Origin of the sequence: Citromicrobium bathyomarinum, from assembly GCF_038594605.1 — a bacterium.
In the GTDB taxonomy this organism is placed as follows: Bacteria; Pseudomonadota; Alphaproteobacteria; order Sphingomonadales; family Sphingomonadaceae; genus Alteriqipengyuania; species Alteriqipengyuania bathyomarina_B.
In genome coordinates, this window is sequence record NZ_JBCFZM010000001.1 from 56,638 (window position 1) to 171,037 (window position 114,400).

Annotated in this window: 103 protein-coding genes and 4 tRNA genes (2 of these 107 running past the window's edge); 67 read left to right on the forward strand and 40 right to left on the reverse strand. The window is 63.6% G+C overall.

Annotated features, from left to right (window positions below; genetic code table 11):
* Together lon and AAG612_RS00285 are read left to right on the forward strand one after the other, a co-directional pair.
* Positions 1-2,116, forward strand: partial view of an endopeptidase La gene (gene lon / locus AAG612_RS00280; protein WP_342506098.1) — the 3' portion only. It extends 281 nt beyond the left edge of the window; 2,116 of the gene's 2,397 nt are visible here — the last part of the coding sequence; its start codon lies beyond the left edge, outside the window; its stop codon occupies positions 2,114-2,116.
* Between the two features lie 200 nt (positions 2,117-2,316).
* Positions 2,317-2,589, forward strand: a complete 273-nt coding sequence (locus AAG612_RS00285) for an HU family DNA-binding protein (protein ID WP_342506100.1) — start codon at positions 2,317-2,319, stop codon at positions 2,587-2,589.
* A gap of 112 nt (positions 2,590-2,701) precedes the next feature.
* On the opposite strand, the gene rlmB is transcribed toward AAG612_RS00285, so the two are convergent.
* Entirely contained in the window at positions 2,702-3,499 is a 798-nt protein-coding gene (gene rlmB / locus AAG612_RS00290; protein WP_342506102.1) for a 23S rRNA (guanosine(2251)-2'-O)-methyltransferase RlmB, read from the reverse strand.
* A gap of 127 nt (positions 3,500-3,626) precedes the next feature.
* Here rlmB and AAG612_RS00295 point away from each other — a divergent pair.
* The 9 genes from AAG612_RS00295 (at position 3,627) to AAG612_RS00335 (ending at position 9,639) form a co-directional block, all read left to right on the forward strand.
* Positions 3,627-3,712 (forward strand) — tRNA-Tyr (locus tag AAG612_RS00295).
* A gap of 150 nt (positions 3,713-3,862) precedes the next feature.
* Positions 3,863-4,255, forward strand: coding sequence for a DUF2946 family protein (locus AAG612_RS00300; protein ID WP_342506104.1), 393 nt, complete (start codon positions 3,863-3,865; stop codon positions 4,253-4,255).
* A gap of 76 nt (positions 4,256-4,331) precedes the next feature.
* On the forward strand, positions 4,332-4,841 hold the full coding sequence (locus tag AAG612_RS00305; RefSeq protein ID WP_342506106.1) for a DUF2244 domain-containing protein: 510 nt from the start codon (positions 4,332-4,334) through the stop codon (positions 4,839-4,841).
* On the forward strand, positions 4,838-5,044 hold the full coding sequence (locus AAG612_RS00310; protein WP_342506111.1) for a hypothetical protein: 207 nt from the start codon (positions 4,838-4,840) through the stop codon (positions 5,042-5,044). The genes AAG612_RS00305 and AAG612_RS00310 overlap by 4 nt, the downstream gene beginning before the upstream one ends.
* Positions 5,044-5,565 (forward strand): copper chaperone PCu(A)C, encoded by a 522-nt coding sequence (locus AAG612_RS00315; protein WP_342506113.1) that lies wholly within the window; start codon positions 5,044-5,046, stop codon positions 5,563-5,565. Before AAG612_RS00310 ends, AAG612_RS00315 begins: the two co-directional genes overlap by 1 nt.
* Complete coding sequence (locus AAG612_RS00320) at positions 5,558-6,208, forward strand: SCO family protein (RefSeq protein ID WP_342506115.1); 651 nt, start codon at positions 5,558-5,560, stop codon at positions 6,206-6,208. Before AAG612_RS00315 ends, AAG612_RS00320 begins: the two co-directional genes overlap by 8 nt.
* A 190-nt stretch (positions 6,209-6,398) precedes the next feature.
* On the forward strand, positions 6,399-7,628 hold the full coding sequence (locus AAG612_RS00325; RefSeq protein ID WP_342506118.1) for an MFS transporter: 1,230 nt from the start codon (positions 6,399-6,401) through the stop codon (positions 7,626-7,628).
* Positions 7,629-7,698: 70 nt separating this feature from the next.
* Positions 7,699-8,844, forward strand: coding sequence for a beta-ketoacyl-ACP synthase III (locus AAG612_RS00330; RefSeq protein WP_342506120.1), 1,146 nt, complete (start codon positions 7,699-7,701; stop codon positions 8,842-8,844).
* A 45-nt stretch (positions 8,845-8,889) separates the two neighbouring features.
* The gene (locus tag AAG612_RS00335) at positions 8,890-9,639 is read left to right on the forward strand and encodes a phosphatidylserine decarboxylase (RefSeq protein ID WP_342506122.1); all 750 of its coding nucleotides are present in this window, start codon (positions 8,890-8,892) and stop codon (positions 9,637-9,639) included.
* 11 nt (positions 9,640-9,650) lie between these two features.
* Here AAG612_RS00335 and AAG612_RS00340 read toward each other — a convergent pair whose 3' ends face one another.
* Positions 9,651-9,896, reverse strand: coding sequence for a hypothetical protein (locus AAG612_RS00340; RefSeq protein ID WP_342506124.1), 246 nt, complete (start codon positions 9,894-9,896; stop codon positions 9,651-9,653).
* 339 nt (positions 9,897-10,235) lie between these two features.
* Here AAG612_RS00340 and rpsB point away from each other — a divergent pair, with 339 nt between their 5' ends.
* Together rpsB and tsf are read left to right on the forward strand one after the other, a co-directional pair.
* Positions 10,236-10,994 (forward strand): 30S ribosomal protein S2, encoded by a 759-nt coding sequence (rpsB, locus tag AAG612_RS00345; RefSeq protein WP_342506126.1) that lies wholly within the window; start codon positions 10,236-10,238, stop codon positions 10,992-10,994.
* A gap of 89 nt (positions 10,995-11,083) precedes the next feature.
* On the forward strand, positions 11,084-12,010 hold the full coding sequence (tsf, locus tag AAG612_RS00350) for a translation elongation factor Ts (protein WP_342506128.1): 927 nt from the start codon (positions 11,084-11,086) through the stop codon (positions 12,008-12,010).
* A 21-nt stretch (positions 12,011-12,031) separates the two neighbouring features.
* Here the strand turns inward: tsf and AAG612_RS00355 are convergent, their stop codons facing one another.
* Positions 12,032-12,913, reverse strand: coding sequence for a metallophosphoesterase (locus AAG612_RS00355; RefSeq protein ID WP_342506130.1), 882 nt, complete (start codon positions 12,911-12,913; stop codon positions 12,032-12,034).
* Positions 12,914-13,049: 136 nt separating this feature from the next.
* Here AAG612_RS00355 and pyrH point away from each other — a divergent pair, with 136 nt between their 5' ends.
* The 10 genes from pyrH to rpmE all read left to right on the forward strand — a co-directional run bounded on the left by pyrH (position 13,050) and on the right by rpmE (position 22,685).
* Positions 13,050-13,772 (forward strand): UMP kinase, encoded by a 723-nt coding sequence (pyrH, locus tag AAG612_RS00360; RefSeq protein ID WP_342506132.1) that lies wholly within the window; start codon positions 13,050-13,052, stop codon positions 13,770-13,772.
* Between the two features lie 17 nt (positions 13,773-13,789).
* Positions 13,790-14,347, forward strand: a complete 558-nt coding sequence (frr, locus tag AAG612_RS00365; RefSeq protein WP_342506134.1) for a ribosome recycling factor — start codon at positions 13,790-13,792, stop codon at positions 14,345-14,347.
* Between the two features lie 187 nt (positions 14,348-14,534).
* Complete coding sequence (uppS, locus tag AAG612_RS00370; RefSeq protein ID WP_342508568.1) at positions 14,535-15,176, forward strand: polyprenyl diphosphate synthase; 642 nt, start codon at positions 14,535-14,537, stop codon at positions 15,174-15,176.
* Positions 15,163-15,957 carry a phosphatidate cytidylyltransferase gene (locus AAG612_RS00375; RefSeq protein ID WP_342506136.1) on the forward strand — a complete coding sequence of 265 codons (795 nt, stop codon included), beginning with the start codon at positions 15,163-15,165 and terminating at the stop codon, positions 15,955-15,957. Before uppS ends, AAG612_RS00375 begins: the two co-directional genes overlap by 14 nt.
* A gap of 7 nt (positions 15,958-15,964) precedes the next feature.
* Positions 15,965-17,119 (forward strand): 1-deoxy-D-xylulose-5-phosphate reductoisomerase, encoded by a 1,155-nt coding sequence (gene dxr / locus AAG612_RS00380; RefSeq protein ID WP_342506138.1) that lies wholly within the window; start codon positions 15,965-15,967, stop codon positions 17,117-17,119.
* A complete protein-coding gene (gene rseP / locus AAG612_RS00385) occupies positions 17,116-18,234 on the forward strand; it encodes an RIP metalloprotease RseP (RefSeq protein WP_342506140.1) in 1,119 nt (372 codons plus the stop codon). Before dxr ends, rseP begins: the two co-directional genes overlap by 4 nt.
* Before the next feature lie 171 nt (positions 18,235-18,405).
* A complete protein-coding gene (gene bamA, locus AAG612_RS00390) occupies positions 18,406-21,141 on the forward strand; it encodes an outer membrane protein assembly factor BamA (protein ID WP_342506142.1) in 2,736 nt (911 codons plus the stop codon).
* Positions 21,141-21,848, forward strand: a complete 708-nt coding sequence (locus tag AAG612_RS00395; RefSeq protein WP_342506144.1) for an OmpH family outer membrane protein — start codon at positions 21,141-21,143, stop codon at positions 21,846-21,848. The genes bamA and AAG612_RS00395 overlap by 1 nt, the downstream gene beginning before the upstream one ends.
* Before the next feature lie 64 nt (positions 21,849-21,912).
* A complete protein-coding gene (gene fabZ, locus AAG612_RS00400) occupies positions 21,913-22,350 on the forward strand; it encodes a 3-hydroxyacyl-ACP dehydratase FabZ (RefSeq protein WP_342508570.1) in 438 nt (145 codons plus the stop codon).
* A 110-nt stretch (positions 22,351-22,460) separates the two neighbouring features.
* A complete protein-coding gene (gene rpmE / locus AAG612_RS00405; protein ID WP_342506146.1) occupies positions 22,461-22,685 on the forward strand; it encodes a 50S ribosomal protein L31 in 225 nt (74 codons plus the stop codon).
* Between the two features lie 138 nt (positions 22,686-22,823).
* Here rpmE and AAG612_RS00410 read toward each other — a convergent pair whose 3' ends face one another.
* Positions 22,824-23,453: a prolyl hydroxylase family protein gene (locus AAG612_RS00410; protein WP_342506148.1), complete on the reverse strand. Its 630-nt coding sequence runs from the start codon at positions 23,451-23,453 to the stop codon at positions 22,824-22,826.
* A gap of 197 nt (positions 23,454-23,650) precedes the next feature.
* On the opposite strand from AAG612_RS00410, the gene AAG612_RS00415 reads away from it, so the two are divergent.
* The 12 genes from AAG612_RS00415 (at position 23,651) to AAG612_RS00470 (ending at position 33,958) form a co-directional block, all read left to right on the forward strand.
* Positions 23,651-23,727 (forward strand) — tRNA-His (locus tag AAG612_RS00415).
* Positions 23,728-23,789: 62 nt separating this feature from the next.
* Positions 23,790-24,854: a Leu/Phe/Val dehydrogenase gene (locus tag AAG612_RS00420; protein WP_342506149.1), complete on the forward strand. Its 1,065-nt coding sequence runs from the start codon at positions 23,790-23,792 to the stop codon at positions 24,852-24,854.
* A 129-nt stretch (positions 24,855-24,983) separates the two neighbouring features.
* Complete coding sequence (ccmC, locus tag AAG612_RS00425; protein WP_342508572.1) at positions 24,984-25,715, forward strand: heme ABC transporter permease CcmC; 732 nt, start codon at positions 24,984-24,986, stop codon at positions 25,713-25,715.
* Positions 25,712-25,855 (forward strand): hypothetical protein, encoded by a 144-nt coding sequence (locus AAG612_RS00430; RefSeq protein WP_342506151.1) that lies wholly within the window; start codon positions 25,712-25,714, stop codon positions 25,853-25,855. Before ccmC ends, AAG612_RS00430 begins: the two co-directional genes overlap by 4 nt.
* The gene (ccmE, locus tag AAG612_RS00435; protein ID WP_342506153.1) at positions 25,852-26,316 is read left to right on the forward strand and encodes a cytochrome c maturation protein CcmE; all 465 of its coding nucleotides are present in this window, start codon (positions 25,852-25,854) and stop codon (positions 26,314-26,316) included. Before AAG612_RS00430 ends, ccmE begins: the two co-directional genes overlap by 4 nt.
* A 16-nt stretch (positions 26,317-26,332) precedes the next feature.
* Complete coding sequence (locus AAG612_RS00440; RefSeq protein WP_342506155.1) at positions 26,333-28,312, forward strand: heme lyase CcmF/NrfE family subunit; 1,980 nt, start codon at positions 26,333-26,335, stop codon at positions 28,310-28,312.
* Complete coding sequence (locus AAG612_RS00445) at positions 28,309-28,836, forward strand: DsbE family thiol:disulfide interchange protein (RefSeq protein WP_342506157.1); 528 nt, start codon at positions 28,309-28,311, stop codon at positions 28,834-28,836. The genes AAG612_RS00440 and AAG612_RS00445 overlap by 4 nt, the downstream gene beginning before the upstream one ends.
* Positions 28,836-29,243 (forward strand): cytochrome c-type biogenesis protein, encoded by a 408-nt coding sequence (locus AAG612_RS00450; RefSeq protein WP_342508574.1) that lies wholly within the window; start codon positions 28,836-28,838, stop codon positions 29,241-29,243. The genes AAG612_RS00445 and AAG612_RS00450 overlap by 1 nt, the downstream gene beginning before the upstream one ends.
* Positions 29,240-29,929 (forward strand): tetratricopeptide repeat protein, encoded by a 690-nt coding sequence (locus tag AAG612_RS00455; protein WP_342506160.1) that lies wholly within the window; start codon positions 29,240-29,242, stop codon positions 29,927-29,929. Before AAG612_RS00450 ends, AAG612_RS00455 begins: the two co-directional genes overlap by 4 nt.
* Positions 29,930-30,051: 122 nt before the next feature.
* Positions 30,052-31,998 (forward strand): potassium transporter Kup, encoded by a 1,947-nt coding sequence (locus AAG612_RS00460; RefSeq protein WP_342506162.1) that lies wholly within the window; start codon positions 30,052-30,054, stop codon positions 31,996-31,998.
* A 63-nt stretch (positions 31,999-32,061) separates the two neighbouring features.
* Complete coding sequence (locus AAG612_RS00465) at positions 32,062-32,511, forward strand: hypothetical protein (protein WP_342506164.1); 450 nt, start codon at positions 32,062-32,064, stop codon at positions 32,509-32,511.
* 208 nt (positions 32,512-32,719) lie between these two features.
* Positions 32,720-33,958 (forward strand): potassium/proton antiporter, encoded by a 1,239-nt coding sequence (locus tag AAG612_RS00470; protein WP_342506166.1) that lies wholly within the window; start codon positions 32,720-32,722, stop codon positions 33,956-33,958.
* On the opposite strand, the gene AAG612_RS00475 is transcribed toward AAG612_RS00470, so the two are convergent.
* The 5 genes from AAG612_RS00475 to AAG612_RS00495 all read right to left on the reverse strand — a co-directional run bounded on the left by AAG612_RS00475 (position 33,955) and on the right by AAG612_RS00495 (position 39,358).
* Entirely contained in the window at positions 33,955-34,620 is a 666-nt protein-coding gene (locus tag AAG612_RS00475; RefSeq protein WP_342506168.1) for an inner membrane-spanning protein YciB, read from the reverse strand. The genes AAG612_RS00470 and AAG612_RS00475 overlap by 4 nt on opposite strands.
* 95 nt (positions 34,621-34,715) lie before the next feature.
* Complete coding sequence (gene ftsY / locus AAG612_RS00480; RefSeq protein ID WP_342506169.1) at positions 34,716-35,642, reverse strand: signal recognition particle-docking protein FtsY; 927 nt, start codon at positions 35,640-35,642, stop codon at positions 34,716-34,718.
* Entirely contained in the window at positions 35,639-36,814 is a 1,176-nt protein-coding gene (locus tag AAG612_RS00485; RefSeq protein ID WP_342506170.1) for a MiaB/RimO family radical SAM methylthiotransferase, read from the reverse strand. Before AAG612_RS00485 ends, ftsY begins: the two co-directional genes overlap by 4 nt.
* Positions 36,811-37,623 (reverse strand): diaminopimelate epimerase, encoded by an 813-nt coding sequence (gene dapF / locus AAG612_RS00490; protein ID WP_342506171.1) that lies wholly within the window; start codon positions 37,621-37,623, stop codon positions 36,811-36,813. The genes AAG612_RS00485 and dapF overlap by 4 nt, the downstream gene beginning before the upstream one ends.
* Positions 37,624-37,675: 52 nt before the next feature.
* Complete coding sequence (locus tag AAG612_RS00495) at positions 37,676-39,358, reverse strand: putative bifunctional diguanylate cyclase/phosphodiesterase (protein ID WP_342506172.1); 1,683 nt, start codon at positions 39,356-39,358, stop codon at positions 37,676-37,678.
* A 210-nt stretch (positions 39,359-39,568) separates the two neighbouring features.
* On the opposite strand from AAG612_RS00495, the gene AAG612_RS00500 reads away from it, so the two are divergent.
* Positions 39,569-39,961, forward strand: a complete 393-nt coding sequence (locus tag AAG612_RS00500; RefSeq protein WP_342506174.1) for an EVE domain-containing protein — start codon at positions 39,569-39,571, stop codon at positions 39,959-39,961.
* A 143-nt stretch (positions 39,962-40,104) separates the two neighbouring features.
* Positions 40,105-40,275, forward strand: coding sequence for a CsbD family protein (locus AAG612_RS00505; RefSeq protein WP_342506176.1), 171 nt, complete (start codon positions 40,105-40,107; stop codon positions 40,273-40,275).
* Between the two features lie 75 nt (positions 40,276-40,350).
* On the opposite strand, the gene AAG612_RS00510 is transcribed toward AAG612_RS00505, so the two are convergent.
* A complete protein-coding gene (locus tag AAG612_RS00510; protein ID WP_342506178.1) occupies positions 40,351-42,030 on the reverse strand; it encodes a thiamine pyrophosphate-dependent enzyme in 1,680 nt (559 codons plus the stop codon).
* Positions 42,031-42,170: 140 nt separating this feature from the next.
* Between AAG612_RS00510 and AAG612_RS00515 the strand changes: the two genes are divergently transcribed.
* Complete coding sequence (locus AAG612_RS00515) at positions 42,171-42,362, forward strand: hypothetical protein (RefSeq protein WP_342506180.1); 192 nt, start codon at positions 42,171-42,173, stop codon at positions 42,360-42,362.
* A gap of 10 nt (positions 42,363-42,372) precedes the next feature.
* On the opposite strand, the gene AAG612_RS00520 is transcribed toward AAG612_RS00515, so the two are convergent.
* The gene (locus AAG612_RS00520; RefSeq protein ID WP_342506183.1) at positions 42,373-43,686 is read right to left on the reverse strand and encodes an MFS transporter; all 1,314 of its coding nucleotides are present in this window, start codon (positions 43,684-43,686) and stop codon (positions 42,373-42,375) included.
* Between the two features lie 138 nt (positions 43,687-43,824).
* On the opposite strand from AAG612_RS00520, the gene pgsA reads away from it, so the two are divergent.
* Together pgsA and AAG612_RS00530 are read left to right on the forward strand one after the other, a co-directional pair.
* Complete coding sequence (pgsA, locus tag AAG612_RS00525) at positions 43,825-44,391, forward strand: CDP-diacylglycerol--glycerol-3-phosphate 3-phosphatidyltransferase (protein WP_342506185.1); 567 nt, start codon at positions 43,825-43,827, stop codon at positions 44,389-44,391.
* 119 nt (positions 44,392-44,510) lie between these two features.
* Entirely contained in the window at positions 44,511-45,656 is a 1,146-nt protein-coding gene (locus AAG612_RS00530; RefSeq protein ID WP_342506187.1) for a GGDEF domain-containing protein, read from the forward strand.
* A 24-nt stretch (positions 45,657-45,680) separates the two neighbouring features.
* Here the strand turns inward: AAG612_RS00530 and AAG612_RS00535 are convergent, their stop codons facing one another.
* The 3 genes from AAG612_RS00535 to rnd form a co-directional block, all read right to left on the reverse strand.
* Positions 45,681-46,685 carry a division plane positioning ATPase MipZ gene (locus tag AAG612_RS00535; protein ID WP_342506189.1) on the reverse strand — a complete coding sequence of 335 codons (1,005 nt, stop codon included), beginning with the start codon at positions 46,683-46,685 and terminating at the stop codon, positions 45,681-45,683.
* A 139-nt stretch (positions 46,686-46,824) separates the two neighbouring features.
* The gene (locus tag AAG612_RS00540) at positions 46,825-47,721 is read right to left on the reverse strand and encodes a hydrogen peroxide-inducible genes activator (protein WP_342506190.1); all 897 of its coding nucleotides are present in this window, start codon (positions 47,719-47,721) and stop codon (positions 46,825-46,827) included.
* A 6-nt stretch (positions 47,722-47,727) separates the two neighbouring features.
* On the reverse strand, positions 47,728-48,906 hold the full coding sequence (gene rnd / locus AAG612_RS00545; RefSeq protein WP_342506192.1) for a ribonuclease D: 1,179 nt from the start codon (positions 48,904-48,906) through the stop codon (positions 47,728-47,730).
* Between the two features lie 183 nt (positions 48,907-49,089).
* Here rnd and aspS point away from each other — a divergent pair, with 183 nt between their 5' ends.
* From aspS to AAG612_RS00590, 9 genes are all read left to right on the forward strand, one after another.
* Entirely contained in the window at positions 49,090-50,910 is a 1,821-nt protein-coding gene (gene aspS, locus AAG612_RS00550) for an aspartate--tRNA ligase (protein WP_342506194.1), read from the forward strand.
* A gap of 95 nt (positions 50,911-51,005) precedes the next feature.
* Positions 51,006-51,929: a hypothetical protein gene (locus AAG612_RS00555; RefSeq protein WP_342506195.1), complete on the forward strand. Its 924-nt coding sequence runs from the start codon at positions 51,006-51,008 to the stop codon at positions 51,927-51,929.
* Between the two features lie 155 nt (positions 51,930-52,084).
* Positions 52,085-52,321 carry an acyl carrier protein gene (locus AAG612_RS00560; RefSeq protein ID WP_010412439.1) on the forward strand — a complete coding sequence of 79 codons (237 nt, stop codon included), beginning with the start codon at positions 52,085-52,087 and terminating at the stop codon, positions 52,319-52,321.
* Positions 52,322-52,413: 92 nt separating this feature from the next.
* Entirely contained in the window at positions 52,414-53,673 is a 1,260-nt protein-coding gene (gene fabF / locus AAG612_RS00565) for a beta-ketoacyl-ACP synthase II (protein ID WP_342506202.1), read from the forward strand.
* Positions 53,673-54,635 (forward strand): endolytic transglycosylase MltG, encoded by a 963-nt coding sequence (mltG, locus tag AAG612_RS00570; protein ID WP_342506203.1) that lies wholly within the window; start codon positions 53,673-53,675, stop codon positions 54,633-54,635. Before fabF ends, mltG begins: the two co-directional genes overlap by 1 nt.
* A gap of 9 nt (positions 54,636-54,644) precedes the next feature.
* Entirely contained in the window at positions 54,645-55,166 is a 522-nt protein-coding gene (locus tag AAG612_RS00575; RefSeq protein WP_342506204.1) for a 2'-5' RNA ligase family protein, read from the forward strand.
* Between the two features lie 115 nt (positions 55,167-55,281).
* A tRNA-Met gene (locus AAG612_RS00580) sits at positions 55,282-55,358 on the forward strand.
* Between the two features lie 541 nt (positions 55,359-55,899).
* Positions 55,900-58,059, forward strand: coding sequence for an excinuclease ABC subunit UvrA (gene uvrA / locus AAG612_RS00585; protein ID WP_425341821.1), 2,160 nt, complete (start codon positions 55,900-55,902; stop codon positions 58,057-58,059).
* Between the two features lie 161 nt (positions 58,060-58,220).
* Entirely contained in the window at positions 58,221-60,458 is a 2,238-nt protein-coding gene (locus AAG612_RS00590; RefSeq protein ID WP_342506206.1) for a TonB-dependent receptor, read from the forward strand.
* Between the two features lie 78 nt (positions 60,459-60,536).
* Here AAG612_RS00590 and AAG612_RS00595 read toward each other — a convergent pair whose 3' ends face one another.
* Both AAG612_RS00595 and AAG612_RS00600 read right to left on the reverse strand, forming a co-directional pair.
* Complete coding sequence (locus AAG612_RS00595; protein WP_342506207.1) at positions 60,537-61,325, reverse strand: LytR/AlgR family response regulator transcription factor; 789 nt, start codon at positions 61,323-61,325, stop codon at positions 60,537-60,539.
* Complete coding sequence (locus AAG612_RS00600; protein ID WP_342506210.1) at positions 61,322-62,431, reverse strand: sensor histidine kinase; 1,110 nt, start codon at positions 62,429-62,431, stop codon at positions 61,322-61,324. The genes AAG612_RS00595 and AAG612_RS00600 overlap by 4 nt, the downstream gene beginning before the upstream one ends.
* Positions 62,432-62,709: 278 nt before the next feature.
* Here AAG612_RS00600 and AAG612_RS00605 point away from each other — a divergent pair, with 278 nt between their 5' ends.
* The gene (locus tag AAG612_RS00605) at positions 62,710-67,533 is read left to right on the forward strand and encodes an autotransporter domain-containing protein (protein WP_342506213.1); all 4,824 of its coding nucleotides are present in this window, start codon (positions 62,710-62,712) and stop codon (positions 67,531-67,533) included.
* A 19-nt stretch (positions 67,534-67,552) separates the two neighbouring features.
* Positions 67,553-68,662, forward strand: coding sequence for a TIGR03032 family protein (locus AAG612_RS00610; protein WP_342506215.1), 1,110 nt, complete (start codon positions 67,553-67,555; stop codon positions 68,660-68,662).
* 54 nt (positions 68,663-68,716) lie between these two features.
* Here the strand turns inward: AAG612_RS00610 and AAG612_RS00615 are convergent, their stop codons facing one another.
* From AAG612_RS00615 to AAG612_RS00625, 3 genes are read right to left on the reverse strand one after another with little or no spacing between them, the layout of a single operon-like run.
* A complete protein-coding gene (locus AAG612_RS00615; RefSeq protein ID WP_342508576.1) occupies positions 68,717-69,361 on the reverse strand; it encodes a glutathione S-transferase in 645 nt (214 codons plus the stop codon).
* The gene (trhO, locus tag AAG612_RS00620; RefSeq protein WP_342506217.1) at positions 69,351-70,328 is read right to left on the reverse strand and encodes an oxygen-dependent tRNA uridine(34) hydroxylase TrhO; all 978 of its coding nucleotides are present in this window, start codon (positions 70,326-70,328) and stop codon (positions 69,351-69,353) included. Before trhO ends, AAG612_RS00615 begins: the two co-directional genes overlap by 11 nt.
* Positions 70,329-70,366: 38 nt before the next feature.
* The gene (locus AAG612_RS00625) at positions 70,367-70,708 is read right to left on the reverse strand and encodes a hypothetical protein (protein WP_342506219.1); all 342 of its coding nucleotides are present in this window, start codon (positions 70,706-70,708) and stop codon (positions 70,367-70,369) included.
* A 159-nt stretch (positions 70,709-70,867) separates the two neighbouring features.
* On the opposite strand from AAG612_RS00625, the gene AAG612_RS00630 reads away from it, so the two are divergent.
* Positions 70,868-71,419: a pseudouridine synthase gene (locus AAG612_RS00630; protein ID WP_342506221.1), complete on the forward strand. Its 552-nt coding sequence runs from the start codon at positions 70,868-70,870 to the stop codon at positions 71,417-71,419.
* Here the strand turns inward: AAG612_RS00630 and AAG612_RS00635 are convergent, their stop codons facing one another.
* The 3 genes from AAG612_RS00635 to AAG612_RS00645 all read right to left on the reverse strand — a co-directional run bounded on the left by AAG612_RS00635 (position 71,420) and on the right by AAG612_RS00645 (position 75,436).
* Positions 71,420-72,571, reverse strand: coding sequence for a JmjC domain-containing protein (locus tag AAG612_RS00635; protein WP_425341835.1), 1,152 nt, complete (start codon positions 72,569-72,571; stop codon positions 71,420-71,422).
* A gap of 200 nt (positions 72,572-72,771) precedes the next feature.
* Positions 72,772-73,479 carry a M16 family metallopeptidase gene (locus tag AAG612_RS00640; protein WP_342506225.1) on the reverse strand — a complete coding sequence of 236 codons (708 nt, stop codon included), beginning with the start codon at positions 73,477-73,479 and terminating at the stop codon, positions 72,772-72,774.
* A 196-nt stretch (positions 73,480-73,675) separates the two neighbouring features.
* Positions 73,676-75,436 carry a DEAD/DEAH box helicase gene (locus AAG612_RS00645; protein WP_342506227.1) on the reverse strand — a complete coding sequence of 587 codons (1,761 nt, stop codon included), beginning with the start codon at positions 75,434-75,436 and terminating at the stop codon, positions 73,676-73,678.
* 263 nt (positions 75,437-75,699) lie between these two features.
* Between AAG612_RS00645 and AAG612_RS00650 the strand changes: the two genes are divergently transcribed.
* The gene (locus AAG612_RS00650) at positions 75,700-76,680 is read left to right on the forward strand and encodes an NAD(P)H-binding protein (protein WP_342506230.1); all 981 of its coding nucleotides are present in this window, start codon (positions 75,700-75,702) and stop codon (positions 76,678-76,680) included.
* A gap of 3 nt (positions 76,681-76,683) precedes the next feature.
* Here AAG612_RS00650 and AAG612_RS00655 read toward each other — a convergent pair whose 3' ends face one another.
* The 9 genes from AAG612_RS00655 to AAG612_RS00695 form a co-directional block, all read right to left on the reverse strand.
* Positions 76,684-78,258 (reverse strand): GGDEF domain-containing protein, encoded by a 1,575-nt coding sequence (locus AAG612_RS00655; RefSeq protein WP_342506232.1) that lies wholly within the window; start codon positions 78,256-78,258, stop codon positions 76,684-76,686.
* A gap of 45 nt (positions 78,259-78,303) precedes the next feature.
* Positions 78,304-78,645: a hypothetical protein gene (locus tag AAG612_RS00660; protein WP_342506234.1), complete on the reverse strand. Its 342-nt coding sequence runs from the start codon at positions 78,643-78,645 to the stop codon at positions 78,304-78,306.
* A gap of 151 nt (positions 78,646-78,796) precedes the next feature.
* Positions 78,797-82,138 carry an amidohydrolase family protein gene (locus tag AAG612_RS00665; protein WP_342506236.1) on the reverse strand — a complete coding sequence of 1,114 codons (3,342 nt, stop codon included), beginning with the start codon at positions 82,136-82,138 and terminating at the stop codon, positions 78,797-78,799.
* Positions 82,139-82,279: 141 nt separating this feature from the next.
* A complete protein-coding gene (locus tag AAG612_RS00670) occupies positions 82,280-83,329 on the reverse strand; it encodes a phytase (RefSeq protein ID WP_342506239.1) in 1,050 nt (349 codons plus the stop codon).
* Entirely contained in the window at positions 83,329-86,217 is a 2,889-nt protein-coding gene (locus tag AAG612_RS00675) for a TonB-dependent receptor (protein ID WP_342506241.1), read from the reverse strand. Before AAG612_RS00675 ends, AAG612_RS00670 begins: the two co-directional genes overlap by 1 nt.
* Positions 86,218-86,460: 243 nt before the next feature.
* Positions 86,461-88,956, reverse strand: coding sequence for a DNA ligase D (gene ligD / locus AAG612_RS00680; RefSeq protein ID WP_342506243.1), 2,496 nt, complete (start codon positions 88,954-88,956; stop codon positions 86,461-86,463).
* 3 nt (positions 88,957-88,959) lie between these two features.
* Positions 88,960-89,793, reverse strand: coding sequence for a non-homologous end joining protein Ku (gene ku, locus AAG612_RS00685; protein ID WP_342506245.1), 834 nt, complete (start codon positions 89,791-89,793; stop codon positions 88,960-88,962).
* Between the two features lie 113 nt (positions 89,794-89,906).
* On the reverse strand, positions 89,907-90,515 hold the full coding sequence (locus AAG612_RS00690) for an FMN-dependent NADH-azoreductase (protein ID WP_342506247.1): 609 nt from the start codon (positions 90,513-90,515) through the stop codon (positions 89,907-89,909).
* 23 nt (positions 90,516-90,538) lie between these two features.
* Complete coding sequence (locus AAG612_RS00695) at positions 90,539-91,237, reverse strand: pirin family protein (RefSeq protein WP_342506249.1); 699 nt, start codon at positions 91,235-91,237, stop codon at positions 90,539-90,541.
* A 126-nt stretch (positions 91,238-91,363) separates the two neighbouring features.
* On the opposite strand from AAG612_RS00695, the gene AAG612_RS00700 reads away from it, so the two are divergent.
* The 5 genes from AAG612_RS00700 to AAG612_RS00720 all read left to right on the forward strand — a co-directional run bounded on the left by AAG612_RS00700 (position 91,364) and on the right by AAG612_RS00720 (position 96,978).
* Entirely contained in the window at positions 91,364-92,281 is a 918-nt protein-coding gene (locus AAG612_RS00700) for a LysR family transcriptional regulator (protein ID WP_342506252.1), read from the forward strand.
* A 219-nt stretch (positions 92,282-92,500) separates the two neighbouring features.
* Entirely contained in the window at positions 92,501-92,872 is a 372-nt protein-coding gene (locus AAG612_RS00705) for a response regulator (RefSeq protein WP_342506254.1), read from the forward strand.
* Positions 92,873-92,940: 68 nt separating this feature from the next.
* Positions 92,941-95,217 (forward strand): sensor histidine kinase, encoded by a 2,277-nt coding sequence (locus AAG612_RS00710; RefSeq protein WP_342506256.1) that lies wholly within the window; start codon positions 92,941-92,943, stop codon positions 95,215-95,217.
* 62 nt (positions 95,218-95,279) lie between these two features.
* Positions 95,280-95,996: a response regulator gene (locus AAG612_RS00715; RefSeq protein ID WP_342506258.1), complete on the forward strand. Its 717-nt coding sequence runs from the start codon at positions 95,280-95,282 to the stop codon at positions 95,994-95,996.
* Positions 95,962-96,978, forward strand: a complete 1,017-nt coding sequence (locus tag AAG612_RS00720) for a chemotaxis protein CheB (RefSeq protein ID WP_342506260.1) — start codon at positions 95,962-95,964, stop codon at positions 96,976-96,978. The genes AAG612_RS00715 and AAG612_RS00720 overlap by 35 nt, the downstream gene beginning before the upstream one ends.
* 101 nt (positions 96,979-97,079) lie before the next feature.
* On the opposite strand, the gene AAG612_RS00725 is transcribed toward AAG612_RS00720, so the two are convergent.
* Positions 97,080-100,574, reverse strand: coding sequence for an ATP-binding protein (locus AAG612_RS00725; RefSeq protein WP_342506261.1), 3,495 nt, complete (start codon positions 100,572-100,574; stop codon positions 97,080-97,082).
* 629 nt (positions 100,575-101,203) lie between these two features.
* On the opposite strand from AAG612_RS00725, the gene AAG612_RS00730 reads away from it, so the two are divergent.
* Both AAG612_RS00730 and AAG612_RS00735 read left to right on the forward strand, forming a co-directional pair.
* Entirely contained in the window at positions 101,204-102,922 is a 1,719-nt protein-coding gene (locus AAG612_RS00730; protein ID WP_342506262.1) for a methyl-accepting chemotaxis protein, read from the forward strand.
* A 139-nt stretch (positions 102,923-103,061) separates the two neighbouring features.
* Positions 103,062-104,405, forward strand: a complete 1,344-nt coding sequence (locus AAG612_RS00735; RefSeq protein WP_342506263.1) for an alginate export family protein — start codon at positions 103,062-103,064, stop codon at positions 104,403-104,405.
* A gap of 401 nt (positions 104,406-104,806) precedes the next feature.
* Here the strand turns inward: AAG612_RS00735 and AAG612_RS00740 are convergent.
* Positions 104,807-104,898 (reverse strand) — tRNA-Ser (locus AAG612_RS00740).
* 251 nt (positions 104,899-105,149) lie between these two features.
* Here AAG612_RS00740 and AAG612_RS00745 point away from each other — a divergent pair.
* From AAG612_RS00745 to map, 5 genes are all read left to right on the forward strand, one after another.
* The gene (locus AAG612_RS00745) at positions 105,150-105,968 is read left to right on the forward strand and encodes a DUF1134 domain-containing protein (protein ID WP_342506266.1); all 819 of its coding nucleotides are present in this window, start codon (positions 105,150-105,152) and stop codon (positions 105,966-105,968) included.
* 59 nt (positions 105,969-106,027) lie between these two features.
* Entirely contained in the window at positions 106,028-107,206 is a 1,179-nt protein-coding gene (locus tag AAG612_RS00750) for an amino acid aminotransferase (protein ID WP_342506268.1), read from the forward strand.
* 1 nt (position 107,207) lies between these two features.
* The gene (locus AAG612_RS00755; protein WP_342506270.1) at positions 107,208-107,780 is read left to right on the forward strand and encodes a GNAT family N-acetyltransferase; all 573 of its coding nucleotides are present in this window, start codon (positions 107,208-107,210) and stop codon (positions 107,778-107,780) included.
* Between the two features lie 120 nt (positions 107,781-107,900).
* Positions 107,901-108,122, forward strand: a complete 222-nt coding sequence (locus tag AAG612_RS00760) for a ParD-like family protein (RefSeq protein ID WP_342506273.1) — start codon at positions 107,901-107,903, stop codon at positions 108,120-108,122.
* A 1-nt stretch (position 108,123) separates the two neighbouring features.
* Positions 108,124-108,891: a type I methionyl aminopeptidase gene (gene map / locus AAG612_RS00765; RefSeq protein WP_342506274.1), complete on the forward strand. Its 768-nt coding sequence runs from the start codon at positions 108,124-108,126 to the stop codon at positions 108,889-108,891.
* Between the two features lie 148 nt (positions 108,892-109,039).
* On the opposite strand, the gene AAG612_RS00770 is transcribed toward map, so the two are convergent.
* Genes AAG612_RS00770 through AAG612_RS00800 form a run of 7 tightly spaced genes read right to left on the reverse strand, consistent with a single transcriptional unit; the run spans position 109,040 to position 113,363 of the window.
* Positions 109,040-109,510, reverse strand: a complete 471-nt coding sequence (locus AAG612_RS00770; RefSeq protein WP_342506276.1) for a hypothetical protein — start codon at positions 109,508-109,510, stop codon at positions 109,040-109,042.
* A gap of 15 nt (positions 109,511-109,525) precedes the next feature.
* Complete coding sequence (locus tag AAG612_RS00775) at positions 109,526-110,143, reverse strand: riboflavin synthase (RefSeq protein WP_342506277.1); 618 nt, start codon at positions 110,141-110,143, stop codon at positions 109,526-109,528.
* Between the two features lies 1 nt (position 110,144).
* A complete protein-coding gene (gene ribD, locus AAG612_RS00780) occupies positions 110,145-111,119 on the reverse strand; it encodes a bifunctional diaminohydroxyphosphoribosylaminopyrimidine deaminase/5-amino-6-(5-phosphoribosylamino)uracil reductase RibD (RefSeq protein WP_342506278.1) in 975 nt (324 codons plus the stop codon).
* The gene (locus tag AAG612_RS00785; RefSeq protein WP_342506279.1) at positions 111,103-111,564 is read right to left on the reverse strand and encodes a hypothetical protein; all 462 of its coding nucleotides are present in this window, start codon (positions 111,562-111,564) and stop codon (positions 111,103-111,105) included. Before AAG612_RS00785 ends, ribD begins: the two co-directional genes overlap by 17 nt.
* 55 nt (positions 111,565-111,619) lie before the next feature.
* The gene (locus AAG612_RS00790) at positions 111,620-112,339 is read right to left on the reverse strand and encodes a M48 family metallopeptidase (protein ID WP_342506280.1); all 720 of its coding nucleotides are present in this window, start codon (positions 112,337-112,339) and stop codon (positions 111,620-111,622) included.
* On the reverse strand, positions 112,336-112,776 hold the full coding sequence (locus AAG612_RS00795; protein ID WP_342506281.1) for a YcgN family cysteine cluster protein: 441 nt from the start codon (positions 112,774-112,776) through the stop codon (positions 112,336-112,338). The genes AAG612_RS00790 and AAG612_RS00795 overlap by 4 nt, the downstream gene beginning before the upstream one ends.
* Positions 112,764-113,363 carry an SCO family protein gene (locus AAG612_RS00800; protein ID WP_342506283.1) on the reverse strand — a complete coding sequence of 200 codons (600 nt, stop codon included), beginning with the start codon at positions 113,361-113,363 and terminating at the stop codon, positions 112,764-112,766. Before AAG612_RS00800 ends, AAG612_RS00795 begins: the two co-directional genes overlap by 13 nt.
* A gap of 106 nt (positions 113,364-113,469) precedes the next feature.
* On the opposite strand from AAG612_RS00800, the gene AAG612_RS00805 reads away from it, so the two are divergent.
* Positions 113,470-114,093, forward strand: a complete 624-nt coding sequence (locus AAG612_RS00805) for an ankyrin repeat domain-containing protein (RefSeq protein ID WP_342506284.1) — start codon at positions 113,470-113,472, stop codon at positions 114,091-114,093.
* A gap of 34 nt (positions 114,094-114,127) precedes the next feature.
* Positions 114,128-114,400: the 5' end (the start) of a COQ9 family protein gene (locus AAG612_RS00810; RefSeq protein ID WP_342506285.1), read on the forward strand. The gene runs 408 nt beyond the window's last position; 273 of the gene's 681 nt are visible here — the first part of the coding sequence; it begins with the start codon at positions 114,128-114,130; its stop codon lies beyond the right edge, outside the window.

Sequence of the window (114,400 nt, forward strand, 5' to 3'; positions counted from 1 at the left end):
CTCGCAATTGCATGATGAGGCGAGCCTGACTCTCGCCGAAGTCCGCCCCATCGAGCAAACCACGGTCTCGGGCAACGAGGTCATCGCGCTGATGCGCCAGACGATCGAGCAGTTCGACGAATATTCCAAGCTTTCCAAAAAGAACGAAGGCGTCGCCGAAGAACTGGGCGAAATCGATGATGCTGGCGCGCTGGCCGATGCGATCTCCGCCGCGCTGTCCATCAAAGTGTCCGATAAGCAAGCACTGCTGACCGAGGCCGATCCGCTCAAGCGGCTCGAAATGCTGCTCGGCTTCATGGAAGGCGAGTTGTCTGTGTTGCAGGTGGAACGCCGCATCCGGGGCCGTGTGAAGCGGCAGATGGAAAAGACGCAGCGCGAATATTACCTCAACGAACAGATGAAGGCGATCCAGAGCGAGCTGGGCGGATCGGGCGAAGGCGGCGAGGGGGACGACTTCGCCGAACTTCAGGAAAAGATCGAAAAGCTCGAGATGTCGGACGAGGCACGCGCCAAGGCCGAAAGCGAGCTGAAGAAGCTGCGGTCGATGCAGCCGATGAGCGCCGAAGCAACCGTTATTCGCAACTATCTCGATGTGCTGCTCGACCTGCCATGGGGCGAGAAGAGCGACCTCAATCGCGATATCGAGGAAGCCCAGCAGGTCCTCGACGACGACCACTACGGGCTTGAAAAGGTCAAGGACCGGATCGTCGAATATCTCGCGGTCCAGGCGCGCACCAACAAGCTGAAGGGCCCGATCCTTTGCCTCGTCGGCCCTCCGGGTGTCGGCAAGACCAGCCTCGGCAAGTCGATTGCGCGCGCCACGGGCCGCGAATTCGTCCGCCAGTCTCTGGGCGGTGTGCGCGACGAGGCCGAGATTCGCGGTCACCGCCGCACCTATATCGGGTCGCTGCCGGGCAAGATCGTCAAGAACCTGACCAAGGCGGGCACCAATAACCCGCTGTTCCTGCTCGACGAGATCGACAAGCTTGGGCAGGATTTCCGCGGCGATCCGGCCTCGGCCCTGCTCGAGGTGCTTGACCCCGAACAGAACGCGCATTTCCAGGACCATTATCTGGAGGTCGATTTCGACCTGTCGGATATCATGTTCGTGTGCACTGCCAACACCCTCGACCTGCCGCAACCACTGCTCGACCGGATGGAGATCATCCGGCTCGAAGGTTATACCGAAGACGAAAAGGTCGAGATCGCGCTGCGCCATTTGCTGCCCAAGCAGATCGCCGATCATGGGCTGGAAGACGGCGAGTTCACACTGACCGAGGATGCGCTGCGCGACCTCATCCGCTACCACACCCGCGAGGCGGGCGTGCGTACGCTGGAGCGCGAGATCGCGCGGCTGGCGCGCAAGTCCTTGCGCAAGATCCTTGAGAAGCAGGTCGACAAGATCGAGATCACGCCGGAAAATCTCGGCGAGTTCGCAGGCGTGCGCAAGTTCAAGCACGGGCTGGGCGAGAAAGAAGCGCAGATCGGCGCGGTCACCGGCCTCGCCTGGACGGAAGTCGGCGGCGAGTTGCTGACCATCGAAAGCGTCACCACGCCGGGCAAGGGCGAGATCAAGACGACCGGCAAGCTGGGCGAGGTGATGAACGAAAGTGTTTCCGCCGCTTTCAGCTTCGTGAAGGCACGCTCGCCTGCTTATGGCATTCGACCGTCGATTTTCCGCCGCAAGAACATCCATATCCACCTGCCCGAAGGCGCGGTGCCCAAGGATGGGCCGAGCGCGGGGATCGGGATGGTCACTTCGATTGTCTCCACGCTCGCCGGGATTCCGGTGCGTCCCGATATCGCGATGACCGGGGAGGTGACCTTGCGCGGTCGCGTGCTCGCCATTGGCGGCCTGAAGGAGAAACTACTCGCCGCGCGGCGGGGAGGCATCCCGACGGTGCTGATCCCCGAAGACAATGTGAAGGATCTGGCCGAAATTCCCGACCGGATCACCGACGGGGTCGAGATCGTGCCCGTGTCGCATGTCGACGAAGTGCTGGCCCTCGCTCTGGTGCGCGAGCCCGAGGCGATCGAATGGACCGAGGCGGACGATCTCGCGAGTCAGCCCAAGAGCGACCCGCCTTTCGCCGAGAGCGGGCAGACGACCCATTGATTAATATTAGGTTCGGCTGATTTCGTGGCCTAGCGACCGACATTTTCAACAAGTTCCCGATTCATAAACCAAAGAATCGCACATTTCCGCGCTTTTTTCGCAAAATGGCTTTGACAGACTCGTTGCGAAGGTCTCAGGTGGCGTCATTCGCATGAAGCGGATCACCACTATGAATGTCTGGGACTGAGGGGTTTTACCTTATGAACAAGAATGAGCTGATCGGCGCCGTTGCTGAATCCTGCGGCCTTTCCAAGAGCGACGCATCGAACGCCGTCGAAGGTGTTTTCGATTCGATCCAGAAGGCCCTCGCCGATGGCGATGAGGTTCGGCTCGTGGGATTCGGGACCTTCTCGGTCGCCAAGCGCAAGGCCTCTACGGGCCGTAACCCGCGCACTGGCGAACCGATGGAAATCAAGGCTTCGAACCAGCCGAAATTCAAGGCCGGCAAGGGCCTCAAGGATGCTGTAAACTAAGCAATCCAGGATTGGCGCCCGTCATCGGGCGTTGAACGCGAAAACCCCGCCGTCTGGTGATCGGCGGGGTTTTCTGCGTCTGGTATCCAGCGGTGGGAACGCGTGGCTGCGATCAGCCAGTGCGCGTAGCCAGCGCGTAAAGCGCGATCGCCGCAGCGTTCGAGACATTAAGGCTCTCGATCGCATCCGAGATCGGCAGTTTTGCCAGCGCATCGCAATGGCCCGCGATATTGTGTCGCAGGCCGGCTCCTTCGGCGCCCAGCACGATCGCAACCGGCCCGGTCGGCATTGCCTCGGCCAGCGTCATCTCCGCCTCGCCCGCTAGCCCGATCCGCCAGAATCCGCGCGCGGTCAGATCGTCGAGCGCGCGCGACAGATTGACCACCCGCACCCACGGCACTGTCTCCAACGCGCCGGAGGCAGACTTCGCGACCACACCGTTTTCGGGCGGTGCGTGCCGATCCTGCGTGACGATGGCCGCTGCATTGAAAGCGGCGGCCGAGCGCAGAATCGCGCCGACATTATGCGGGTCGGTCACTTGATCGAGCACGACGATCGGCCGATCCGGGTCGTTATCGTCGATGACCTCAGACAGGTCGCGATCTTCCAGCGCCGCACATTCGAGCACCAGGCCCTGGTGCGGGGCGTCGCGCGCCACCAACCGGTCGAGATCGGGTCCTTCGGCATATTCGATCGGAAAATCTGCGGGCAGTTCGCCGTCGAGCGAATCGATGCCATCGCGCGTCGCCCACAGCTTGCGATGCTTGCGTTCCGGGTTGAGCAGCGCGGCTTCCACCGCATGGCGCCCCCACAAGCGCACCTGGCCCGTACTGGCGCGCCCGCTCCCGCGTCCGCCCTGCATCCTGCCTGCGCGCCCGCGCAGTGCTCTTTTCCGTTCCGGTTTTGCCATAGATCCACGCCCTGCCAGCACGGCCATTGACAGGCAAGCACGGCTTCTCCAAATGAGCGCTCCTCGGCGAACGGTCGCCCCGACAGGCGCACCGTTTCTTGCATTGCTTCTTGCAGACCAGACCTGTGGACAGGTGGCCGAGTGGTTAAAGGCAGCAGACTGTAAATCTGCCCGCGCAAGCGTACGCTGGTTCGAATCCAGCCCTGTCCACCACCTTTCCTTACAGATCATGACACTCCGCACTTTCTCGCAAGGGCGGGTGTTATCTCCCAGGCTCTCTTCTGGGTGACGCGCGGGCGTAATCGGCTGACAAATGCGAGGCCCGTGTCTAAGGGACTTGCGGAAATGCAACCCTTGCGCGCCTTGATTCGAAACCACCGCCACCTCGCGCTGGTGCTGCTCGTGCTGGCGTTCTGCATCAAGGCGGTCGTCCCGTCGGGCTACATGGTGTCTTCATCCGGCGGCACCGTGCTGACGGTGACGATCTGTTCCGACGCTTCCGCTGGGCTCGAACAGGTGCAGATGGTGATCCCCGGCAAGGAACGGGGCAGCGGACACTTGAATGATGCAGAGCAGGGCGAGCACTGCGCCTTTTCGGGGCTCAACCAGCTTGCCGTGGGCGGTGTGGATGTTGCCCTGTCGGCGCTGGCTCTTGCCTTCATCCTCGTGCTCGGCCTCGGGCCGGTGCAGCGCCTGCCGTTCCGGCAGTTCTCCCACCTGCGCCCGCCGCTGCGCGGGCCCCCGGCAGTAGCCTGACAATCCACGCCTGATTTGTCGGCCCAACCGGTTCGCGCCCGATTTGCGCGTGCCGGTCTGTCGGAGTTTCAAAATAATGTTTTCGATCCATAGCTGCCCCGGCGGGCAGCCCCTGGCGGAGGAATCCGTCCGGTTCACGCACGATGCAGACCTGATCCTGCATTTGCGAGAGAACCGATCGCAGCTCTCTCAGGAAGCGCGAGCAACCTTCACCGTCCTCATCGGTCTGTTCATGGCGATGGCGATCCTGCCCGCGATAAAGGGCGATATGCTGGTGCCAATCTTCGCCCTCGGCACCATGGCGTTGCTGGTCGGTGCGCTCGAATGGCACAGCCGTTCGCAGCCCGACGACGAATGGCTGGCGATCGGGGATGACCGGTTGCGCTGGCGCAGCAATGGTTGCGATCCTGTCGACCTTCCTGCCCGAGCAACACGTTTGGTTCAGGACGATGCCAGCCCGGCCTGCCTGCGCCTCTTCCTCGAAAACCACTGGCAACGGATCGAGATCGGTCGCTGCCTCAGTCTCGAAGAAAAGCGCGCGGTCGCCCCGCTGATCGCCCGCCAGCTGGGGGAGGTCTGCGCATGATCCCTGCCACCCTCGATGATCGCAAGGCACGGCTGCTGCTGCGCATCCGTTGGCTGACCTGGGGAGCGATCGCGATTCTGGTCACTGCGCACGTCGCGGTTGCTCTCACACCACCGGCGCAACCGCCCATCCAGCTGTTCGAACAGGACGCTGCCCCTAGCGACGCATCCTGCGGCTGCAGCCACAATCCGGAGATTATCTGATGACCATTCGCAATATTCTTGCCGCCTCAGCCCTTGCCGGTGCCATCCTGCTGACGGCCTGCAATTTCGAACCCGGACCCGAAGCGCCGAGCGAGGCGGAAGCTGCCATGAGCGAGATCGCCATCACCGGAGCATGGTCGCGCGAGACCGCCGAGGGCCAGAACGCAGGCGGCGCATTCATGACGATTGCCAACAGCGGCAGCGCTGACGACCGCCTGACGGGTGGGTCGACCTCGGTGGCTGGCGACGTGCAGATTCACACCGTCGACATGACCGATGGGGTGATGCGCATGCGCGAGCTGGAGGATGGGCTGGATGTGCCCGCAGGCGGCTCCGTCACGCTCAGGCCGGGCAGCTTCCACATCATGCTGATGCAGCTCGATCAGCCGCTGCAGCAAGGCGAGACCGTGCCCGTCACGCTCACGTTCGAGAAGGCCGGTCCGGTCGAGATCGAACTCGCGATCCAGCCAGTCGGCTCGCAGGGGCCGACTGCTCAGGGTGCGGGAGGCAAGGATGACTGACCCGTTTCCGGAACTCGAAGAAGAGCAGACGCCCGAGGAACGCGAAGCGGGCCAGAAAACCTTTCGGATGATTGTCTGGACGCTCGTTACGCTCGCCGCGGGGCTCGCATTGTTCGCACTTTTCGGCCCGGCTCGGCACGCGGATCAGCCGGCTGATTATGGTGACAGCGTCGGTGGCACGTTTTCGCTGACCGCGCCGGACGGCTCCACGGTCACCGACCAGACGCTGCGCGGAAAGCCGTTCGCGATCTTCTTCGGCTTCACCCGCTGTCCGGATGTGTGCCCGACCACGCTGGCCAGCCTCGCCAGGTTGCGCAAGCGGATGGGCGAGGATGGCGACAAGTTCGAGACCGTCTTTGTTTCGGTCGATCCCGGCTACGATAGCCCGGAGGATGTCGGCCGCTACGTCGACCTGTTCGGCACGCCGATCATCGGCCTGACCGGATCGGACGAGGCCATCGCCGAAGTCGTAGCCGCCTACCATGCCTATTACCAGAAGGTGCCGGTCGATGGCGGCGACTACACGATCGACCATACCGCCGCCGTTTACCTCATGGACCGCGAAGGCAAGCTCCAGTCCATCATCGACTATCACGAAAGCCCGGATGCCTCGCTCGCCAAGCTCGAGCGGCTGGTCGGCTGATGTTGCGCGATACGTGGCGGCGGCATCCTTGGCACGCGGCAGACGATCTCCGTAGTCGAAGGCGACTGGACCGACGCCACCAACCTGCGGACCGTCGCCGAAGCGCTGACCTAAAGGTCGGGCATAGGCTTGCGCAGTTTCCGGCCGGGCACTTGGTCGCGCGCGCAAAGCCGCCTAGTGAGGGAGGCGCATGACCAGTTCGCCTTCGCGGGGTTCGACCTCGCGCCTCCAGACGCATCGTTTCCTGATGCTGTATGCGCTCGCTGCGGCTGGCGGATCGGCGGCCTATGCCCCGTTCCTGTCGCTACTGCTGCCGATGCGCGCCACGCAGACCTTCGGCGAGAACGGGATCGAGGTTCTGTCCTATACCGCCTTCGTCGGCGCACTGGCTGCCAGTGCGGGGAGCATCGCGTTCGGTTGGGCGAGCGACAAATCGGGGCATCGGCGGGGCTGGGTGCTCGCCGGGGTGCTGCTTTCCAGCCTCTTGCTGGTCGCCATGCGTTTCGCGGTTACCGTGCCGATGCTGTTGGCGCTGATCGTGGCGTGGCAGATCGCTCTCAACATGATGCTGTGCCCGCTGCTCGCCTGGGCCGGCGATTCGATCCCCGACACGCAGAAAGGCACGCTGGGGGGCGTGCTCTCGCTTGCACCGGCGATGGGCGCGTTGATCGGTGCGCTGATCACCATTCCGGGCCTTGCCGATCCCGATGCCCGGTTGATCCTCAACGCAGGGATCGTCCTTGCGATGGTCCTGCCGATCGTCATTTTCGGTAAACCCGTGCCCATGCCGCAACTGATGGCGCCGTCTGCGCCCAGCGATGCGCTACCCCCGGCCGAAGCGATGCCGATCGAGCATATCGGCGGCCAAGGGCGGCAGGTCGCGCGCATGTGGCTTGCGCGCCTGCTGATCCAGATTGCCGAAGCGGCGCTGTTCGCCTTCCTGTTGATCTGGCTGCGCATCCTCGACGGGCGGGTGACCGATAACGACACCGCGCGCATTTTCACCGGCGTTCTGCTCGTGTGCGTACCGCTGGCATTTCTCGCCGGGCGCTGGTCGGACCGTACGGGGCGTCCGCGTGTGCCGCTGACCGTAACCGCGGGCGCTGCGACCATCGGCCTGCTGGTGATGGCCGCCGCGCCGAACGTGTCGATCGGCATTGCGGGCTACCTGATCTTCGGCGTGCTGGCGGGCGTGTTCCTTGCCTTGCATTCGAGCCAGACCCTGCGGGTGCTGCCGAGGCCGGGCACGCGGGGCCGCGATCTCGGCATTTTCAACCTCACCAACACCGTGCCTTCGCTGATTATGCCTTGGCTGGTGCTGGCGATCATCCCGAACTTTGGTTTCAGCGCGCTGTTTCTGCTGCTCGCCGGGTTCGCCGGGCTGGCCTGCGTGTTACTGGCGACGATGAAGCGGTTCTGAGCGCGCGAGAGGCACGATCTGCCTCTACGGCTTGCCGCATCGGCCACCTGCGGCTAATCCTCAGCCCCCCATGACAGCGCATTCGAATTCCGGGGCCGTACGGCCCGTCATCTCCGCTACCGGGCTGTTTACGCCCGAGGACAGCATCAGCAACGAAGAACTGGTCGAGAGTTTCAACGCTTTCGTCGACCGGCACAACGCCGCGCACGCAGACGCGATTGCGGCGGGCGAGGCGGAGGCGCTGACGCACAGCTCGGTAGAATTCATCGAGAAGGCGAGCGGGATCAAGGCGCGCCACGTCATCAACAAGGCGCCGCTGATAGATCCGGCAATCATGGAACCGCGCCACGAGCCGCGCGGCAATGACGAGCTGTCGATCATGGCCGAGATCGGCGTGGCTGCTGCGCGCGATGCGCTGGCGCGGGCAGGGCGCGAGGCGAGCGATGTCGACGCGGTGCTGTGCGCCGCATCGAACATGCAGCGCCCCTATCCGGCGATGGCGATCGAGATCCAGCGGGCGCTGGGGATCGACGGCTTCGGCTTCGACATGAACGTCGCGTGCTCGTCCGCCACTTTCGGCATCCAGACCGCCGCGGACTATATCCGCTCGGGCAATGCGAAGAGCGTGCTGGTCGTCAGCCCCGAGATTACGAGTGGCCACCTCAACTGGCGTGACCGCGACAGCCACTTCATCTTCGGCGATGTCGCGACCGCCGTGCTGGTCGAGGATGCGGACATCGCGCCCGCCGGGCATTGGGACATTCTCGGCACGCGGCTCAAGACCGTGTTCTCCAACAATATCCGCAACAATTTCGGCTTTCTCAACCGCGCCGAGCCCGAGAGCATCGGCAGCGACGACAAGCTGTTCGTCCAGGAAGGGCGCAAGGTCTTCAAGGAAGTCGTGCCGATGGTCGCCGAGATGATCGTGACCGAGGCGGAGCGTCTGCAGATCGATCCGGCAGGGCTGCGACGGTTGTGGCTGCATCAGGCCAATGCCGGGATGAACCGCCTGATCGCCCAGCGCGTGCTGGGGCACGAAGCGAGCGAGGACGAGAGTCCGACCGTGCTCGACACCTACGGCAACACTTCCAGCGCAGGATCGATCATCGCCTTCCATCTCAACAACGAAGATCTGGTCGAGGGCGACACCGGACTCATCTGCAGCTTTGGCGCGGGCTATTCGGCAGGCGCCGTATTCGTGCGCAAGTGCGCATGACGGGATTCCGGGTGCAATCGGCGTGCAGTGCGAAGGGTCCGATCCTTGGCGGGTGAGGTCATGGATAATCGCGGTCGGGGCGAGGCGAAGCCCGGGCTCCCCTCGGTTCATCCCGAAGGCCGGAAATATGCGCTGATCTGCCTCGGCGTGTCGCTGATCGCGGCGTTGCTGGCGTGGGAGACGATCGCCTGGCCACTCGCCTTCCTGTCGCTGTGCATCCTCGCGTTCTTCCGCGATCCCGAGCGTATCGTGCCGCGCGACGATTCGCTGATCCTCTCTCCCGCCGATGGAACGGTCACCCAGATCGTGGAGGTCGAGGTGCCGCGCGAGTTGCAGGGCGAGGCGGAGGGACGATTCAAGGGCATGGGGGCGGGGCCGGTCACCCGCGTCTCGGTCTACCTCAGCATTTTCGATGTCCATATCAACCGCAGCCCATGCGGGGGGACGATCGGCGATATGGCCTACGTGCCGGGCAAGTTCGTCAATGCGGAGCTCGACAAGTCGAGCGAGGAAAACGAGCGGCAGCATATCGTCATCACGCGCAGCGATGGCGTAGTCGTGGGAATGACGCAGATCGCCGGATTGCTCGCGCGGCGCATCGTGCCTTTCGTGAAGCCGGGGGACATCGTGGCGGCTGGACAGCGCGTGGGGCTGATCCGTTTCGGCAGCCGGGTCGATCTCTATCTGCCGGAAGGCACCTCGCCCCAGGTGCTGATGGGCCAGCGGGTTATCGCGGGCGAAACCGTGATCGGCCGGCTGGGCGTCACGACCGAGCTGGAAGGCCTCAAGCAGTAATTTTCAAAAAATCAGGCGGCGGCACGAAGGCTGCTGGTTTCGCGGTGACGGCGGATGGCCGAACGCGGGGCCGGGCGGGCGCTCGCCCTGCGCAGGTTGCAGATGTCGGCAGGTGCGCCCTCGGGCGTGCGCATCGCGCGCAGTTCGGAAGCGAGCGCGCGGTAGGAATGCCAGCCGCGCAGAGCGCTGTCGGCCACGGAAACCAGCGCGGCGATCGCGGTCAGTGCGAGCAGGAACGTGATGGCAAGTGCAATCATGGTCTTTCTCCGGCCTTTCGTTCTCCGCAAGGGTCGGTGCAAAACCATTGGACCGGCTGTGGAAAACATGCTGATATCTTGTCAGCGACTCACGGTGTTCCGCTGATGGAGGCCTTTGTTCTCGATTTGTTCTGAATGGTCAAGCGGAATCTCGCTGCGCGGGATCCATTCAGCGATAATTTACGGGTGGATTTTTCAGCGGACTGGCGCTAAGGGCGCCGCTTCCGCGTGATAACGCGCGGGAAAATCCACATGGAAAGCGCATCATACCGGTGCCGAGGCGGGCAATCCGCCGCAGGTCACTCGCTTTCCAGAGGCATAACCGGAAAGGAATTCCCTATGGCGGCTCCCACCGTCACGATGCAGCAATTGATCGAGGCCGGCGCACACTTCGGCCACCAGACCCACCGCTGGAACCCGCGCATGAAGCCGTACATTTTCGGCGCGCGCAACGGTGTCCACATCATCGACCTCTCGCAGACCGTGCCGCTGATGGCGCGTGCGCTCGATTTCGTCGCGGCGACCGCGCAGGGCAAGGGCAAGGTGCTGTTCGTCGGCACCAAGCGCCAGGCGCAGGAACCGGTGGCGGAAGCGGCCCGCATGAGCGGGCAGCACTTCGTCAACCACCGCTGGCTGGGCGGCATGCTGACCAACTGGAAGACCATTTCCGGTTCGATCAAGCGCCTCAAGACGCTTGAAGAACAGCTTTCGGGCGACACCAGCGGCCTGACCAAGAAGGAAGTGCTCAACCTGACGCGTGAGCGCGACAAGCTCGAGCTTTCGCTCGGCGGCATCCGCGACATGGGCGGCATTCCCGACGTGATGATCGTGATCGACGCGAACAAGGAAGATCTCGCGATCAAGGAAGCCAACGTGCTTGGCATTCCCGTCGTCGCGGTGCTCGATTCGAACACCGATCCGACCGGCATCGCCTTCCCCGTTCCCGGCAACGACGATGCGGCGCGCGCCGTGCGCCTGTATTGCGACGCCTTCGGTGAAGCCGCGCGCCGCGACGGCGCGAGCGATCCGGGCGTCGGCGAGATGGAAAACCCGCCCGCCGAGGCCACTGCCGAACAGACCGCTGAAGCCTCCGCGTAACCGCGGCTTCACAATCGCTGACTAGCGCCCCGGAGCGGATCGACCCGCCCCGGGGCGTCAACCACATTTCAAAACCAAGGATACGAACGATGGCCGCTTTTACCGCCGCTGACGTGAAGAAACTCCGCGAGAAGACCGGCGCGGGCATGATGGATGCGAAGAAGGCGCTCGAAGCGGCCGACGGCGACGTCGAAGCCGCGGTCGACGCGCTGCGCGCCAAGGGCCTCGCCACCGCACAGAAGAAGTCCAGCCGCACCGCGGCCGAGGGCCTGATCGGCGTGGCCGTGGAAGGCACCCGGGGCGTCGCGGTCGAAGTCAACTCGGAAACCGACTTCGTCGCCAAGAACGACCAGTTCCAGGATTTCGTGCGCAAGACCACGCAGGCTGCGCTCTCGGCCGATAGCGACGATGTCGAAACATTGAAGGGCATGGCCCATCCCGATGGCGGGACCATCGCCGACAAGCTGACCGACAATGTCGCGACCATCGGCGAGAACCAGCAGGTCCGCCGGATGAAGACCGTCTCGGTCGATCAGGGCATGGTCGTGCCCTACGTGCACAATGCGGTTGCACCGAACCTCGGCAAGATCGGCGTGCTCGTCGCGCTCGAGAGCGAGGCGGATGCCGCCACTCTCGAAACGCTCGGCACCAAGCTCGCGCAGCACATCGCCGCCGCGTTCCCGCAGGCGCTGACCGCCGACGATCTCGACCCCGAACTGATCGAGCGTGAGCGCAAGGTTGCGGCCGAGAAGGCTGCCGAAAGCGGCAAGCCCGAAAACGTGCAGGAAAAGATGGTCGAAGGCGCGATCGGCAAGTTCGCCAAGGAAAACGCGCTGATGAGCCAGATCTTGGTGCACGACAACAAAACCCCGATCGAGCAGGTCGTGGCGCAGGCCGGCAAGGAAGCCGGCAAGCCGATCGTGCTCAAGGACTACGTCCGCTTCCAGCTGGGCGAAGGCATCGAGAAGGAAGAAAGCGACTTCGCGGCGGAAGTCGCGGCAGCCGTGAAGGGCTGACGTCGCTTCCTCATCGCAGGGTCAATTCGCGGCCGTCGGGTTCCTGCCCGGCGGCCGCAGTCGTATCAGCCATATCTCGGGCCGGGTGCCGAAGCGGATGGGCAGAACGCTCGTGCCGAGTCCTGCGCCGACGATGGCAGTGCCGTTCGGGTCGTCGGTCCGCCCGCAGGCGAACCGCGTGCCATAACGCGACTGGGTCGCGATCGCGCCGACCAGCGGGAGCCTGATTTGCCCGCAATGTGTATGCCCGGCGAGGATCAGCGATCCTTGGGGCAGGTCGGGCAGAGAATCGGGGCTGTGGCCAAGGAAGATGCGCGCGCCTTCGAGCTCGTCCATCGCCGCCAGCGTCTTCGGAATATCGTCGCGCCCGGTATAGTCGTCGTCCAGCCCGCCGATCACCAGTGGTCCGGCCTCGACCGCCTCGTTGGTGAGGATGGTCACGCCGCGCCGGGTCAGTTGCGAGGTAAGCCCCTCCAGATCGAACCAGTGGTCGTGGTTGCCGGGCACGAAGAAGGTGCCGAGCGGTGATTCGAGCTCGCCCAGCGGGGCGACGATTTCTTTCGGCTCGTAGACCTTCGTTGCCAGCGATTTCTCGCTCACCAGATCGCCTGCGATCATCACCGCGTCGGGCTTTAGCGCGTTGATCTGTGCCACGATGCGCCGCAGCCGTTCGGGCGGCACGTCCGGCCCGGCAATGTGGATGTCGGAAATCAGCGCAACGGTGACCGGCGCTGCGTCGGGTGCCATGTCGTCCAGAACCACGGTGGTGCGCATCACCTCAGGATCGCCCATCGTGTCTTGCCACGTTTTCCAAGCGATCAATGCGCCGATCAGCAGGATCAGCGTAAGAATTGCGAGGGCGAGCTTGCGAGCTTTACCCGCAGGGAAGGAGAATGCGGCCATGGCGCATTCTTGCGTGCGGGAGGCCAGCCGGGCAAGCGGAACCTTGCCCCCGCGTCGTGCGCTTTCGCCAGACGTTGCCACCCGCGCGCCCCCGCGTTAGGGCCAGACGCCTGCCCGCTATTTCGAGACTGCCTCCATGCCGATCAAAAACGCCAAGCGTATCCTCCTGAAACTCTCGGGCGAAGTGCTGATGGGGGAACAGGAATTCGGGATCGACCCGGGTTTCGTGACCGAGCTGGCCAAAGAGGTGAAACAGGCCAAGGACGAGGGTTGGGAAATCTGCCTCGTCATCGGCGGCGGGAACATCTTCCGAGGAATGGCGGGCGCGGCGCAGGGGATGGACCGCGCGCAGGCCGATTACATGGGCATGCTCGCCACCGTCATGAATGCACTGGCGATGCAGAGCGCGCTCGAACAGCTGGGCGTGCCGACGCGCGTCCAGAGCGCGGTGCAGATGGACCAGGTGTGCGAGCCGGTGATCCGCCGACGCGCGGAACGTCATCTGGAAAAGGGCCGGATCGTGATCTTCGCCGCCGGTGTCGGCGCGCCCTATTTCACCACCGACAGCGGGGCGGCGCTGCGCGCAGCGGAGATGAACTGCGATGCGCTGTTCAAGGGCACCAGCGTGGACGGGGTGTATGATTCTGACCCGAAGAAAAACGCGAATGCCAAGCGCTACGATTCAGTGACTTATGACAAGGTGCTGGCGGACAACCTGAAGGTGATGGACGCCAGCGCGGTGGCATTGTGCCGCGACAACAATATTCCGATTGTCGTATTCTCGATCCGCGAGAAGGGCAATCTCGCCCGCGTTCTCGCCGGGCAGGGCACGCAGACGATCGTCCAGGCAGAACAATAGACGAGGAAAGCCCAGATATGGCCAAGTACGACAAGAACGATATCGAGCGCCGGATGCAGGGCGCGGTGGAAAGCCTCAAGGGCGATCTGGCGGGTCTGCGCACGGGCCGTGCGAACACCAGCCTGCTCGATCCCGTGGTGGTCGAAGTCTACGGATCGATGATGCCGCTCAACCAGGTGGCGACCGTTTCCGCGCCCGAATCGCGCATGCTCAGCGTCCAGGTGTGGGATAAGGGCAATGTAAGCGCGGTCGAAAAGGGCATTGCGCACGCCAACCTGGGTCTCAACCCGATGCAGGACGGCCAGACGCTGCGCATTCCGATGCCCGACCTGACCGAAGAGCGCCGCAAGGAACTCGCCAAGGTCGCCGACAAGTACGGCGAGAACGCCAAGATCGCGATCCGCAACGTGCGCCGCGACGGGATGGAAGCGCTCAAGGAAGACGAAAAGAAGAAGGACATTTCCGAAGATGATCGCAAGCGGTCCGAGGACGAGGTCCAGAAGCTGACCGACAAGCATGTCGCGGAAACGGACACGGCGGTCGAGCAGAAGAAGAAGGAAATCCTCGCGCAGTGAACGGTTCGGGCCAAGCTTTCCCCCTTCTCTTCTGGGCAGGGGCAGCGAGACTTGGCGAACCGCAGGTGAGCCCAGTCGCAGCGGGGTGGGGCACGACTGGTGCTGCCGCGCTTCGCGTCCCCCACCCCCCCACCCCCTCACCCGAAGGAGAGGGGGAGTGAGCGTGGCCAAACATGTCGCCATCATCATGGATGGCAATGGACGCTGGGCGAAGCGCCGCGCCCTGCCGCGCGCCATGGGCCACAAGCGCGGGGTGGAGGCGGTGCGTACGCTGGTCCGCAGCCTCGAAGGCACCGGGGTCGAGTGCCTGACGCTCTATGCCTTCAGCTCCGAGAACTGGAAGCGTCCGGAAGACGAGGTTTCGGACCTTATGAACCTGATGCGCAGCTTTATCCGTTCCGATCTCGAGGAATTCGTCGCGAATGGCGTGAAGCTGAAGATCGTGGGCGACTGGCGCGCGCTCGATCCGGATATCGTGGCGATGCTGGAGGACGCGCTGGAGCGGACTGCCCACGGCACGCATACCGTGGCTGTGGCGCTCAATTACGGTTCGCAGCAGGAGATCGCGGCAGCGGCCCGCGCAGCGGCGCAGGAAGGCGAAATCACCCCCGAAGCGATCGAGCGGCACCTGTTTACGGCGGACCTTCCGCCAGTCGATCTGCTGATACGGACCAGTGGCGAGGTGCGCCTTTCTAATTTTCTGTTATGGCAAATGGCTTATGCGGAGATGATCTTCGTCGAGACGCTGTGGCCGGACTTCACGCCGCAGCACTTGAGCGAGGCGCTGGAAGAGTTTGCGAGGAGAGAGAGGCGCTATGGCGGCCGATGACGATGCACCGGCACAAGAAACGCCGGCCACCGCCACCAGTGGCGCCGAGATGCAGCGTTCCGACGCGGGCGAAGACACGCTCGCGACCGACGCCGAGCTGCGCGAGATCAAGGAACATTCGCGGCGAAAGACGCTGGGCATTAGGGCCGCATCGGCGACCGTGCTCCTCGGGTTCGCAGTCGCGATCTACTACTTCCTCGGCGACCGGGGGCTGGATCTGCTGGTCGGCGCGGTTGCCGCACTGTGCTTTCTCGAGCTCATTTTCCTGATCATCAAGATTACCGACAATGTTCCCTATCGCCTTGCCGCGATCCTTGCGGGGGCATGTTACATCGGGCTCGGCGCGGTGATCCTGATCGCGTTCGACATCCAGTATTTCTACATGACGATCGCGGTAGTGGTCCTCGCAGATACCTTCGCTTACGTCTTCGGCACATTGATCGGCGGACCGCGCATTCTGCCCCGGGTCAGCCCGAACAAGACCTGGGCTGGCTTGCTCGGCGGGATGTTCGGTGGCTTCCTCGCACTGACTCCGCTGATCTATCTTTCGTCGCGGATCATGGGTGTGCTCGACATGCAGGCGCTGATCGTCGCGGCGATCGCGGGGCCGGTCCTCGCGGCTGTCGCGCTGGCAGGCGACCTGTTCGAGAGCTGGCTGAAGCGCAAGGCGGGGGTCAAGGATTCGAGCCGTCTCATCCCGGGGCATGGAGGCTTTTTCGACCGCTTCGACGGCGTCATCCCCGTTGCCATCGTCATCGGCGTGATCACGTCGCTGGCATGATGATCTGATGCGCTCGATATCCATTCTCGGGGCGACGGGCTCGGTCGGCGACTCCACCTTCCGCTTGCTGCGCAAACATCGCGCGGACTGGCGGGTAGAGGCACTGACCGCCCAGTGCAGCGCGACCAAACTGGCCGAGCTGGCGAAGGAATTCGACGCTCGGATAGCAATAGTCGGTGACGAGGCCTGCCTGCCCGAACTGCGCGAGGAGCTGGCCGGTAGCGGGATCGAGGCCGCAGGTGGCCGCGCGGCTCTGATCGAGGCGGCGGCGCGTCCGGTCGATATCACCATGGCCGCGATCGTCGGTTGTGCCGGGCTGGCCCCGGTCATGGCGGCGATAGAGCAGGGCGGCACCATCGCGCTCGCCAACAAGGAAGCGCTGGTTTCCGCAGGCGAAGTGATGACCGAGGCAGTCGCACGGCATGGTGCCACGCTGCTGCCTGTCGATTCGGAGCACAACGCGATCTTCCAGTGCCTCAACGGCAATGATCTGGCCGAAGTGCGGATGATCACGCTGACCGCCAGCGGAGGCCCGCTGCGGCTGCTCTCCACCGACGAGTTGCAGCGCGTCACGCCCGATCAGGCGGTCGCGCATCCCAACTGGGATATGGGTGCGAAGATCAGCGTCGATTCCGCCACCATGTTCAACAAGGGGCTGGAACTGATCGAGGCGCATCACCTCTTCCCCGTTGGCCTCGACAGGATTCGCATCCTCGTCCACCCGCAAAGCGTGATTCATTCGATGGTCGAATACCGCGACCACTCGACGCTGGCGCAGCTGGGCCCGTCGGAGATGATGGTGCCGATTGCCTCGTGCCTTGCGTGGCCCAAGCGCATGGAAACACCGTGCGAACCGCTCGATCTCGCGAAGATCGGCGAATTGACGTTCTTCCAGCCGGACGAGGACCGCTTCCCCGCCACCCGGCTGGCGCGCGCGGCCTGCGAAGAGGGCGGGGCGACCCCCGCAATTCTCAATGCTGCCAACGAGATGGCGGTCGCCGCCTTCCTCGCCGGTCAGATACCGTTCACCCGCATTGCGGCAGTGGTCGAGGACGTTCTGGGACAATCGAACCACACGCCCCGGCCCGCCACGCTCGACGACGTGCTGGCGATCGACGCCGCTGCGCGAAGTCAGGCCCGGGCAATTCTGGAGACTGCATGATCGAAAACGTGCCCTTTTGGATGTGGATAGTCGGCTTCCTGCTGGTGCTGGGGCCGCTGGTCACCCTGCATGAGCTGGGTCACCTGCTGGTGGGCCGCCTGCTGGGCGTGCAGGCTGATGCCTTCTCGGTCGGCTTCGGCAAGGAACTGGTCGGCTTCGACGACAGGCACGGCACCCGCTGGCGCATCTCCGCGCTGCCGCTTGGCGGCTATGTCCAGTTCCGGGGCGATATGAACCCGGCGAGCATTCCCGATCCCGATGCTCCGGCAGAGGAAGGCGCGTTCCAGAATGCATCGCTATGGCGACGCGCGCTGATCGTGGCGGCAGGCCCGGTCACCAATATCCTGATCGCGCTGGGCATTTTTGCGGCGTTCTTCATGATCATAGGGCGTCCGGTGCCGGTCGATGCGGAGCAGCAGCTGACCGTGGCCGGCTTCAGCGAAGGATCGCCCGCGCAGGCCGCCGGGATCGAGGTTGGCGACAGGATCGTTACGCTCGACGGCGACGCGCTGGAGAGCTTCCGGGATTTGCAACAGGAAGTTATGCTGCATCCCGAACAGCGGATGGATCTGGGGGTGGAGCGCAACGGCGAGGCTATGAGCTTCGCGGTCACCACCATGAGCCACGAGGTCGAGGATCGCTTCGGCAATGTCTCGAGGATCGGGCTTCTGGGCGTCGAGTCGGCGGGTGTCGAATATGATTTCGTGCCGCAGGGCCCGATTGAGGCACTGTCTGGCGGTGTGGAACAATCGATCGACACGTTCTCCATGATGATTACCGGGCTCAAGCAGATCGTGACCGGGCAACGCTCGGTCCAGGAGCTGGGTGGGCCGGTGAAGATCGCCAAGTTCTCCGGAGAGCAGCTGAGCTTGGGCTGGGTCGCCTTCATCAACTTCGTCGCGCTGATATCACTTAATTTGGCATTCATTAACTTGCTGCCAATCCCTGCGCTCGACGGTGGTCACCTGGCATTCTACGCGGCGGAAGCGATCCGCCGTAAACCGGTAGGCCCTCGCGCGATGGAAATGGCGTATCGCACCGGTGTGGCTCTCGTGCTCGCATTGATGCTATTCGTGACGATCAACGACCTGGCTTCGCTGACGCTCTTCGGCTGACGCAATTCCGGGCAGAGACAATGAGAGGCGGCCCCACCAGCTAATCGCACCTGCTTGAAAGGGGCGCACGTATCGGGCACAGGGCGCCGGATCGTTTGATCCGGAAGGTCGATACGGCAAAAAGCCAGTTGCGATCCGGGGTCGAAACAATTTGACGGGACATCTTCGCCAATGACGGCCATCGAAACCGGCGCAACACGCCGCTCGCGCAATATCCGCAATTATGCACTCGCCCTGCTTGGGTGCACTACGCTGGCCGGGTTGCCGCAGGCGGCTCTAGCGCAGCAGACCGACGAAGTGGCCGCGCAACCGGCAGCCACGTCGACCGATGCCGCCGAGCAGCAGCGTGCGCCCGCTGCCGCGCAACAGGGCGACATCATCCGCACGATCTCGGTGACGGGTGTCCAGCGCCTCGAGCCCAATACGATCCTCAGCTATGTGCGCCTTCGTCCGGGCGACGAATATACCAACGCCGCAGCCGACCAGGCGCTGAAGGATCTCGCCGCGACCGACCTGTTCGCAAGCTATGCGATCCGTAACGACAATGGCGACGTGGTGATCGAGGTCGAGGAAAACCCGGTCATCAACCGGATCATCCTCGAAGGTAACGACCGTCTCAAGACCGACAAGATCGTGCCCGAGGTCAAGCTTGCCCCGCGCCAGATATTCACCCGGTCGAAGGTGCGTGCCGACGTTGCGCGCATTATCGAGCTCTATAAGCGGCAAGGCCGTTTCGCAGCTACCGTAGAGCCGAAGACAGTTCAGCTCAGCCAGAACCGCGTCGACCTGGTGTTCGAGATCACCGAGGGGCCCAAGTCCAAGGTCCGCCAGATCAACATCATCGGCAACGAAGAATTTTCGGACGGCAATCTGAAGGGCGAGATGGTCACCAAGGAGACCGGCCTCTTCAGCTTCCTTAGCGGCAATACGAGTTACGACCCCGACAAGCTTGCGTTCGACCAGCAGAAGCTGCGCGAATTCTACCTGACGCAAGGGTACGTCGATTTCCGCGTTGTTTCCGCGGTCGCCGAGCTGACCCCTGACAAGCGCGACTTCATCATCACCTACGTGGTGGAAGAGGGCGAGCGCTACAAATTCGGCGACGTCGACATCAAGAGCGAAATCCGCGACCTCGATGGCGAAGCGCTGACCCGCAGCCTCTCGATCACTGACGGCGAGTGGTATGATGCCCAGCGGATCGAGGACACGGTCGAATCGCTGAGCGAGCTGGCCGGTCGCTTCGGTTATGCCTTCGCCGACGTGCGCCCGCAGTTCCGCCGCGATCCCGAAAATCTCACGATGAACGTGACGATGGTCATCAACGAGGCGCCGCGCGTCTACATCGAACGGGTCGACGTTAACGGCAACACGCTGACGCAGGACAAGGTCATCCGGCGCGAGTTCCGCGCGGCCGAAGGCGATGCGTTCAACACCCTCGCGGTCAACCGCACCACCGCCCGAATCAACTCGCTCGGCTTCTTCCAGGAAGGCTTCGAGGTCCAGCAGGTGGAAACCGCCAGTCCCGACCGGATCATTCTGGAAGCCAATGTCGAAGAGCAGCCGACCGGCGAGTTGCAGCTTTCGGCCGGGTTCTCCTCGCTCGAGAGCTTCCTGTTCTCGGGTTCGATCCGCCAGCGCAACTTCCGCGGTCGCGGTCAGACGATCGGCGCCTCGGCGCAGGTTTCGCGGTTCTCTAACTCGATCAACCTGAGCTTCGCCGAGCCTTACGTGTTCGACCGCAACATCTCGTTCGGCGCGGATATCTATCGTCGCGACGTCAACAGCTTCAACTTCATCGGCGGCAGTCGCAATACGACGTTCGAGCAGACCACGACCGGCGGATCGCTGAGGCTGGGCGTGCCGCTGACCGAATATGCATCGCTCATCGGCAGCTACACGCTCAATTTCGATCAGGTCAGCCTGGACGAAGATATCTATTTCTCGGATTTCGACCGCGATGGCGTGCGCACATGCGAGCCGATCCGGGCCGGCCGCTACCTTTGCGATGTTCTGGGCGACCGGACCAGCTCGATCCTCGGCCTCAACCTCGTTTATAATACGCTGAACAGCTATTATCGTCCGACCCGGGGCGAACGCGCCACGCTCGGTGTCGATTTCGCCGGGCTGGGCGGCGATGTGAAGTATGTGAAGCTGCGCGGGCAGGCCTCCAAGTACTGGCAGGTGTTCGGCGACTTCATCTTCTCGCTCTCGGCCGAAGGTGGCTACATCAAGGGCCTCGAGGATCGTGGCCCCGGTTTCGACGATGTCCGTCTGACCGACCGGTTCTTCCTCGGCGAGCCGCAGTTCCGCGGGTTCGACATTCGCGGGGTCGGCCCTCGCGTCCTGCGCCAGCGCGAATTGGACGACGGCGATGGCAATCCGGTTCTCGTCACCGATCGCGACCAGCTGCTGGCCGACGACGCGCTGGGCGGCAACACCTATTACCTCGGTCGTGCGGAACTTGAAATTCCGCTGGGAACGGGCGCGCGCGAGCTTGGCCTGCGCCCCTCGGTCTTCCTCGACGTCGGCGCGCTGTTCAATATCGACGAGCCGCAGCTGACGCAGAATCCGCTGGGCGATGAATTCTTCGTTCCGATTACGAACGCGGACGGGATCCCCACCTATGTCGACACCAACGGAACCCCGGATGATTTCGACGACGACGTGATTGTCGCAATTCCGGATGGCGATCCGGTTGGGGACGATCTTATTGCGCGCGGATCGACCATTCCCGCCTTCCGCGAGACATTCCTCGGCAACAGCGCTTCGCCGAGGGTCTCGATCGGGATCGGCGTGAACTGGAACTCGCCGTTCGGCCCGTTCCGGATCGACCTTTCGCACGTCCTCCTCAAGCAGGATGGCGACGACACCAAGACACTCTCATTCAACGTAGGGACGCAATTCTGATGAACTACCGCAATCTCGCCACCGCGAGCGCCGTCGCGATCGCAAGCCTCGCGCTCGCCGCGCCTGCCAGCGCGCAGGTCAACGGCATCGCGACCGCCGATCGTGCCCTGGCCGTCGCCAACACGCAGGCGCTGCAAACCGGCTTCGAGCAGATCGCCACCCAGAACCAGGCCCAGCTGACCAGCCTCGGCCAGTTGCAGCAGCAGCAGCAGACCATCGTTCGCGGGCTCGACACTGACGGCGACGGCCAGCTTTCGGAAGCCGAACAGGCTGCCGTACCCGAAGCCACGCGGCAACAGCTCGGTACGCTGAACCAGCAGATCAGAGCGATCGAGGTGCCGATCCAGCGCGCGCGCGTCTACGTCGTCAGCCAGATCGGCCAGCAATATGCACCGGCCGTGCAGCAGGTGATTGCAGACCGCTCGATCCAGATCATGCTCGCTCCTGATGCATTGATCTACGCGCCCGAAACCGCCGATGTGACCAGCGCGATCACCGCCGCGATGAACGCCCGCGCGACGAGTGCGCAGATCTCACCTCCCGCCGACTGGCAGCCCTCGCAGGGCGGCGTGCAGCTCTATCAAGAGATCCAGCAGCTGATCATGTACTCCGCGATGCAGCAGCAGGCAGCCGCCGCGGCGCAGGCACGGCAGGGTCAGCAGCCGCAGCAGCAGGCTCCGGCTCCGGCCCAGCCGACGGGGCGTTAAGATCATCGCGGACGCAGAGAACAACGACGCGGGCGAACCGCTGAGCATGCCCGAGACACGGCAGATGGACGTGCGGCAGGTCTTGAAGGCCCTGCCGCACCGCTATCCGATGCTGCTCGTCGATCGGGTGGCGAGCCTGACCAAGGGCGAGGAAATCCACGCGGTGAAGGCGGTGACCTTCAACGAGGATTTCTTCCAGGGCCACTTCCCGGGTGCACCGATCATGCCCGGCGTCTTGCAGGTCGAGGCGCTGGCGCAGGCCGCGGCGATCCTTGGGATCGAGACGCTGGACCTGGCTGGCAGTGGTAAGCTCGTTTATTTTATGGGGATCGACGGAGCCAAGTTCCGGGCGCCCGTGACGCCGGGCTGCCTGCTCGACCTCAATGTTTCGTTCCTGCAGAAGCGCAGCCGGGTCTACAAGTTCGCGGGCAAGGCCAGTGTCGACGGCAAGACGACCTGCGAGTGCGAGTTCACCGCGATGATCGCCGACCCGCCGGAATAAGGGCCGACGCGAAGCAGGCTTGCCAATCGGGCGCGTTGGGACTATCCGCGCGCCTTTCCCACCCAACAGCTGGACCGGTCGGAACCGTTCCGAGGCTATGGAGACATGACATGAAGGCCGAAGGTCACCCCGATTACCACACCATCAACGTCAAGATGACCGATGGTACCGAATTCCAGACCCGCTCCACCTGGGGCAAGGAAGGCGACACGCTGACGCTGGAAATCGACCCGACCAGCCACCCGGCATGGACCGGCGGCAAGCAGCAGCTTCAGGAAGGCGGCCGCGTTGCCCAGTTCAACAAGCGCTTCGGCGGGCTCAGCCTCAAGAAATAACGCGACATTACGCGCTTTGCGGCCTCGTGCCGCGAGGGAAGGGCGGTCCGACGGGGCCGCCCTTTTTCGTTTCGGCTTATCAAGCCAGGGAAGGTGAGGCGGAACAGGGGGCGCTGCTCTTCCCATTGCTGAAGTCCCTCACCCCCACGGCTTCTCGCGATACCACTTGGTGATCACGTATTTGGTGCCTTTGCGCACCTTCATCCCGTGGTGGATCGTATTCGGGTTCACCGTCTGGTCGGGTCGCCGGTTGTTCCAGCACACCAGCTTGCCCGTTTCGGGCTGGAAACTCTTCTTCACGACCTTGAAGCGGGTCGCGCCTCCCGCCTCGGGCTCGTTGAGGTAGATCATGAAGGTCCACGTGCGCTGGCCCGCGACCGAGCAGTATTTGTCCCAATCCTGCCCGCCGGGATTGAAATAGTCGCAATGAGCCTTGAACTCCTGCCCCACTGCGTAGCGCTGGCCTTGCAGTGGCTCCCCGTGTGCGGGGTCGATGCCGGAAAGCTCGTTTAGCAGGGCATCGAGTCGCTGGGTGCGCGGATCGTCGAGTGGCAGGTCGCAAGTCTCGCTGGTGCGGAAATACATGTCGCCATCGAAATCGGCGAGTGTCGAAGGGCGTCGTTTGGCGTCGATCATCGTGATCAGCTCCGCACAGAACGCCTCATCCAGAAAGCCGCGCTTCTGTAGCAGCTCCAGCTTGTCGAACGGTAGCCGCTGCATGCCCTTCGCAGCGAGTTGCTTCGCGTTGGATTCGCCCGGTCCGTCCATGCCGACCTCATGCGACACTCGCCGGGCGCTTTGCAAGCCGCGTAACAATCGTGCGTTTATGGCCTCGTTTGGCAATTTTTCCCTTCCCATTTGGGGTTATGCATGCAAGCGACGTGCGAATTGCGGTTCCGCCCTTGACGGAACGATTCGTGCGCGTAACTGGCACGTCCCTTGGCGTGGCTGCGCCGGGGCATATGGCGATCGTAGCTCAGTTGGTTAGAGCGCCGGTTTGTGGTACCGGAGGTCGGGGGTTCGAGACCCCTCGATCGCCCCATTCGCCCCCGCGAAGCCTCGGCACGACCGATCACACTTCCCCGGGGATGATGCGCAATCGCGATGGATGCTTTCTGGACTCAAGCCGATTTCGACGACCACGAGGTCGTTCACTTCGTCCGTGACGCAAAGCGCGGCCTGACCGCGATCATCGCGCTGCATTCCACCCACCTCGGCCCGGCAGCGGGCGGCACGCGCTTCTGGCATTATGCCGAACCGTCGGCCGCCATGCGCGACGCCCTGCGCCTCTCGCGCGGGATGAGCTACAAGAACGCGATGGCGGGCCTGCCCATGGGCGGTGGCAAGGCCGTGATCCTCGCCGACGAAAACGGCAACAAGACATCCGAAATGCTCGCCGCGTTCGGCGATGCAGTCGATGGCCTCGGTGGCAAATACGTGACCGCCGAAGATGTCGGCATCACCGTGGAAGACATGGTCGCAGTCAACAGCCGCACCGATTTCGTTTCGGGTCTGCCGGTCGAAGAGGGCGAGGCGGGCGGAAATCCCGGCCCGTTCACCGCGCTCGGCATCTATCTCGGCATCAAGGCCGCGGTTCGGCACAAGCTGGGGCGTGACAGTGTCGAGGGTGTCCACGTTGCCTTGCAGGGCGTCGGCAGCGTCGGCGGCGGAGTGGCCCGGCTGCTCGCCAAGGACGGTGCCAAGCTGACGCTCGCCGATATCGACACCGATGGCGCGCAGGCGCTGGCCAAGGAACTGGGTGCCGACGTGGTGGGCCCCGATGCGATCATGTCGGTCGGCTGCGATGTTTTCAGTCCCAATGCGCTGGGCGCGATCCTCGACGAGGAAGGCATTGCCCGGCTCGACTGCAAGATCGTGGCGGGCGGGGCCAACAACCAGCTGGCCCGCGAAGGCAATGGCGCGATGCTGGCGCAGCGCGGGATCCTCTACGCGCCCGACTACGTCATCAACGCGGGCGGCATCATCAGCGTGACGATGGAATATCTCTGCCGCCGCGAAGATGCGCCTTGCGACATCAACGAAGTGCGCAAGCGGATCGCCCTGATCCCCGAACGACTGACGCAGATTTGGCAGGACAGCGAAGCGAGCGGCTCCTCGCCCGACCGTGTCGCCGACGCCATGGCGCAAAAGCTGATCGGGCGCGGCTAAGGGCGACTCGCCGGTCGCGCGCTGTCGGTCGAAGGCGCCCCGTATCCGCCGGGCGGAGTCGGAGCAGATAGCCCTTCGTCGAGCTTGCGCCGAGCCTGCGTGGACGGCATAGAGCGCGGCGAGAAAATCATGCACGGTTTCGCCAATCCCCGTAAGTTTCTCGGCCTCGCACGCAGGCTGACCCCGATCCTCCTCGTCATCGGCGTGGTGGTCTCGCTGGGTGCTGTGCTGTGGGGTTTGCTGATGGTCCCGCCCGACCGGCTGATGGGCGAAACCGTCCGCATCATCTTCATCCACGTGCCTTCCGCGTGGCTTGGCATGGCAGGCTGGATGACGATTGCCGGATCGAGCCTGGCGTTCCTCGTCTGGCGGCACCCGCTGGCCGCGCTGGCCGCGCGCGCTGCGGCGATCCCGGGCCTCGTGTTCACGGCGCTGTGCCTCGCCACCGGCTCGATCTGGGGGCGGCCGACCTGGGGCACCTGGTGGGTGTGGGATGGGCGGCTGACCAGCATGCTGATCCTGTTGTTCCTTTACCTTGCCTATATCGCACTGAGCCAGGCGGTCGACCGCGAGGGCGCGTCGGCACGCCTGCCTGCGATTTTCGGGCTGGTCGGCGCGGTCAACATTCCGATCATCAACCGCTCGGTCGTGTGGTGGAATTCGCTCCACCAGCCGCCCAGCACAACGCTGAGCGGCAGTTCGATCGACGGCGTGTTCCTGTGGCCGATGCTGATCGCGCTGCTCGGCTTCACCTGCCTGTTCGCCGCCTGCACGCTGATGAACATGCGCGCGCTGCTGGCCGAGGCGCAGGCCGAAGCACGGCTTCGTCGCCGTGCACTGGAAGCGGAGCCTGCCGAATGATCCGTGAATCGCTCTCGCAATGGGACTATGTGATCGCGGCCTATGCGCTCGCCATTCCCGCGATCGCCGCGCTGCTGATCCTCAGCTGGCTGCGGATGCGCAAGGCCGAGAAAGCCCGTGAGGAGGCGCGCCGGAAATGACGACACTCGCCCCCAAGCATCAGCGGCTGGTGCTGCTGGTGCTGGCACTCGCAGTGCTGGTCGCCGCCGGGCTGCTGGCCGCATGGGGTCTGCGTGCGCAGGCCGACTATTTCTACCTGCCCGAGGATGTGGCGGAAAATCCCCCCGAGCCGGGCCGGGCGATCCGCCTTGGCGGCATGGTTCAGCAGGGATCGATCCGCACGCTGCCCGATGGCGTCACCATCGCGTTCGTGGTGGGTGGGCGAGAGGGCGACACCGTCCCCGTGACCTATCGCGGGATCGTGCCCGACCTCTTCGTCGAGGGCTCCGGCGTGATCGCCAATGGCAGCTTCGGGCAGGGCGGCACCTTCGAGGCCGAAACCTTGCTGGCCAAGCACGACGAGAACTACACCCCGCGCGAGCTTGAAGGTCTGAGCGACGAGGCGGTCCACAACGCGCTGGAAGAAAGCGCCGCACAGTGAGGTCTTCGGGCACGCCATGATTGCCGAACTCGGCCTTGCCGCCCTGTGGCTTGCCGCAGGGCTATGCGTGCTGCAACTCGCTGCCGGCGTGGTGGGTGTGCGCAGCGCCGAGCCCGGTGCGGTCAGCGCGCTAGCCCGGCCTGCCGCCATCCTGCAGGGCCTGCTGCTGGTCTTCGCCTTTGCCTGCCTGCTGAGGCTGTTCGTGGTGACCGACCTGTCGGTCGCGCTGGTCGCGGCCAACAGCCACTCTGACAAGCCCTTCATTTTCCGCCTTTCGGGGGCCTGGGGAAACCACGAGGGCTCGATGCTGCTGTGGGTCACCATCCTCGGGATTTCGGGCGCGCTGGTCGCTGCCTTCGAGCGCCGCATGGACGACCGCTTCATGAAGTCAGTGCTCGGTGCGCAGGCTTTCGTCGCGCTGGGCTTCCTCGCGTTCCTGCTGTTCAGTTCCAACCCGTTCACCCGGCTGAGCCCGCCTGCGGAATTCGGCGCGGGGCTCAACCCGCTGCTGCAGGATATCGGACTCGCTTACCATCCGCCCATTCTCTACCTCGGCTATGTCGGTCTTTCGGTGGCGTTCTGCTTTGTCGTTGCCGGACTGGTGACGCGGCAGGCGGGGCCGGAGCTGGCGCGCGTGATGCGGCCGTGGGTGCTGGCGGCATGGGTTTCGCTGACGCTGGGCATCGCTGCCGGAAGCTATTGGGCCTATTACGAGCTGGGGTGGGGCGGCTGGTGGTTCTGGGACCCGGTCGAGAACGCATCGCTGATGCCATGGCTGGCGGCGACCGCGCTGCTCCATTCGGTCAGCGTCCTGGCCGCCCGCGACGCCTTGCGCACCTGGACGATCATGCTGGGCGTGGTCGCATTCTCGATGAGCATGGTCGGCACCTTCCTCGTGCGGTCCGGCATCCTCACCAGCGTCCACGTGTTCGCGGTCGATCCGGCACGCGGCGCCTTCATCCTCGCCCTGCTGATGATCTATGTCGGCGGCGCTTTCGGTCTGTTCGCGCTGCGGGCAGGGGTGCTGGCGGAAGGCAAGCGCTTCGCCGCGCTCAGCCGCGAAGGTGCGCTGGTGTTCAACAATGTGATGCTCAGCGCGATCCTGGCGGTGGTGCTGCTGGGCACGCTCTACCCGATTCTGACCGAGGCCTTCGACACGCGCGTCTCGATCGGCCCGCCCTACTATAATCCGGTCACCGCAATCTTTGCCGTGCCGATGCTGCTGGCGCTGCTGGTCGGCCCGCTGCTCCGCTGGAAGCGCGATAGCCTGGCGCGCGTCGCGGTGCCGGTCGTCCTGATCGGCGCGGTCCTCGCCGCGTCGGTGACGGTGATCGTGATTTTCTCCGGCGCGGGTGTGCTGCCGACCATCGGCCTCGCGCTGGCCGCCGCGCTGGCGCTGGCGAGCTGGCTGCCGCTGCGCGGGCGCAAGCTGCGGTTCGTGCCGCTCGCCCTGTGGGGATCGATGCTCGCGCATTTCGGGGTCGCGGTCAGCCTCGCCGGAATGGCGAGCGAGAGTGCCTTTTCGACCGAGCGGCTGGTGGCGATGAGCGCGGGCGACAGCGTGTCGGTCGGCCCGTTCGAGGCGACGTTGCAATCGGTCGAGCCGGTTGCCGGGCCGAACTGGACCGCGCTGCAGGCGCGTGTCGCGGTATCGGGCAGCAACGGCGAGACGCTGCTGCGTCCGCAAGCGCGCTATTTCACCGAGCCGGTGCAGAATACCAGCGAATCGGCGCTGATGACGCGCTGGAACGGGCAGCTCTACGCCATCCTCGGCGACGCGGTTGGCCCGGCGGAGAGCGGCGAAGGCCGCTGGCAGATGCGCCTGTGGTGGAAACCCTTCGTGCCGCTGATCTGGTACGGCGCGCTTTTGATCGCGCTGGGTGGGTTGCTCGCGATCTTCGGCCACGTGCGTGCAAGTGCGCGGGCGCGCAAGATCCGTGAAGGGGTGGCCCGGCGCCGGGCCGAGAATGTCCGGATGAAGGATGCGGCGGCATGAGGAAACTCTGGCTCATCCTTCCGCTGGCGCTGTTCGCGCTGTTCGTCGGCGTCGCGGCCTATCAGCTGACGCAGCCCAAGGACGAATTCGTACGTAGCGCGATGATCGGCAAGCCGCTGCCCGCCTTCGACCTGCCCGGTGAAACCGACGAGGCCGCGCGCGTCACGTCCGCTACCTTCGCCAAGGGGGAGCCGGTGCTGCTCAACCTGTGGGCCACCTGGTGCCTGCCGTGTATTGCCGAGGCGCCGCAGCTTGAGGCGCTGGCCGAGCGCGGGGTGCCCATTGTCGGCATCGCGATCCGCGACGAGCCGGAGGCTATTGCACAATTCCTCGAGAACTACGGCAATCCCTATGCCGCCATCGCGCGCGACGATATTGCCGAGCTGCAGCTGGCGCTGGGATCGGGCGGTTTACCCGAAACCTTCGTGATCGATGGCGACGGGATCATCCGCTACCAGCATATCGGCGATATTCGCGAAAGCGACGTGGATACGCTCTACGCAGCGTGGGAAGACGCGAAATGATGCCATCCATGCTTCTGGCGGCCTCCATCCTTGCGCTGGGTGCGCCACCCGCCGGGCAGACGACCTCGTCAGCGCCGCTTGCCAACGTCCAGCTGGCGGACCCGGCGCAGGAGACGCGTGCGCAGGAATTGATGGAAGAGCTGCGCTGCCTCACCTGCCAATCGCAGTCGATCGCAGATAGCAACGCGCCGATGGCAGGCGACATGCGCCACCAGGTGCGCAGCCGGATCGCGGCAGGCGAGAGTCCCGAGGAAGTGCGCGCTTGGCTGGTCGAGCGCTATGGCGACTACGTGACCTACCGGCCCGGGTTCGACTGGGCGACCTGGCCGCTGTTCGCCCTGCCGATCCTGTTCATCTTCGTGGCGGGTGCGATGCTGGCCCGGCGGCTGGGGGGGCGCGGCGAATGATCGGTGTCTGGATCGCTATCGCAGTGCTCGCCCTCGTCACTTTCGGCATCGGAATGTTGATCGCGCGCGAGGGGCGGCAGGTGTGGACCCTGCTCGCCTCGGCGATGATCTTCGCGCTTGCGGGTTATGCGTGGCAGGGCGCACCTGATGTGCCCGCAGCGCCGCGACAGGCGGTCGAGACGGTGATGCCCGCTTCCGAGGCGCTGATCGATGTTCGGCGCGGTTTCTACAATGTCGAGGGGATCCAGCCCTCGCGCTATGTCGTGATCGCGGACGGATTCTCCCGCAAGGGTCAGCACATCGATGCCGCCGGGCTTCTGCGCAATGGCGTGAGCGAAAACCCCGAAGATGGCCAGGCGTGGCTGGCGCTGGCGCTGGCGCTGTCCGACCATACCAGGGGCCGGGTGACGCCGCCGGTCGCCTATGCATTCGAACGCGCCCGCGCAGCCTCGCAGGGCAGCCCGGCGCCGGCCTATTTCCAGGGGCTGATGCGAATGCGGATGGGCGACCTTGGCGGGGCGCGCGATTTCTGGCGCCAGGCGGTCGAGGATGCATCGGAGGATGCGCGCGGCCGCGAATATGTCGCGGCACAGCTGGAGCGGCTCGAAGGCGTGATCAACGTGCTGGGGGAAAATCCCCGGGCCCCGCGCGCGCCGATGATGCAGGCACCCGCGACGCCGCAGTAGGCGCCGCTTGCGCACGCCATGTTGCATGTGCACACGAGCACTGCTAACCGCGCGCGTCTCCCCTGCGAGGGTAGAGACCGCGCCTGCCGGAGGCTCGCAGGCTTGAGAATGGCATTCATTGCATGAGCGATTCCGCACCAGCGCAAGGAAGTAGCAGCGACCCGGGCGCCGCGCTGCCCGTCAAAGGCACGACCGGACACCAGGCGTCCACCGCGACGCTCGCCTTCGGGGCGGTCGGCATCGTCTTCGGCGATATCGGCACGAGCCCGCTTTACGCCTTCCGCGAGACCTTTGCGGGAACCGCGAGTATCGCGATCGACCGGATGCACGTGCTGGGCGTCGTCAGCCTGATCTTCTGGTCGATGACGCTGATCGTGGCGATCCAGTACGTCACCATCCTGATGCGCGCGGACAACAAGGGGCAGGGCGGTTCGCTGGCGCTGGTCGCCCTGATTTCCCGCCATATCGGCAAGACGAGCTATGGCTGGCTGGTGGCGCTGCTGGGCGTCTTCGCCACCTCGCTGTTCTACGGCGACAGCATGATCACGCCCGCCATTTCGGTGCTTTCGGCGGTCGAGGGGCTGACCGTCGTGGACGAAGGCCTGCAGGATTTCGTCATCCCGATCGCGCTTGCCCTATTGGTATTCCTGTTCGTCCTTCAGGCGCGCGGCACAGCCAAGGTCGGCGCGCTCTTCGCGCCGGTCATGATCGTGTATTTCACGGTCATCGCCTTGCTGGGAAGCTGGCAAATCTTCAGCAATCCCGACATTCTGTGGGCTCTGAACCCGTATTATGCAGTCATGTTCTTCGTCACCGACGGGCTGGTCGCATTCCTCGCGCTGGGCGCGGTGGTGCTGGCGGTGACGGGGGCCGAGGCACTCTATTCGGACATGGGGCATTTCGGACGCGGCCCGATGCGGCTGAGCTGGTTCGGCTTCGTCATGCCGTGCCTGCTGCTCAACTATTTCGGGCAGGGCGCGATGATCGCAGGCCTTCCGCCAGAGCAGGCAGCAGAGGTCGTCCGCAATCCCTTCTTCCTACTCGCGAGCGAGGAATGGCGCCTGCCGCTCGTCTTCCTCGCCACGATGGCGACCTTCATCGCGAGCCAGGCGGTGATTTCGGGTGCGTTCTCGATCACCCATCAGGCGATCCAGATGGGCTACATCCCGCGCCTCAACATCCGCCACACCTCGGAAACCGAGGGCGGGCAGATTTACATTCCGGCGGTCAACTGGGCGCTGATGGTGGCCGTCATCATTCTGGTGCTCACCTTCCAGACCTCGTCCAACCTCGCCAATGCCTATGGCATTGCGGTGACCGGCGCGGTCACCATCGACACGGTGCTGATGGGCGTGCTGTTCATCGGCGTGTGGAAGTGGAAATGGTGGTACGCCGCGCCGATCGTGCTGTTGTTCCTGATCGTGGACGGAGCCTATTTCGCCGCGAACCTGACCAAGGTGGGCGATGGCGGCTGGTTCCCGCTGGTGGTCGGTCTGTTCGCCTTCACCCTGCTCACCACATGGGCCCGCGGGCGCAAGCTGATGCGCGACAGGATGGGCGAGGTCGCCCTGCCGATCGAGATTTTCGCAAAGTCCGCTCAGAATAGCGCCACGAGGGTGCCGGGCACCGCGATCTTCATGGCGTCGAGTACGGCGGGCGTGCCCAGTGCGCTGCTCCACAATATCAAGCACAACAAGGTGCTGCACGAACGCGTGGTGATCCTGACGGTCGAGATTCAGGATGTGCCCTACGTGGACCCAGAGCAGCGTTGCGAGTTCAGGGAGGTCGGCAGCGGCTTCTATCGCGCGGTGCTCCACTACGGCTTCATGGACGAGACCAACGTGCCTGAAGGCCTCAAGAGCATGAGCCGCTGCGGCGGCAAGTTCGACATGATGGAAACGAGCTTCTTCCTCAGCCGCCAGACCCTGCTGCCGAGCGACAAGCCCGGCATGCCGATCTGGCGCGAGAAGATCTTCGCCTGGATGCTGCGCAATTCGGCGAGCGCCATGCAGTTCTTCCGCCTGCCGACCAACCGCGTGGTGGAGCTGGGCAGCCAGGTGCGGATCTAGGGTAACGGTCGCGCAAGACCTGGGCTTTAGACTGGGCGCATGAGAATGCGCCAATCTTGCATCATGCCGCTGGTGGCGCTTGGAGTGTTGCTGGCGATTCCCGCGAATGCATGTGGGTTCATGGAAGCGCCTCCCGTACCTTCCGACTTCATATCGGGCACGATCTTGCAGGGTACAGTCGTTGGAACCGAAACGGAGCGCGGTCGGCGGTACATCACCGTCGAAATAGAGCGTGTCGTTCAGGGCAAATACCCTGCTGAAATCTTCGTCTTTTCGTTCCAGCCGTACGACGGAAGCGGAATGTGCCCACCGCCGGGTCCCGGTAATCTGAAGCGAGGCGACAGAATTGTCATCTACAGCGATCAGGTAAAGAATGGCGCCGAGCCGGACGCATGGATGAGCTACGATTATGCAAGAAAACATGATCCTCGCGTGCGATCGTCGGCACGCAATATCCCGTTTACGCCGTTGACGCGTCTTCTTTTCGCGCTTGATCGCCTCGGCGATGATTAGATCGCTGCGGGCTCTTCCCCGTGGCTGCGTTTCTTGCGCTCCGGATCAAGGCTGTGCCGCAGCAATAGTGGCAATTTCCTGGGTGTGAAGGCGAGGCCAGGCTCTGGGTAGCCCGTACGTCATCCGGTTAGACCCGCTGCCCGAGATCGCTCGAGCTTGAGACCAGTTTCCTCTTGTCACCTTGCCGGTCCTCGTATCACAGGGGCTGATGCTGAGCGTTAGCCCCGAAGTCGCCCTTCTGGTTCTGGGCATTCTTCTGCTCGCGACAGTCTTTGCGGGTTCATTGTCGAGCCGGTTCGGGCTTCCCGCCCTGATCGGATTCCTGTGCCTTGGCATGCTGGCCGGGGTCGATGGGCCAGGCGGCATCGCCTTCGATGATTACGTCCTGACCCAGGGCGTGGGGATCGCGTGCCTCATCTTCATCCTGTTTTCGGGCGGCATCGACACCGACTGGCGCGACGTGCGCCGCGTTGCCACGCCCGCGCTCGTGCTCGCCACCGGCGGCGTCATGATCAGCGCCGGGATCATGGCGGTCGCTGCGGTCCTGCTGCTGGGCTTCAGCCCGCTTCAGGGCTTCCTGCTCGGGGCGATCGTCGCCTCGACCGACGCAGCCGCGGTGTTCGCGATCCTGCGTTCCACCGGGCTCGACCTGCACGGCGACGTTCCCGCGCTGATCGAGGTCGAGTCAGGCTCGAACGATCCGATGGCGATCTTCCTCGTCGGGGCGGCGCTGATGTTCATCACCGTACCCGACTTCTCGCCCGTGTCGCTGGTGCCCCAGTTCCTCCTCCAGATGCTGTTGGGTGCGGCGATCGGCTTCGGGGCGGGCTACCTGCTGCCCGAAATCCTCAAACGCACGCAGTACCGGCACGGCGGCCTCGCCTTCGTGATCTCGATTGCGGCCGCGCTGATCGCCTATGGGCTGGCGTCGGTGCTGGGCGGCAACGGATTCCTCGCGGCCTATGTTGCAGGTCTGACCGCGGGCAACCGGGCGTACCGCGCGCGGACGATCGTCTCCACGTTTCAGGACGGACTGGCATGGCTCGCGCAGGTGGTCATGTTCCTGACGCTCGGCCTGCTGATCACACCTTCGAATCTGGCCGGGGTGATCGCTCCGGGCCTCGCCATCACATTCATCCTGATGTTCATCGCTCGCCCGGCAAGCGTGTTCGTATGCCTTGCGCCCTTCCGGCAGTTCGGCTGGCGGGCCAAGCTGTTCGTGTCATGGGCGGGCTTGCGCGGCGCGGTGCCGATCGTGCTCGCGACCTTCCCCATCGTCGCAGGCGTGCCCAGCGCCTTCACGATCTTCAACATCGTGTTCTTCGTCGTTCTGTTGTCGAGCGTGATCCAGGGCCCAACGATCAACTGGGTGGCGAACCGGCTGGGGCTGGTCGCCGATGCAGGCCAGGAGGGCGGTGTGCCGCCGGGCGCGGCACCTGAGGCCTAGGCCCCCGTCGGCGGCTCCTCGTCGGGCAGGCCTTCGTTCCTCTCCGGGTCCAGTCCGTGCTTCAGCAGCATCGGAATCTGCGTGAAGGTGAAGGCGAGGCTGAGGCCCATGAACACCCATAGCTTGGCCCACAGCCAGGATTCGAAGCTCAATGACATGCGCAGCGCCTCGTTCAGCACGGCGAGGAAGAGGAAGAAGAAGCCCCAGTTGCGCGACAGCTTGAGCCAGCCTTCCTGGCTCAGCCCCTCGAACGCGGCTTCCAGCAGCCAGCGCAGGAACGCCTGCCCGCGCAGCCAGCCGATCAGCAGGACGACGCCAAAGAAAGCGTAGAGCACGGTCGGCTTGACCTGCACGTAGAACGGATCGCGCAACAGGATCGTCATCCCCCCAAAGCCGACGATCAGCACGGTCGAGAGCATCAGCATCTTGGAAACGTGGCCAAGGATCAGCTTGCTCGCGATGACCGCCGCGATGGCGGCGACGATGAAGGCGCCGGTCGACTTGATTATCGCCAACAGCGTGCCCACCGAATCATCGCCACCGGGGCGGAATAGGTAGAACGACACGAGGAAGACGATCAGCGGGCCATAGTCGATCGCGACATTGAGCCAGCCGGATTTGGGCTTGGTGGGTTCGGTGGGTTGGGGGGTTTCTACAGCCATGCTTCCGTTCGTCCTGAGCCTGTCGAAGGGCGAACAAAACGCCCACGTTTGCGGTTCGACAGGCTCACCACGAACGGGAGGGAAAGTGCAAGAGCTTACGCTACTCCCGCGATGACCCGCGCCACCAGATCGGGGTCGAAAGGCCGCAGGTCGTCCATCTGTTCGCCGACCCCGATGGCGTGGATCGGCAGGCCATATTTCTGCGCCGCCGCGACCAGCACGCCGCCGCGCGCCGTGCCATCGAGCTTGGTCATGATAAGCCCGGTGACGCCCGCGACTTCCTTGAACACGTCGATCTGCGAAAGCGCGTTCTGGCCATTGGTCGCATCGAGCACCAGCACCACGTCGTGCGGCGCTTCGGGGTTCAACCGCCCGAGCACCTTCCTGATCTTCGCAAGCTCGTCCATCAGCTCGCGCTTGTTCTGCAACCGGCCTGCGGTGTCGACGATCAGCGCATCGGTGCCCTCGTCGGTGCCGCGCTTGACCGCGTCGAACACGATGCTCGCCGGATCGCCGCCCTCGGGCCCGCGCACCAGCGGCACGCCGACGCGGTCCGCCCAGGTCTGCAACTGGCCGATCGCCGCCGCGCGGAAGGTGTCGCCCGCCGCCAGCATCACCTCGTAATCGTCTTCCATGAAGAGGTGCGCGAGCTTGGCGATCGTGGTGGTCTTGCCGCTGCCATTGACGCCGATCACCAGGATTACCTGCGGGCGCGGGAAAGCGGTGACTTCCAGCGGCTTGGCCACCGGGCGCAGGATGGCGGCGATTTCCTCCGCCACCGCTTCGCGCAGCTGGCGTTCGGTAATCTCGGCACCGAAGCGCTGTTCGCGCAGCGCCGCGCGCACGCGGCCTGCGGCTTCGGGGCCGAGGTCCGACATGATCAGCGCATCCTCGATCTCGTCGAGCGTGGCATCGTCGAGCCTGGTGTTGCCTACCGGCGCGATGTTTTCGGACAGGCGGTCCGAGGTCTTGCGAAAGCCGCCGAGCAGGCGGTCGCTCCAGCTGGAGGGCGCATCGCTCATGCGAGCATTCCTTCGATGATCCGGGTGGGGCGGATGGTGACGATCTGGCCCGGCCGCGTGCCCTCGGGCAGCGCGACACGAGCGAAGTGCGGCGTGTAGCCGCTGCCGTCCTTTTCCGCGAGCACTTCGTATTCGTGGCCGAGCAGGCTTTTGAGCCATGTGTCGCGCGTCTGACGGACTGCAGCGCGTAGCTCTGCGGCGCGGGCCTTGATCGTGGCCCGGTCGAGCTGCGGCATGCGCGCGGCGGGCGTGCCCTCGCGCGGCGAGTAGGGGAAGATGTGACCGTGCACGATCCCGCATTCGGCGACAATCGAAAGGTTGTCCGCGTGGTGCGAGGCCGTTTCGGTTGGGAAGCCCGCGATGAGGTCGGCCCCGATGGCGATTTCGGGCCGGTGCGTCTTCAGCCGCGTTACCAGCTCCACCGCATCGCCGCGCCGATGCCTCCGCTTCATCCGCTTGAGGATCAGGTCGCTGCCATGCTGGAGCGACAGGTGCAGGTGCGGCATCACGCGCGGCTCGTGCGCGACAAGCTCGAACAGTTGCTCGTCGATCTCGATTCCGTCGACCGAGGAGAGCCGCAGGCGCGGCAATTGCGGAAAGGCATCGAGGATCGCGCCCACCAGCACGCCGAGGCCGGGCTCGCCCGGAAGGTCGTGGCCCCAGCTGGTCAGATCGACGCCGGTCAACACCACCTCCAGCGCGCCGTCCGCGAGCTCGCGTTCGATGGTGCGCAGCACGGCAGCGATGGGGTCCGAGCGGCTGGTGCCGCGCCCCTGCGGGATAATGCAGAAAGTGCAGGCGTGGTCGCAGCCGTTCTGGACGCCGATAAAGGCGCGCGTGCCGCGCCGTGTGCGCGGCTGTGCAGGCTCGGGCAGGTTCCAGCTGCGCGCATCGAGCTTGGCTTCGTTGGCGACGAACCCGTCCACCTCCGCCATGGCACCCAGCGCCTCGCGCTCGGTCTCCGCCGCGCAGCCAGTCACCAGCAGCCGCGCCTCGGGATGCGCCTTGCGCGCGCGCCGGATCGCCTGGCGCGTATGGCGCACCGCCTCGCGCGTGACCGAGCAGGAATTGATCACCACCAGCCCGGACTCGCCCTCGACCAGCGCGGAGAGCCGCTCGCTCTCAGCATGGTTGAGACGACAGCCAAGCGAAATGACGCGCGCGTCGCTCACGAGAAGTCGTCCAGATCGAAAGTCCCGCGATAGCTTTCCTGCGCAGGGCCCGCCATGTGGAGGCCGCCGCCTTCGTCGTGGCGGATGATCAATGTGCCGCCGGGCAGTGTGACCGAGACCTGCGCATCGACCAGCCCCCGCCGGTACGCGACTGCGGCAGTGGCGCAGGCGCCGGTGCCACAGGCGAGGGTAAGGCCCGCACCGCGTTCCCACACGCGCAAGACGATCGCCTCGCGCGAGACGATTTGCGCGACATTCACATTGATCCGATCGGGAAACATCGGGTCATGTTCGATCTCCGGCCCCAGCCGGTCGAGCGGCACGTCCGCCACATCGTTGTCGACGAAGAATACCACATGCGGATTGCCGACATTCACCGCGCCGGGCCGTTCGAGCATGTCCCAGCCCACCGGCATATCGCGCGTGTCCATCGCGTAGGCGAGCGGGATGTCTGGCCATTCGAACCGGGGCTGGCCCATCGCGACTTCGGCCTGCCCGTCACCCGGTCGCACGGCGATCAGGCCGCCGGCGGTTTCGACTTGCGCGGGCTTGCCATGCAGCACCGCAACCGCGCGGCTTGCATTGCCGCAGGCCCCCACCTCGCCGCCATCGGCATTGTGGATCCGCATTGCGAAATCGGCTGCGTCGGACGGGGCCAGTACGATCAGCTGGTCGAAGCCGATCCCGCGATGGCGGTCCGCCAGCGCGCGTATCTGCGCTTCCGAAAGGCGCGGCAATTCGGCTCCGCGCCCGTCGAGGATCACGAAATCATTGCCGAGGCCATGCATCTTGATGAAGGAGAGCCGCATTGCCCGCTGCATTTATGGTGGGGGCGGGCTCGCGTAAAGGTAAAGCGGGGCCTCAGGCGGACTTGCGCTGTTCGGGCTCGTTCGCGGGCGGGACTACGGCTGGCTGGGTGTTTTCGGCCAGCATGTTCAGCTCGCCCAGGCGCTTGAGCACTGCGGCTGCATCTTCCGGCCTGCCGTAGAGATAGCCCTGGCCTTTCATCTCGCCCATCTGGCGCAAGGTGGCGAGGATCGACTCGTCCTCGACCCCTTCGGCCGTCACGGGAATATGCAAGTTCTGGCCGAGCGAGACGAGCGTGCTGACGATATGATCCTGCTGTTCGCGCTCCGCGTCGGAGCCGTGCGCAGCCTCGGCAACCTTGCGCAGTTCGCCGACGAAGCTGCGGTCGATCTTGACCCGGTCGAAGGGAAGGCTGCGCAGCTGGGTCAGCGAGGAAAAGCCGGTCCCGAAATCGTCGAGGCTGACGCGCACGCCCAGATTCTTGAGGCTGACGATCATCGCCTGAACAGCGACGAGGTTTTCCTGCAGGCAGCTCTCCGAGATTTCCACGTCGAGGCGGTGGGCTGGAAACTGGCTGGCCATCAGCATCTTGAGCAGTTTTTGCGGGAACCACGGATCGCGAAGCTGGATTGGCGAGATATTGACCGAGAGCGACAGGCTGGGGTCCCAGCTTTGCGCATCGCTCAAGGCGCGACGGATCAGCATTTCGGACAAGGGGCCGATCAGGCCACAGCTTTCCGCAACCGGAATGAATATCTCCGGGCTGACGGTGCCCAGCTCTGCCGATTCCCAGCGGGCCAGCATCTCGAAGCCGACCAACTGGCCCGTTTCGAGATCGATCTGCTGTTCGTAATGGGGCGAAAACTCACCGCGATCGAGCCCGCCGCGGATGGCGACCTCCATTTCGCGGCGTATCCGCGCCTCGTCCTCCATCGCCTTTACGAACCAGCAATAGCGGTTCCGCCCCTCCTTCTTCGCCTGGTACATGGCGAGGTCAGCGCGGTGCATCAGCTTGCGCGCCGCGCCTTCTGTATTGTCCAGCTCGGGATCGGTCTCCTGGAAGGCGATTCCGGCTGAAATCGTGACCTCGATCGGTCCGGTCTCGGTATCGATCGGCTGGGCGACATGCGCCACCATGCGGTTTGCCCACTCTTCGACCGGAGCCATGTCCTCTGTATCGATCGGCAGGACGATGGCGAACTCGTCTCCACCCAGCCGGGCCACGCTCGCCGTTTCCGGCGCAACTTCCCTGAGACGTTCGGCAATGCCGAGCAGCAATTCGTCGCCCGCCTGGTGGCCGTAGCTGTCGTTGATCGCTTTGAACCCATCGAGGTCGATCATCACGAATCCGACCGAGCAATGGCCCTCGTCGGTCGAGACGAGCGCTTCCATCAGCCTCTCGACCGCGCAGCGGCGATTGTAGCAGCCGGTCAGCGGATCGGTCTGCGAAAGGTGGCGGGCCGCTTCCTCGGCGGCGCGTCGCTGGGCGATTTCCCGATTGAGATCGACATAGCGGCGCCAGCCGAAGATGATGAGCGCGATGTTGAGAAGGAGGGCGTTGACCAGCGCGGTGTCGGGCGGAGCGACATTGGCGTCGAGGAAACTGCGCGCGACCTGAGGCATCACCGTGCCGCCAATGCCGACGAACATGATGATCGCTGCGGTCGCGATGCCCAGCATCACGACGTCGCGTTGCGCCTTTTCGAGGCGAGCCGGTCTTTCTGTCTTGTCCCCCATGAGGCGTTTCTATCGTCTTCCCGTTGAGCTTGCCGGATGCGACTCTTCGCCCTGTCTGCCAGCGGATACTGAAAATAGGGTAAATCAGACCAATCGGGTTCGCGATTTAATGCCCTGGCGTGCCACATACCCGGCACGCCTCGCGCCATCGCGCGTTCGATCGAGGCAACCCATTCTGGAACGGAGAGCAACGCCTTGCGCTATTGGCTGATGAAATCGGAACCCGATGTTTACGGGTGGGACGATCTGGAGAAAGACGGCAGCGGCGTGTGGGACGGCGTGCGCAACCACCAGGCGAAGAACAATCTCGCCGCGATGGAGGTGGGCGATCAGGCTTTTTTCTATCACTCGAACATCGGGCGCGAGATCGTCGGCATCGTCGAGATCGTCGAGGCCAGGATGACCGATCCGACCGACGAAACGGGAAAATGGGCTGCGGTGCGGGTCGAGCCGCGCACCAGGCTGCCCAATGTGGTGACTCTGAAAGAGATCAAGGCTGAGCCGCAGCTATCGGAGATGCAGCTGGTCAAGCTGTCGCGCCTCTCGGTGTGCGAAGTGATGCCGCAGGAATGGTCGGTGATCATGGCGATGGCAGGGGTCTAGCCCCCTGGGGCCGCGATCTATCGCTGGTCGCAAGCGGCACTCGTCTTGGCGCAATGTTGCGCAATAAGTGGAACGTAAATGCCTGTATCGTCGTTTCTTTTACACATCGGCGCTGATGCCGACGCATGAAATGGAGAAGCGAAATGGGTGAACTCAAGAGCAAGATCGAAGGCAACGTCAACGAAGCGATCGGCGAAGCCAAGCAGAAGTCGAACGATCCCGAAACGCGCGCCGAAGGCCGTGGTCAGGAAGTCAAGGGCAAGGCCCAGCAGACCAAGGGTGAAGTCGAAGGCGCGCTCGGCGACGACGTCTGATCGATCCGCAGAACGAGAAGAAAGGGGCGGTGCCGGTTCGGCGCCGCCCTTTTCTTTTGTGCGGTTTGTTCCGAATCAGGCCTTCGCGCGCAGTCCGCTGACCGTCACGCCGCTTGCCGCGAGCTGCTCGATATCGATCCGGGTATGGATCAGCCGCAGCCCCGTTCGACCCTTCGCCGCGACCAGTGCATCCCTGAATTCCTGCGTCGTGTCGGCCGTCGCGGTCCAGGCGCCGAAGCTGGCGCCCAATGCCGCAAAGTCCGGGTTGGCGAGCTTCGTCGCGGACACGCGGGTTGGAAATTCGCGCTCCTGATGCATGCGGATCGTGCCGTAACCGCTATTGTCGATCACGATCGCGATCAGGTCGCATCCGGCCTGCGCCGCGCTCGCCAGTTCCTGTCCGTTCATCAGGAAGTCGCCGTCGCCCGCCACCGCGACCACCATCCGCTCGGGATACCGCTTTGCCGCGGCCACCGCGGCGGGCACGCCATAGCCCATCGCCCCGCAGGTCGGCGCCAGCTGACTCGGGTAGCCTGCATAGCGCCAGTAACGATGCCACCAGCCTGCAAAATTGCCCGCCCCGTTGCAGATGATCGTATCAGCGGGCAGCGTCTCGCCCATGAATTGCACACAGGCCGCGAGATCGAGCGGGTAGGTGTCGCTCGGCGTCGCAGTCGCCCATGCTGACCACTCGTCGTGCGCCTGTGCACCGGCGTCGAAAGAGATTGGATCTTCGCCCGCCCACAGCGCCGCGCTCTCGGCGAATTCGTCCATGCTTGCACAGATCGAGAGGTCCGCGGGGTAGACGCTGCCCGGTTCCTCCGGATCGGGGTGGATGTGGATCAGGGTGCGATCCTTCTCGATCAGCGGCGGTACACGGTAGCCATCGGTGGTGGCCTCGCCCAATCGCGCACCGACCACGAGCAGCAGGTCCGCCGCCTTCACCCGCTCGACCAGCTTGGGGTTGGGGCCGTAGCCCAGATTGCCTGCATAGACGGGCGAGGCGGGCGATATCGCGTCCTGTCGCCGGAACGCTGTCGCCACCGGCAGGCCAAGCCGTTCGGCGAAGAGCTGGAAATACTCGCGCGCCTTGGCATTCCAGCCCGCTCCGCCGATGATCGCGAGCGGCGCGGCCGAGTCCTCGATCAGTGCCATCATCGCCTGCATCGCATCGGGGCAGGGCGCCTGCGCCGGACGCGCGACGGCGGGGCGCGGCACTGCGCTCGTCTCGTCGTAGAGCATGTCTTCGGGCAGCGCGAGAACCACCGGGCCGGGCCTGCCAGAGATCGCGGTGGCATAGGCGCGTGCGACATATTCAGGAATGCGATCCGCTCGGTCGATCCGCGCCGCCCACTTGCAAATGGGTGCGAAGAAGGCGGGGAAGTCGATCTCCTGAAAGCCTTCGCGGTCGCGCATGTCGCGCGCCACATCGCCGATAAACAGAATCATCGGCTGGCTGTCCTGATGGGCGACATGCACGCCGATGCTGGCGTTCGTAGCACCGGGGCCGCGCGTGACGAAGGCGACTCCGGGCGTCTGTGTGCCCGAAGCGCTCATGGCGCCATCGGCGCAGGCCATGAACGCAGCACCGCCTTCCTGCCGACAGGTGACCACATCAATGTCCGCGCGGTCCACCAGCGCGTCGAGCACGGGCAGGAAACTCTCTCCCGGAACGGTGAAGATGCGATCGCAGCCCTGGCCTGCAAGGCAATCGACGAGCAGGCGCGCGGCCTGCGGAGTGGTGCTGTGTGACATGGCAATGGCCCTATAGCGCATGTGACTGCCGGGCAATCGGGTGGCGACGTTAAGGCTATTCGGGCCGGTCTGTCCCACCCGCGGACGCCGCGGTCAGCGGCGCTCGTCAATCGTTACCAAATCGTTAAGCCTCGCTTCCCATGAGACGATCCCTTGTCCTTACCGATGAAGCAGCCCGCCACCCGTTTCGCGCATCGCTGATGGTTCGGCCCGACCTCAGGCGCGACCGGATGCTCCGCAACACGCGCTGGTCGTGGGCCAGGAACGACTGGATGGGCTTCCTCGGTGCCTATGTGGTCTGCCTGGTCGGGGCGCTCGCCTTCATCTTCTAGGAGCAGCCTGTCAGGCTTGATAGACGCTCGGAAGGTGCTCTTCGCGGTACAGGCGCCGCGCGATCAGGCTGGTGACGACGCACAGGGCCACCCCGGCCAGCAATTGTTCGGCAATCGTGATGCCGATCCACGTCATCGTCAGTGCCAGTGCAGCCCCGCCGACCATGCAGAGCGAACTGATCATATTGGTCGCCGCGATGGTCCGCGATGCCTTGTCCCCCGATACGCGGGTGGTGAGAAAGGCGTAGAGCGGGACGACGAAGACCCCGCCGGCGATCGAGATGAGCAGCAAGATGCCCATCAGCACCCATGCGAGCGGGTAGGCGAGGAATTCCGGCACGGTCAGCAGGTCGCCCGTGAAATCGTCCGGCCACTGGCGCACGAAAAAGTAGAACAGCACGACGAAGAATCCCATCGTCACCACGGCCGCCGGGGCATAGCGGGCCGAAACCTCGCCTTTGAGCAGATGGTTGATGATGACCGATCCGATTGCAATGCCGATCGAGAACATTACGATGAACAAGGTCGCGACTTCCTTGCTGGCGTAAATCACGTTCTTGGCCAGCGGCGGGAACTGGATGAACAGGATGGCGCCGATCGTCCAGAACACGCTGATCGAGATGGTCGCGAGGTAGATCACCCGATCCTTGCGCACGAAGCGGACGAGCGCGAGGGACGAACGGGCGATGTTCCAGTCGATCCGCTCCACCTTGCCCATGGCGGGTGCGGGCGGGATCCGGCGGCTGCTGGCATAGCCGACTACGGCGGTAACGAGGATCAGCACCATGGCCGCCTCCACCGGGATCCACCCGGCGAGGATCGTGCCGACGAGAATCGCGACATAGGTCCCCGCTTCGACCAGGCCGGTGCCGGCCAGCACCTCGTGCCTGGGCAGATGCTGGGGCAGGATCGAATATTTGATCGGGCCGAGAAAGGTCGACTGCAAGCCGGCGAGAAAGAGCGCGAACAGCATCAGCGGTATCGCGACGGTATGTACCAACAAGCCCTGCCACGCGAGGAACAGGCCGACAGCGCCCAGGCTCATCAAGCCGATCTCGCACAGCTTTACCGCGCGGATGATCCGGGCCTTGTCGCGCATGTCGGCCAGCTGGCCCGCGATGGCGGAAACAAGGATGAAGGGCGCGATGAACAGGGCGGATGCGATGGCGCTGAACCGGGTTTCCGCCTCCGGGTCGTTGTAGACCGCGTAGACCACGAAGAGCACCATCGCGGTCTTGTAGAGATTGTCGTTGAAGGCGTTGAGCAACTGAGTGCAAAACAGCGGCAGGAAGCGCCGCCGTCGCAGCAATCTCAGCGTCGTCATAGATTTACTCCGGTGCGCATGCTTGGCGCCGATGCCTTTTGCGTTAGAACAGGCACTTCGCATGCGCAAACCCTGTTCGCAAACGGGTCGCGCGGCTTTTTCTCGGACCTTGCATGGCCTAGGCGCATTGATGACCGAATGCTGACACTTCCGAATATCCTCACCCTGTCCCGCATCTTCGCGGTTCCGCTGCTCGTGCTGTTCCTGTGGTGGCCCGAATGGCAGCTCGGCTATGCGCTCGCGTTGGTGCTGTACTGCGCGGCGGCGATTACCGACTATTTCGACGGCATGCTGGCCCGTTCGGCGGGCACGGTCTCCAAGCTGGGCCAGTTTCTCGACCCGATCGCGGACAAGATCATGGTCGCCGCGGTGATCCTGATCCTGACGGCCAAGGGCGGGCTCACCGGGCCGATCGCGGGCGACGTGCACGTGGTTGCAGGGCTGATCATTCTGATGCGCGAGATCATCGTCTCGGGCCTGCGAGAATTCCTGGGTGGCATCCAGGTATCCGTCCCCGTCAGCCGGCTCGCCAAGTGGAAGACGACGCTGCAGATGATCGCGCTGGGCCTGCTGATCCTTGCGGGGACCCTGCCCGAGATAGAGCCGATCCGCTGGTTCGGGCTTGCCTCGTTGTGGGTGGCCGCGATTCTGACATGCGTGACAGGGTACGATTACTTGCGTGTCGGCCTTCGCCACATGGATTAACGGACAAGTAGCGCCGGGTCGATTTCTTTCGATAATGTCGCCAGAGGCTTAGGCAGGCGAAAGTAAATTTTCTTCGCGCCTTTAGCAGTGAATAAAGAATTCACGGCCTATTGAGCGGCATGGCGACGCAACCGGTTCATATCGAACAAGCAAACGCAGGCACGATCCTGCACCGTATCGGCCTATTCGGACACCGACCTGCCGGCGAACCCGAAGCGCACGAGAGCGCTCCTGCAGCTTCGACGAAAGCAGAGCGCCGGGCGCGACGACGCCTCGCCAACGATATTCGCAATTTTCTGCTCGATCACGATCTCGAGATAACCCCGGCCAGTCTGGCCTCGGCCCACGAGGTCTGCTCGGGCCTCAACCCGGCGCTCAATCGCGCGGTCGATGAGCGCAAGCTGGAATGCATGCCCCTGACGGCGCAATGGCTTGCAGAGGTTTCGGCCGATTCTTCGGGAGGGGGCGATCGGGCGGTGAAGGATCTCGCCAAGAAGCTGGAGAGCGGGATCGAGCAATTGTCGCGGGCGACGAAGAACGTGCGGCTTGCGACGACCGAATACGGCGACGAGCTTGAGCGCAGGGTCGACGATCTCTCGGGCCCGCTCGATCAGGACCAGATGATCGCGGGTCTCGCGGATTTTGCCAAGGCGATGCTCGCTCGATCGCGCCAAACCGAAGAGGAATTGCGCAAGAGCGAACTCGAAACCGCGAGATTGCGCGAAAACCTAGACCGGGCGCGCCGCGATGCGGAGGTCGATTATCTCACCGGGCTGCCCAATCGCCGCGCCTTCGAAGCCGTGCTGAACGCCGAATATGGTGAGGGGCGGACTTCGGGTGAGCCGCTCTGCGTCGCATTTTGCGATATTGACCGGTTCAAGGCGATCAACGACACCCATGGTCATGAAGCGGGCGACCGGATCATCCGGGTCGTCGCGCAGACACTTGCGACCATTTGCCGCGAGGATTGCTACATCGCCCGTCACGGCGGCGAAGAATTCGCCATGTTGTTCCGCGGCCTCGGCCGTGCTGATGCGCTGGCGCGGCTCGATGCGGCTCGCGAGGAACTAGCGCAGCGCCGCATGATCAATCGCCGGACCGACAAGCCGTTCGGGATCGTCACCTTCTCGGGCGGTATTGCCGACGTATCCAGCTTTGCCGACCCGCGCGATGCGCTGGCGGCTGCGGACGAAGCGCTTTATCGGGCAAAAGAAGGCGGCCGCAACAGAATCCTGATTGCCGAAGATCATGCGCAGGCGGCCTGACTTCCGCTTGCGAGCGCCCGCTATCTAAATCGACGCGTTGAGCGCGGCGCGGAAATTCTCCCGCGTCTGCTTGAGCACGCGCGCAGCCGGGCGCTGCGCTGCCGACGCGCGCACACGCGGCTCCACCTGCAAGCCGAGGTCGGCGATCAAGGCCGCGATCTCGCTCCGGCTGGATGCCTGGGGCTGGGTCATGCCCGGGATCAGATCGAGATCGAGATGGGTCAGCCCGAACTGGAAAAGCTCTCGGAAGGCCACCCGCTCGCTCAACCCTTGTCCGATGCGAAAGTCGTGCGCGACAGAGAGGCGTTCGAGCGCTTGATCGACCCTGCCGATATGCCGCTTTTCGGCCGAACGCACACGGTTCTTGACCACGACCCAATCGGTCCGCCCAAGCTGGTGAGCGAGCTTTTCCCGGCGCAGGTCCGAAACGGTCTGGCCGAAGCATCCAGCGCTCTCGGGAATACCGCTGACCGGGTTGAGCCGGCCCAACAACTCCAGGTCGAGAAACGAAGCATTGATCGGCGTGATGAGCGTATCGGCCAGGGCAACCACCCGGCGGAAAATCGGCGAATCCGCGCCAGCCGCATCGAGGACCACGAAATCCGCATCGCCGCCGAGCCGATTGATTGTCTGGTAAAGCGAGGCCGTGCTGGGCTGATCGAGAACCGCGTATTGCGCGCAGGGCAGCGCAATGCCGAGGTTGCTTGCGGTGCCTCCTCGATAGGTCAACCCGCGCTCGAGAGTGCGTTGGCGTCGGTCGAGATCGATCGCGACGACTTTCCTGCCTGCATGGGCGAGGGCTACGGTGACGTGAAAAGCCAGGGTCGATTTGCCGACGCCGCCCTTTTCGTTCGCGAAAGTGATGATGTGGGGATGAAGGCGCGGTCGAGAAACGATTTCCGTGACGATGTTGCGCGGTACCTCATCTTCGAAGGCACGGGGGGCAATGGTCGAGCGCGCACCCCCTCGATTATCCGGACTGTTCCCCGTCAAAACGATTCCCCAAGCTTGTTTCGCACGGTCGATCATCTACTGATCGATGTGCATCTCGCACCAAGCTGGCCACCGGTCCGTACCGCAGCCATATGGGGGTTTGACACAGAAACCCGCCCTTTGTCTCGGGTTTTCTCGTAAAAACCGACAGTGATCTATGGATCCGTTGAGGCAATCAGCCTGTGCGTAACTCGTCCGCGAGGAGGTCGAAGTCGGTCGCCCGTGGCGAGTTCTTTCGCCAGATCAATGCAATATCCCGGGTCGCAGCGGGGGAGTCGAGCGGCCGCGCGATCACGCTGGTGCCGTTCAGAATTCCCGCGTCGAGCGCCATTTCGGGCAGCATGGTTACGCCAAGGCCATTATCGACCATCTGGACCAGCGTATGGAGCGAAGTGCCGATCATACTGGTGGCGCCGCGCAATTCGGGCCGGTTGCACGCGGCCAGCGCATGCTCCTTCAGGCAGTGCCCGTCTTCCAAGAGCAACAGGCGGCCGTCTTCGATCATCGCGGGGCGGATTTCCTCGGGCAGCTCGCGCGGTTCGTCGCCTGGATAGGCGACAAAGAAGCGGTCCTTGCCGATGATCGCCTGCTCTACTTCGCCCGTGGGGAAGGGAAGGGCGAGCAGCACGCAATCGACCCGACCGTGATGGAGCGATTCCACCGCGTCGCTGCTGGTTTCCTCGCGCAGGAACAATTCGAGCTCGGGCCGCTCCTTGCGCAGGCGGGGGAGGATGCGCGGTAGCAGGAAGGGCGCGATGGTCGGGATTACGCTCATCCGCAACTTACCGGTTAGCGGCTGGCCCGCCGCGCGCACGAGGTCCGACAGGTCTTCGGCTTGCCGTAGCAAGGCATGCGCCTTCTCCACGACCTGCTGGCCGAGCGGGGTGAAGCGGACAACGCGGCGGCTGCGCTCCACCAGAGTCACGTCCAGCAGGGTCTCAAGCTCGCGGATACCCGCGGAAAGCGTTGATTGCGACACGAAGCTCGCCTCCGCGGCGCGGCCGAAATGGCCATGCTCGTGCAGCGCGACGAGATATTGCAGCTGTCGGATCGTGGGTAGGTAGGTCGACATCGGGGCCTACCCTTCCACCTCATCGTCAATATGGGTCATCTTGAGCTTACCCTTCTCGACCGCGAAGGCGAGCTTGCCTTCGACGAGATCGAGCGCATCCTTGCCAAACACTTCGCGGCGCCAGCCGTCGAGAATCGGCAGGTCCCGCACTCCGGCGGCCAGCTGTTCCAGTTCGCCCGAGCGGGTAAGCAGGCGGGGGGCAACGTCGATTTCTCTCGCGCGAATCTTGAGCAGCAGCTTGAGCAGGTCGGCGACCAGCGCGCCTTCCTTGCCCAGCGGCGCACCGCGACTGGTGCGTGCGGGCATTTCGTCTGCGGGTAGCGGATCGGCATTTTCGATGACGCCCATCAGGCGATTGCCGATTTCGTTATCCTTCCAGGCATTCGAGAGGCCGCGAACCTTGGCGAGGTCGGCCTGTTTCTTGGGCGGATGGGAGGCTACGTCGGCCAGCGTCTCGTCACGCATGATCCGCCCGCGCGGGATGTTCTTGTGCTGCGCTTCGCCCTCGCGCCATGCGGCCAGCGCCTTCAGCCGCCCGAGCACCTGCGGATTGCGGCCCTGCGCACGGATGCGCTTCCACGCCTTGTCGGGCTCGATCGCGTAGTTTTCCGGATCGGCCAGCTTGTCCATCTCGGCATTGAGCCACATGCCGCGATCAGTCTTGATCAGCTTTTTCAGTATTCGGGGGAATATCTTGGCGAGGTAGGTCACGTCGCCGATTGCGTATTCCAGTTGACGGTCGGTCAGCGGGCGGCGGCTCCAATCGGTGAAGCGTGCACCCTTGTCGATCGTCTTGTCGAGCCAATGCTCCACCAGATTGGCGTAACCGATCTGTTCGGACTGGCTGATCGCCATCATCGCGATCTGGGTGTCGAAGATCGGGTGCGGGGTCTTGCCGGTGAGGTTGTAGAAGATCTCCACATCCTGGCTGCCTGCGTGAAAGATCTTCAGGACGTCCTCGTTCTCGGTCAGCAGGTCGAGCAGCGGTTTCAGGTCGATCCCGTCGGCCAGCGGGTCGATTGCCGCAGCCTCGTTCTCGTCGCCGATCTGGATCAGGCAGAGTTCGGGCCAATAGGTGTTTTCCCGCATGAACTCGGTATCCACGCACACAAAGTCGTTCTGGCCCAACCTTTCGCACAGGTCTGCCAGCGCATCGGTGGTGGTAATCAGGTCGTGGATTTTCATATTTCAGTCGTTCTCCAGCCGGGCGGAGTACCGCCCTCGGGGTCGCAAAACCCCTCCGTCAGGCGTGCACCCGGCTTGACAAAACCGGGCCTATCGCCTGTTAGCGCGCAAGCTTTCAGGGTTTTCGCCGTCGAGCTTCGGCCATGCCCCTAGCGCCTAATCCCCGAACCGGAAAGTTCCACGATGCACGCCTATCGCACTCATAACTGCGCACAGCTCCGCGAAAGCCATGTCGGCGATACCGTTCGCCTGTCTGGCTGGGTCCACCGCAAACGCGATCATGGCGGCGTCCTGTTCATCGACTTGCGCGACCATTACGGGATCACCCAGATCGTTGCGGACGAGGATAGCGAGGCTTTGGGCCTGCTCGATTCGCTCAAGTCCGAAAGCGTCATCACCATCGACGGCGTCGTGAAGGCGCGCTCGCAGGAAACCCGCAACGCGAACCTGCCGACCGGCGATATCGAGGTCTTCGCGAAGTCCGCCACCGTGCAGTCGATGGCCGAGGAACTGCCGCTGCCGGTCGCGGGCGAGCAGGAATATCCTGAGGACATTCGCCTCAAGTACCGCTTCGTCGATCTGCGGCGCGAACGGGTTCACGCCAACATCATGCTGCGCAACCGCGTGATAACTTCGCTGCGCAAACGCATGATCGACCAGGGTTTTTCCGAATTCCAGACGCCGATCCTCGGCGCATCCTCGCCCGAAGGCGCGCGCGACTATCTGGTGCCCAGCCGTCTGCACCCGGGCCGCTTCTATGCGCTCCCGCAGGCACCGCAGATGTTCAAGCAACTGCTGATGGTCGCCGGGTTCGACCGCTACTTCCAGATCGCGCCGTGCTTCCGCGACGAAGACCTGCGCGCCGATCGCAGCCCCGAGTTCTACCAGCTCGACTTCGAAATGAGCTTCGTAACGCAGGAAGACGTCTTCCAGGCGATCGAGCCGGTGCTGGCAGGCGTGTTCGAGGAATTCTCGGGCGGCAAGAGCGTGACGCCCGCGGGCGAATTCCCGCGCATTCCCTATGCCGAGGCAATGCTCAAGTACGGCAGCGACAAGCCGGACCTGCGCAACCCGATCATCATCACCGACGTCACGCACCATTTCGAAAAGTCTGGCTTCGGCATTTTCGAGAAGATCGTCGGCGGTGGCGGCATCGTGCGCGCGATCCCTGCGCCGAACACCAACGAGAAGAGCCGCAAGTTCTTCGACGAGATGAACGACTGGGCGCGGCGCGAAGGCTATTCGGGCCTTGGCTACGTCACCCGCAAGGGTGGCGAGTTCGGCGGGCCGATCGCCAAGAACCACGGGCCCGAGGAAATGGCCAAACTCTACGACGAGCTGGGCCTTGGCGAAAACGACGGCCTGTTCTTCGCGGCTGGCAAGCCGAAGGAAGTCGAGAAGCTGGCCGGTGCCGCACGCACGCGCGTGGGCGAGCAGCTCGAGCTGATCGAGCAGGGCTGCTTCAAGTTCTGCTGGATCGTCGACTTCCCGATGTTCGAGTATGACGAGGAACTGAAGCGCGTCGATTTCAGCCACAACCCCTTCTCGATGCCGCAGGGCGAGATGGAGGCGCTGGAAACCCAGGACCCGCTCGACATCAAGGCGTGGCAGTACGACATCGTGTGCAACGGCTACGAACTCAGCTCAGGCGCGATCCGGAACCATCGTCCGGACATCATGTACAAGGCGTTCGAAGTTGCTGGCTATTCGAAGGCCGACGTCGAGGAGAATTTCGGCGGGATGCTCGAAGCGTTCAAGCTTGGCGCACCGCCGCATGGCGGCTCCGCACCGGGGATCGACCGGATCGTGATGCTGCTGGCCGACGAGCCCAACATCCGCGAAGTTATTGCTTTCCCGATGAACCAGCGCGCGCAGGATCTGATGATGGGCGCTCCCAGCATCGTCAGCCCCAAGCAGCTGCGCGAACTTTCGATCCGCACGGTCGAGCAGCCGAAACCGGATAGCCCCGAGGCGACCCGCGTCGACCGCGCAGGCGACGCCTGATCGCCAAGGACTGCTGAACGGCCGCCCCGGCGGTCGCTCATCCTCGTGACAGGTTCGCCGTGCATGATCTGTGCGAGCAACAGGGAGCGAGGACGATGCTGAAGCAGATCTTGACGGGTTCGATTGCCGCGATGCTGTTGGGCGGCGCGAATGCGCAGGCCGAAACACTCAGGGTCGAAACCATCTATCCGGCCGCAAGCGATGAGGCCGCAGCCGTTCGAACCATCGCGATCGATCGCTTCGCGGGGCGCGAGGGCAGCGACTTCGCCAATCGGATCGAAGACCGGCTGCTGGATGCGGCGATCGACGGTCAGCCCTATTTTACGCTGCTCCACCGCTCCCAGGCAGGCAAAGCCGATGCGATACTCGGTGGCGGGGCGCGGGTGCGCGTTACCGAAACCGAATTCTCCCAGCAGCGCAAGATTTGCGTGGAAGAAGACGAAGATGGAGACTGCGTCCGCCGCGAAAAGGTGGACCTCGCGTGCGTGCGGCTGGCTATCGACGTGCGGCCACGCGCCAATCTGAGATCCGCCGAGGGCCATATTCTGTGGTCCGAACGGCTCTCACGCAGCGAGGTGTTGAGTTACTGCCCCGGTTACGATGACGAGCCGCTTATCGCGCCCGCCGTCGATCTGGCACTGGCCGGTGCAGCCGACGACGTGAGGCGTGCGCTCGCGCCAGTCCAGGCGATCGAGGATATCCGGATCATGGAGCGCCGCAAGGGGATGCCGCGCGACGCGTCGAAGGCGTTCCGCGACGCGATCCGACTGACCAAGCAGGACGAGCGCGGGGCTTGCGAAGCATTCGCTGCGCTGGAGCCGGCCATCGGCGCGCACCCCTCGCTACTGTTCAACCTCGGCCTGTGTGCGGAGCAGGTCGGCGATTTCGCGACTGCCGAGCAGTATTACGGGCAGGCTCTGGCAGACAAGACGTCCGATGACGAGGCGCAGGCCGGTCTGCGGCGGATCGGTTTGTACCTTGCTGCCGAAAGCCAACTGGAAAGCCGTGAGCCCCAGTAGGCACGCACTGCCTCGGGCAGGGGGTGGTGGCGCGTTTGGCCCCGGTGGTCGACAGGCTTTGTGATGCTGCGCGGCCTACACCCCTTGCGCAGGATCAAGCGCTTGGATAGGGCGTTCGTGATTAGCAACAGCAAGATGTCGAGAGGGCATAGGTAATGAGCGATACTGCCGACCGCGTACAGAAGATTGTCGTCGAGCACCTGGGTGTGGAAGCCGACAAGGTCACGCAGGATGCGAGCTTCATCGACGATCTGGGCGCGGACAGCCTCGACATCGTCGAACTGGTGATGGCTTTCGAAGAAGAATTCGGTGTGGAAATCCCCGACGATGCGGCTGAGAAGATCAGCACCGTGGGCGATGCCACCAAGTATATCGAAGAGCACAAGGGCTGAGCCCATTGCGTTCTTGCGGGGGCCCGCGCCGCCGCCATTTGCAGGCCCGACCCGGTTAGCGGGCCGGGCCTGTGCTGTTTTTGGAGAAGAATATGCGCCGCGTCGTTGTTACCGGTCTTGGCCTCGTCACCCCGCTGGGGGGCGATGTCGAAACCACTTGGGAAAACCTCATTGCTGGCAAGAGCGGGGCGGGGCCGATCACCCGCTTCGATGCGTCCAACCAGAAGGCGACCATCGCCTGCGAGGTGAAGGGCAAGGATCACGAGTGGGGCTTCGATCCCGACAAGCGCGTCGACACCAAGATCCAGCGCCAAGTCGATCCCTTCATCGTTTACGGCCTCGATGCGGCCGGGCAGGCGATCGAGGATGCCGGCCTAACCGAGATGGATCAGGCGACCAAGGAGCGCACCGGCGTTTCGATCGGCGCAGGGATCGGCGGCCTGCCGGGGATCGAATATGAATCGGTCAACCTGCACGAGCGCGGACCGGGCCGGGTCAGTCCGCACTTCGTCCACGGGCGCATTATCAACCTCATCAGCGGGCAGGTTTCGATCCGTTATGGCCTGATGGGCCCCAACCATGCCGTGGTCACCGCCTGTTCCACCGGTGCGCACTCGATCGGCGATGCGGCGCGCATGATTCGCGACGACGATGCGGACATCATGCTGGCGGGAGGCTCGGAGTCGACCATCAACCCGCTCGGCATCGCCGGCTTCGCGCAGGCCCGCGCGCTCAACACCGGTTATAACGACCGACCCGAGCAGGCGAGCCGTCCCTATGATCGCAATCGCGAAGGCTTCGTGCTGGGCGAGGGCGCGGGGGTGGTCGTGCTGGAAGAGTACGAGCACGCTAAGGCGCGCGGCGCGAAAATCTACGCCGAAGTCGTCGGCTACGGCCTGTCGGGCGATGCCTATCACGTCACGGCTCCGCATCCGGAAGGCAAGGGCGCCGAACTCTCCATGCGGATGGCGCTGCGCAAGGCGGGGCTCGAACCTTCCGATATCGACTACATCAACGCCCACGGCACCTCGACCATGGCCGACACGATCGAACTCGCGGCGGCCAAGCGCGTGTTCGGCGACGATCTTGGCGGCGCTTCGATGAGCAGCACCAAGTCGGCGATCGGGCATCTCCTCGGCGGTGCGGGGGCAGTGGAGAGCATCTTCTGCATCCTCGCCATTCGCGACCAGATAGTCCCGCCCACGCTCAACCTCGACGATCCGGACGAGGGCACCGAAGGCGTCGACCTGGTGCCGCACACCGCGAAGAAGCGCGAAGTGAAGGCCGTTCTTAACAACAGCTTCGGCTTCGGCGGCACCAATGCCAGCCTCGTGATGAAGAAACCCGACTGATGCTTCGCGCGCTCGCCGCATTGGTGTTGATCGTCACTGCGGTTGCGGGCGGTTGGTTCACGTGGGGCTGGTACGGCCCCGGTCCGAGCGAGGATGACACATCGTTCATCGTCCGCTCGGGCTCGACGCTCACCTCGGTTGCGGGCCAGCTTCGCGAAGAGGGGCTGATCGCCAACCAGCAGGCATTCCTGCTGCGGGCGAAGGTGCTGGGCAGCGGCGATCCGATCAAGGCGGGCGAGTTTCTGCTGGAAGGCGGCTCCAGCCCGGCGGCGATCCTCGACACGCTGCAGCATGGCGAGGTGATCCGGCGGTTCGTCACGATCCCCGAAGGCATGCCCTCGATCCTCGTCTTCGAAACGCTGATGGCCGAAGACCTGCTGACCGGGGAAATCCCCGTTCCCAAGGAAGGCAGCGTACTGCCCGACACCTACGATTTCGAGCGGGGGGAGGAGCGCTCGGCGGTGCTCGCTCGCATGCAGGCGGCGATGCGCAACTACCTTGCCGAGGCCTGGCCCAAGCGTGCGAAGGATATCGCGGTCGACAATATCCAAGACGCGGTGACGCTCGCCTCGATCGTCGAGAAGGAAACCGGCGTGGCGCGCGAACGCCGGATGGTCGCGGGGCTCTATTCGAACCGGGTCAAGGAGGGCATGCTGCTGCAGGCCGACCCGACGATCATTTATCCGATCACGAAGGGCAAGCCGCTGGGGCGGCGCATCCGCCAGTCGGAAATCGCGGCGGTCAACGGGTACAACACCTATACGCGCGTGGGCCTACCAACCGGGCCGATCACGAACCCCGGGCGCGAGGCGATTGCGGCGGTGCTGAACCCGGCAGAGACCGAAGCGCTGTTCATGGTCGCCGACGGCACCGGTGGGCACGAGTTCGCGGAGACGCTGGAAGAGCACAACGCCAACGTCGCCGAATGGTACCGGCTGCGCCGCGAACGCGGAGAGATGTAGCACCGGCTCATGGGCGACCAGCCACTGATCCTGACCGCCCAGTTGCCCGATGGGTTGCAAGGTTGGGCGACCGCCCTACGCACCGCGCATTTCCCGCCCGAGCGCAATTACCTTGCGGCCCACGTAACGCTGTTCCACGCGCTGCCCGGTTTCTGCGAAGCCGAGGTCGTCCAGCAAGTCCGCCAACTCGCCAAGGAGTTCGCGCCGGTCGAGGCGCGGATCGTCGGGATCATGTCACTCGGCGGCGGGACCGCCATCCGGCTGGAGAGCGAGGGCATCCTGCGCCTGCGCGCGATGCTGGCCGAACATTTTCACGGCCTGCTGACCGATCAGGACGCAGGCGGCAAGCGGCTCCACATCACGGTCCAGAACAAGGTCTCCAAGAACGAAGCGAAGGCCCTGCAGGCTGAATTGGCCCCGCTGGTCGCAGAACGCCCTTTCGCCTTCCGCGGGCTCGGCATCCACCGCTACGAAGGCGGTCCCTGGACGCAGGTGGACGACGTGAATTTCAGGGGCAGGGCGCGCGCCTGATATCGTTGGAAACGGTGGTGCTTGACCGCCGTGCGCCTGCACCCTAAGAGCGCCGCCTGTCGTCGAGCTAACCGCTCCGGCAGGCCTCATGCCGTATGTGGTATGGCGACATTGGGGCGGAGTAGCTCAGGTGGTTAGAGCAGCGGAATCATAATCCGCGTGTCGGGGGTTCGAGTCCCTCCTCCGCTACCAATTCTGTGCCGGGTGCACAGATATTCTCTCGTTATCGATGACACATCGTCCCAAGCCTGTTCGGCTGTGGATCAACCGGGCGTTGTGGCCGTTCAGCATAGAGCGCCTGCATCTTTGTGGGTTTCGCTTCCGGCGTTTCGCGCCGCTGGACTGACAACTTGGTAAGGATAGAAAAATCGGGTCAGCTCAAAGCCGCAAGGGCACTTCAGGTTCCGAGAATTGTGTGAAGGTCCGTGGTGCGCGCGTTCACAATCTGAAAAACATCGACGTCGACGTGCCGCGCGATGCGCTGGTCGTCTTCACAGGCATTTCCGGGTCTGGAAAGTCATCGCTCGCGTTCTCGACGCTCTTCGCGGAATCGCAGCGGCGCTATCTCGATTCCGTATCGCCCTATGCGCGGCGTTTGATCGACCAGGTGGGCGAACCCGATGTCGATAGGATCGACGGGCTTCCCCCCGCCGTGGCGCTCCAGCAGCAACGCGGAGCGCCCTCCACAAGATCATCCGTCGGCAGCGTCACGACGATCTCCAACGGATTGCGGATGCTCTACTCGCGCGCCGGGCGATACCCCGATGGGCAAACGATCCTTTATGCGAATTCCTTTTCTCCGAACACGCCCGAAGGCGCGTGTCCGCGCTGCCACGGCATCGGACGGGTGTTCGAAGCGACCGAGAAGCTCCTCGTTCCGGACGATAGCAAGACGATCAGGGATGGGGCCATCGCAGCCTGGCCTCCTGCTTGGCAAGGGAAGAACCTGAGCCGCATCCTGACCACCCTTGGCCATGATATCGACACCCCGTGGAAAGACCTTCCCCGCGCGGACCGGGACTGGATATTGTTCACCGACGAGACGCCGAAGGTGCCGGTCTATCCGGGTTTCGACGTGAGCCAGGTGAAAGAGGCAATCAAACGAGATCAATCGCCCAGCTATATGGGCACCTTCGCCAGTGCGAAGCGATACGTCGAGCATTCGTTTGCGACTACGCAGAGCCAGCTGACGAAGAAGCGTGTGGCCCGGTTCATGCAGATATCGCAATGTCCCGAATGCGGCGGCAAGAAGCTGAAAAAAGAGTCGCTATCGGTCACCTTTGGCGGTCTGGATATTGCCGAATTGTCCCAGCTGACCTTGTCCGGACTGGCCGAACGCCTGCGCGGCGAGACGGCGACGGAAGCCGACGCTTCGCACCCCGAGAAGGCGATCGTGGCGCAGCGCATCGTCGGCGATATTCTGGCCCGCGTCGAGGCGCTGACAAGGCTGGGGCTGGGCTACCTCTCTCTTGAGCGGAGCACGCCGACGCTCTCTCCGGGTGAAATGCAGCGCTTGCGGCTCGCAACGCAGATTCGCTCCCAATTGTTCGGCGTGGTCTATGTCCTCGATGAGCCATCAGCCGGACTGCACCCGTCGGATACGCAGGCTTTGCTAAATGCATTGGATGAGCTCAAAGGTGCCGGTAACTCACTGTTCGTGGTGGAACACGATGTGAGTGTCATCAACCACGCCGACTGGATTGTCGATATCGGCCCCGCTGCGGGCACGGGCGGCGGCGAAGTGGTTTACTCCGGACCGGTCGACGGATTGCGCGAGGTCAGCCGGTCGCAAACCGGCAAACACCTTTTTGCTGCTGCCTCGGCCGCGCAGCGCACTCTGCGAGAGCCGACCGGCTGGCTGAAGCTGGAACAGATCGAGCGCAACAATTTGCGGGGCCTGGATGTCGCACTTCCGTTCGGGGTGCTTACCACGGTTACCGGCGTTTCGGGTTCGGGCAAATCGAGCCTGATCAGCCAGGCACTTGTCGAGCTGGTGACAGAAGCGCTGGGGCAAAAGCCTGTTGCGGAACCCGCCACTCCCGAAATCGACCTGATGGATGGCGATCCGGAAACGCCTACAGGTGGCAGAATCGCGGACGGAACAGCCATGATCAAACGCCTGGTAACCGTCGATCAGAAGCCCATCGGGCGCACCCCGCGGTCCAATCTGGCGACTTACACGGGTCTGTTCGATCATGTGCGCAAGCTGTTCGCCGCCACGCCCGAGGCAAAGGACAGGGGTTACGGGGTCGGCCGGTTTTCCTTCAATGTGGTGAAGGGCCGATGCCCGAACTGCGAAGGCGCCGGGTTTGTGAGTGTCGAACTGCTATTCCTGCCGAGCGTCTACACGCCATGCCCAGAATGCAACGGGCAGCGCTACAATCCCGAAACACTGGAAATCACCTATCGCGGCAGGAATATTGCCGAGGTGCTGGACCTGACCGTCGCCAAGGCGCACGATTTCTTCGCCGACGAGCCCCCGATCCAGCGAGCTTTGGAAGCCTTGCTCGAGGTTGGTCTTGGCTATCTCCGTCTGGGCCAGCCGGCAACCGAGCTTTCAGGTGGCGAGGCGCAGCGGATCAAGCTCGCCACCGAACTGCAGCGCGCTCAGCGAGACGACACGCTCTACATTCTCGACGAGCCCACAGCAGGCCTGCACCCGTCGGATGTTGCGATGTTGCTGGTGCAACTCAACCGGTTGGTCGACGCGGGCAACACAGTCATCGTGGTTGAGCATAACATGCGGGTTGCCGAACAGAGCGACTGGCTGATCGACATGGGCCCCGGCGCTGGCGATCAAGGCGGTGCCATCGTCGCTCAAGGACAGCCGACTGCCGTCGCAAAAACGGAAGCAAGCCAGACGGCGCGCTTCTTGTTTCCGCAGCGCGAATGAACACTGGAGAAGGGTTATCGTGATGCATGTGCGTGCGGCATCGCGGTTCGGCCTTGCGCCGGGGATGTGGAGAAGTCCCGTAGCCATGTTCGGGGGTCCCCAGCTAGCGTTTAAGGGCTGCGCCCGTCACGCACCAGCGTGTCCATTTCAAGGGATTTCGAGTGAAGCCTTCCGGATACGTGGTCATGTCGCTTGTCGCATCTGGCGTTCCCGTCTGCGCGGCGGCGCAGGATTCCGATGAGGGCATAGGCGCCGACGGCGGCGACATCGTGGTGACCGCCACACGCCAGCCGCGACCGATCGAAAACGTCCCGGGCTCGGTCTTGCTGCTCGACGAAGAAGCGCTTCAGCGAGAACAAGGCTTCACCGGCGCGGAAGACCTTGCCGAATTGCTGCCCGGCGTCGAAGCTGCGGTCGCGAATGGCACCCAGGTCGCCTTCCAGATTAGAGGGATCGGGGCGGTCGACCATCAGGCGCTGACGCCGACTGCCGCGGCGGTCTATTCCGATGGGGTGTTCCTGGCGACCAACGTCCAGACCGGCGCGCTGCTTTACGATCTGGCGCGGGTCGAGGTGCTCAAAGGTCCGCAAGGCACGCTCTACGGACGCAATGCATCGGCCGGTGCGGTCAATCTGGTCAGCCGTAGACCCGATGCAGAGGGCGCCAATTACGCGCGCTTCGGGTACGGCAATTTCGACCGCGTCGACATCGACGCTGCGTTCGGCGGACGCATCGGGGATGGTGCCTATGCCCGGCTGGCGAGTACCTATGTGAAGCGATCACCCGTGTTGGAGAATGTCGCAGGGCCACCCGAAGCCAGTGGCGAAACCGACGAGTTCGGCCTTCGCCTTTCGGCGTTGCTCGACCGGGGCGGGCCCCGCCTGCTGCTTCGCGGCCATTACGAGGAGGACAAGGGCATCAACACGATGCCGCGCAACGACGCGCTCGATCTGGACAAGCACGAGATTGAATCTGAAGGCGACGGCATCCAGCGTAGCGACAATGCGTTCTACGGTGTCTCGGCCGAATTGACGGTTCATCTGGACGACTGGCAGCTGTTCTCGCTTACGGCATTCGAAGGCTATCGCCAGAATTACGGTTTCGATTTCGACGGAACGGCCGCGCCCTTCGGCAATCCGTCGCTGAATGCGAACCTCTCCTACGCGCGCGACTTCGCGCAGTTTTCGGAGGAAGCGCGGCTAAGCCGCCAGTTCACCGGTGGGTCGTTTCTACTGGGGATGGCTGCATCGCTGGAGGATTTCAGCCAGCGGTACACGATCTGGTGCGGCGAGCTCGATCCTCGGACGCTGGTCGGCTCATGCGATTATGTCGGCGCGCCTGGTCGTGTTGGCCCAACTCCTGCCAGCACCGCACCCGCATCTACGTTGGTCACTGATATATCGCAGGAGCGCATTTCGCTCGCCCTGTTCACCTACAACAGGCTGGAACTGGCTCGGCGGCTTACGCTTACCGCAGGCCTCCGGCTGAGCTACGAGGATATTCGCGGGGAAGGCCAAGGCATACACATTTTCCGCGACGGCGTGCGCGCTTTCAACGATCGGGATGGCCTCGGCCCGGCGAAGGGCAGCAATGTCATCGTGACCACCCGGCTTAGCGGCAATGCGGCACTGAGCTACGATCTGGGCGATGCGAATGCCTACCTCTCGGTTGCGAATGGCTACAAGTCCGGCGGCTTCAATGGCGAGGTTGCCAACGATGCGCTGAACTATGCCGACGAGGGCCTGTTTGCAGCCGAAACCGTGACGACGATCGAGGCGGGTTTGAAGGGTAGGGTGGCAACGCTGCGCTATTCCTTCGCGGGCTTCTACAGCGATTATCAGGATCCGCAGGCGCGCATTTTCGTCGAGTTCGCGTTGCCCGACGGGTCGAGCATCGTCTCGAACGCGCTCTCTAACCTCGATGCGGCCCGGTCCTACGGCATCGAGGGTCAGTTGGGCTGGACGCCGATTGGCGGTCTTGATCTCGATCTGGGAGCGGTCTGGAACCGCGCGGGGATCGAGCAGGACAGCGCCATCGGGGGCAACGCGGAGCTTTACGATGGCCAACCGCTGCCCTTCGCTCCCGAGTTCTCGGGCAACGCCCGTGTCCGCTACGAAACCCGTATTGGCCGTGATGCCGCTTTGGCGCTGAACGCGAACGCCAATTTCCGTAGCAGGTTCTATCTCGACCCGTCGGGACTGCCGGAGCGGAGCCAGGGGGATGTACTCACCGTGTCAGCGGGGGCGAGCCTTGCACTCGATACCGGGATCGAGATCAGCATATGGGGTCGCAATCTCACCAACCGGGACTACGCGGTCTCTGGCTATGGCTTCATCGGATACAACACCTTCCGCTCCGACCCCAGGACGTTCGGCGGCTCGGTGTCCTTCGCGCTTTAGGGCGAATATCGCGCCAGCGGATACGCGGATCGAGGTGCGCGCGCCTCTGTTCTGCGATCCCTCGGTTAGAGATAAGCGTCAGAGGCTCTTCATCACATCGAGGTATTTTCGCCCGACGGGTATCACCGCTGCGTTGCTCAGGTGCAGCAGTGGCGCGCCCCACTGATTGCGCGAAGTGCGCTCGATGCAGGTGCGCCGCACAGCATGGGATCGATGGACCCGGACAAGGTCGGGATCGCTCATGTCTTCGAGGAAGCGCGAGATGACGCCTCGGTGAAGATAGCGGTTCTCGCCGACGTGCAGGCTGACATACTCGCCTTCAGCCGTGATTTGTTCGATCTGGCTTGGAAGAACGCGTATCATCTCGCCGCGATGCGATACCCAGAGCGGGTCTTCGGGCGCAATGGCAGCGCGATCCCGGCGCAGCCCGTCGAGGCGCGACTGCAGCAGTTCGAGGCGGGTCAGCGCATCGCGCGCGATCAGTGCGTTTCGCGCGCGGTCCAGTGCAATCGTCAGGCGTTCCGGCTGGACCGGTTTGGTGAGGAAATCGATTGCCCCGGTTTCGTAAGCCTGTGCTGCGAAGTCCGGGAAGGCCGTGGTGAAGATGATCAGCGGCGGGTGACCATCTTCGGAGTTGCCTTGCAGCGCCTCGATGACGTCGAAACCGTCGACATGCGGCATCTCGATATCGAGCAGCAACAGGTCGGGCCGATGCTCGTTCACGATCTCTGGAACCTCGCGCCCGTCCTTGGCATCGGCCACGATCCGGGCTGCAGGGACGTCGTCCAGAAGCTGACGCAGCCTGCGTTGGGCGAGCGGTTCGTCGTCGACGATGCACACCGAAAGAGAGTTTCCGCCCTCTGTCATGGGAACTCGACGGGAAAGACGATCACGGTCTCGTGCCCGTTGGCGGTCGGCGTGGCGCGCACGCTCGCATCGTCACCGAAGCGGGATCGCAGCCGCGCGCGTACGTTGCGCAGTCCGGTGTTCGTGCCTGCCGATGCCGGTTGTTTGCGCACGTCGCTATCGGCCAGAACATCGCGCACGCTCAATTCCAGTGCGTCGTCCTTGCGTCGCGCGATGATTGAGAGGGTCACCGTGCTGGAGGATGAGGCGACCGAATGCTTCACGCTGTTCTCTACGATCGGTTGCAGGATCAGGCTGGGCACTTGTACGTCTGCAAGTTCCGCAGGTACGTCGATCGCGACCACCAGCCTGTCGGGGAAACGCACCTTCTCGATATTGATATAGAGCTGCTGTGCCGCGATTTCGTCGCTTAAGGAAACATCTGCCAGAGGGTCCACCGTCAGCGAATTGCGATAATAGGCGGCGAGGTTGCTCAGCATCGTCTGCGCCCGCTCGCGCTCGTCATCGCTGACGAGGGCCGCGACCGAGTTGAGCACGTTGAACAGGAAATGCGGGTTTACCTGATAACGCAGTGCGCGCAGCTCCATGGTGCGGGCGGCGCTTTCCATCGCGTTCATCCGTTCCTCGCGCGCCAGCAGCGAGGTCGCATATTGTGCCGCGACGATCACCATCGTGATCGATAGGAACCAGTGCGAACTCTGGCTCCAGGTGGCCCCCATCGTCAGCAGCCACTGGTCCAGATCCCCTTCGAGATAGAACATCAGCACCCAGTTGAAGGCGGCGTAGGGGATCGCGATCACACAGGAAAGCACGATAATGAGGATGATCTTGGCCCAGACCGGCCAGTTCCAGGTCTTCTCCATTATCACGACGATCAGCAGCGAAAGCGCGATGCCGAAGGCCATGACGACGAACCGCTGATCGAGATATTGCCAGCCATTGGTCAGGATGAGACCGACCCCGGTCTTGGTGACAAAGTAGAAGCCCCAGACCAGCAGGATGGCGATAATCGCCGGCGGCCAGACGGAGCGTTTCATGCGCTCCGGCGGAGGGATCAAGCCGAACTTCATCTCATCATCCATAGCGCCCATTCCTTCGTCGGCCATCCAACCCTCCTGACGTTCATGGCATCTCATCGGTCATTCATTGCAAAGCCGCTGGCCGCGTTGCGCTGCGGCATGTTTCTAGACGGAGCCCGAGAGCGAAAGCCTTTGCGTTCGCGGGTGCATGGGAAGCGCAGCCCGCGACAGGTGCCTGCCTTTTTCCCGAGCGCGACCGGTGGGGATCGTCGGTCGCAAACAGACGCGCTGGGCCGCTCCATTGCTTGCAGAGCGATGGACGCACCCGCTCGCGGACCGTGATTTGATTGAGGAAGGACGTTCAAGTGCCTGCATATACCGCCCCCATCGCCGCAAGTGTCGCGCCCGAAACCGTCAGCCTGCGCACCCGCCTGCTGGCCACCGCCATGGGGTGCACCGCATTGATGCTGTCCGCACCGGCCTTGGCGCAGCCAGTCCCGACACCGGTTCAGCAAGGCAGCCAAGCCGGCGATCCCGCGCAATCTGCTGCGCAGGACGAGCCGATTGTCGATCCTTCCGTCGTATCCGAAGAACCTGTCGCAATCGTCGAGGATGACGATATCTTCGTAAGCGTTGGCTCGATCGTCATCGACGAGGTCGATACCCCCGGCCTCCTGCTCGATTCAAACGGCGGCGACGCTCAGGTCGTCAACGGCGATATCGAGACCTACGGTGACAATTCCACAGGTGCCTGGGTCGAGGCACAGGGCAATGCCAACGCCGATCTGGGCGAAGTGGTGACGCACGGCGATGGCTCAACCGGCCTTTACGTTCATTCCGAAGGCCAGACGGTCACGTCGCCCTATGGATATGGGGACTACTCGATCGGGACGGCCCATGCCGGTGCGGTTTCGGTGGAGACCTTCGGCACAGGTTCAATCGGCATTCACGCCGTTTCCGATTTAAACAATGCCGAGGTGCAGAGCCAGAATCTCGTCACCCATGGCGATGGCTCGACCGGAATCCTTGTCGAAGCCGACTATTTCGCGGTCGTCGACAGCAATATTCTCAGCACCGGCGGTGACGATGCGACCGGCATCTCGATCTCGTCCGATATGGCGCAGGTCAAAAGCAACGAAGTCGTCACCCAGGGCGACCGGTCGATCGGCATTGATGTCGACGCGCGCGTGGCGGGGTTGATCGAGGCCAACAGCGTCGAGACGTCCGGCGACGATGCGATCGGCATCCGTGCCCGGGCCAATGGCGGCAACCTGCAGGTCTACAACACCTCGGTCGTCACGACCGGCGATGGCGCGACCGCCCTTGACCTGGAAGCGCTCGGCTCGGTGCTCCTCGAGAGCGACGAAGTTTCCACCAGCGGCAACAATGCCGTCGGCGTTCGCGCGCTCAGCCGCGACTATAACCTTTACGCATTCCTCGGCAGCGTCAGCACGCTGGGCGATGGTGCCACCGGCATTTCGGTGGCCGCCAATCTCGCCGCAGATGTGGAAGTCGACACCGTAAGCACGGCGGGCAACGGCGCGAACGGCATCGAAATGTTCACAGCCGAGGGCGCGGCCACCTTGCGCAATGGTTCCGTCACTACGCTGGGCGACGATCTGACCGCGATCCTCGTGGGAAGCGCGAGCGGGCGCGTCGATGTGGAAACGGGCAGCGTCTCGACGGCTGGCGATAATGCGCAGGCGATCCACCTGATCAGCGGTGGCAGCACCCGCCTGGTGGCGGGAGACGTGACGACGCAGGGCGATGACTCGGACGGGGTCGAGATCAATTCGCAGGGCGATGTCGAAGCATCGATCGACAGTATCACGACCGCCGGTGACGGTTCGGAAGGCCTGTTGATCTGGAACGGCGGTGCCGGAACCGATGCAGCGCTGGATCTCGGATCGGTGACGACCGAAGGAGAAGGCAGCTATGGCGTCGTCGCACTCGTTGGTGGCGACCTGACCGGTACGATCGACAACATCACTGCATCTGGCAACCAGTCCACGGGTATCCTGGTGGAGGCCGATGAAGGCATCGACCTTCAGCTCGGCACCGTCGACATTACGTCCGAGCGCCACTCGGTCGGCGCCGAGTTGGTCGCCGTATCTGGCGATCTGCGCCTCGCCGTAGACAACCTATCGGTGGATAGCGACGGCGCCGCGGGCCTCAGGCTGGATGCTCTCGCCGGTGACATCGTGCTCGACCTGGGCTCGCTCCGGGTGGCTGGGGGCGACGTCGCGGCGCTCGATGGCTTCGGCACCATTGCGCCCGCCGCCGTGTTCGCCAGCGCCGAAAGCGGCGGCATCACGATGCGCGCTGGCGAAATCGTTGTCGAAGCCGAAGATGTCTACGCCACGTGGGGCGTGGACCTTACCGCGCAGGGCCATATCGATGTCGCGATCGACAGCATCTATGTCACCGGATTCACCGGCAGCTGGGAAGGCGCCACCGGCTCGGGCAACGGACTCAATGTGAGTACGCGAACCAGTGCGAACGTCTCCGTTGGAAACATCGATGCGGGGTCGGGCATCAACGTTTCGGGAGCGATCGACACGCGTTATCTCGATGCGGAGATATCCGTCACTGCGGGTGATATCGTTACCCGCGCGAATTACGGGCGCGGTATCGACGTTGGGCAGTTCTTCGGCAGCACAGACATTGCGTTCAATTCGATCCGCACGGAAGGGACAGGCGCCGCCGGCGTCGAGCTAGAGACTGGCTTCGAGTCCTATCTCTATACCTTTACCACCGCAGAAATCACTGGCGGCTCGATCGAAACAGTCGGCGACTACAGCGATGGCATGAACCTGAGCTCGCGTATGGGATCGCATAGCGCCCAGGTGGGGAGCATCACGACCAGCGGCGCGCGCAGCAACGGCGTAAGTTCGACAAGCGTCATCGGCGCGAATCTGGTGATCGGATCGGTCGGAACCGCAGGTGATTACAGTGTCGGCATCCAGGCCGAAAGCACGGCGGTGCCTGCCTCTGTCCCCTTGGGGGCATTCGAACTCGAGGGCATCGGCATCGAAGCGGGCGACATCACGACCACCGGCGATTCCGCGCAGGGGATTCTTGTCAGCGGCGCTGGCCCGGTAACGATCAAGGTCAATTCGGTAGAGACGACCGGTAACTGCTACGTGTTCGAGCCGGGCGAGTATTATGGCGGTGGTGGCGGGCCCATCGGGCCGGGCCTGCCACTGCCTGGCGGCGTAGCCTCCGATGAACCCGGTGACGAATTGCCCACCGGCCCCGCTTCCATCGGTATTGAAGTCGCGGTTTCTTTCGGCGATATCGTGGTCGAAGCGGGCAGTGTGACGACCAGCGGAGACGGCGCGCACGGCCTGTGGATCGATCTACAGGGCGATGAATGGTCGGTCGCGGACCAGCAGGTGACCGTCGGTTCGGTCCAGACGAGCGGTGCGGGTGCCGATGCGATGCGCCTGCGCAACCAGACCGGCGGCGCGATCGCTGCGACCGTGGCAGGCGATGTGCTGGCCCAGGATGGCACCGGCATCAATCTGATCGGAAATGGCGAAACGTCCGTCACGGTCGCGGCGGGCGGCATGTTACGCAGCTCTGCCGATGGCTTCGCCATCGTGGTCGAACCCTATGTGGCCGAAGATCCGGGCGACGGGCCGATCGATCCCAATCCCCCGATCCCGGGCGGCCCCGGTCTTCCTATCGGCACCACGGCCAACTCGGTGGCTGCCGAAGTGGCAGTGCCTGCGACCAATATCACGATTGCCGAAGGCGGCGCGCTGTACGGGCGGGTCCGGCTGGACGATCGCGGCAGCAACTTCGACATCGCAGGCACATTCTTCGCGAATGGCACGAGCTATTTCGGCACTGGCAACGATCTGATGTCCAACAGCGGCAGCATCGTCGTTCAGGGTGATGTGCTGTTCGATGGGCTGGATCGGCTGGACAACAGCGGTGCCATCGTCTTCGCGGCGGGCAACGGCGACGATCGGCTGGACCTGTCCAACCTCGTCTTCAACGGCGTCGAGGGCAGCACCATCTCGTTCGACCTGTCGGGCGACGACAGCGACCAGCTGGTCCTCGGCGACGTCACCGGCACCACGCAGCTTCGCTTCGAAGGTGCGCAGGCCCTGACGCTCGACACCACGGCTGACCTGATCGTCTTCACCGGCGATGTGTCCTCCGATGCCTTCGTGATCGATGCGGAGGCTGAAGACGCAGGCTTCCTCAACTACCGCCTGTCCTTCGCTGAGGCCGGGCTGGCTTTGGCAATGGCACCCGATGTCGAAGTGTTCGAACCTGTTCGCCTCGGCGAGACGCTTACCGAGCGCTGGCATCAGGGCACCGATGCTTGGGCGAAGCAGAACGCGCAGGCGCGCGTCGCTTCCCAGCCCGGTGTGTCCAGCTGGGTGCAGTATTTCGACGGCAGTCGGGATCGCGAGGCGCAGGAGTACAAGGCTACTTTCGATGGCGCCGAATATGCCGAAACGCTGACGACCGAGGCTTCCTATCGTGGCGGGCAGGGCGGTATCGCCTTTGCCGGAACGAACGCTCGCTTCGGGGTCACCTTCGGCTTCGGCAGCAACGAAAGCGCGTTCGCCCAAACCGGCAACGGGTACCGGGTGGAAAGCTTCAACATCGGTCTGCACGGTGGCTGGAGCAACGGGACCGTGTTCGTCGATGCGCTCGCCAAGGCGGACTTCGCGGATGTCGAACTGGCTTTGCAGAGCGTCGACGAAGAGGCCGATTTCGAAACCAGCGCGCTTGGTGTCGCATTGGAAGCCGGGGCCCGGTTTGGCGAAGACACCTTCTTCGTCGAGCCGGTGGCAGGGATCGCGTGGGTCAGCGCCGATATTCCTGCGGTGGACTTCACCGACGCGGGGTTCACGTTCGACACTGCCGAAAGCTTGCGGGCCCATGGCGGTGCGCGCACCGGGGCACGGTTCGAAACCGGCGGTGTCGCAATCGTCCCGCATGTCGGCGTGTTTGCCGAAAAGGAACTGGCCGGCGACAATGCCGTGACCTTCGCCTCTGGCACGCAGTCCATCGGTCTGGCAGACGATGTTCCCTCGCTGTACGGTCGCGGCGAGGCCGGACTGACGCTGGAGATCAGCGATCGCTTCTCGATCTTCGCCGAGGGTGAATTGCTGTTCGGCGATATCAGTGGGGGCGCCGGTCGCGTTGGCCTCAGCCTGAAGTTCTGAACGAGACGACGGATAGCGCGTGACTGAAGACAAAAACGCCAATCCTGCGGATGCTGCGCCCGACGGCGCAGCACCTGCGGACACCCGGATCGAGCTTTCGCGCGGTTTCGCGCGATGGCTCGGCCAGATGAAATGCTCGATCGCATTCACGTCCTACCAGTCGGGAAGGCTGTTTCTGGTGGGCATACTGCCCGACGGGAAGGTCTCGCTACACCAGCAGGCGTTCCAGCGTGCGATGGGCGTCCATGCGGGCCGTGACCGGCTCTACCTTGGCGGATTGTACCAGGTCTGGCGGCTCGAAAACACGCTCCAGCCCAATGAACGGGCGAACAAGGCGTTCGATGCGCTGTACGTGCCGCGCAATGCGCAAACCACCGGCGATATCGACATTCACGAGCTTGCGGTGGACCGGCAGGGCCGGTGCATCTTCGTCAACACGAAGTTCTCCTGCCTCGCCACGCTGAGCCCGCGCTTCGGGTTCAAGCCCCTGTGGAAGCCCCATTTCATCTCCAAGCTGGCGCCGGAAGACCGGTGCCACCTGAATGGCATGGCGATGGAAGACGGCTACCCGCGATACGTCTCCGCTGTCAGCCAGAGCGATGTGGTCAGCGGCTGGCGGGAACGCCGTCACGAGGGTGGTGTCCTAATCGATGTCGAGAACGATCGTATCGTGACCGACCAGCTTTCGATGCCGCACTCCCCGCGCGTGCATGATGGTCAGCTGTGGGCGCTCGATTCCGGGCGTGGCTACCTGATCAAGGTGGACCGGGATACGGGCGAGAAGACCGATGTCGCATTTTGCCCCGGCTTCCTTCGCGGGCTTTCCTTTGCGGGTCACCACGCGCTGGTGACGGTATCCAAGCCGCGCAAGAACGGGTTCGACGGGCTCGCGCTGGACGACGAGATCAAGCGGCGAGATGGCGAGCCGTGGTGCGGCGTGTTGGTCGTCGACACACGCTCCGGATCGATCGTCGAGTTCATCAAGCTGGTCGGCGCGATAGAGGAACTGTTCGACGTGGCGGTCATCCGCGGCAAGACCTGTCCGATGGCGGTGGGTGCGCAGAGCCCGGATATCCAGTCGCTCTACAGCTTCGAAAGCGAGATCGGCCCTCTGCGGGCGGACGGCTAGCGACTGTTCGCTTGCCGCGAGATCGCGTCGGTTGGCGGTCCGGTTCTGGACGCATCAGGATAGTTCGCTGGGCTCCGGTATCACAATTGGCGGATCGCCCGGCGACCAGGGATCGAAGCGCGCCATGATCGCTGCAAACAAGGGCGATGCAAGTTGATCCGTCAGCCACTTTTGGAGGTGAGGGATCGGCTGGGCCGCAAACCAGTCCCTGTCCACCGCTGCAAACTGACGCACGAACGGCATGATTGCTGCGTCGGCGAGGCCGCGGTTCTCGCCGCATAGCTGCGGCTGGCCCGATAGTCGCTCATCGAGCAGGCTCAGGAATTCCATCCCTCGCTCGCGGTGTGTCATGGCATCGGAATCGTGGCGCTCGGGGTATTTGTATCGATCGAGGTCGTGCTTGAATGGCCCATCATTCCGTTCGATCAGCGCGGCGTCGTCTCGTTCCAGCCAACCCTCCGGATCGTCCTGGGCGAGGGCCCAGCGCATGATGTCGATGCTTTCGTCGATCACGGTGCCGTCGGAAAGGACGAGAACCGGTACGGTGCCCTTCGGTGATGCTTCCAGCATCGCCGCCGGCTTTCGCGCAAGAACCACTTCGCGCAGCACATAGGATGTTTCGCTGATCGCCAAGGCCAGCCTTGCGCGCATCGCGTAGGGGCAGCGGCGGAAGCTGTAGAGAATGCGCTCATTCGTCATCGTCATCTCCGGTTGTCGCAAACACCGCGCCGACATGCGCGCGCCCTTGCCGCGCTGCGAGCATTTCCTGCTGGTGACGCTCGCGATAGGAGGCGCGCTGCTCGTCGTTTCTTTCGTCATGGCAGGCTGCGCAACTGACGCCAGCCTCGTAGAGGGGCGACTGCTTTTCCGATGGGCTGACCGGGCGCCGACATGCAAAGCACAATTCATGCGTGCCTTGCGAAAGCGCATGTCCCACCGCGACACGCTGGTCGAACACGAAGCATTCGCCCTGCCACCGGCTCTCCTCCTCGGGCACATGCTCAAGGTACGCGAGGATCCCGCCCTTGAGGTGGAAGACGTCGTCCAGCCCCTCTTTTTTGAGAAATGCGGAGGCCTTTTCGCAGCGGATGCCACCGGTGCAGAACATGGCGACTTTGGGTGGGCTCGCAGATCCCAGCAGGCGCTCGCGTTCCCGCGCGTACCATTCCGGAAAATCGCGGAAGGTACCGGTCATCGGATTGATCGCCCCTGCGAAGGAGCCGATCGAAACCTCGTAATCGTTGCGCGTGTCGATCACGATCGTGTCGGGATCGTCGATCAGCGCGTTCCAGTCCTGCGGATCGACATAGGTGCCCGCATTGGCAGCGGGGTCGATCCCGGGCTGGCCCATGGTCACGATTTCCTGCTTCAGCCGCACCTTCATGCGGTGAAACGGCATGGTTTCAGCGCCCGAGAACTTCACCTCGAGATCGGCGCAATCGGGCCAGCTGCGAATATGGTCGAGAACCCGGTCAATACCCTTCCGCGAACCTGCGATCGTGCCATTGATACCTTCGCTGGCCAGCAGCAGCGTGCCCTTGATCCCCTGATCGTCGCACAATTGCTTCAACGGTTCGCGCAGCCCCTCGATGTTCGCCAGGGTCGCGAAACGGTATAATGCGGCCACGCAGATAGATTGCGTGCTCTCACTTGTCGGCGTGGTCATGGGCATACTCTTGGCATGTCAGTTCGAGAAGCTGGAGATCAGCGCTTTTTCTTGGCGGTGCCGGCATGAAAATCGGGATCCTTCTTCGCAACCCAGTCCACGAATTTGCGCATGTCGGGATTGAGCAGAATGGCCTCGACGTCGAGCGCATGACGCTGCAATTCCGCGTTGCTGAAATTGGCAATCAGCGTTTGCTGGCAAATCGGATGCATCGGTACGACATCGCGTCCACCCCGGCTCTTGGGCACCGGGTGGTGCATGACCGTGGTCTTGCCCAGCGGGCGACCGCACAGCCAGCAGGGCCCGGGCGCAGGCGCCTGCTCGTCATCATCGTGGAGATGTTCTTCACGGGCAGCGCCCTTGCGATGTTTGCGTGCCATGTGCTGATGCCTGAATTGTGTGACCGTCGGTTGCGCGCTTAGCGGGTTGGCTCGGTCTTTGCGACCTCAGCAGGCCGATTCATCACTGACCAATTATGCAGTTCGCTTGCCTGACGCCCAGTCGCTTGACTTGCCCTGCGAACTGCCGAGGGTAGCGAGATGCCGCGCGTGATCCTGTTCAACAAACCTTTCGGCGTACTCTCCCAGTTTACGGATCGGGGAAGCCCGACGCCGCGGCAGACCCTGTCCGATTTCATCGATCTGCCCGCGGTCTACCCGGCAGGCAGGCTGGACCGGGACAGCGAAGGCCTGTTGCTCCTTTGCGATGACGGTGCGTTGCAGGCGCGGATTGCCGATCCGCGTTACAAATTGCCGAAAACCTATCTGGTGCAGGTCGAAGGGGAGCCCGACGAGGCGGCTCTGGATCGGTTGCGCAAGGGCGTAAGCCTGAAGGACGGCATGACCCGGCCAGCCAAAGCCGAGATCATCCCGGACCCGCAATTATGGCCGCGCGATCCGCCCATCAGAGTGCGCAAGTCGGTCCCGGATAGCTGGCTCAGCCTGACGATCCACGAAGGAAAGAACCGGCAGGTGCGCCGGATGACCGCCGCAGTCGGGCACCCGACCCTCCGGCTGGTGCGCTGGTCTATCGGCGATTGGACACTGGAGGGAATAGCGCAGGGGCTATGGACCGAGACATCGGTGCCATAGTCAGTTTTCAGGCTCCTCGAAAGCGATGCAGCCGCGATTTACCAAGCTCAGGATCAGGTCCCGGGCGGGCTGTGTGGTCGCGCTGCTCAGCGTCGTCTCGACAAGCGGGCTGGCGCAAAGAGTCCGGGCGAAAACAGCGGCTTCACCCGAACATTCGATGGCTTCTCCGTCGACATAGAGCAGCAGGCTTTCGGTCTCTTGCTGGACGAAGGCGAAACGGCTGGCGGGGTTGCGGACCAAGGTCGTCCCGGATTGGAGCGCGATCGAAACCTCTTCGGGAGTGATGGCATGTTCAGGTCGCCAATCGAGGGCCGAGGGTTTCGGTGTCGTCGCATATTTGCCGAACCAGCGCGCAAACCGGTCTTGGTCGTTCAGCTTTTCGGCAACCATCTGGTGCAGGCGAGAGAGGGTCTGAGCTGAAATCTCGCCCGGGTTCGGCTGCATTTCCAGATCGGGATCGCCGAACCGGTCGTCCTCCGACATCTCGCCGAGCAAGTCTTCGGTCCACTCTTCGATCAGCTCTCTGCGAGATGGTGCGCGAAAGCCGACCGAATAGGTCATGCAGTCGTCCCCTATCGCGGTTCCCCGGTGGGCAATGCCCGGTGGCACATAAAGTATGTCGCCGGGTTCCAGCACCCACTCCTCGCGGGGCTCGAACTCGGCGAGAAGGCGTAGATCCTCATGCGGCAGCAACGCGGTTTGCTCGTTGCACGGATCGCCCAGTTCCCAGCGTCGGCGGCCCAATCCCTGAATGAGGAAGACATCGTACTGGTCGAAATGAGCGCCAACGCCGCCGTTGTCGGTGGCATAGCTCACCATGACGTCATCGATCCGCCAGTTCGGGATGAAGCGAAACGGCTCGATCAGATCGGCAACGGCGGGAATGTGGTGATCTACCGCCTGGACCAGCAACGTCCACGGAGCCGTGCCCAGCGCACCGAACCGGTCATCCTCAAGTGGACCGTGTTCCAGGGTAAGCGTTTCGCCGCCGGTAACGAGCCGCGATTCCACACCCTCTTCGCAGGCGAGCCCCGCCAGCTCGTCCGGTTCTGCCGGATTGCGCCATTCTGCCCATGGATTGCGGATCAACAGCGGCTTTTTCTGCCAGTACTCTCGCAGGAATTCCTGCGCGTCGAAGTCGGGAAAATGCATGATGATGGTGGCGCTAGACATCTTCTCCGGCGATGCAAGTGCGCGGCTGTGGGTCACATTCCTTCAGGACCGATCCGGTGCGCAAGCCGGGCCAACTCCTGGTGGACCCACCGTACGCCGCCCTTATGGGCTACCTCGACTGTCTGGCCGGGGTGGCGGGAACCCCGGGCAGAAATGCCACTTCGGGCGAATGGTGCTCCCTATTCTTCCGCCGTGCGCGATGGGAGCACCAGTACCGGATAGGCATTGTCGCCCTGAAAGATCGCGCGAGCCATGGCCTGCACGTCTTCCACGGTGGTCGTGCGATAGGCGGCTTCGCGTGCGCGAAAGCCTCTGAGACCCTCGCCGTCGGTCTGCGCGTCGGACAGCACATTGAGCCAGTAGGCGTTGTTTTCCAGCGTGCTCGGCAAGTCTTCCAGCAATGGCGTGATCGCGCGCTGCAATTCATCCTCGTTGATCGGTCCAAGGGCGAGATCGGTGCCGACCTTCTCGATATCCGGCAGTACGTCGCGCGCCGCATCGGGAAACACGGTGATGCTGGCGACCACGTAGCCGTAACCGGGAAACTGGGGGTCGGCCTCTACCCCGGCACCGGGCGAGTAGGTCGAACCCAGTTCCTCGCGCAGTACCTTGGTCATGCGATTGCGGAAGATGCTGCGCAGCACATTCAGGCGATAGCGTTCGACCGGATCGGTGCCGTCGGGCGCGGGCCAGTAAACCCGCGCCACCGCCTGGTCCGGAGTGCCATTGTGGTAGAGCACAACCGGATACTCGACGAAGCATTCCCCCGGTCTGGCCTCGCCGGTAGTCGCCTTCCGGCCGCCATTGGACGCCATCGGACCCGATTCGCCGCGGAGTTTTTCCCGATCACTCATGCAATAGTTCGCGGACGCGCGGCCTTCTTCCATGTCGGGCGGCGGGCACCCTATCGCAATTTGTCCTTGCAAGCATAGCCCGCGAAAAGACGCGGTTGGAAGAGCGATCGTCGGGTGATCTGTCCGAGGGCGCTCGAAAGCGCCGATCCACGCGGGCTGGACAAACGTGTCGCGTCGATCGGATTGCTATCGAACGAAAGCAGGCTCGTCGAGCCCGTCTACCGCTATCCTAACGGTCCTTGTTCGTTGCTTTCTTCGGCGATCCCTTGCCCTTGGGGCCGGGCTTGAACGACGAATTGTTGCTCTTGCGATGCGGCTTGGGCTTACCGTCGCGGCGGCCGTGTGGCGGCCCCTTGCGGTTGGTCCGTGCGGCATCTCGCGGCCCCGAGGCGGAGGCTTCGATCAGGACATTCTCGCCATCCTCGTCGTCGCCTGCCGTGCGCAGCAGCGCATCGGAAAACTTGTCCGCAATGGCGCGAGGGATCTGGAAGTAGGTTTCGTCCGGGCCGATCCGGATTGCGCCGACTTCATTGCGGGTGATGTGCCCGCGACGACACAGCAGCGGCAGAATCCAGCGCGGATCGGCATTGCGGCGGCGGCCGATGTCCATCCGGAACCAGACCGTATCCTCGAACCCGGGACGGTGCTTTTCGGCCTGGGCTGCACGCCGCGCTTCGGGCGTGTTGGCAATCAGATCTTCCGGTTCGGGCATCTTGGCGCGGTGCGCGGATACCAGCATCCCTGCGAGTTCGCGCGGAGTGCGCTGTGCGAGCAGGGCATCGACCAGATCGCTGTCGTCCTCGTCGGGCTCCACCGCAGTCAGCAAGGTCTGCATCAGGCGGTCGCGGTCCTTGTCCCGGATCGCTTGGCGGTCGGGCGCATCGGTCCACTTGGCATCGATTTTCGCATTGCGGAGCATCTGCTCCACCCGGCGGCGGCGCGAGAACGGCACCACCAGTACCGCAGTACCCTTGCGGCCCGCACGGCCCGTCCGGCCCGAGCGGTGCTGCAGGCTCTCCGCATCGCGCGGAATCTCGACATGGATCACCAGGCTGACCGAGGGCAGGTCGATGCCGCGTGCCGCAACATCGGTGGCGACGCACACGCGTGCGCGCCGATCGCGCAGCGCCTGCAATGCCTGGTTGCGTTCGGTCTGCGAGTTTTCACCCGACAGCGAGACCACCCCGAAGCCGCGTTCCTGCAAGGTTGCGTGCAGGTGGCGGACCTTCTCGCGCGTCCCGCAGAACAGGATCGCGGTTTCGGCCTCGTGATAGCGCAGCAGGTTGACGACCGCGTTCTCCACTTCGGGAGGAGAGACGACGACCGCTTCGTAGGAAATGTCGCCGTGGCCACGTTCTTTGCTGACCGTCGAAATGCGCAGCGCATTGTTCTGGTAGCGACGAGCGAGGGCCTCGATCGGCTTGGGCATGGTGGCCGAGAACAGCAGTGTGCGGCGCCCGTCGGGGGTCGCATCGAGAATGGTCTCGAGCTCTTCGCGGAAGCCCATGTCGAGCATTTCGTCGGCTTCATCCAGCGTAGCCGCCTTCAGCGCCGACAGGTCGAGCGCGCCGCGCTCCAGATGGTCGCGCAGGCGGCCCGGCGTGCCTACGACGATGGTCGCGCCCGAGCGCAGCGCCTTGCGCTCTGCCGACGGGTTCATCCCGCCGACGCAGGTCGCAACGCGTCCTCCCGCCTTGCCATAGAGCCACGAAAGCTCGCGGCTGACCTGCAAGGCAAGCTCGCGGGTGGGGGTGATGACCAGCGCGAGCGGTGCGCCCGCGAAGGGCACTTTTCCGCTGTCGTTGAGCAGTTGGCGCGAGAAGGCGAGGCCGAAGGCGACGGTCTTGCCCGAGCCCGTCTGAGCGGAGACGACGAGATCGCGGCCATGTGCTTCGGGTTCGAGAACGGCGGCCTGAACATCGGTCGGCTCGGAATAGCCGCGTTCGGTGAGCGCGGTTTGCAGGGTGTCGGGGAGTGTGTCGAAATTCATGTCATAACCTTGGGAATCAATGCACGCGCGCCGGGCGACCCCAGGCGGCTGGACTTGGTCATCAGCAGTGCAGAACGGGGGAATCGTCGAACGCGTCGCGTCCGGCGAAGTTGGACCTCCCTTACGCGACTTTTGCCGCTTTGGCTTGCGAAATATTTCGCAGCCCTGATCCGGGCCCTGCCTGACGCCAGCGGCCTTGGCCCACCATGTTCGTTGGTGAGCTATTGCTCGCGCATGCTAGCGATGTTGCGTAAGCTGGCGCGATGACGCCCAATCAAGCAAATGGCTTGCAAGCGCGCCGGGTTCTCGTCCTCGGGGGGACGGGCACGATCGGCCGCGCAACGGTGCGGGCGCTGGTCGCGCGCGGGCACGAGGTTGTCTGCCTGGTACGGCGCGAGCGGCATGGGCCTCCCGGCGCAGAATTGCGCGATTGCGAAGTGACCGACCCCGCCGCGCTGGCGAACGATGGCATCCGGGGGCAGCGGTTCGATGTGATGCTCTCCTGCCTTGCATCGCGGACAGGGACGCCAGATGACGCATGGCGGATCGATCATGACGCGCATCTGGGCGCGCTGCATCAGGCGCAGGCGGCGGGGATATCGCATATGATTTTGCTATCCGCGATCTGCGTTCAGAAGCCGAAACTGGAATTCCAGCGGGCGAAGCTGGCTTTCGAACGCGCGCTGATCGAATCCAGCATCGACTACACGATCGTGCGGCCCACCGCGTTCTTCAAATCGCTTTCGGGTCAGGTCGAGCGCGTGCGGCAGGGCAAGCCCTTCATGGTATTCGGCGATGGCACGCTGACCGCCTGCAAGCCGATCAGCGACGATGACCTCGCCGACTATTTGGCGGACTGCATCGACAATCCCGAGCGGCGCAACCGCATCCTGCCTATTGGCGGTCCGGGAGAGGCGATTACTCCGCTGATGCAGGCGGAGAAACTGTTCGCCATGCTCGAAGAGGCACCGCGCATCAGGCATGTGCCGGTGGCGTTGCTGGATTCCATTGTTCTGATGCTCGCAACCCTGGGACGTTTCGTGCCGACCTTCCGGGCCAAGGCCGAACTCGCGCGGATCGGGCGCTATTATGCGACCGAGTCGATGCTCGTGTGGGACCCGGAGAGCGCGCGCTACGATGCTGCAGCGACACCCTCGGCAGGCTCCGACACGCTGTTCGACTATTACGAGCGCCTGCTGAGCGGCGAAGAACAAGCCGAGCGCGGCGAGCACGCGGTGTTCTAGGGCTCAGGAGAGCCATTCGGAGCGGTTACGCCCGGCATCCTTGGCTGCGTAGAGGGCCTTGTCGACGGCTTCGAGAACGGCTCGGCGGTCCTGCTCGCTGTCGGCGACGTCCTCGGGAATCTTCATTGCACCTGCACTGACGGTCAGTTTGCCGGTGGGGCTCTTGGCATGGGGAATTGCGATCCCGGCAACCGCGCGCACGGCCGCCTCGACCGCGCCTTGCGCGCCGTCGGTCGCCGAACACGGAACGATCGCCGCGATCTCCTCTCCGCCATAGCGGTAGATCGAAGCTCCGGGTAACGCAGCGCCGATCTGCGCGACGACTTTTTCGAGGGCCCTGTCGCCGGCCACATGGCCGTAGTGATCGTTGTAAGGCTTGAAGAAGTCGACATCGAACAGGGCCAGCACAATGCAGGTGCCTTCGCTCGCATCGAGCATGCCCTGACGAAGATCCTGGTCGAATGCGCGTCGGTTCAACGCGCCGGTCAGCGAGTCCTTGCGGCTCTGATCGAGCAGCTGCTGGTTCGCGAGTTCGAGCTGCATGGTCCGTTCGGCAACCGTGCGTTCAAGCCCGGTCCGCATATTCTCGATCTTGTCGGCCATGCGCCGGAAGCTGCGCGCTAGCGTTCCGATCTCGTCGTCCCGGCGAACCGGCAGGTCATGGTCGCTGCCTGCCACCGAACCATAATGACCATCGGCCACGTAATGCGACGCCTGCGTCAGCTTCCTGATCGGCTTTGAGACGCTGGTCCGCAGCACGATGATGGCCGTCAGAATGAACGCTCCGAACAGCACCGCGATCAGGATCAGGACCGAACCGGCGGAACGCAGCGCGCGGGCCTCTACCTGCGCTTTTGGGTGAACAGTCACCAGCCACCAACCGGGCCCGGCGATGCGGGTACTGGCGACATAGGCATCCAGAGCAGGGTCGAACTCGACATTGGCCTGATCGGCAAAGTCTGGATCGCGCTGTTGCAACCGGCGATAGACGCTGCTCAGCGCCGGATTTCCGGTTTGCGCGACATTGATCTGGCCGGCATCTTCGGGAAGACCGTGGAGCCCCTTGGGGTAGGCCACCAGCTTGCCATCGCGCGACAGGATCATGTCGTAGGTTCCGTCGGGCGCGCCGTCGACGACGTTGGCGATCAAGTCGTTCAGGCTCACGTCGAGGCTCGGGGTGAAGAGGTGGCGGCCCTGCCAGTCGACCGGCTTCTGAAACGTGATGGTCCAGTTCGAAGCTGTCGCATCGTAATAGAGGCCGGTCCAGACCGGTTCGCGGGTCGGATTATAGGCCTGCAGGGTGGAGCGCAGCACCGACCCTTTGGTCATATTCAGATCGCTCGCGGCGTCGAGGCCCCACGCCACCTCGGGCCAATAGATGACCAGCGCGTTTTCGGGCAGGCATGCATGGACGTTGGTGAAATCGGCCGACGCGCCCGGACCGAACATGGCCACGGTCTCGTAGGTGAGGATAAGGCGCCGCTGCAGTTCGGGCGTCAGGTTCGGGCGTTCGCGGGACATAAAGCCCGAAACGCCGGTGCGGCCGATGCGCGCGTCCCCTCCCTCGGGAGTTGCCACGTGATATTCGGGCCGCAGACGGATGGTGCCGTCGCCGGGGCGGAATTAATAGTTGGAAAAGTCGGTCGAGCTCGCGACAGAAGGATCGGAATAGAGCGCGACGAACTTCTCGGCCATGCGGTCGGTCAGCTTTTCGGCGTCGAGAAAGCGCTGGCTTTCATATTGCCCCCGCAGTTCGATCTGCGTTTTCCACTCGCCGACCAGCGTATCCTCGGCCTCGTTCCTGGCGGCAAAGAATGAGAACAGCGCGACGATCCCCGCTGCGCAGAAAGCCAGCACGATCATGCGCAGAGCGACCTTGCGCGTGAAAGACACGCGCTTGCGGTCGAAACCATCTTCGGCGGGGAGACCAACCTCGCCGGGAACAAGAGTTCCGTCGTGCTTCACTAACGTCCGATCATCACTTCCCGATGACCAGCAGCGCTATGGGACGATGGTTAACATCGGGTAAGGAATGCGGCCGGACATCCTCGAATTCAGGGCAAATTTCTGTCGAGGATGTCTAAGAGTGGGCGTACCAAGGGCATTGCCCCGGCGCCTACTCCCACCAGTACCGCGCGCGTTCGCTATCCCCGGTGACGGTCTCGTTCATCGTCGTCGCATCATAGGCGCGCCCACCGATCACCACCGTCTCCACCCGTTCGGTGTTGCGGATATTGGCGAGCGGGTCGCCGTCGATGATGACGAGGTCGGCGAGCTTGCCCGGCTCCAGCGAGCCGATCTCCCGATCCATTCCGAGCGATTGGGCAGGCACGATGGTAGCCGCGCGCAGCGCTTCCAGCGGGCTCATGCCGCCGCGCACGAAGGACCAGATTTCCCAGTGCGTGCCGATCCCGGCCTGCTGCCCGTGCGCGCCGATAGAGACCAGCACGCCCGCATCGGCGATCTTCTTCGCCTCGCGCGCCACATCGTCATCGATGAAATCGCCCTCGGGTGCGGTCGTGCGCCGCGCATTGCCTGCGCGCAGGATCGCGGGCGGGGTGTGCGCCTGGAGCAGCGGCTGCGCGAAGACGTCGGTCGCCTGTCGCCAGTAGGGATCACCAGCCAGCCCGCCATATCCGACCACCAGCGTGGGGGTGTAATTGGTGTTCGACTGGCCGAAGAACTGCACCACGTCGTCATACATGGTCATGACCGGGATGTTGTGCTCCAGCGTGGAGTTGCCGTCCGCGATCAGGTTCAGGTCCATGCCGAACAGCGATCCGCCTTCGGCCACCACCAGCATGTTCTCGCGCCGCGCCGCTTCGACGACCATCTGGCGCTGGTCGCGGCGGGGCTGGTTGTAGTTCTTCACGCTCGGCGCGCCTTCGGCCTTCAGCCGGCGGACATGGTCGAGCGCGTCGGCCAGCGTATCGATCTGCGCATAGGCGCCCGGCGCGCGCGCGCCGTAGATGATCCGCCCGGTGCTGAACATGCGCGGGCCGACGATGCGTCCGGTGCGCTGCATGTCTTCGGCCACGAAGAAGGTCGTGCCGCTGGATGGATCATGGATGGTCGTGGTGCCCAGAGCGAGGGTCTGGAGCAGGTTCCAGTTCTGCTCGGGCACCAGATCGCCATCGCCGTAGGACCCATGGGCGTGCGCATCGACGAAGCCGGGCAGGATCGTTTTGCCGCGCGCGTCGATCGTCGGCGTGCCTGCGGGGTAGGTCATCGCGGCGGTCGGCCCGACGGCGGTGATCCGCCCGTCCTTGATGAGGATCGTCGCGTTCTCGATGATGCCGCCATCCTCGTTCGCCATGGTAACGACCTTGGCGCCAGTGATTGCGAGGCTCCCGGTGGAAAGCGCCGCGCGCTCGGTCCGCAGCATCGACACGCCGGTTTCCGGCGGCTGGTATGTGGCGCGCTCATCACCCTCGGCGGGCGGAGCGGAGGGGAACAGCTGCGAGAGCGATGCGGTGTAAAGCGTCGGGCCGAGCGACCAGTGAACCTTGTCGCCCCCGCTCGACCAGTGGACATAATCGGCGGCGGAATCGGACAGTTCGACCACCGGGAGCGCTTTGGCCCCGGCGGAGATGCTGACCGCCTGGCCGCCCGGCATCAGCGGCATCGCGAAGGCATCGTAATTCTCGGTAAAGGCGAAGAACTTGCCCGAGGGCGAGACGCGATATCCCGTGACCAGATCGCCCTTCGCGTGGACGCGCATGGCCTCGCCGTTGAGATCGGTGGAGACGAGCTGCTGCGCGCCGCCATCAGACCCGGTCATGAAAATTCGATCGCTGCTCGCACCGAAATGCGGATCGCCCATCGACCGGGTGACCAGCGTCTGCGTGCCGCCGCTTGCAGGGATGCGATAGACGCCCGGATCGTCGCTATATTCGGGCGCAGTCAGGTAACCGCCCGATCCGCGCTCGAAGACGATGGTCGATCCGTCGGGCGAGAAGACGGGGCGGGAATAGTGGCCCGGGCGGGTCGTGATCGCGCGGTCGCCGCGTCCGTTCGCGCCGACGGCGCGGATCTGGCCGAGGCCGCTGTCGGTCCAGCGGACATAGACGATGCGCGATCCGTCGCGCGACCAGCTGGGATAGAGCTCCATGCCGTCGTCGGCATTCGTCAGCCGCCGCATCGCGCCGCCGCCTGCGGGCATGGTGTAGAGCCGGCCGAGGCTTTCGAACACGACCGTCCGGCCATCGGGCGAAACCTCGGCGAAGCGGGGCATGGTCACCTCGACGGTGGCTTGCTCGACCGGGATGACCGGGTGCGGCGCTCTTGCCACGCCGCGCGTGTCGTCGATGGTAAAGGGGATGACGCGCGCATTGCTGCCGTCCGCATCGACGCGGCGGATCTTGCCGCCGACCCAAAACACGATCGAGCGGCTGTCGGGCGTCCAGTCCATGTTCGGATAGACCCCGGTGACCGCCCAGGTTTCCTGCACGTCCTGATCGAGATCGTCGTAGATCTTGCGCGTCGCGCCGCTCTCGAGATCCTTGACGTACAGTTTGGAGCGGGTGTTCTCGCGCCGCACGAAGGCGATCATCTTGCCGTCGGGCGAAGGGGTGGGGCGCACAGCGCCGCCGAGCCCGCTGACCGCCGTCGTGACCTCCCCGCGTTCCAGGTCGTAGCGTTCGATGTTGAACAGGTTGGTGTTCGAATCCTGCGCATATTCGAAGATCGGGCCACCGGTGATATTGCGCGTGTAGTAGATCGCGCTGCCGTCGGGCGCGTAGATCGGCTCGCCCAGTTCCTTCTGGTGCTGCGGATTGGGCCGCTCGACCAGCGCGACGCCGCTGCCGCCAGAGACGTGGTAGAGCCAGACCTCGCCCGTGCCGAGCGAACGCCCGGTCGTGAAGTGCTTCTTGGCGGCGATGAACTGCCCGTCGGGCGACCAGGTCGGCTGGTGCATCAGCCGGAAATCTTCCTTGGTCAGCTGCCGCTTGTCCGACCCGTCGGCATTCATGATCCAGATATTGTCGCCGCCCCCGCGATCCGAGGTGAAGGCGATCCGCGTGCCGTCGGGCGAGAAGCGCGGCTGCACCTCCCATGCGAGGCCTTCGGCGATCCGCGTGGGCGTGCCGCCCTCGATCGGCATGGTGTAGATGTCGCCCAGCACGTTGAACGCGACCATGCGCCCGTCGGGCGAGACATCGACGTCGACCCAGGTGGCTTCATCGGTGCGGATCGCAACCTGCTCGATCGCGACACCGGGCGGATTGCTGACGTCCCACTCGGGCTCTTCGTCGTTCGCGGCGATGGATCCGCCGGTCGCGTCGTCTTCGGGCGACTGTTCGGGCAGCGTGTCGATCCCGGTGACGGGCCGCAGGCTCTCGTCCTCGGGCGCTTCGGTTTCCTCGACCGGGTCGGCCTGTGCCTCTCGCTGCGGCGCCTGCGCCAATGCAGTGGTGGAGAGGAGCGCCGTGGTGAGGAGGAGAAGGGAGGTTTTCATGCGTTGTCCCGCTGCTGGATCGTTGCGGACCAGCCTAGAGCGGGCACGCGACAGCGCAAGGGCAAGGCAGCGGGTATGACCCGTCTATCGCGCGAAAGGGGAGGGCGAAACCGCACCGGGAGCCACCCTCCATCTGCGCGACTATTGCGCTGGTGCTTTCTCCAGCGCTTCGAGGATTGACGCCCACGAGACCAGCTTGAAGTTCTGGGCGGAGGGCGGGTTGATCCCGTCCTGCGCCACGAACAGGCCTGCCGGATAATCCGGCCCGAAGCTGCCAGTACGCAGTCCGATCCCGTCGGTTTCCTCGGTCGCCCCGAGGGTTCCTTGCGCGATCCGGAAGCGGCCGAGCGGTTCCATGCCGGGCAGCTTGTAGACCGCATAAGCATTGTCGCCCTGGCTCGAAGCGACGAGGTAACCGCCGTCCGTGCCTTCTGGGGCGAGCGCCAAGCCTTCGACATCCGCGACCAGCATTTTGTTGTCCACGGTCGCGACTAGTTCCTTGTCGCCGCTGCGCATGTCGATTGCCCAGATGCCCGCCGCTTCCTCGCCGATATAGAGCGTGTTCGTGCGCGGATCGACGACGCAGCCTTCGGGCTGGCTCGGTACGGTGGTGAGGACCGAAGTGCTGCCGGTCGCGCCGGAGCCGTCAGCTGCCAGCCTCACCTGCGTGCGGTAGATCACGCCTTCCTTGGGCGCGCTGAAGATATCGACCGTGCCATCTGCGGCAGGCGCGCCCATGCACACGCCGTAGCCTTCGCCTTCGCCCACTTCGATCCGTGCGATCCGGGTGAGCTTGGCCGACGCGGTGTCGAGCGTGGCGATCAGCAGGTGCGCGGTCGCCGGATCGGTCCGGTCGCTGGCGGCGACGATCACCCGGCCATCGGCAAGTTCGACCAGGTCCACATTGTTGTAGAGCCCGCCGCCGAGGAAGGCGAGATCGCGGCCCTGCAGGTCGTAGACGTGCAGGCCCGCCTTCTTGTCGGTCCCCACGATCAGGCTCTTCGCCGGATCGACCGGGTTGCGCCAGATGGCGGGATCGTCGGCCGCATCGTCGTTGGCGGTGCCGACCGGCGCGGTTTCGGCGGTGGCGAAAACCGACACTGCCGGATCGCCGATGATGGGGGTGGTGGCGCAGCCGCCCACCGCCAGCGTGAGGCTGGCGATGGCGACGGATTGGAAATGCATGCTCATCAGAAGGTCACCCTTACGCCGCCCTTCATCGTCCAGCTATATTCCTCGAACTGGTAGAGGTTCTGCTGGCCGCCGAAATTGTTGTAAGCATAGTACTTAGCGTTGTTGATGTTCACCCATTCGTAGAACAGCTTGATATTGTCGGTCAGCTTGTACTTGGCGCTCAGGTCCAGCTGGAAGTGGTTGTCGACATAGCGATCAAGCTCCGCCTCGCCCGCAATTTCATCGAGATAGCGGTCGCGATAGGTGCCTGCCAGACGGATATCGAGCGGCCCCTTGTCGTAACCGAGCGCCACGTTGAAGGTGTGGCGCGAGGTTGCGGGGAGCGGAATTTCGCGCGGATCCGCGATATTGCCATCGGTGAAGATCGTGCCCTTGGCATCGGTATAGGTGTAGTTCGCCTGGACGATCAGACCACTCAGCGCGCCGGGCAGGAAGCCGAAGGACTGGGCGAAACCGGCCTCGAAGCCGAAGACATGCGCGTTGTCGCCATTGAGCGGGATGACCGCTTCGTCGAACGTGATGCCGCGATAGACGCCGTTGAAAGGCTCGTCGCCATCCTCGAAGGTCGCATCGACGATGTAATCCTCGATGTCCTTGTAGAACACCGCCGCCGTGATCGCGCCGTTGCTGCTCATGTAATATTCGAGCGAGGCATCGAAGTTCCATGCGCGATAGGGATCGAGATCGGGGTTGCCGAATTCGCCTTCACGCTCGTTATCGTCATTCTGTTCGACGGCGAAGCGCGGTGCGAGCTTGGAAAGCTTGGGGCGGACCAGGCTCTTGTAGGCGGCCAGGCGCGTCACGAGGTTGGGCTGCGCTTCCCAGCGGATGTTCAGGCTGGGCAGCCAGTCGGTGTAATCCTTCCGGAAAGTCACGGGGGTCACGAAGACGGTTGGCTCGCTCGCGGTGCCGCCGCCCGGCAGGTCCGCATCTTCTTCGTAAAGAGTAACCGTATTGCCGAGGATGTCGTTCTTGGTGTTTTCGACGCGCACACCGCCGATCACGCGAAGCGTCGAACTGTCCCACCGCGCGAGAGCATATCCGGCGAGGATGTCTTCCTCCACACTGTAGTCTTCCACCGCGCTGTCGAATTCGCTGTCGGCCTGGACGAAGTCGAAATCGGCGAAGTTGCCGCGGAAATAGTCCGTCGCTTCGGTGAAGCCCGGCACCGGGCCGAGGTCGGTGATGCGATAGGTCTGGCCGGCACCCAGCGCGTCGGTCAGGGTGAAGTTGTCGTTCTCATAGAACTCGACGTTCTTGTCGTAGGTCTTGTCGCGCCAGCGGCCCTTGAACCCGCCCTGGACGGTGAACTCGCCGCCATCCTTCGCGAAGCGACGACCGAGGTCGAATACGGCGGCATATTCCTCGTCTTCCGCCGCCGAGAGGGCGGTGAATTCGAGATCGTTGAGCTCGTACTCGTCGGTGTCGAGGAAGCTGCCGGGGTCGTTGATGACAGAATAGATCGGGCGGCGCGGGTCCGAGTAGTCGAAGCCGATGGCCAGCCCGTCATCCGAGAAGCGCTGGCGGAATTCCGCAGGGTCGACACTGCCGTCTTCGCGCTCGGACGATTTGGCCCAGCTGACCGAATAATCGGCGAACCAGGTGCCCCAGTCGCTTTCGCCGCCCAGAACGAGGGACCGGATCTTCTGGCTTTCGAAGCGATCCTTGATGTCCCGCTCCACGCCGATGCGCTGGCGTACATCTTCGGTCGGGTCGGTGGGGTCGACAATCGTCGCATCGTCGAAGGTTGCGCCGTTCGCGGTGACCGTGGTCGGCCCGAAATCCTCGAAGTCGCCGAGGTCGAAGGTGAGCCGACGCCGATATTCGTGATCGTCGAACTGGCTGTAGATGCCGCGCGCGTAAAGCTCGGTCGAATCGCCCGCACGGACATCGAAGTTTAGCGTCGCGCTGACCCGTTCACGCTCTACGTCATAGTCGCGGTACTGCACTTCGGCGGGGAAGATGCCGGCCTCGTCCGAATAATCGTCGGCCTCGATATTGTCGGTTTCGAACTTGCGCTTGTAGTACGAGAGACCGCCCGAAACGCCGAAATTGTCGCCGATGCGCGTAGCGAAATCCACGCTGCCCTTGGGGCTGATGTGGTCCGCATATTCGTTATAGCTGCCTTCGATCTTGCCGGTCAGCAGGCTCTTGCGGCGGTCGAACGCGCTGGTCGTCTCGATCTCGACCGAGGCACCGATGGTGTCGCCGTCCATGTCGGGCGTGAGCGACTTTTTCACCTCGATCGATTCGATTACGTCGCTGGAGATGACATCCAGCGCGACCGAGCGCACATCGCTTTCGGGCGAGGGCACCCGTACGCCGTTCAGCGAAGTCGAAACGAGATCGGGGTCGAGCCCGCGCACCGAAACGAAGCGGCCTTCGCCCTGGTCGTTCAGCACATTCACGCCGGGCAGGCGGCGCAGCGATTCGGCGACGTTCTGATCGGGGAACTGGCCGATCGCATCGCGGGTCAGCACATCGCTGACGACATCCGATTCGCGCTTGCGCGAGAGGGCGCTGGCCTGATTGGCGCGCTGGCCGACCACCAGGATCGCCTCGCCGCCGCTGGCCGAGAGTTGCAGCGTGATGCTGACGGTGCCAGTTGCCGGAACGGTGACCGTCTCGCGCGCGGTCTCGGCGCCGACATAGCGCGCTTCGATCGTGTATTCGCCCGCAGGCACATCGGCGAAGAGGAAGGAGCCGTCGCGTTCCGATGGAACGGTGCGGTCCAGTTCGACAATGCGGACCTCGGCGGCGCGCAGCGCGACCGTATCGGTCGAATCGACCACGACGCCGCTGACCTCCCCGGCGATGGCGGGCGCGGCGATGGCCGACGCGAGTGCGAACATGCCAACCTGTGTGGCAAGGCGAATCTTGGACATGAGAGGAAGCCCCTTTTTGTGTTTTATCGAATCCCGTTCGAGCGGGCGGCTAGGCTCCTTTGTTTTCGCTTGGGTGACGGATTGGTGGCAGTTTCAAGACAGGCACCGATTGGTGCGCAGTGTTGCGTTTCTGCGCGCTTTTCGGCGACGCTGGCGCACGGGTTCTGGCACGACCACGCGAAGAGCCTGTAATCGTGGCGGAATGCTATCGCGCTTTGGCTCGCGGATCGGCCCGAGCGTTGCCTAAACGTCGGGCAACCGCTGGTCCGCGAAACCCCACCCGGCGAGCTTCTTGGATTTTGCGCGGTCGAGCAGGCGGTTCGTGTCGCCAATCGTGAAACCGTTCGCCTCTTCGAGCTTCTCCAGCTCGTTCCAGGCGATCGGGGCTGCGACCGGGGCGTTCGCGCGGGCGCGGGCGGAGTAGGGCATGACCGCAGTGCTGCCGCGCTGGTTGCGCAGCCAGTCGATGAAGATGCGGCCCTTGCGCTTCTCCTTGCTCATGGTCGCGGTGAACCGGTCGGGCTGCGCCTGCGCGAGCGCCTTGGCAAAGCGCTGGGCAAAGCTCTTGTGCGCCTCCCAGTCGTGCCCCGGCGTCAGCGGTACCACGACATGAATGCCCTTGCCGCCCGTAACCATGGCGAAGCTGGTGAGGCCGATATCGGCGAGGTGCTTGCGGATATCGCGCGCAGCGTCGCGCACCTCGGTGAAGTCCAGCCCTTCGTCGGGGTCCAGATCGAACACCATCCGGTCTGGCTTCTCGACCGCATCGCTGCGCGCACACCAGCCGTGGAACTCGATCGTGCCCATCTGGACGCATTGGAGCAGCCCACGCGCATCCTCGATGAAGAGGTAATCCTCCGCGCCGCCATCCTTCTCCTTGATCGGGACCGCCTTCACGCCGTCCCCGAAGCCGCCATTGTCGTGCTTCTGGAAAAAGCACTTCTTCGCGCGCCCTTGCGGACAGCGCACGAGGCTGAGCGGTCGGCTCGAGGCAAACGGCAGCATGATCGGCGCGATGGCCTCGTAGTAATCCGCGAGGTCGCCCTTCGTCTCTCCGCTGTTGGGGAAGATCACCCGGTCGCGGCTGGAAATCTCGACATTGTCCTTGGGCGCTGGGGCAGGGCTGCCGCGATCGTCTTCGACATCTTGGGCGTCCTTGTCCTGCCGCAGGCCGAGGAAGCTGCCATGGCGTACACGCCCCTCTGCGGTCAGTTCGGCAAAGGCGATCTGAGCGACAAGCTTGGGCGTCACCCAATGCGCCTTGCGGCTATCCGCGTTGGGCACATCGAGCGGCGGGGTCTTGCGGGCCAGCCGGTCGAGCTTGCCGGAGAGCGCATCGAGATCGTCGCCGTCGAACCCGGTGCCGACCTTGCCGCGATAGACCAGATCCTCGCCATCGCGCGCCGCCAGCAGCAGCGAGGCAAAGGGTCGCGCCTTGGCCGCGCTTTCGGACCAGCCGACCACGACGAACTCCTGCCGCTGGACGCATTTGACCTTCACCCAGTTCTTCGTCCGGCTGTGACGATAGGGCGCATCGATCCGCTTGGAGATGATCCCTTCCTGATCCGCCTTGCACATCTGCGTGTAGAGCGTCTCGCCCGCGCCGATGACGTGTTCTGCAACGTGAATGGGCGGCTGTGCACCTTTGAGCAGCGCTTCAAGATGCTCCTTGCGCTCGATATTCGTATGCCCGGTCAGGTCCTCGCCATCCACTTCGAGCACATCGAAGGCGAAGAAGGCGAGCTTGTCTTTCGGCCCCTGCGAGCCATGCCCGCGCTTGAGAACGGCCTGAAGCGTCGAGAAATCGGGATTGCCGTCGCTGTCCAACGCAACGATCTCGCCGTCGATTAGGGCAGGGGGGAGGTCGAGCGCAGCGATCGCGTCCACCAGCGGACCGAACTTGTCGGTCCAGTCCTTCTGGTTGCGTGTCCACACGGTGACCTTGTCGCCCGAAACCGCGATCAGCGCGCGATATCCGTCGAACTTGATCTCATGCATCCAGCGATTGCCGGTCGGCACCTCGTCGACCAGCGTCGCGAGCTGAGGCTTGGTAAATTTGGGCGGTTTTCCGGGCTTCGACGCGCGACGCGCGCGCTTCATCTTGGCGAGCGGTTCGGCGGCTTCGTCGTCGCCCGTCGCAGCGTCCGGCGCGCGCCCCGCCGCGATCTCCGCCATCGAGCGACCTGTGTCGACGCTGGTGAGGGCCTGCTCGACCAACCCGTCGCCATCTTCGGCATAGTCGTCGTCCAGCTTGCGCAGCAGCCAGTTCTCGCGCTTCTCGCCCTTGCGCGGTTTCATCCGGATCAGCAGCCATTCGCCCTTCATCCGCTCTCCGTCGATCACGAAGTGCAGGTGGCCCTCTTCGATATCGTCGGCGCTCTTGCCTTCAATCGGATGCCACGTGCCGCGATCCCATAGCATCACCGTGCCGCCGCCATATTCGTCGGCGGGAATGGTGCCCTCGAAGGTGGCGTAATCCATCGGGTGGTCCTCGGTCCGGACCGCAAGGCGCTTCACATCCGGGTCGGGGGAGGGGCCTTTGGTCACCGCCCAGCTCTTGAGCACGCCTTCGTGCTCCAGGCGCAGGTCCCAGTGAAGCCGCGTCGCGTCGTGTTTCTGGACCATGAAAATACGATCCTTGCCGCTCTTGCCGGCCTTCCCGGCTGGCTCCTTCGTTCGGCTGAAATCGCGCTTGGCGTTATATTCGGCGAGCGGATCGGGCTTGTACTTGCCGGCCATTTGTCACGCGCTCTTTTTCTTTTTCGTGCGGGATTTGGCGGGCTTCTCGTCATCGACCGACTTCTTGAGTGCGGCCATCAGGTCGATCACGTTGCCCGATCCGTCGCCGGAGGGCTCGTCGTCGTCCTCGATGATCGTGGTGTTGCCCTTCGCCTTGGCCTTCTTGTCGATCAGCTTCCTGAGCGCCTCGGCATAGCGATCCTCGAACTCGCCAGCATCGAAGGGCGCGGTCTTCTTCTCGATCAGCGTATCCGCGAGTTCGAGCAACTCTTTCTCTGGCTTGTCGTCGCCGATGCCGCCGAAAAACTTCTGCCCCTCGCGTACCTCGTCGGCATAGCGCAACGTTTCGAGCAGCATGCCCTTGCCGCAGGGCTTGATCGCGACGAGCTTTTCCTGCCCGCGCACCGAGAGCTGGCCCAGCGCGGTCTTCTTCGCCTTGCGCAATGCCTCGCGCAGAACGATGAACGCTTCTTCGGCCAGATCGTCCTTGGGGACGACGTAATAGGGTTTTTCGAAATAGAGCGGGTCGATCTCCGACTGGTCGACGAACTGGACCAGTTCGAGCGTCTTCTTGCTCTCGATCTTGACCGCTTCGATCTCCTCGTCCTCGAGCAACACGAAGTTGTTCTTCGACAGCTCGTAGCCACGGATGATGTCGTCCCGGTCGACGGGGCCGACGCCCTCGACCACTTTTTCGTAGGAAATGCGTTTGCCGGACGGCTCGTGAATTTGCCGGAAACTCACTTTCGCGCCACTTTGCGATGCCGAATAGATCTCGACCGGAATCGAGACGAGCGCCAAGCGGATCTGCCCTTGCCAATATGCGCGCGCTGCCATGTGTCCTCCTTTTTCAAGTCGAACGAGCGAAATCGCGAATTGGTTGCCGGGGGTGGCGCAGCCAGAAGGGAAATCACCGCCGGAGCACTTTGAAAGCGCCCCGGGGGTCGATGTTATGCGGCCAGTTTGTCGGGCGTCAGCGCTTCGATGGCCTGCGAGGCGGCTTCGATCTTTTCCTCGCCGTCGATGCCCATGATCCCGTCGGCCGCGACCATCTCGACATCGGTCATGCCGAGGAAGCCGAGGAAGTGGCGAAGCCACGGGGTGAGAAAGTCGATCTCGCTGCCCATCGGCGTGCCGCCGCTGGCGATCACGACGTAGACCTTCTTGCCGGTCAGCAGTCCCTCGGGCCCTTGCTCGGTATAGCGGAAGGTCGTTCCGGCACGTGCGACCAGATCGGCCCAGGCCTTGAGCGTGGAGGGCATGGTGAAGTTGTAGACCGGCAGGCTGAGCACGAGCGTGTCCGCCGCCTGCAATTCGCCGATCAGGGTATCGGCGATGCCCGCCAGCGCCTGCTGATTGTCGTCGCGCTCTTCGTGCGGGGTCAAGTTGGCTGCGAAGCGATCCGCATCGATCAGCGGCAGGTCGTTGGCGGCGAGATCGCGGGTGACGATGGTCGCTTCCGATGCTGTGGCAAGCTTCTCGACCAGCCGGTTGCCCAGCTTGCGCGAGACGGACTCGTCGCCGCGAATACTGGCTGAAACGTGCAGGATGTTGGTCATGTCATGTTCTCCGATATATGAGTTCAGGCCGCGTCGACGAGGACGATTTCGCTGTCTTCTCGGGCGGTTATTCGCAGGACTTCGAGATCGCTGATCGCCGCGCCGTCGCGTGCGTTGACCGTCTGGCCGTCGATCTCGACCGCTCCGGTCGCGGGGACTAGGTAGCCCTTGCGTGCGGAGCCGAGCGGATACTCGACCGTTTCTCCAGCGCGGATCGTCGCGCCCACCACCCGCGCATCGGTGCGGATCGGTAGGGCGTCATCGTCATCCTCGTAGCCGCTGGCGAGAACCACGAACTGGCCTGCGCGGTCGCCCTTGGGGAAGGGCTTGGCACCCCATTGCGGGGCATCGCCTTCGCTGGTCGGGATGATCCAGATCTGGAAGATCTGGGTGACCTCGTCCTCGCGGTTATATTCGGAATGGCGGATGCCGGTGCCCGCGCTCATTACCTGCACATCGCCTGCCTCGGTACGGCCCTTGTTGCCGAGGCTGTCCTCGTGCGTGATCGCGCCTTTGCGGACATAGGTGATGATTTCCATGTCGCGATGCGGATGAGGCGGGAAGCCGGTGTGCGGCTGGATCGTGTCGTCGTTCCAGACCCGCAGATTGCCCCAGTGGACGCGCGCAGGATCGTGGTAATTGGCGAAAGAAAAATGATGCTTGGCATCGAGCCAGCCGTGGTTTTCGCCACCCAGACTATCGAAAGGACGCAGTTCGATCATTGCGATTCTCCTTGCCTTTGGCGGACATCGGCAGGTGCCGGTTCCGCTGCGTTGGTTCCGATTTAGGCTTGCACACCCCTGCTGCTAAGTGGGATAAGTTCGATCCGATTGTTCAAGAAAGTCGAAATGTCCGAACCCGGCTCCCCCACGCTCGACCAGCTGCAGATATTCCTCGCCGTGGTCGAGGAGGGCAGCTTCGCCGCTGCCGGCCGGCGGCTGAACCGGGCGGTTTCGGTAATCAGCTATGGGGTGAGCAATCTAGAGGCTCAGCTCGGCCTCACACTGTTCACGCGCGAGGGGACCAAACGCCCCGTGCTAACCCCCGAAGGCGAGGCGATCCTTGCAGACGCGCGGGTGGTCGCAGCGGGCCTCGATGGCCTGCGCGCGCGGGCCAGGGGCCTGCTCGAAGGGCTGGAGGCGGAAGTCAGCCTTGCGGTGGACGTGATGTTGCCTGCCGAACGGCTGGGAAGCATCCTGCGTGCCTTCGCCTCCGAATTCCCGACCGTGCCGCTGCGTTTGCATGTCGAGGCGCTCGGTGCGGTTGCCGCGCTGGTGCTGGACGGCAAGGCGGGGCTCGGCGTTGCCGGGCCAGTGTCTGCCGAGGGTGAAGGGCTCGACCGAATGGATGCGGGCGCGGTTACGCTGGTGCCGGTCGCCGCGCCCGACCATCCGCTGGCGCGTGAAACCAAGCTCAAGCCCGGTGCCGGACGCGACCATATCCAGCTGGTGCTGACCGATCGTTCGCCGTTGACGCAGGGGCGCGATTTCGCGGTCCAGTCGCCGCATACCTGGCGGCTGGCGGACCTCGGCGCGAAACATGCTCTGCTGCGCGAAGGGATCGGCTGGGGCAACATGCCGCTGCCGATGATCGAAGGCGATCTGGTCGCGGGCACGCTGGTGAGGCTGGCCATGCCCGATGATACGGGCGGCACGTATCGATTCTCGGCCATCCATCGATCCGATATCGCTCCGGGCCCGGCAACCGCATGGCTGATGGAGCGCTTTGTGGGGCCGGGCATCGCGATGCCCGCGAGCGGTTCATAAGCCGATTGATCGGCGATTGCGCATCCATCCGGCGATCATATCGGGAGGCGCAAGAGTGCGGCACCTGTAGCGTAAGAACCGCCTTCTTAAGGACCGTTATCCTCCGGCGGGGCAGGTTTTAGTAACTAAGGAATACAGTTACATGGCCGCACGATTAACCAAATGTCAGCACTTGTCGGGGTAAGGCGAGTAAACTCTTGACCGCGGAAATTGCCCCGAATGATCTTGGTTGTCGAAGACGAAGCCGACGTGCGCGAGGAGCTGGTCGAGATGCTCGAACTGCGGCGTTTCGCGGTTCGCGGCGCGGCGAGCGTCGCCGACGGCATCGACTGTGTACGAGAACGCGCCTTTCCGCTGACGCTGCTCACTGATTTGCGCCTCCGTGAGGGAAGCGGGCTGGACCTGATCCGCGCGATCCGGTCGGACAGCGGATTGAGCGCGAAGGTCGTTCGATCGATCATGATGACGGGCCATATCGACCTGACCGAACAGGTTCAGCGCGAAATCGCGAAGCAGGATGTTCCGCTTCTCTTCAAACCGGTCGATTTCGATGTGCTGCTGCCGTTGCTGGCACAAGACGCGGTGCATTGATGGACGGCCTGCTTCCCCGCACCCTTTCAGGGCAAGAAACGCCATTCGGGAAACAGACGCTCGAGCGGATGACCGCCCGGGGCTGGTTTCTGGCGATCGTCTTCTGTGTCGTTGCAACCGCCGCAAGCTCGTTCCGCATCGTTCTCGCCCCCGGCTTCGAGTTGTATCTCGGGCCGCTTTTCTACCTGCTGGCCTATCGGATCGGCGGGCTCCGACTGGCGCTCCCGATGGTGGTTCTGACCATGGGCGCATCGGTGCTCTGGTGGGGGCACGTGTTCACGATGGTGATGGCGTTCGCCCACGTCGTGTTCGTCGATCGAGTCCGTTTTCTCGGTCGCTCGCTCGCGATCGCGACGGTTGTTTTCTTCCTCACGATCGGGGCGCTTGCGGCCTACCTGTTCCTCCATTTCCACTATGGCGCCTCGCCGACGATCATTGCCCTGGCGATCATTCGGAAGGTCATCAACGAGGCGCTGATGGCGGCGCTGGTCGATCTGGCCATGTCGCTGCTGGCGGTGAATCTTCGTGCCGGTCGTGTTTCGAGACAGCGGACCTTCAGCCTTTCCGAGCTGCTGCCTGCCTCGATCATGCTCATCGTCCTTACCTCCGCGCTTGTCCTTTTTGTCGGGAGCGTTCAGAAATTTCCGCAGGATTTCAGGGCATTTCAGGCAGAGACAGGCCTGCAGGTCGATCTGCGGATCGGGCGGGGGATTTTTCGCGAGGAGCCTTTCCTTGGGCTGGCCGAATTGACCCATGCGGGGATCACTCGCCAGAAGGTGCTGATTTCGGAGCAAGAGAGCAGCCTGCGCTCGCCCGCTGCGATGGCCCAGTTCGGTTGCGAACGGATCGACGACGGCTCGCAGGTCACCGGCCCGAACGATCGCAACACCTTCGCCTATTGGGTTTCGGCCTGCCAGCTTGCCCAGACCGAAATCGCGGGCGGCGATTATTACTACCTGTTTTCGACCCGGCCGCTGGCGGAACAGGCCTATCGCGGCGTGCTGGTGCAGATGATTGCCCCGGGCGTGTTGCTCGCTTTCGCCATCCTGTTGCAGCTGTTCCTCACGCGGGCGCTCAACCGATCGCTGCGCGCGTGGAAAGATGTGGCCGAAGGGTTTGGTCGTCCCGGCCTGTCCGCGCCGGGAGAGCTCGCCTTTACCGAGTTCGATCGCCCGATCGCCGCGATTGTGGCCGCGAACAACAGCTTCGCGGGGCTCGTGGAAGAGCGCGCTCGGATCGCCAGCGCCGTCGAGGAACTCAAGACCGAGATGGATCTCAGTCTCGCCGCGAACATTTTCTTCGATGCAGAGACGTCCACCCTGCATTTCCAGGACGTCAGTCTCGATCGCGTGGCCCAGGACCGGTCCGAAAAGGTGCATCCGAACGACTGCATGGTGTTCGCCGAAATGCGCAACGCGGCCGAAACATTCATCGAGTTCCGGTTGGCAGGAGACGACAAGAAAGACTGGTACCTGCTCGTCGCTCGCGATCTGCGTGGCCCGGGCAAGTGGCGTTCGGGCTGGATGGTGCGCCTTCGCCAGTCGAAGCTGGCCCAGAACCGCATGCTTCAGCAGGCGCGACTGACAGAGCTGGGCGGCATGGCGTCGGCGCTCAGCCACGAACTCAAGCAACCGCTCTTTACCATTTCGCTGTGCGCGGAGAACGGGCGTCTATTGCTCGATCAGGAAGACGACGATGGCGTGACCCGTGCGCGTGGCAAGCTGGACCGGATCAGCGAGCAGGTGGACCGGGCGCGGGACATCATCGCGCGCATTTCACGCTATACCCGGATCGAGGATAGCGACCCGGAGCCGCTCGATCTGGGCGATGCGATCGGAGCCACGCTGTCTTTCATGCGGCCGCTGCTTGTTCAACACGATGTGGGCGTGCAGGTCACGATGCCGGACGGTCCAGCGCCATCGCTGCTTGCGCCACGGGTGGGGCTCGAGCAGGTGATGGTCAACGCGATCCAGAACTCGGTCGATTCCATCGCGACACGCCGCGAGAACGGTGAAAACTCGTTGACAGGCGCGATCGCCATCGGCGTTTCCTATGTCGACGGTGGGCTGCGGATCAGCATCAGGGACAACGGCACCGGTGTTTCACTGACCCATTCCGAGAATGCATTCGACGCTTTCGCAACCACCAAGGATTCCGATCGCGGTACGGGCCTTGGCCTCTATATCTCGCGCCAGATCATCATGGAAATCGGCGGCAAGATCGCGATCGCGTCGCGAGAACTGCCCGAACGTGGCGCGATCGTAACGATCGACTTCCCCAAATTCGTCGTTGTCACCCCGGATGCGGTCCGCAAGGGTAGGCCAATGGAAGTGACGGATGGCTAAGCCGGTACTGCACATCATAGACGACGATGAGGAGATCTGCTCCGAAATCTCCTATGCGTTGCATGCCGCCGGCTATATTTGCTCGTGGGCGACCTGCCCCGAGCGAGGGGGCGCTGCGGGTCGCCTGGCAATGGCGTCGCCCGGTAGACGGTGGTGACGATATCCTCGACCTGGTGTGGGAAGAAAGCGGCGGCCCGCCGGTTGAACGCCCCGAACGCAAGGGCTTTGGATCGACCGTTATCGAGCGGATTCTGCGCGCGCAGCTGAGTGCCAAGACCGAAATCGACTTCGCGAAGGATGGTCTGAGGGTGACCTGCGCCATACCCAGCTCGCGGATACTGCCAGGTTCGGTGACCGACGGTCAGCCACAGGCTTCGCCCGCTTCCACTCTCCCCCCCGTCGACCTGAGCCTTATCGAAGGTGCGCGTATCCTCGTGCTCGATGACGAATGGCTGGTGGCCGAGCAGTATACGAACTCGCTGATGGGGGCAGGCTGCTCGGTCGTTGGGCCGTTCAATGATCTGGAGAGTGCCATCGAATCGGTCGAGAGCGAACAGCTCGACTTCGCGGTGGTCGATTTCAATATCGATGGCGACGAAGCCACGCCGCTGCTCAACCTGCTCGAGAAGCGCAACGTGCCGTTCCTCGTCGTTTCCGGTTACGGTTCGGAACTCAGGTTGGCCAGCAAGCTGAAAGAGCGCGCGTTCCTCGCCAAACCGGCTTCACCGGCCGCCATGCTGTCGCGTGTCGCGCAGGCGATCAGGCGCCGCGATGGGTGAGGGCGCGCAACGCCGCGACCGGATCGGCATCGGCGGCAGCGCCGGTGGGCTTCCCGCCTTGCTCGATATGCTCGCTGCGTACGAGCCGCAGGCACCGGCAGCGCTGTTCGTGGTGCTGCACCGCGCCCGGGAAGCCGGGCACCTGCTCGATATCCTGAAGCAGCGCAGCCCCATCGACGTGGTGGAACCGGCCGACGGGGCGCGGATCGCGCCGGGCTGCCTGCATCTGGCGCCGCCCGACGCCCATATGGTCATCGGCGAGGATCATGTTCACCTGCGGCGCGGCCCGAAAGAAAACAACTTTCGGCCCGCGATCGATCCGCTCTTTCGCTCGCTTGCGATTTTTGGAGGCGCGCGCGCCACGGGGGTGATCCTCTCCGGCTATCTCGACGATGGTGCAGCGGGGTGCAGGGCGATCGTGGGCGCCGGCGGGGGGGTGATCGTGCAGGACCCCAACGATTCCACTTCGCCGAGCATGCCGCGCGCCGCGATCAGCGCGGTCGGGGAGCCTGAACTCATTGCCCACGCGGGCGTGATCGGCACCGCGCTGTCATCGCTTGTCGCGGAAGAAGCCGGGCCCACGCACCCGGTATCCGAGCAGGTGAAGCTGGAACTGATGATCGCAGGACTGGAGAAGGCCAGCATGTCGAGCGAGGACGAGCTAGGGCAGCTCGCGCCCTATAACTGCCCCGATTGCAACGGCGTGCTGTGGCGGATCGAGGATGGTCCGATCAGCCGGTTCCGCTGTCATACCGGGCACGCCTACACGCAGAATGCTCTGGCCCATCGGCAGGACGAATTGCTCGAACAGAGCATGTACGACACCTTGCGATCGCTGCGCGAAAAATCGCGGATGCTGCGCGATCTGTCGGAAAAAGACGACATCAATCGCGCGACTTTTCTGAAGCGCGCAGCGGAATGCGATGCCGACGCAGCCAATGTGGAACAACTCATCCTGTCGCGCACCGCGCGAGCGTCCTGACAGGTTTCGCATCGACGCCCGGCTTAGCGTCGTCACGTCCGGCCCCGGCGTCCACCATGGCGCCGCCCCACGAGGTTGGGATCCCCGGCCGCACGCCGGGCCTATCCGTCGGTGGTCGCCAGCGTGAGGCGCTCTCGAATGGTTTCCAGCATGGAGAGCATTAGCGCCTGATCCGTGGTGTCGAGCAGCTTGCGCTCCATTTCCCGGCAGAATTCACCCAGCGCTTGCTGCTCGAAATACCCGGCCACTCCAGCCGTCTGATGCAGCAGCCCGGTGATTGTCCGCTTCTTTTCCTCACTCAGCGATCCATCGGACACGGCGGCGTCGATCGCAGTGACGATCGAGGCGACCCTCTCATCGAACATGGCGCGAAGGCGCGGGTTGGTCCCGGTGCCGCTCATGCCTGCCGATGGCTCTGCAGAGGCTGCCGGATGCGGGGACCATTGGGAGATAGCTTCGTAAAGCTCATCGAGACGCAAGGGCTTTGTCAGGTGCGCCTGCATTCCCGCAGCAAGACAGCGCTGAACATCGTCCGAATAGGCGTTTGCGGTCACCGCCAGAATAGGGAGCGTCTTGGCATCGATGCCGGCCTTCCGGATTTCCCGCGAAGCCTCGAGCCCATCCATTTCCGGCATCTGCATGTCCATCAGCACCATGTCGTAAGGTGCCCCGTCGCTGCTCGCCTGGAGCACGGCATCGACCGCTTGCCGCCCGTTCTGGACGAGCGTGCAGTCATGGCCCGCCTTATCGACCATGGCGATCGTCAGCTCCTGATTGATGGGATTATCTTCTGCAATCAGGAAGTTGAGCCGGGCTGGATGGTCGTGGCCCGGCGTCGGCTCTTCGGCATCGCGCAGGGGCACGGCCACACCCTCGCTCTTCTCGAGCGGGAGTGTCAGTATGAAGGTGGAACCGACGCCCGGCTTGCTCTCCACGCGAAGTTTGCCCCCCATGAGTTCGGCCAATTCGGCGCTGATCGGAAGGCCCAGCCCGGTGCCGCCGTACCGCCTTGCCGTGGTGTCGTCGGCCTGGGTGAACTTGCCGAAGATACTCTCCAGACGATCCTCGGGAATACCGATGCCGGTGTCGCGCACGGTAATGAAGATCATGCCGGATTGGTCGGTCTGGCGGCGGCTGATCGAAGCCGAGATTTTGACCTCGCCTTCTTCGGTGAACTTCAGCGCATTGCCGACAAGATTGAGGATGATCTGCCGCAATCGCATTTTGTCGACGAGCATGCGGGCAGGCACTGCGGGATCGACATCGAGCGAGAGGCGCAGACCCTGATTGCTGGCAACCGGTTCCATTAGCCGTACGCAGCTTTGGAGAGTGTGTCGCAGGTCGGTCAGTTCATTGACGATCGCCATCTGCTTGGCCTCGATCTTCGCAAAATCCAGGAGATCGTTGAGCAAGCGGAGCATCGCATTGCTCGAATCCGCAATCATTTGCAGGCGCCGCTTTTGCTCGGGTTCCTTTTCTTCGGCGAGCGCAAGTTCGGTGAAGCCGATTACCCCGTTCATCGGCGTCCGGATCTCGTGGCTCATATTGGCGAGGAAGCTGGATTTCGCCCTGTCCGCAGCGCGTGCTTCCGCAATCGTTTCGGTCAGCCGTTCGCGCATGGCCGTCTCATCGGTCCGATCGATGATGACGCCGATGATCGCTGTCGCCTCCCCGGATTCATCGGTATCGACACGGCCACGCACTTCGACGTGGCGCAAGTCTCCGGTTGCACTCAGGAGCCGCGCCCTGAAACGATAGGGTTCGCATGTCTCCGCCGCAGCCGCCATCGACTGTTCGACCATTTCGCGGTCATCCGGGTGATAGAACTCAATTGCTTTTTCGATCGCCGGCGTATTGCCAGGGCGCAGGCCATGGAGGCGATACACTTCATCGGACCAGCGAACTTCATGGGCTTGCAGATCGTAATGCCAATGCCCGATATGGGCCGTAGCCTCCGCCAGCTCGAGCATACGATTATGCTCGGCGAGCTCAGCCGTCGCCTCGTCCACTTCGCGCATGATGTGGCTCTCTCGCCGCTGGAAGATTGTCAGCAAGATGCCAAGGAGCAAGGTGATGATGAGGCCGCTGGCGAGGGCAAGAGCAGGCGCGCTGGAAACCGAACGTCTTTCGAATGGACGCAGGCTGCTCCAGCGCAGGGTGAACGGTTGCCCAGCCAGCCAGATCGTGTTTTCAAGCGCGAAGGCAGGGTTCTCGGCCTTTTCGCCAGTGACATAAAGGCGCGCGGCCGGATCGCTCGCTTCGCCATGGAACACCTCCAGCGCGAAATCCGTGCCTTGCGATGGGGTGAGATCGGACAGTAAGTCTTCCGCGACCATGGGTGAATACACCCATCGGCCGGTTGGTAGTCCGGCACCGTCGAGGACGGGGCGCATCAGCAGGAACCCGGGCCCTTCGCGCTGATCCTGCACCAGCACGATCGGGCGTGTCAGAACCGCGCTCTCGCTCTTCGTCGAGAGCGCAATCGCCTCGCGTCGCCCTTCCTCGAAGGCAAGATCGAGGCCCACGGCCTCGAAATTGGTTGCAAGCGGTTCGATGCGATTGATCACGAAATGCCTGTCGCGCGGCACGTCGGGATGGACCTGGATTCGATTCCCGTATTCCCGGGCAAGCTGCTCGCGGAATGCCGGCATATCCTCGCCATTCACCTCTTCGAACATGCCGAAGCCGTGCATCCCGGGATATGCGCGGACCAGATCCAGGTGAGTGACGTAATCGCCCCATTCGGCAGGCGTGATGTCACCTTCAACATTTGCGAAAGCGGCGCCGCCCGCCAGAGCTCGCTGATAGATCTGGAGCCGGTGCCGCAGCGCGTTGTCCGTGTTCTTGGCCAGCATTGCCAGGTTGGCTTCAGCCTGACGGTATTCGCGCTCCGACATGAACTGCCAGGCATAGAATGTAAGCAGCAATGTAGCGACGAGGCTGGTCGCGACCAGCGAACCGGCCCCTTGCAGCGATTGTCCGCGCCATCGGACGGCGACTGGCGACCAGCTGGATAGCAGCAGGATCGGCGTCACCAGGATCACGCCGAGCAGATCGCCAGCATACCAGGTCAGCCAGTTTCGCAGAGCCATCGATGGATCGACCGTGCCCGCGAGCATCAGTGCCGACACTCCGATGGTGGAGGCAATGATGCATGGCAACAGTACGACCAGCAGCACGAGCCGGAATATCTCGCGGGAGTTCGCAAGTTCGATCCCGTCGGCAAATCGACGGGCTATCCTGAAACCTACCACTGCTTGCAGGCTGGCCCCGAAGGCTATTGCAACCCCCACTGCCAGGACCGGCAACTCTTGCTGGAAATCGAACGGGCCTTCGAAGACCGTTCTTATGTTGAGAAAGAAAGAACCCAGCCAGATACCGGGCCACAATCGGTCGCCACGGATAAGAAGGGCACAAAGAGCAACCCCCGATGCCGGCCAGATAATGGTCGCATAGCCCGGCGGTACGGCAAGCCAGATGCCGAGATATCCGGCAGCGAGATATCCAAGCGCCAGAATTGCCAAATCGCGAAGCAGCCGTGGAGGGACCTTGTCCTGCCCTGTGGCAGCGCGCTCGTTTGACTGTTTCTGCTGCATCTCATCCGATAGATTAGAGAAATATTCCAGGTGGTTGTAGTCCGTTGATAACCTAAAAAAGTTCGAAGCGCGATTGTTTCGGCCGGTCGCGAAACGATGACCGCTTGCGAGCCCCTGAGCGGGTCCGCGCCGCGAGCGCGCCAAGGGCGCTGAACGGAGGTGTGGGGGCTGGACGATACCGGCCCAGCCATCGTCGGCATCTGCCGTATCATCGCAGTTACCTGCGTGGCTACGCGAGGGGCCGTTCATCGAAACGTATCACAGCTCGTGCACCGGTGCCCACGTCCCCACTTGCGCAGGGATGACGTTCGACGTCGGTCAATGAAAGAGAACGTCGCAGACATCGTTTGGGTGCTGAGGCGCGAAGCCCGGCGGCAGAGACGGAGCGCTTCGATCTATATTATCAAGTCCCTCATTATATTGGATAAATAAGGCGCGCTTTCGACCCCAAACCCCCGTCGGCGTCCCCTCACGCAGCAGTTTTTCCGGCTGTCCGCCGCCATGCCAATCGCGATGGCTCTATAAGGCAATACTCGCCCTATATTTTAAAAAGCGCAGATTGGATGATTGTGACAGAACGTACCCAGAGGTCTCGCGGCTGGTTGGCAAAGCTCTCAATAAGCCGTCGATTGAATCTTCAGGCGGTTGCGGCCGGTTTGCTGAGCGTCGCGATCATTACGACGGTGGTTGGCGGTTCGATCATCAGCCGCGACATGCTCGGCAGAGCGGATGAGATGAACGAGGGCGCACTGTACTCCGCGCTGCTCGAAAAAGACTTCGCCTCGCTTGAGCGCGACGCTTTCCGGCACGCGCTTATGCTGAGCCCTGAAACCGAGAGCAATTACGAAAGCAATCTGGCAGACATGCGTACCTCGCTCGAAGATATGCGCGAGAAGATGGAAGCCGAAGACTTGCCGCTTGCCGACGTCGTCGGGCGGACCCTGGACGCGTATGAGCGGACAGTGAGCGAGGCTATTGCCGACGGCACGCCCGGGACCGCTGCGGTCGCGCGCATCGTCGATTCCGGCAACGAAGTCGACACGGCTATCGAGGCGATCCGCGATCCCGCAATTCTGCGCGCCAGCGAGTTCTCCATCGAACAGCACGCACTCGCCAAATCCGTCATGATAATCACCGCGCTCATTGCGGTTTTGGCCGGCCTGGTATCCTTCTTCATGGCTCGTGCGATCCGCAACGCAATCGTCGGCGAACTCGGGAGCGTGCGTCAGAGCATCGCCGCGATCGAATCGGGCGAACTCGATATCGAGGTCGACCATGTCGAGCGGACCGACGAACTGGGCGAACTTGCGCGTGCGGCTGAGCGGCTGCGCGATACGACCAAGGAAAAGGTACAATCCGACGCCGAGATGAAGCGGATGGTCGAACTGGTCAGCGATCGGCTCCAGCGAATGGCCGATGGCGATCTCAGCGCCGACCTTCCCGAGCTCGGCGCGAGTTATGCCGAACTGCGTACCGACTTCAACCGGACGTTGAGCCAGCTTCGCGAAGCCATCGAATCCGTAAACGCCTCGGCTCGGGATATCCGGACCGGCTCGGTCGAGATCAGCCAGGCATCGGACGATCTTGCGAAGCGGACCGAGCGCAGTGCCGGCGAACTCAGCACGGCAACCGAAACCGTGACGGCCATTTCCGAGGGATTGCGCGATACCACACAAGTCTCTGCAGACGCCAATCGCGGTGTCGAGCAGGCCGTGAAGGAAGCGCGCCAGGGTGGCCAGATCGTAAGCCAGGCGGTCACCGCAATGGACAAGATCGAGAAATCGACCTCGGAAATCGCCAGCATCATCATGACCATCGATGGCATCGCTTTTCAGACGAACCTGCTTGCGCTCAATGCCGCAGTCGAGGCGGCCCGTGCCGGCGAGGTCGGCAAGGCTTTTGCGGTGGTCGCGGAAGAAGTGCGCCAGCTTGCCCAGCGTTCCGCTGAAGCAGCGCAGGATATTCGCGTGCTGATCGAGAACAGTACGAAGGAAGTTGCCGCAGGCGTCGAGATGGTCAGCGAGACTGGCCAAGCCCTCGATCGGATTATCGAGCGCGTCGGTTCCGTGACCGAGATGGTCAATCACATCAGCCAGGCGTCCGCCAAGCAATCGGGTGAGCTGACACGAACGAACGAAACCATGCTGTCGATGGACCAGATGACCCAGCAGAATGCCGCCATGGTCGAGGAAACCAGCGCAGCAGCACATAATCTGGCCAATGCGGCAGACACGCTTTCGGAACTGGTTGCCCGGTTCCAGCTAACGGCGGAGGCGCATCATGGTGCGGGGCTTCCCGACCGACCGGCCCGAATTGCGACAAGCAGCAATCTGACATTGGTCGCCTGAACGACCAGGCGCCTTCACGCGCTGCATTCCCAAGAAAAAATCGAAGACAGGAAGGAGATGGCGAGGCACCTCAAGCCCGAGGAATGTCTGCCGACAGGACATGAGCAAAGCAAAATTTCACGCAAGCGCACCTTCTTGGATGGCATTGGCTGGCGGCATCGCGCTCGCCGCAACGCCCGCCACCGCGCAAGAGGATACCCCATTCAGCCTGCAGGATACGATTGGGTCGGATGATTTCTCGATCGAAGGCGATCTGCGTTTTCGCTACCAGACCTATGACAACGGCTTCCGCTCCAACGCGCCGGATAGCGACGAGGCAATCACCATCCGTGGCAGCATTCGGGCGGAATACGACGCCGGGCCTGTAACTCTTGGTGGCGAACTGCGCGATGCGCGCGCCTATCTCAACGATGCGGATACACCGCTTTCGGCATCCTCGATCAATGCCCTTGAACTGGTGCAGCTCTACGCATCTGCGGATATCGGCGAGACCGCAAGCATTACGGGCGGGCGCTTCGTGCTCAACCTTGGTTCGAAGCGGCTGGTTGGCGACCCCGGTTTCCGCACCGCTGCCAATGCCTTCACCGGCGTGCGTTTCGACAGAGAAACGGCGGACGGCAGCAATCTGACGGTCTTCTACACGCTTCCGCAACAGCGCCTGCCCACGGACAAGGCCAGCCTGCTCGACAACAAGGTCGAATGGGACCGGGAATCGTGGGATCTGGAGTTTTGGGGGGGCATCTTTTCGCGCCCCGCGCTGATCGGTCCGTTCACCGGCGAAGTTTACGTCTATGTCCTCGACGAGGATGATCGCGCCGACAAGGCCACGGTGGATCGCCACCTGGTAACCCCTGGCGTGCGCTTCTACCGTCCCGATAAAGCCGGCAAATGGGATGCCGAATTCGAATTCGCCTACCAGGGTGGCAATATCCGCACCTCGAAGGATGCCAATGCGCCGCAGGTAGACGTCGACGCCTATACGGCGCATGCCGAACTTGGCTATAGTTTCGCAAGCGCCTGGTCGCCGCGCATTTCGGCCTTCTTCGATATTGCCAGCGGCGATGATGCCGACACCTCGGATTACAACCGCTTCGATCCTCTGTTCGGACCGCGCCGCGGTGAATGGGGTCCGACCGAGCTGTATGGCCCCTTCGGCCGCTTGAATATCCGCAGTGTGGGCGCCAAGATCGCTGCCAAGCCCAGCAAACGCCTGCAGGGCTTCCTCGGCTACCGCCACGCCTGGCTGGATTCGGCGACCGATACGTTCGCCAACACGAAGCTGCGCGATCCCTCGGGCAACGCAGGCCGTGACGGCGGCAACCAGGTGGAAGCGCGGATCCGCTATTGGCTGGTGCCGGGGCTCGTGCGCCTCGAACTTGGAGGCGCAATTCTCGACAAAGGCAGGTTCTTCCAGGAGGTGCCCGGTTCACCACAGACCGGCGCCACCCATTTCGGGTACAGCGACCTGACCTTCTCGTTCTAGGTTCTAGGTTCTGGGCTCTGGGCCGGAGCCGGAGATCGTTCCGGCCCGGCCCGTGTCCCCGAGGTTCGACGCGCTGGTTCCGTGGCCCGTCGACAAACTGAACCACCATCCATGCGCCACGTGTTGTGGCGTGGAGGCTTCGCGATGGCGGAACCTTGCCGCCACCGCTTGCCGGGCATCGTAGGAATACAGAGCTGAGGCGGAAGACTGTCATGCGGCGGCCTTCAAAGGGCCGGCCGACCTCACGCTAGTCGAAGCGGGGTCTCCTCGATACCCCTTTCGGCAGGCCTTTCTGGTCAATACCGGCCAGACACCCGAATATGGTCAAGTTACGGGTAAGATGGCCGGGACCGGATTTTGCCAGGCAGAGCCGCAATAGACCACTTATATTCGCTGGAAAATGGCGGAGACGGAGGGATTCGAACCCTCGATACCCCGATAGAGGTATGGCTCCTTAGCAGGGAGCTGGTTTCAGCCACTCACCCACGTCTCCGCACACGGCCCGCTGGCTAACTGCGGCCCGAGAGCGGCGCGCTATAGCCAGCGTGGTGGTGCGGCACAAGGGGCGCGTGCCATACAATCTGTGCCCTGCGCATTCGGGCGTCGGATCCGCAGCGCACGACTCGTCTCGCCTTGTTTTCGATTCGCCTCGCCGCCTCGCACCTTGATGCGCGAGGTTCATGCTATTCAGGCTACGCCCCGGTCGTAAGTGGAATTCTTCGCGATGTAAGAGGAGCGCAGGCCATGGCCCGCACAATTAGCACCCGACGCCTTGTCGCACTGTTCGCCACGATCGCCGCGATGGTGGCGACACCGCTCGCCGCCCAACCGATCGAGCAGGTCGATCCCAACGAAGCGATCGACGGGGACCTCGTGGAGAATCCCGGCGAGCCGTCGGTCTACGGCACCCCGGCGACACAGCCGCAATCTCAGCCGCAAGCGCCCGCGCAATCGGAGCAGCAATCGGGGGTTTCCGCCTGGACGGACCTTTCGCCGGAGACAGACGCGCCGGCTGCCGACCAGCCGCAGGCGTATTCCCAGAACAATTCCGCTGTGCCCGCTAGCCCCGCAGCCAGCGCCGAAACCTGGCAGGATGATGATCTGATCGGCGCGGCGCAGGACTTTTTCGGGGAGAATGCGGAGGACATCGCGCGGCTGATCGAGCGCGTGCTGGCCGATCAGGGCACGCCCAACGGCTATATCATCGGTCGCGAGGCGAGCGGCGCGTTCATCGTCGGCGCGCGCTATGGCTCGGGCACGCTGTACCACAAGATCGAAGGGCAGCGCCCGGTGTACTGGACCGGCCCCTCGATCGGCTTCGATGTGGGTGCAAACGGCGGCAAGACCTTCGTGCTGGTCTACAACCTGTTCGACACCGAAGAACTGTTCGCGCGCTTCCCGTCTGGCGAGGGACAGGCCTATCTCGTCGGCGGGGTGACCGCGAGCTATCTGCGGAAGGGCGACAAGGTGCTGATCCCGATCCGCATGGGTGCCGGGCTGCGGCTGGGCATCAATGCCGGTTACATGAAGTTCTCCAAGGAGCACCGCTGGTTACCCTTCTAGGCCGCGCCACGGCGATAAAATCGGTTGCGGTCGTGCGCGTGCGATAGCATGGGGCGGGCATGCTCGATCGCCTGCAAGACACTCCGCCCGACGCGCTGCTCGCGCTGATCTCGCAATTCGCCGCCGATGAGCGTGCAGACAAGATCGACCTCGGCGTCGGCGTGTACCGTACCGATGATGGCGCGACCCCTGTGTTCGAAGCGGTGAAGGGCGGCGAACGCCGCTTGCTCGATGAGCAGGACAGCAAAAGCTATCTGGGGCCCGAGGGTGACAAGGGCTTCGTAAAGGCCCTTATGCCGATCGTCTTCGGGGCCGACGCCGACACCGGCGACCTGATCGACGGGCTGCAGACGCCCGGTGGTACGGGTGCCGTGCGCCTCGCCGTGGCACTGGCCGAGCTGGCGGGCGTCACCCGCGTGCACCTCGGTGCGCCGAGCTGGCCCAACCACGTACCGATCATCGAGGATGTCGGGCTGGAGGCCGTGACCTTCTCGCATTCGAACGACGATGGCTCGGCCGATATCGACGCCCTGCTGGAGGTCATCCGGGCCGGGGGCGAGGGCGATGCGGTGCTGATCCACGCATGCTGCCACAATCCCACCGGCGTCGACTATTCGGCAGAGCAGTGGGACGCGATTGCCGATGCGCTCTCCACAAGCCCCGTGCTGCCGATCATCGACAGTGCGTATCAGGGCCTTGGTGAAGGGCTGGAGGAAGACGCGGCCGGCCTGCGCAAGGTGCTGACCAAGGTCCCCTACGCACTGGTCGCCTATAGCTGCGACAAGAATTTCGGCCTCTATCGCGACCGCGTGGGGGCATTCTATATCAAGGTCGCCAAAGCCGACGACATGGGCCCTGCATTGTCCAACGCCGCCGCTCTGGCACGCGCAAACTGGTCGATGCCGCCCGATCATGGTGCCGCCACGGTGCGGATCGTCCTGAGCGACGAGGGCTTGCGCAAGACGTGGTTCACCGAGCTGGAATCGATGCGCAAGCGGCTTCGCTGGGTCCGCGCGTATCTCGCCGGGGCGGACAACAAGGTCGAGGGCGTGCCGCTGGCGCATCTGGAGGAGCAGAACGGCCTGTTCGCGATGCTGCCGCTGAACAAGGACCAGATCGGTCGTCTGAAGACCGATCACGGCGTCTACATGGCAGGCTCCGGGCGCATCAACATCGCCGGGCTGACCAAGGGCAATATCGACAAGTTCATCGCCGCACTGGCGGACGTTGCCGCCTGACATGGACCGGCAGCCGGTCCTTGAAGGGGAGCGGTATCTGCTACGTCCCCTTGCTGGCGAGGACTGGGCCGCGCTTTATGCCGTCGCTTCGGACCCGGCAGTATGGGAACAGCATCCCATGCACGATCGCTGGCGTGCCGAGGTTTTCCGGGAATTCTTCGACGATGCGTTGGCCAAGGGCGGCGCGCTGGCGATCATCGACACGCGAAAGGGCGACATCATCGGCTCGTCGCGGTTCCAGGCGCTGAAGAGCGCCGAAGACGACGAGGAAGAGCAGAGCTCGGTCGAAATCGGTTGGACGTTTCTCTCCCCGAATTACTGGGGGAAGGGGGCAAATCGCGAGATCAAGCGGCTGATGGTCGGCCACGCGCTCAAGAGCGTCGATCGGATCGATTTCCGCGTCGGAGAGTCGAACTGGCGCAGCCGCATCGCGCTCGAGAAAATCGGCGCGCGACAGACGCGGCGCACCGATCTGGCCAAATATCAAGGCAAGCGGGTGCTGCACGTTGTGTATGCGATCACCCGCGAGGATTTCGCGAGCGGGCCGCTGGGCCGTGAATCGCTCGGCGATTAGGGGCCGTCCGTTCCGCCATCCTGCATTTTTTACGCTGGCAAGATGATTTCTTGCCGCGCTGGACAGCAGCGATTGTCGACCTATACGCGCTTTATATATGATTCGTATAAAGGTTGAGGAATGGGTCTGGTCAAGATCGACGACGAACTCCACGAGCAGGTCCGCCAGGCCAGCGCGGTTATGTGCCGTTCGATCAATGCGCAGGCAGAGTTCTGGATGAAGATCGGGCGGCTCGCTGAAGCCAATCCGACGCTGTCGTTCAACGATATCGTCAGGCAGCAGCTTGCGTTGGCGAGCGAGGGTGCCAGCGAAGACGACAGCGCAACGCGCGCGGCTGCCTGAGATGGTCAAGACCTCCGAAGAGCTCGCGCTGATGCGCGTGTCCGGGCGTCTGCTCGCCTCGGTGTTCGAGATGCTCGACACGCTCGATCTCCCGGGGCTCTCGACCATGCAGATCAATGATCTGGTCGAACGTTTCATCCGCGAGGACCTCTCCGCGAGACCTGCCAGCAAGGGGCAGTACGGCTACGAATACGTGCTCAACTGCTCGATCAACGAAGTCGTCTGTCACGGTGTACCGTCGCCGGATGTGATCGTGCAGGATGGCGACATCATCAACCTCGACATCACGCTGGAGAAAGGTGGCTTCATCGCCGATTCCAGCAAAACCTACATTGTCGGGGACGCGCCGCCGCACGCGCGGCGTATCGCGCGGATCGCACAGGAAGCAATGTGGGCTGGCATCCGCAAGGTCAGGCCCGGCGCGCATCTGGGCGATATCGGTTTCGCGATCGAGAAACATGCCAAGAAGCATGGCTGCTCGGTCGTCCGCGAATATTGCGGCCACGGCATCGGGCGTGAAATGCACGAGGAGCCGCAGGTGCTCAACCACGGTCGCCCGGGCACCGGCCTGCGTCTGCGCGAAGGGATGACCTTCACCATCGAGCCAATGGTCAATCTGGGCCGCGCGAAAACCGTCACCCGCGACGATGGCTGGACGGTCGTGACGAAAGACGGAAAGCTCTCTGCTCAGTTCGAGCATACGGTGGCGGTGACGGCGAACGGGGTGGAGGTACTGACCCTGAGGCAAGGCGAGAAGGCTCGCGCCTGATCCGCTACGGAGAGGGCGGTGCCGCGACTGTCCTACGCTGGTTCTCGACGCTAGGCTGCGGGTCGCTCTTTCACACCGTCGAATAGCCCTGATTCCACCCGGATATGGCCCGGGCGGTTTTTGCCCCTTGGACACTGTGTCAGGTGTGTCAGGCCGCGATCGCGAAGCGCTCCGCAAAGCCGGCATCCGGTCCGTCGCTATCGTCGTCGTTCGCTTTGGTGAGCCTGGCGGGCGCGCGCTGCGAGCGTTTTGATCGCGCCGCGCCGTTGCCGCCGCGCCGGACCTTGCGCGTTCGACCGAAGCCGGATCGCAGACGGGTCAGCACCCCATGCGCCCGGTTCCACGAGGCGGAGGCCGCGGCAATCACCACAACGTCGACATACAGCGCAAGATCGGCGGCGTAGACCAGGATCAGTTCCGGTCCGAAGATCAGGATCGCCTCGCCACCAAGCAACAGCATGGCCGTGGCGATCAACCAGAAGATGTACTGGTGCCGCTCGTGCGACACCAAGAAAGCGATCGGGCGCTCGACGAGATGTCTGGTGAGCATCCTTCGAAAAGGGATGTCCGGTCCGAACCGCATGGACAGCGCCAGCGCCAGCAACACCAGATAGGTCATCGATCGTTTCCCCTGTCAGCTCGCCAGAGCCTGCATCCGTTTCAGGTAACGCGCCAGCACGTCGATCTCGAGGTTGACCTTGTCGCCCGTTCCGAGCGCGCCGAGCGACGTCACCTCGCCGGTATGCGGGATGATGTTGAGCGCGAAGGTGCAGCTGCCGTCGGAAAGGTCGTCGACCGCGTTGACCGTCAGCGACACGCCGTCGACCGTGATCGACCCCTTGGCCGCGATGAACGGCGCGAATTCGGCGGGGGCGCGGATCGTCAGGCGGGTCGAATCGCCGTCGCTGCGCGCGGACACCACCTCGCCCACGCAATCGACGTGGCCGGTGACGATGTGGCCACCCAGCTCGTCGCCGAGCTTCAGCGCGCGCTCGAGATTGAGGCGGCGCCCATCGGCCCACATGTCGGGTGCGCTGCGCGACACGGTCTCGCCCGAGACATCCACCGCGAACCACGAATCGCCTGCTTTGCCTCCCCGGTCGACTACGGTCAGGCACACGCCGGAACAGGCGATCGAGGCGCCGATGGCGATGGTTTCGGGGTCGTATGGACAGGCGATGGTAACGCGCCGGTCGCCGCGCTGCTCGGTCGCCGAGATGGTGCCGATGGCGGATACGATACCGGTGAACATGCTAATCTCCCTGCCGCGAGCGCTCGAACGCCTCGAAGCTGTCGGGGCCGAGGCTGCGTCGCTCGACCGGCTGCCAGCGATCATGCGCTCGCGCAAGCTCGGCGAGGCCCAGCCCGCCAATTGCGCGCAGGCCATCGCCGATCAGGATCGGGGCGCGGTAGATCTCCAGCCGGTCAACCAGGTCTTCGGCAAGGAAGCTCGCAGCGGTCTGCGCGCCGCCTTCCACATAAAGGTATTGCGCCGGGATGCGGGTAATGTCGGCGGGCGCGGCGATGGTCTGCACGCCCTCGATGGCTTGCGTGGTCAGCACCCATCGCTCAGGGCTACGGCGGTCCAGACCCGGGAGCCGGACATCGAGGCGCGGGTTGTCGGTCCGCCAGGTCCCTCCGCCGACGAGGATCGCATCGGCAAGAGCCCTGCGGGAATGGACATGCGCGCGCGATGCCTCGCCGGTGATCCACTGGCTGGTGCCATCGGCCAGCGCGATGCACCCGTCGAGCGACATGGCGAGCTTGAGGGTGACATGGGGTCGGCCATGGCGCTGGCGGGTCAGGTATCCCGCGAGGCTGGCTGCGCTGTGCGGGCAAGCGATCGCCTGCGCATCGATCCCCGCCTTGCGCAGCCGCTCCAGCCCCAGTCCCGCAGTGCGATCATCGGGGTCGACCACGCCTGCGATCAGCCGCGCGACTCCCGCCTCGACCAGTCGGTCTGCGCAAGATGGCCCGCGCGGCGAGCGATGCGCGCAGGGTTCGAGAGTGGCGTAAACGTCGGCACCGCGCGCTGCCTCGCCCGCCATGTCGAGCGCCATTGCTTCGGCATGGGGACGTCCGCCCGCCTGCGTCCAGCCGCGCCCGACGACGCGGCCGTCTTTCACGATGATGCAGCCGACCGCCGGATTAGGATTGCTGGCGGGACGGCCCTTCAGCGCAAGACGCGCGGCGGCGGCCAGCCAGCGCGCGTCACTCGCTGCGGTCATCGGCGCTGCCGTCGACCGATCCGCCCGTCGCCTGCTCGATTCGCCTTTCCCGTTCGGCCGCTTCGCGCGCTTCCTCGGCCGCGATTTCGGCTTCCATCTTGTCGGTGTCGATCCCGGTCGCCTGGCCGAGCGCGCGGTACATCTCGCGCCGTTTCTCAAGCCGTGCATCCAGCAGCCGTTGGCGCGCTTCCTTGCGTTCCTGGTTTTCGAGGTTCGAAGCGACGATCTCGGCATCGGTCCGGTCGGGCGCGAAGGTGGTTATGTAAACGATGTCGGGCGTTTCTGGCGGCGCGTAGACGCGCTCCTGCGCGAAGAAATACAGGAAGAATGCAGGGAACGCGCAGGAGGCCAGAATGATTGGAATGCGATATGGCTGGGGTCGCCGGATCTCGTTCCAGAAGTCGCCAAGGCCACCGGCGACATCGTATTTGGGGCTGATACGCATGACCCCAACATAAGCGCACCGGCTTAACCTCGCCAGTCCGGATATTTCGGGGGATCTAGTCGAATGAGGCGAACAGGCCCGGCCCATTGGCTTTTAGCCAGGCTTCGGCGTGCGGAAGGTCGCCTTCGAACAAATCGGCCAGCAGAGCGTGAAAGGCCGGGGAATGGTCGAAATGCACTCGGTGGGCGGTCTCATGCGCGACGACCGAGCGGCGCACGTGGTCGGGTGCCATCACCAGCCGCCAATTGAGCCTGACGGTGCCGTTGGAAGAACAGCTGCCCCAGCGTCGCCGCGCGCCGGAGAGCGAGAAGTCGGGCGTGGAAAGCCCGGCACGGCCCGCGTAGAAGGCGAGGTCCTCAGCGAAGAGTTCTCGAGCTTCGCCCTGCAGCCAGCGCTTGAGGCGCGGGGTCAGCGTTTCGCGAGGTCCGCCGAGCCGGATTGCATTGTCGCTGGCGAGAACCCGGCGCGGACGGCTTTCGCACCAGTCGATGGCAAGGGCGCGACCCCTGAAGCTCAGCGAGCCGCCCGGCACCGGCTCGGCGCGGGCAGGCTTTTTCGCGCGCTGTAATTCCAGCCAGTCGGCGCGCGATTGCGCGAATTTCAATGCTTCGCGGGTGGTGCCCCAGCGCGGCAGCGTGACCCGTGCGCTCTCGCCATCATCGGCCAACCGCAGGGTCATGCGGGTGGCGCGCGGATGCCGCCGGATGACGAGCGGCAGATCGCCACCGGCCAGCGCGACCACCGGATCGGCGGGTTCGCGCAACCAGTCGATCATTCGGGCCACTCGACGATGTGATGTTCGAGCGGTCCGGCTGCGGTCTCGGAAATGACGCGCCCCGCGATCCCGGCGCCCTCGTGATGGACATCCTCGCGCGATCCGGTGAGCAGATAGTGCCACCGCGGCAACCGGCGTCCCTCGGCCCGGCGGCGATAGGCGCAGGTTTCAGGCAGCCACGGCAGCTTGTCGACCAGCGAGCGGGTGAGTTGCAGGCAATCGGGCACGTAGGTCTTGCGGTTGGGATAGTCGCGGCACCGCGCGGTCGAACAATCGAGCAGACGGCACGCAACATTCGTTTCCGCGATCTCGCCAGTGTCCTCGTCCTCCAGCTTGTGGAGGCAGCATCGGCCGCAACCGTCGCACAGTGCCTCCCACTCGGCCTGGGTCAGCTCGCCCAGCGGGCGTTCCCAGAACCGCTCCCTCATCGCACCCATTTGTTCAGCTCCGCGGCGACCGCTTCAGGTCCTTCGTCGGTCGGCAGCATCGCGATAGGCTCGCCATCGGGGCCGAAGAGAAACGTGATATTGGTATGCTGAACGAGGTAGCCGCCACCCTCGCTCTTCTCGCCGATCTGATAGGTGCCGCCGAAATCGCGGACGATCTTGTCGAGTTGTTCCTTGCCGCCGGTCATCCCGATCAGCCGGGGGTGGAAGGCGTCGGTGAATTCGGTGAGTGCTACGGGTGTGTCGCGATCGGGATCGACGCTGACGAACAGCGGCTGGATCTTCGCCGCGCGTTCGGGATGGGATTCCTCGAATTGCTTCAATCCGCCCATCGCGCGTTGCACGTCGACCGGGCATACGTCGGGACAGAAGGTGTAGCCGAAATAGATCGTGCGATACTGCCCTTCGAAATCGCTGAAGCTGACCGGCGCTCCGGTTTCGCCGGTCAGTGTGAAATCGCCGCCGAGAGCAGCGCCTTCCAGCGGCGGGGAGCCGGAATTCGGCTCGCCCGACGAACAGGCGGCAAGCCCCAGCGCGAGCGTGGCGAAAAGAGGCAGGCAGCTGTAAAGTGCGGTCATGGCAATCGGGTTCAGCGTCTGCTAATTGGGGGGTCGAGAAGGGCGTGGCCCTACGAACTAGGGCCTATAGCCAGCCCATAACAGGCTTTTAACAGGAGTGCATAAGGTGTCGCTGCCGTTTTTCCGCAATGGGGCCCGTGTGGCCTTACTCTCTCTGGTTGCACTGGGCAGCGCGACTTTCGCGCAGAGCGGGCTGCCTTCCGAAGGTACGAAATTTCTCAAGGCCGTGCGCGATGGCGATGGCTCCGCAGTGACGCAGATCGTCAAGGAATCGGCCAGCAACACGCTGATCAATTCGCGCGAGTTCAGCACCGGCGACACCGCGCTGCATATCGTGACGGCGCGTCGGGAAGCGACGTGGATTCGATTCCTCATCAATAATGGTGCCAATCCCAATCTTGCGAACAAGGAAGGCGTGACGCCGCTGATGCTGGCGACCCGCATCGGCCATATCGAAGGGGTCACCGAATTGCTTGAAGCGGGTGCGGACGTCGATCCGCTGTCGGTCACGGGCGAAACGCCTCTGATATTTGCGGTCCATCGTCGCGATGTGCCGTTGGTGCGCGTCCTGCTGAAACACGGCGCCGACCCCGACCGGACCGACAATTCAGGGCGCTCGGCCCGCGATTATGTCGAGCTGATCGGCGAGCGTCGGCTCTCCGAAGAATTTGCCGATGGCGAGGCGAAGCAGGGCGAAGACGCCGCCCAGCAATACGGCCCGAGCCTTTAGGAACGCCGGCTTTTCCAGGTACGAGAAAGACGCGATGATCGATAACCCCACCGACCTCACGCTGGACGAGCTGCGCCTCGCGCTTGCCCCTGCAATCGCCGATTCGGCGATCTTCGACGGCTGGACCGAGACTGCGCTGGTCGCTGCGGCGGAGATGGAGGGCGTCGACCCGGCGCTGGCCAGGCTCGCCTTCAAGCGCGAGGGACGCCAGACCGACGCGATGGTGATGGTCACGGCGTGGATCGAATCGATCGACGCAGCGATGGCGCGCGACCTTCCGCAAGAAGTGCTGGCGACGCGCAAAATT

Bases quoted from the DNA above. Each gene is read 5' to 3' on its own strand.
- AAG612_RS00285 (WP_342506100.1), top strand. From the start codon at position 2,317: ATGAACAAGAATGAGCTGATCGGCGCCGTTGCTGAATCCTGCGGCCTT.
- rlmB (WP_342506102.1), bottom strand. From the start codon at position 3,499: ATGGCAAAACCGGAACGGAAAAGAGCACTGCGCGGGCGCGCAGGCAGG.
- AAG612_RS00305 (WP_342506106.1), top strand. From the start codon at position 4,332: ATGTTTTCGATCCATAGCTGCCCCGGCGGGCAGCCCCTGGCGGAGGAA.
- AAG612_RS00310 (WP_342506111.1), top strand. From the start codon at position 4,838: ATGATCCCTGCCACCCTCGATGATCGCAAGGCACGGCTGCTGCTGCGC.
- AAG612_RS00315 (WP_342506113.1), top strand. From the start codon at position 5,044: ATGACCATTCGCAATATTCTTGCCGCCTCAGCCCTTGCCGGTGCCATC.
- AAG612_RS00320 (WP_342506115.1), top strand. From the start codon at position 5,558: ATGACTGACCCGTTTCCGGAACTCGAAGAAGAGCAGACGCCCGAGGAA.
- AAG612_RS00325 (WP_342506118.1), top strand. From the start codon at position 6,399: ATGACCAGTTCGCCTTCGCGGGGTTCGACCTCGCGCCTCCAGACGCAT.
- AAG612_RS00330 (WP_342506120.1), top strand. From the start codon at position 7,699: ATGACAGCGCATTCGAATTCCGGGGCCGTACGGCCCGTCATCTCCGCT.
- AAG612_RS00340 (WP_342506124.1), bottom strand. From the start codon at position 9,896: ATGATTGCACTTGCCATCACGTTCCTGCTCGCACTGACCGCGATCGCC.
- rpsB (WP_342506126.1), top strand. From the start codon at position 10,236: ATGGCGGCTCCCACCGTCACGATGCAGCAATTGATCGAGGCCGGCGCA.
- tsf (WP_342506128.1), top strand. From the start codon at position 11,084: ATGGCCGCTTTTACCGCCGCTGACGTGAAGAAACTCCGCGAGAAGACC.
- AAG612_RS00355 (WP_342506130.1), bottom strand. From the start codon at position 12,913: ATGGCCGCATTCTCCTTCCCTGCGGGTAAAGCTCGCAAGCTCGCCCTC.
- pyrH (WP_342506132.1), top strand. From the start codon at position 13,050: ATGCCGATCAAAAACGCCAAGCGTATCCTCCTGAAACTCTCGGGCGAA.
- frr (WP_342506134.1), top strand. From the start codon at position 13,790: ATGGCCAAGTACGACAAGAACGATATCGAGCGCCGGATGCAGGGCGCG.
- uppS (WP_342508568.1), top strand. From the start codon at position 14,535: ATGGATGGCAATGGACGCTGGGCGAAGCGCCGCGCCCTGCCGCGCGCC.
- AAG612_RS00375 (WP_342506136.1), top strand. From the start codon at position 15,163: ATGGCGGCCGATGACGATGCACCGGCACAAGAAACGCCGGCCACCGCC.
- dxr (WP_342506138.1), top strand. From the start codon at position 15,965: ATGCGCTCGATATCCATTCTCGGGGCGACGGGCTCGGTCGGCGACTCC.
- rseP (WP_342506140.1), top strand. From the start codon at position 17,116: ATGATCGAAAACGTGCCCTTTTGGATGTGGATAGTCGGCTTCCTGCTG.
- bamA (WP_342506142.1), top strand. From the start codon at position 18,406: ATGACGGCCATCGAAACCGGCGCAACACGCCGCTCGCGCAATATCCGC.
- AAG612_RS00395 (WP_342506144.1), top strand. From the start codon at position 21,141: ATGAACTACCGCAATCTCGCCACCGCGAGCGCCGTCGCGATCGCAAGC.
- fabZ (WP_342508570.1), top strand. From the start codon at position 21,913: ATGGACGTGCGGCAGGTCTTGAAGGCCCTGCCGCACCGCTATCCGATG.
- rpmE (WP_342506146.1), top strand. From the start codon at position 22,461: ATGAAGGCCGAAGGTCACCCCGATTACCACACCATCAACGTCAAGATG.
- AAG612_RS00410 (WP_342506148.1), bottom strand. From the start codon at position 23,453: ATGGACGGACCGGGCGAATCCAACGCGAAGCAACTCGCTGCGAAGGGC.
- AAG612_RS00420 (WP_342506149.1), top strand. From the start codon at position 23,790: ATGGATGCTTTCTGGACTCAAGCCGATTTCGACGACCACGAGGTCGTT.
- ccmC (WP_342508572.1), top strand. From the start codon at position 24,984: ATGCACGGTTTCGCCAATCCCCGTAAGTTTCTCGGCCTCGCACGCAGG.
- AAG612_RS00430 (WP_342506151.1), top strand. From the start codon at position 25,712: ATGATCCGTGAATCGCTCTCGCAATGGGACTATGTGATCGCGGCCTAT.
- ccmE (WP_342506153.1), top strand. From the start codon at position 25,852: ATGACGACACTCGCCCCCAAGCATCAGCGGCTGGTGCTGCTGGTGCTG.
- AAG612_RS00440 (WP_342506155.1), top strand. From the start codon at position 26,333: ATGATTGCCGAACTCGGCCTTGCCGCCCTGTGGCTTGCCGCAGGGCTA.
- AAG612_RS00445 (WP_342506157.1), top strand. From the start codon at position 28,309: ATGAGGAAACTCTGGCTCATCCTTCCGCTGGCGCTGTTCGCGCTGTTC.
- AAG612_RS00450 (WP_342508574.1), top strand. From the start codon at position 28,836: ATGCCATCCATGCTTCTGGCGGCCTCCATCCTTGCGCTGGGTGCGCCA.
- AAG612_RS00455 (WP_342506160.1), top strand. From the start codon at position 29,240: ATGATCGGTGTCTGGATCGCTATCGCAGTGCTCGCCCTCGTCACTTTC.
- AAG612_RS00460 (WP_342506162.1), top strand. From the start codon at position 30,052: ATGAGCGATTCCGCACCAGCGCAAGGAAGTAGCAGCGACCCGGGCGCC.
- AAG612_RS00465 (WP_342506164.1), top strand. From the start codon at position 32,062: ATGCCGCTGGTGGCGCTTGGAGTGTTGCTGGCGATTCCCGCGAATGCA.
- AAG612_RS00470 (WP_342506166.1), top strand. From the start codon at position 32,720: ATGCTGAGCGTTAGCCCCGAAGTCGCCCTTCTGGTTCTGGGCATTCTT.
- AAG612_RS00475 (WP_342506168.1), bottom strand. From the start codon at position 34,620: ATGGCTGTAGAAACCCCCCAACCCACCGAACCCACCAAGCCCAAATCC.
- ftsY (WP_342506169.1), bottom strand. From the start codon at position 35,642: ATGAGCGATGCGCCCTCCAGCTGGAGCGACCGCCTGCTCGGCGGCTTT.
- dapF (WP_342506171.1), bottom strand. From the start codon at position 37,623: ATGCGGCTCTCCTTCATCAAGATGCATGGCCTCGGCAATGATTTCGTG.
- AAG612_RS00495 (WP_342506172.1), bottom strand. From the start codon at position 39,358: ATGGGGGACAAGACAGAAAGACCGGCTCGCCTCGAAAAGGCGCAACGC.
- AAG612_RS00500 (WP_342506174.1), top strand. From the start codon at position 39,569: ATGAAATCGGAACCCGATGTTTACGGGTGGGACGATCTGGAGAAAGAC.
- AAG612_RS00505 (WP_342506176.1), top strand. From the start codon at position 40,105: ATGGGTGAACTCAAGAGCAAGATCGAAGGCAACGTCAACGAAGCGATC.
- AAG612_RS00510 (WP_342506178.1), bottom strand. From the start codon at position 42,030: ATGTCACACAGCACCACTCCGCAGGCCGCGCGCCTGCTCGTCGATTGC.
- AAG612_RS00515 (WP_342506180.1), top strand. From the start codon at position 42,171: ATGAGACGATCCCTTGTCCTTACCGATGAAGCAGCCCGCCACCCGTTT.
- AAG612_RS00520 (WP_342506183.1), bottom strand. From the start codon at position 43,686: ATGACGACGCTGAGATTGCTGCGACGGCGGCGCTTCCTGCCGCTGTTT.
- pgsA (WP_342506185.1), top strand. From the start codon at position 43,825: ATGCTGACACTTCCGAATATCCTCACCCTGTCCCGCATCTTCGCGGTT.
- AAG612_RS00530 (WP_342506187.1), top strand. From the start codon at position 44,511: ATGGCGACGCAACCGGTTCATATCGAACAAGCAAACGCAGGCACGATC.
- AAG612_RS00535 (WP_342506189.1), bottom strand. From the start codon at position 46,685: ATGATCGACCGTGCGAAACAAGCTTGGGGAATCGTTTTGACGGGGAAC.
- AAG612_RS00540 (WP_342506190.1), bottom strand. From the start codon at position 47,721: ATGTCGACCTACCTACCCACGATCCGACAGCTGCAATATCTCGTCGCG.
- rnd (WP_342506192.1), bottom strand. From the start codon at position 48,906: ATGAAAATCCACGACCTGATTACCACCACCGATGCGCTGGCAGACCTG.
- aspS (WP_342506194.1), top strand. From the start codon at position 49,090: ATGCACGCCTATCGCACTCATAACTGCGCACAGCTCCGCGAAAGCCAT.
- AAG612_RS00555 (WP_342506195.1), top strand. From the start codon at position 51,006: ATGCTGAAGCAGATCTTGACGGGTTCGATTGCCGCGATGCTGTTGGGC.
- AAG612_RS00560 (WP_010412439.1), top strand. From the start codon at position 52,085: ATGAGCGATACTGCCGACCGCGTACAGAAGATTGTCGTCGAGCACCTG.
- fabF (WP_342506202.1), top strand. From the start codon at position 52,414: ATGCGCCGCGTCGTTGTTACCGGTCTTGGCCTCGTCACCCCGCTGGGG.
- mltG (WP_342506203.1), top strand. From the start codon at position 53,673: ATGCTTCGCGCGCTCGCCGCATTGGTGTTGATCGTCACTGCGGTTGCG.
- AAG612_RS00575 (WP_342506204.1), top strand. From the start codon at position 54,645: ATGGGCGACCAGCCACTGATCCTGACCGCCCAGTTGCCCGATGGGTTG.
- uvrA (WP_425341821.1), top strand. From the start codon at position 55,900: ATGCTCTACTCGCGCGCCGGGCGATACCCCGATGGGCAAACGATCCTT.
- AAG612_RS00595 (WP_342506207.1), bottom strand. From the start codon at position 61,325: ATGACAGAGGGCGGAAACTCTCTTTCGGTGTGCATCGTCGACGACGAA.
- AAG612_RS00600 (WP_342506210.1), bottom strand. From the start codon at position 62,431: ATGGCCGACGAAGGAATGGGCGCTATGGATGATGAGATGAAGTTCGGC.
- AAG612_RS00615 (WP_342508576.1), bottom strand. From the start codon at position 69,361: ATGACGAATGAGCGCATTCTCTACAGCTTCCGCCGCTGCCCCTACGCG.
- trhO (WP_342506217.1), bottom strand. From the start codon at position 70,328: ATGACCACGCCGACAAGTGAGAGCACGCAATCTATCTGCGTGGCCGCA.
- AAG612_RS00625 (WP_342506219.1), bottom strand. From the start codon at position 70,708: ATGGCACGCAAACATCGCAAGGGCGCTGCCCGTGAAGAACATCTCCAC.
- AAG612_RS00630 (WP_342506221.1), top strand. From the start codon at position 70,868: ATGCCGCGCGTGATCCTGTTCAACAAACCTTTCGGCGTACTCTCCCAG.
- AAG612_RS00635 (WP_425341835.1), bottom strand. From the start codon at position 72,571: ATGCATTTTCCCGACTTCGACGCGCAGGAATTCCTGCGAGAGTACTGG.
- AAG612_RS00640 (WP_342506225.1), bottom strand. From the start codon at position 73,479: ATGGAAGAAGGCCGCGCGTCCGCGAACTATTGCATGAGTGATCGGGAA.
- AAG612_RS00645 (WP_342506227.1), bottom strand. From the start codon at position 75,436: ATGAATTTCGACACACTCCCCGACACCCTGCAAACCGCGCTCACCGAA.
- AAG612_RS00650 (WP_342506230.1), top strand. From the start codon at position 75,700: ATGACGCCCAATCAAGCAAATGGCTTGCAAGCGCGCCGGGTTCTCGTC.
- AAG612_RS00665 (WP_342506236.1), bottom strand. From the start codon at position 82,138: ATGAAAACCTCCCTTCTCCTCCTCACCACGGCGCTCCTCTCCACCACT.
- AAG612_RS00670 (WP_342506239.1), bottom strand. From the start codon at position 83,329: ATGAGCATGCATTTCCAATCCGTCGCCATCGCCAGCCTCACGCTGGCG.
- AAG612_RS00675 (WP_342506241.1), bottom strand. From the start codon at position 86,217: ATGTCCAAGATTCGCCTTGCCACACAGGTTGGCATGTTCGCACTCGCG.
- ligD (WP_342506243.1), bottom strand. From the start codon at position 88,956: ATGGCCGGCAAGTACAAGCCCGATCCGCTCGCCGAATATAACGCCAAG.
- ku (WP_342506245.1), bottom strand. From the start codon at position 89,793: ATGGCAGCGCGCGCATATTGGCAAGGGCAGATCCGCTTGGCGCTCGTC.
- AAG612_RS00690 (WP_342506247.1), bottom strand. From the start codon at position 90,515: ATGACCAACATCCTGCACGTTTCAGCCAGTATTCGCGGCGACGAGTCC.
- AAG612_RS00695 (WP_342506249.1), bottom strand. From the start codon at position 91,237: ATGATCGAACTGCGTCCTTTCGATAGTCTGGGTGGCGAAAACCACGGC.
- AAG612_RS00700 (WP_342506252.1), top strand. From the start codon at position 91,364: ATGTCCGAACCCGGCTCCCCCACGCTCGACCAGCTGCAGATATTCCTC.
- AAG612_RS00705 (WP_342506254.1), top strand. From the start codon at position 92,501: ATGATCTTGGTTGTCGAAGACGAAGCCGACGTGCGCGAGGAGCTGGTC.
- AAG612_RS00710 (WP_342506256.1), top strand. From the start codon at position 92,941: ATGACCGCCCGGGGCTGGTTTCTGGCGATCGTCTTCTGTGTCGTTGCA.
- AAG612_RS00715 (WP_342506258.1), top strand. From the start codon at position 95,280: ATGCCGCCGGCTATATTTGCTCGTGGGCGACCTGCCCCGAGCGAGGGG.
- AAG612_RS00725 (WP_342506261.1), bottom strand. From the start codon at position 100,574: ATGCAGCAGAAACAGTCAAACGAGCGCGCTGCCACAGGGCAGGACAAG.
- AAG612_RS00735 (WP_342506263.1), top strand. From the start codon at position 103,062: ATGGCATTGGCTGGCGGCATCGCGCTCGCCGCAACGCCCGCCACCGCG.
- AAG612_RS00745 (WP_342506266.1), top strand. From the start codon at position 105,150: ATGGCCCGCACAATTAGCACCCGACGCCTTGTCGCACTGTTCGCCACG.
- AAG612_RS00750 (WP_342506268.1), top strand. From the start codon at position 106,028: ATGCTCGATCGCCTGCAAGACACTCCGCCCGACGCGCTGCTCGCGCTG.
- AAG612_RS00755 (WP_342506270.1), top strand. From the start codon at position 107,208: ATGGACCGGCAGCCGGTCCTTGAAGGGGAGCGGTATCTGCTACGTCCC.
- AAG612_RS00760 (WP_342506273.1), top strand. From the start codon at position 107,901: ATGGGTCTGGTCAAGATCGACGACGAACTCCACGAGCAGGTCCGCCAG.
- map (WP_342506274.1), top strand. From the start codon at position 108,124: ATGGTCAAGACCTCCGAAGAGCTCGCGCTGATGCGCGTGTCCGGGCGT.
- AAG612_RS00770 (WP_342506276.1), bottom strand. From the start codon at position 109,510: ATGACCTATCTGGTGTTGCTGGCGCTGGCGCTGTCCATGCGGTTCGGA.
- AAG612_RS00775 (WP_342506277.1), bottom strand. From the start codon at position 110,143: ATGTTCACCGGTATCGTATCCGCCATCGGCACCATCTCGGCGACCGAG.
- ribD (WP_342506278.1), bottom strand. From the start codon at position 111,119: ATGACCGCAGCGAGTGACGCGCGCTGGCTGGCCGCCGCCGCGCGTCTT.
- AAG612_RS00785 (WP_342506279.1), bottom strand. From the start codon at position 111,564: ATGCGTATCAGCCCCAAATACGATGTCGCCGGTGGCCTTGGCGACTTC.
- AAG612_RS00790 (WP_342506280.1), bottom strand. From the start codon at position 112,339: ATGATCGACTGGTTGCGCGAACCCGCCGATCCGGTGGTCGCGCTGGCC.
- AAG612_RS00795 (WP_342506281.1), bottom strand. From the start codon at position 112,776: ATGGGTGCGATGAGGGAGCGGTTCTGGGAACGCCCGCTGGGCGAGCTG.
- AAG612_RS00800 (WP_342506283.1), bottom strand. From the start codon at position 113,363: ATGACCGCACTTTACAGCTGCCTGCCTCTTTTCGCCACGCTCGCGCTG.